Source organism: Shewanella sp. KJ2020 (assembly GCF_024197625.1).
In the GTDB taxonomy this organism is placed as follows: Bacteria; Pseudomonadota; Gammaproteobacteria; order Enterobacterales; family Shewanellaceae; genus Shewanella.
Window position 1 is genome coordinate 1 of record NZ_JAKUKD010000032.1, and the last position, 115,343, is coordinate 115,343.

105 protein-coding genes, 4 tRNA genes and 3 pseudogenes are annotated in these 115,343 nt (G+C 46.0%); 59 read left to right on the forward strand and 53 right to left on the reverse strand.

What is annotated here, in order from left to right; translation table 11 throughout:
• Together MJO46_RS17865 and MJO46_RS17870 are read right to left on the reverse strand one after the other, a co-directional pair.
• Positions 1-84 (reverse strand): valyl-tRNA synthetase (locus MJO46_RS17865; RefSeq protein ID WP_242325992.1); only part of this gene is annotated, 84 nt, incomplete at its 3' end.
• Between the two features lie 91 nt (positions 85-175).
• A complete protein-coding gene (locus MJO46_RS17870; RefSeq protein ID WP_253990488.1) occupies positions 176-628 on the reverse strand; it encodes a cytochrome c in 453 nt (150 codons plus the stop codon).
• Positions 629-817: 189 nt separating this feature from the next.
• Here MJO46_RS17870 and trpR point away from each other — a divergent pair, with 189 nt between their 5' ends.
• Positions 818-1,093 (forward strand): trp operon repressor, encoded by a 276-nt coding sequence (trpR, locus tag MJO46_RS17875; protein WP_007649781.1) that lies wholly within the window; start codon positions 818-820, stop codon positions 1,091-1,093.
• 43 nt (positions 1,094-1,136) lie between these two features.
• On the opposite strand, the gene MJO46_RS17880 is transcribed toward trpR, so the two are convergent.
• Together MJO46_RS17880 and slyD are read right to left on the reverse strand one after the other, a co-directional pair.
• Positions 1,137-1,514, reverse strand: a complete 378-nt coding sequence (locus MJO46_RS17880; protein ID WP_253990489.1) for a hypothetical protein — start codon at positions 1,512-1,514, stop codon at positions 1,137-1,139.
• Between the two features lie 219 nt (positions 1,515-1,733).
• On the reverse strand, positions 1,734-2,405 hold the full coding sequence (gene slyD / locus MJO46_RS17885; protein ID WP_253990490.1) for a peptidylprolyl isomerase: 672 nt from the start codon (positions 2,403-2,405) through the stop codon (positions 1,734-1,736).
• Positions 2,406-3,049: 644 nt separating this feature from the next.
• Between slyD and thrA the strand changes: the two genes are divergently transcribed.
• From thrA to MJO46_RS17910, 5 genes are all read left to right on the forward strand, one after another.
• Positions 3,050-5,518, forward strand: a complete 2,469-nt coding sequence (gene thrA / locus MJO46_RS17890) for a bifunctional aspartate kinase/homoserine dehydrogenase I (RefSeq protein WP_253990491.1) — start codon at positions 3,050-3,052, stop codon at positions 5,516-5,518.
• Positions 5,515-6,477 carry a homoserine kinase gene (thrB, locus tag MJO46_RS17895; protein ID WP_253990492.1) on the forward strand — a complete coding sequence of 321 codons (963 nt, stop codon included), beginning with the start codon at positions 5,515-5,517 and terminating at the stop codon, positions 6,475-6,477. Before thrA ends, thrB begins: the two co-directional genes overlap by 4 nt.
• A gap of 69 nt (positions 6,478-6,546) precedes the next feature.
• Positions 6,547-7,830 (forward strand): threonine synthase, encoded by a 1,284-nt coding sequence (thrC, locus tag MJO46_RS17900; RefSeq protein WP_253990493.1) that lies wholly within the window; start codon positions 6,547-6,549, stop codon positions 7,828-7,830.
• A gap of 272 nt (positions 7,831-8,102) precedes the next feature.
• Positions 8,103-9,023 (forward strand): ABC transporter substrate-binding protein, encoded by a 921-nt coding sequence (locus tag MJO46_RS17905; RefSeq protein WP_253990494.1) that lies wholly within the window; start codon positions 8,103-8,105, stop codon positions 9,021-9,023.
• Positions 9,024-9,266: 243 nt separating this feature from the next.
• Positions 9,267-12,551: a S41 family peptidase gene (locus MJO46_RS17910; protein WP_253990495.1), complete on the forward strand. Its 3,285-nt coding sequence runs from the start codon at positions 9,267-9,269 to the stop codon at positions 12,549-12,551.
• Positions 12,552-12,657: 106 nt separating this feature from the next.
• Here MJO46_RS17910 and MJO46_RS17915 read toward each other — a convergent pair whose 3' ends face one another.
• The 5 genes from MJO46_RS17915 to MJO46_RS17935 all read right to left on the reverse strand — a co-directional run bounded on the left by MJO46_RS17915 (position 12,658) and on the right by MJO46_RS17935 (position 16,226).
• Positions 12,658-13,125, reverse strand: a complete 468-nt coding sequence (locus MJO46_RS17915) for a hypothetical protein (protein WP_253990496.1) — start codon at positions 13,123-13,125, stop codon at positions 12,658-12,660.
• A 155-nt stretch (positions 13,126-13,280) separates the two neighbouring features.
• On the reverse strand, positions 13,281-13,718 hold the full coding sequence (locus MJO46_RS17920; protein ID WP_253990497.1) for an OsmC family protein: 438 nt from the start codon (positions 13,716-13,718) through the stop codon (positions 13,281-13,283).
• Positions 13,719-13,802: 84 nt separating this feature from the next.
• On the reverse strand, positions 13,803-14,153 hold the full coding sequence (locus MJO46_RS17925) for a DUF3325 domain-containing protein (RefSeq protein WP_253990498.1): 351 nt from the start codon (positions 14,151-14,153) through the stop codon (positions 13,803-13,805).
• Positions 14,150-15,841, reverse strand: a complete 1,692-nt coding sequence (locus tag MJO46_RS17930) for a PepSY domain-containing protein (RefSeq protein WP_253990499.1) — start codon at positions 15,839-15,841, stop codon at positions 14,150-14,152. The genes MJO46_RS17925 and MJO46_RS17930 overlap by 4 nt, the downstream gene beginning before the upstream one ends.
• A gap of 1 nt (position 15,842) precedes the next feature.
• Entirely contained in the window at positions 15,843-16,226 is a 384-nt protein-coding gene (locus tag MJO46_RS17935; protein WP_253990500.1) for a DUF3649 domain-containing protein, read from the reverse strand.
• A gap of 421 nt (positions 16,227-16,647) precedes the next feature.
• Between MJO46_RS17935 and MJO46_RS17940 the strand changes: the two genes are divergently transcribed.
• Together MJO46_RS17940 and raiA are read left to right on the forward strand one after the other, a co-directional pair.
• Positions 16,648-18,216, forward strand: coding sequence for a PAS domain-containing methyl-accepting chemotaxis protein (locus MJO46_RS17940; RefSeq protein WP_253990501.1), 1,569 nt, complete (start codon positions 16,648-16,650; stop codon positions 18,214-18,216).
• 248 nt (positions 18,217-18,464) lie between these two features.
• Positions 18,465-18,821: a ribosome-associated translation inhibitor RaiA gene (gene raiA, locus MJO46_RS17945; RefSeq protein ID WP_198780665.1), complete on the forward strand. Its 357-nt coding sequence runs from the start codon at positions 18,465-18,467 to the stop codon at positions 18,819-18,821.
• Positions 18,822-18,900: 79 nt separating this feature from the next.
• On the opposite strand, the gene MJO46_RS17950 is transcribed toward raiA, so the two are convergent.
• Both MJO46_RS17950 and MJO46_RS17955 read right to left on the reverse strand, forming a co-directional pair.
• A complete protein-coding gene (locus MJO46_RS17950) occupies positions 18,901-19,551 on the reverse strand; it encodes a response regulator transcription factor (RefSeq protein ID WP_253990502.1) in 651 nt (216 codons plus the stop codon).
• A gap of 29 nt (positions 19,552-19,580) precedes the next feature.
• Entirely contained in the window at positions 19,581-20,789 is a 1,209-nt protein-coding gene (locus MJO46_RS17955; protein ID WP_253990503.1) for a histidine kinase, read from the reverse strand.
• A gap of 182 nt (positions 20,790-20,971) precedes the next feature.
• On the opposite strand from MJO46_RS17955, the gene MJO46_RS17960 reads away from it, so the two are divergent.
• Both MJO46_RS17960 and MJO46_RS17965 read left to right on the forward strand, forming a co-directional pair.
• Positions 20,972-21,466 (forward strand): DUF2141 domain-containing protein, encoded by a 495-nt coding sequence (locus MJO46_RS17960; RefSeq protein WP_253990504.1) that lies wholly within the window; start codon positions 20,972-20,974, stop codon positions 21,464-21,466.
• Between the two features lie 14 nt (positions 21,467-21,480).
• Positions 21,481-23,118 carry a carotenoid oxygenase family protein gene (locus tag MJO46_RS17965; protein ID WP_253990505.1) on the forward strand — a complete coding sequence of 546 codons (1,638 nt, stop codon included), beginning with the start codon at positions 21,481-21,483 and terminating at the stop codon, positions 23,116-23,118.
• Positions 23,119-23,181: 63 nt separating this feature from the next.
• Here the strand turns inward: MJO46_RS17965 and MJO46_RS17970 are convergent, their stop codons facing one another.
• Positions 23,182-23,904 carry a YebC/PmpR family DNA-binding transcriptional regulator gene (locus MJO46_RS17970; protein ID WP_253990506.1) on the reverse strand — a complete coding sequence of 241 codons (723 nt, stop codon included), beginning with the start codon at positions 23,902-23,904 and terminating at the stop codon, positions 23,182-23,184.
• An 839-nt stretch (positions 23,905-24,743) separates the two neighbouring features.
• Here MJO46_RS17970 and MJO46_RS17975 point away from each other — a divergent pair.
• Positions 24,744-24,968 carry a TIGR02922 family protein gene (locus tag MJO46_RS17975; protein WP_198780659.1) on the forward strand — a complete coding sequence of 75 codons (225 nt, stop codon included), beginning with the start codon at positions 24,744-24,746 and terminating at the stop codon, positions 24,966-24,968.
• 167 nt (positions 24,969-25,135) lie between these two features.
• On the opposite strand, the gene MJO46_RS17980 is transcribed toward MJO46_RS17975, so the two are convergent.
• The gene (locus MJO46_RS17980; protein ID WP_253990507.1) at positions 25,136-25,717 is read right to left on the reverse strand and encodes a TetR/AcrR family transcriptional regulator; all 582 of its coding nucleotides are present in this window, start codon (positions 25,715-25,717) and stop codon (positions 25,136-25,138) included.
• A 132-nt stretch (positions 25,718-25,849) separates the two neighbouring features.
• Here MJO46_RS17980 and MJO46_RS17985 point away from each other — a divergent pair, with 132 nt between their 5' ends.
• Positions 25,850-26,905 carry an alkene reductase gene (locus MJO46_RS17985; RefSeq protein ID WP_253990508.1) on the forward strand — a complete coding sequence of 352 codons (1,056 nt, stop codon included), beginning with the start codon at positions 25,850-25,852 and terminating at the stop codon, positions 26,903-26,905.
• A 53-nt stretch (positions 26,906-26,958) separates the two neighbouring features.
• On the opposite strand, the gene MJO46_RS17990 is transcribed toward MJO46_RS17985, so the two are convergent.
• The gene (locus tag MJO46_RS17990; protein ID WP_253990509.1) at positions 26,959-29,394 is read right to left on the reverse strand and encodes a Lon protease family protein; all 2,436 of its coding nucleotides are present in this window, start codon (positions 29,392-29,394) and stop codon (positions 26,959-26,961) included.
• A 352-nt stretch (positions 29,395-29,746) separates the two neighbouring features.
• Here MJO46_RS17990 and MJO46_RS17995 point away from each other — a divergent pair, with 352 nt between their 5' ends.
• Positions 29,747-32,389, forward strand: a complete 2,643-nt coding sequence (locus MJO46_RS17995) for a bifunctional diguanylate cyclase/phosphodiesterase (RefSeq protein WP_253990510.1) — start codon at positions 29,747-29,749, stop codon at positions 32,387-32,389.
• Between the two features lie 87 nt (positions 32,390-32,476).
• Positions 32,477-33,706 (forward strand): DEAD/DEAH box helicase, encoded by a 1,230-nt coding sequence (locus MJO46_RS18000; protein WP_253990511.1) that lies wholly within the window; start codon positions 32,477-32,479, stop codon positions 33,704-33,706.
• Positions 33,707-33,926: 220 nt separating this feature from the next.
• On the opposite strand, the gene MJO46_RS18005 is transcribed toward MJO46_RS18000, so the two are convergent.
• The 4 genes and pseudogenes from MJO46_RS18005 to MJO46_RS18020 form a co-directional block, all read right to left on the reverse strand.
• Entirely contained in the window at positions 33,927-35,225 is a 1,299-nt protein-coding gene (locus tag MJO46_RS18005; RefSeq protein WP_253990512.1) for a DUF5677 domain-containing protein, read from the reverse strand.
• Between the two features lie 244 nt (positions 35,226-35,469).
• A pseudogene (locus MJO46_RS18010) lies at positions 35,470-35,613 on the reverse strand (transposase); the annotation flags it as partial.
• A 322-nt stretch (positions 35,614-35,935) separates the two neighbouring features.
• Complete coding sequence (locus MJO46_RS18015; RefSeq protein ID WP_253988375.1) at positions 35,936-36,970, reverse strand: IS110 family transposase; 1,035 nt, start codon at positions 36,968-36,970, stop codon at positions 35,936-35,938.
• A 503-nt stretch (positions 36,971-37,473) separates the two neighbouring features.
• The gene (locus tag MJO46_RS18020) at positions 37,474-37,986 is read right to left on the reverse strand and encodes a hypothetical protein (protein ID WP_253990513.1); all 513 of its coding nucleotides are present in this window, start codon (positions 37,984-37,986) and stop codon (positions 37,474-37,476) included.
• Between the two features lie 277 nt (positions 37,987-38,263).
• Here MJO46_RS18020 and MJO46_RS18025 point away from each other — a divergent pair, with 277 nt between their 5' ends.
• The 11 genes and pseudogenes from MJO46_RS18025 (at position 38,264) to MJO46_RS18070 (ending at position 48,190) form a co-directional block, all read left to right on the forward strand.
• Positions 38,264-39,217 carry a DUF523 and DUF1722 domain-containing protein gene (locus MJO46_RS18025; RefSeq protein WP_253990514.1) on the forward strand — a complete coding sequence of 318 codons (954 nt, stop codon included), beginning with the start codon at positions 38,264-38,266 and terminating at the stop codon, positions 39,215-39,217.
• Positions 39,218-39,257: 40 nt separating this feature from the next.
• Positions 39,258-40,306: pseudogene (locus MJO46_RS18030) on the forward strand (MerR family transcriptional regulator).
• A 52-nt stretch (positions 40,307-40,358) separates the two neighbouring features.
• Positions 40,359-41,840, forward strand: a complete 1,482-nt coding sequence (gene phrB, locus MJO46_RS18035; protein WP_253990515.1) for a deoxyribodipyrimidine photo-lyase — start codon at positions 40,359-40,361, stop codon at positions 41,838-41,840.
• A gap of 26 nt (positions 41,841-41,866) precedes the next feature.
• Complete coding sequence (locus tag MJO46_RS18040) at positions 41,867-42,313, forward strand: nuclear transport factor 2 family protein (protein WP_253990516.1); 447 nt, start codon at positions 41,867-41,869, stop codon at positions 42,311-42,313.
• Positions 42,313-43,113 carry an SDR family NAD(P)-dependent oxidoreductase gene (locus tag MJO46_RS18045; protein ID WP_253990517.1) on the forward strand — a complete coding sequence of 267 codons (801 nt, stop codon included), beginning with the start codon at positions 42,313-42,315 and terminating at the stop codon, positions 43,111-43,113. Before MJO46_RS18040 ends, MJO46_RS18045 begins: the two co-directional genes overlap by 1 nt.
• Positions 43,110-44,360 carry an NAD(P)/FAD-dependent oxidoreductase gene (locus MJO46_RS18050; protein WP_253990518.1) on the forward strand — a complete coding sequence of 417 codons (1,251 nt, stop codon included), beginning with the start codon at positions 43,110-43,112 and terminating at the stop codon, positions 44,358-44,360. The genes MJO46_RS18045 and MJO46_RS18050 overlap by 4 nt, the downstream gene beginning before the upstream one ends.
• Positions 44,357-45,151: a DUF1365 domain-containing protein gene (locus tag MJO46_RS18055; protein ID WP_253990519.1), complete on the forward strand. Its 795-nt coding sequence runs from the start codon at positions 44,357-44,359 to the stop codon at positions 45,149-45,151. The genes MJO46_RS18050 and MJO46_RS18055 overlap by 4 nt, the downstream gene beginning before the upstream one ends.
• Before the next feature lies 1 nt (position 45,152).
• Positions 45,153-46,439, forward strand: a complete 1,287-nt coding sequence (locus tag MJO46_RS18060; protein ID WP_253990520.1) for a cyclopropane-fatty-acyl-phospholipid synthase family protein — start codon at positions 45,153-45,155, stop codon at positions 46,437-46,439.
• Positions 46,440-46,520: 81 nt separating this feature from the next.
• Positions 46,521-47,090 (forward strand): annotated as a pseudogene (locus tag MJO46_RS20020) (DUF2878 domain-containing protein); the annotation flags it as partial.
• Positions 47,091-47,657, forward strand: a complete 567-nt coding sequence (locus tag MJO46_RS20025; RefSeq protein ID WP_367880941.1) for a chalcone isomerase family protein — start codon at positions 47,091-47,093, stop codon at positions 47,655-47,657. It begins immediately after the preceding pseudogene.
• The gene (locus MJO46_RS18070; protein ID WP_253990522.1) at positions 47,645-48,190 is read left to right on the forward strand and encodes a DUF3833 domain-containing protein; all 546 of its coding nucleotides are present in this window, start codon (positions 47,645-47,647) and stop codon (positions 48,188-48,190) included. Before MJO46_RS20025 ends, MJO46_RS18070 begins: the two co-directional genes overlap by 13 nt.
• Positions 48,191-48,293: 103 nt before the next feature.
• Here the strand turns inward: MJO46_RS18070 and MJO46_RS18075 are convergent, their stop codons facing one another.
• A complete protein-coding gene (locus tag MJO46_RS18075; RefSeq protein WP_198780635.1) occupies positions 48,294-48,638 on the reverse strand; it encodes a DUF3634 family protein in 345 nt (114 codons plus the stop codon).
• Positions 48,639-48,790: 152 nt separating this feature from the next.
• On the opposite strand from MJO46_RS18075, the gene MJO46_RS18080 reads away from it, so the two are divergent.
• Complete coding sequence (locus MJO46_RS18080) at positions 48,791-48,976, forward strand: hypothetical protein (protein WP_253990523.1); 186 nt, start codon at positions 48,791-48,793, stop codon at positions 48,974-48,976.
• 132 nt (positions 48,977-49,108) lie between these two features.
• Here the strand turns inward: MJO46_RS18080 and MJO46_RS18085 are convergent.
• The 4 genes from MJO46_RS18085 to MJO46_RS18100 form a co-directional block, all read right to left on the reverse strand.
• Positions 49,109-49,184 (reverse strand) — tRNA-Thr (locus tag MJO46_RS18085).
• 21 nt (positions 49,185-49,205) lie between these two features.
• Positions 49,206-49,281: transfer RNA gene (locus MJO46_RS18090), tRNA-Phe, on the reverse strand.
• Between the two features lie 576 nt (positions 49,282-49,857).
• Positions 49,858-49,933 (reverse strand) — tRNA-Thr (locus MJO46_RS18095).
• Positions 49,934-49,954: 21 nt separating this feature from the next.
• Positions 49,955-50,030 (reverse strand) — tRNA-Phe (locus tag MJO46_RS18100).
• 389 nt (positions 50,031-50,419) lie between these two features.
• Between MJO46_RS18100 and MJO46_RS18105 the strand changes: the two genes are divergently transcribed.
• Complete coding sequence (locus tag MJO46_RS18105; RefSeq protein WP_253990524.1) at positions 50,420-50,971, forward strand: cytochrome b; 552 nt, start codon at positions 50,420-50,422, stop codon at positions 50,969-50,971.
• 4 nt (positions 50,972-50,975) lie between these two features.
• Positions 50,976-51,551 carry a YceI family protein gene (locus MJO46_RS18110; protein ID WP_253990525.1) on the forward strand — a complete coding sequence of 192 codons (576 nt, stop codon included), beginning with the start codon at positions 50,976-50,978 and terminating at the stop codon, positions 51,549-51,551.
• Positions 51,552-51,642: 91 nt separating this feature from the next.
• On the opposite strand, the gene MJO46_RS18115 is transcribed toward MJO46_RS18110, so the two are convergent.
• Both MJO46_RS18115 and mutY read right to left on the reverse strand, forming a co-directional pair.
• Positions 51,643-51,921 (reverse strand): oxidative damage protection protein, encoded by a 279-nt coding sequence (locus MJO46_RS18115; RefSeq protein WP_011788659.1) that lies wholly within the window; start codon positions 51,919-51,921, stop codon positions 51,643-51,645.
• 2 nt (positions 51,922-51,923) lie between these two features.
• A complete protein-coding gene (gene mutY / locus MJO46_RS18120; RefSeq protein WP_253990526.1) occupies positions 51,924-53,030 on the reverse strand; it encodes an A/G-specific adenine glycosylase in 1,107 nt (368 codons plus the stop codon).
• Between the two features lie 199 nt (positions 53,031-53,229).
• Between mutY and trmB the strand changes: the two genes are divergently transcribed.
• From trmB to MJO46_RS18145, 5 genes are all read left to right on the forward strand, one after another.
• A complete protein-coding gene (gene trmB / locus MJO46_RS18125; protein WP_253990527.1) occupies positions 53,230-53,946 on the forward strand; it encodes a tRNA (guanosine(46)-N7)-methyltransferase TrmB in 717 nt (238 codons plus the stop codon).
• A gap of 50 nt (positions 53,947-53,996) precedes the next feature.
• A complete protein-coding gene (locus MJO46_RS18130) occupies positions 53,997-54,323 on the forward strand; it encodes a YggL family protein (protein ID WP_253990528.1) in 327 nt (108 codons plus the stop codon).
• A complete protein-coding gene (gene glsB / locus MJO46_RS18135; RefSeq protein ID WP_253990529.1) occupies positions 54,323-55,237 on the forward strand; it encodes a glutaminase B in 915 nt (304 codons plus the stop codon). The genes MJO46_RS18130 and glsB overlap by 1 nt, the downstream gene beginning before the upstream one ends.
• A 180-nt stretch (positions 55,238-55,417) precedes the next feature.
• Positions 55,418-56,239, forward strand: coding sequence for a YggN family protein (locus MJO46_RS18140; protein WP_253990530.1), 822 nt, complete (start codon positions 55,418-55,420; stop codon positions 56,237-56,239).
• A gap of 383 nt (positions 56,240-56,622) precedes the next feature.
• On the forward strand, positions 56,623-57,564 hold the full coding sequence (locus MJO46_RS18145) for a LysR family transcriptional regulator (protein WP_253990531.1): 942 nt from the start codon (positions 56,623-56,625) through the stop codon (positions 57,562-57,564).
• A 617-nt stretch (positions 57,565-58,181) separates the two neighbouring features.
• Here the strand turns inward: MJO46_RS18145 and MJO46_RS18150 are convergent.
• The 8 genes from MJO46_RS18150 to MJO46_RS18185 all read right to left on the reverse strand — a co-directional run bounded on the left by MJO46_RS18150 (position 58,182) and on the right by MJO46_RS18185 (position 65,177).
• Entirely contained in the window at positions 58,182-60,032 is a 1,851-nt protein-coding gene (locus MJO46_RS18150; RefSeq protein WP_253990532.1) for a DUF885 family protein, read from the reverse strand.
• A 152-nt stretch (positions 60,033-60,184) separates the two neighbouring features.
• Positions 60,185-61,351, reverse strand: coding sequence for a radical SAM family heme chaperone HemW (gene hemW / locus MJO46_RS18155; protein WP_253990533.1), 1,167 nt, complete (start codon positions 61,349-61,351; stop codon positions 60,185-60,187).
• The gene (gene rdgB, locus MJO46_RS18160) at positions 61,351-61,968 is read right to left on the reverse strand and encodes an RdgB/HAM1 family non-canonical purine NTP pyrophosphatase (RefSeq protein ID WP_253990534.1); all 618 of its coding nucleotides are present in this window, start codon (positions 61,966-61,968) and stop codon (positions 61,351-61,353) included. Before rdgB ends, hemW begins: the two co-directional genes overlap by 1 nt.
• Before the next feature lie 122 nt (positions 61,969-62,090).
• Positions 62,091-62,525 carry a DUF4426 domain-containing protein gene (locus MJO46_RS18165; RefSeq protein WP_198780622.1) on the reverse strand — a complete coding sequence of 145 codons (435 nt, stop codon included), beginning with the start codon at positions 62,523-62,525 and terminating at the stop codon, positions 62,091-62,093.
• 92 nt (positions 62,526-62,617) lie between these two features.
• Positions 62,618-62,908, reverse strand: coding sequence for a DUF167 family protein YggU (gene yggU, locus MJO46_RS18170; protein ID WP_198780621.1), 291 nt, complete (start codon positions 62,906-62,908; stop codon positions 62,618-62,620).
• Entirely contained in the window at positions 62,908-63,456 is a 549-nt protein-coding gene (locus MJO46_RS18175; RefSeq protein ID WP_253990535.1) for a YggT family protein, read from the reverse strand. The genes yggU and MJO46_RS18175 overlap by 1 nt, the downstream gene beginning before the upstream one ends.
• A gap of 41 nt (positions 63,457-63,497) precedes the next feature.
• Positions 63,498-64,316 carry a pyrroline-5-carboxylate reductase gene (proC, locus tag MJO46_RS18180; RefSeq protein WP_253990536.1) on the reverse strand — a complete coding sequence of 273 codons (819 nt, stop codon included), beginning with the start codon at positions 64,314-64,316 and terminating at the stop codon, positions 63,498-63,500.
• 162 nt (positions 64,317-64,478) lie between these two features.
• Positions 64,479-65,177, reverse strand: coding sequence for a YggS family pyridoxal phosphate-dependent enzyme (locus tag MJO46_RS18185; protein WP_253990537.1), 699 nt, complete (start codon positions 65,175-65,177; stop codon positions 64,479-64,481).
• Positions 65,178-65,212: 35 nt separating this feature from the next.
• Here MJO46_RS18185 and MJO46_RS18190 point away from each other — a divergent pair, with 35 nt between their 5' ends.
• From MJO46_RS18190 to hemH, 4 genes are all read left to right on the forward strand, one after another.
• Positions 65,213-66,250, forward strand: a complete 1,038-nt coding sequence (locus MJO46_RS18190; RefSeq protein WP_007646255.1) for a type IV pilus twitching motility protein PilT — start codon at positions 65,213-65,215, stop codon at positions 66,248-66,250.
• Positions 66,251-66,259: 9 nt separating this feature from the next.
• Positions 66,260-67,372: a PilT/PilU family type 4a pilus ATPase gene (locus MJO46_RS18195; RefSeq protein WP_198783580.1), complete on the forward strand. Its 1,113-nt coding sequence runs from the start codon at positions 66,260-66,262 to the stop codon at positions 67,370-67,372.
• A gap of 180 nt (positions 67,373-67,552) precedes the next feature.
• Positions 67,553-68,092, forward strand: a complete 540-nt coding sequence (locus MJO46_RS18200; protein WP_253990538.1) for a glutathione peroxidase — start codon at positions 67,553-67,555, stop codon at positions 68,090-68,092.
• Positions 68,093-68,137: 45 nt separating this feature from the next.
• Complete coding sequence (gene hemH / locus MJO46_RS18205; protein WP_253990539.1) at positions 68,138-69,151, forward strand: ferrochelatase; 1,014 nt, start codon at positions 68,138-68,140, stop codon at positions 69,149-69,151.
• A 73-nt stretch (positions 69,152-69,224) separates the two neighbouring features.
• Here hemH and ruvX read toward each other — a convergent pair whose 3' ends face one another.
• The 4 genes from ruvX to MJO46_RS18225 all read right to left on the reverse strand — a co-directional run bounded on the left by ruvX (position 69,225) and on the right by MJO46_RS18225 (position 71,137).
• On the reverse strand, positions 69,225-69,650 hold the full coding sequence (ruvX, locus tag MJO46_RS18210) for a Holliday junction resolvase RuvX (protein ID WP_253990540.1): 426 nt from the start codon (positions 69,648-69,650) through the stop codon (positions 69,225-69,227).
• A gap of 30 nt (positions 69,651-69,680) precedes the next feature.
• Positions 69,681-70,244, reverse strand: coding sequence for a YqgE/AlgH family protein (locus MJO46_RS18215; RefSeq protein ID WP_253990541.1), 564 nt, complete (start codon positions 70,242-70,244; stop codon positions 69,681-69,683).
• A 93-nt stretch (positions 70,245-70,337) separates the two neighbouring features.
• Positions 70,338-70,667 carry a stress response translation initiation inhibitor YciH gene (gene yciH / locus MJO46_RS18220; protein ID WP_253990542.1) on the reverse strand — a complete coding sequence of 110 codons (330 nt, stop codon included), beginning with the start codon at positions 70,665-70,667 and terminating at the stop codon, positions 70,338-70,340.
• A 155-nt stretch (positions 70,668-70,822) separates the two neighbouring features.
• Positions 70,823-71,137 carry a hypothetical protein gene (locus MJO46_RS18225; protein WP_253990543.1) on the reverse strand — a complete coding sequence of 105 codons (315 nt, stop codon included), beginning with the start codon at positions 71,135-71,137 and terminating at the stop codon, positions 70,823-70,825.
• Positions 71,138-71,315: 178 nt separating this feature from the next.
• Here MJO46_RS18225 and MJO46_RS18230 point away from each other — a divergent pair, with 178 nt between their 5' ends.
• Together MJO46_RS18230 and MJO46_RS18235 are read left to right on the forward strand one after the other, a co-directional pair.
• Positions 71,316-71,876, forward strand: a complete 561-nt coding sequence (locus tag MJO46_RS18230) for a DUF4136 domain-containing protein (RefSeq protein ID WP_253990544.1) — start codon at positions 71,316-71,318, stop codon at positions 71,874-71,876.
• 354 nt (positions 71,877-72,230) lie between these two features.
• Positions 72,231-72,872, forward strand: coding sequence for a trimeric intracellular cation channel family protein (locus MJO46_RS18235; RefSeq protein WP_253990545.1), 642 nt, complete (start codon positions 72,231-72,233; stop codon positions 72,870-72,872).
• Between the two features lie 133 nt (positions 72,873-73,005).
• On the opposite strand, the gene tpx is transcribed toward MJO46_RS18235, so the two are convergent.
• From tpx to MJO46_RS18250, 3 genes are all read right to left on the reverse strand, one after another.
• Entirely contained in the window at positions 73,006-73,599 is a 594-nt protein-coding gene (gene tpx, locus MJO46_RS18240; protein WP_253990546.1) for a thiol peroxidase, read from the reverse strand.
• A 124-nt stretch (positions 73,600-73,723) separates the two neighbouring features.
• On the reverse strand, positions 73,724-74,551 hold the full coding sequence (locus tag MJO46_RS18245) for a mechanosensitive ion channel family protein (protein WP_253990547.1): 828 nt from the start codon (positions 74,549-74,551) through the stop codon (positions 73,724-73,726).
• 33 nt (positions 74,552-74,584) lie between these two features.
• Entirely contained in the window at positions 74,585-75,172 is a 588-nt protein-coding gene (locus MJO46_RS18250) for an OmpA family protein (protein ID WP_253990548.1), read from the reverse strand.
• 250 nt (positions 75,173-75,422) lie between these two features.
• Here MJO46_RS18250 and ltaE point away from each other — a divergent pair, with 250 nt between their 5' ends.
• Entirely contained in the window at positions 75,423-76,436 is a 1,014-nt protein-coding gene (gene ltaE, locus MJO46_RS18255) for a low-specificity L-threonine aldolase (RefSeq protein ID WP_253990747.1), read from the forward strand.
• 168 nt (positions 76,437-76,604) lie between these two features.
• The gene (locus MJO46_RS18260) at positions 76,605-78,074 is read left to right on the forward strand and encodes an HDOD domain-containing protein (protein WP_253990549.1); all 1,470 of its coding nucleotides are present in this window, start codon (positions 76,605-76,607) and stop codon (positions 78,072-78,074) included.
• A 15-nt stretch (positions 78,075-78,089) separates the two neighbouring features.
• Here the strand turns inward: MJO46_RS18260 and MJO46_RS18265 are convergent, their stop codons facing one another.
• The 6 genes from MJO46_RS18265 to MJO46_RS18290 form a co-directional block, all read right to left on the reverse strand.
• The gene (locus MJO46_RS18265; protein WP_253990550.1) at positions 78,090-78,623 is read right to left on the reverse strand and encodes a nuclear transport factor 2 family protein; all 534 of its coding nucleotides are present in this window, start codon (positions 78,621-78,623) and stop codon (positions 78,090-78,092) included.
• A 55-nt stretch (positions 78,624-78,678) separates the two neighbouring features.
• Positions 78,679-79,503: a zinc-dependent peptidase gene (locus MJO46_RS18270; protein WP_253990551.1), complete on the reverse strand. Its 825-nt coding sequence runs from the start codon at positions 79,501-79,503 to the stop codon at positions 78,679-78,681.
• A gap of 134 nt (positions 79,504-79,637) precedes the next feature.
• Positions 79,638-81,374 carry a GGDEF domain-containing protein gene (locus MJO46_RS18275; RefSeq protein WP_253990552.1) on the reverse strand — a complete coding sequence of 579 codons (1,737 nt, stop codon included), beginning with the start codon at positions 81,372-81,374 and terminating at the stop codon, positions 79,638-79,640.
• Positions 81,371-82,768, reverse strand: coding sequence for an extracellular solute-binding protein (locus tag MJO46_RS18280; RefSeq protein ID WP_253990748.1), 1,398 nt, complete (start codon positions 82,766-82,768; stop codon positions 81,371-81,373). The genes MJO46_RS18275 and MJO46_RS18280 overlap by 4 nt, the downstream gene beginning before the upstream one ends.
• A 235-nt stretch (positions 82,769-83,003) precedes the next feature.
• Positions 83,004-83,456, reverse strand: coding sequence for a CopG family transcriptional regulator (locus MJO46_RS18285; RefSeq protein ID WP_253990553.1), 453 nt, complete (start codon positions 83,454-83,456; stop codon positions 83,004-83,006).
• Entirely contained in the window at positions 83,416-84,189 is a 774-nt protein-coding gene (locus tag MJO46_RS18290; RefSeq protein WP_253990554.1) for an AAA family ATPase, read from the reverse strand. Before MJO46_RS18290 ends, MJO46_RS18285 begins: the two co-directional genes overlap by 41 nt.
• Positions 84,190-84,718: 529 nt before the next feature.
• Between MJO46_RS18290 and MJO46_RS18295 the strand changes: the two genes are divergently transcribed.
• From MJO46_RS18295 to MJO46_RS18315, 5 genes are all read left to right on the forward strand, one after another.
• Complete coding sequence (locus tag MJO46_RS18295) at positions 84,719-85,177, forward strand: GNAT family N-acetyltransferase (protein ID WP_253990555.1); 459 nt, start codon at positions 84,719-84,721, stop codon at positions 85,175-85,177.
• A gap of 146 nt (positions 85,178-85,323) precedes the next feature.
• Complete coding sequence (locus MJO46_RS18300) at positions 85,324-85,533, forward strand: DUF3820 family protein (protein WP_253990556.1); 210 nt, start codon at positions 85,324-85,326, stop codon at positions 85,531-85,533.
• 126 nt (positions 85,534-85,659) lie between these two features.
• On the forward strand, positions 85,660-85,962 hold the full coding sequence (locus MJO46_RS18305; RefSeq protein ID WP_198780598.1) for an NrfJ: 303 nt from the start codon (positions 85,660-85,662) through the stop codon (positions 85,960-85,962).
• Between the two features lie 163 nt (positions 85,963-86,125).
• Positions 86,126-86,635, forward strand: coding sequence for a GNAT family N-acetyltransferase (locus tag MJO46_RS18310; RefSeq protein WP_253990557.1), 510 nt, complete (start codon positions 86,126-86,128; stop codon positions 86,633-86,635).
• A gap of 62 nt (positions 86,636-86,697) precedes the next feature.
• Positions 86,698-87,231, forward strand: coding sequence for a GNAT family N-acetyltransferase (locus MJO46_RS18315; RefSeq protein WP_253990558.1), 534 nt, complete (start codon positions 86,698-86,700; stop codon positions 87,229-87,231).
• A 172-nt stretch (positions 87,232-87,403) separates the two neighbouring features.
• Here the strand turns inward: MJO46_RS18315 and MJO46_RS18320 are convergent, their stop codons facing one another.
• On the reverse strand, positions 87,404-88,099 hold the full coding sequence (locus tag MJO46_RS18320) for a pirin family protein (protein WP_253990559.1): 696 nt from the start codon (positions 88,097-88,099) through the stop codon (positions 87,404-87,406).
• A gap of 10 nt (positions 88,100-88,109) precedes the next feature.
• Positions 88,110-88,553 carry a DoxX family protein gene (locus MJO46_RS18325; RefSeq protein WP_253990560.1) on the reverse strand — a complete coding sequence of 148 codons (444 nt, stop codon included), beginning with the start codon at positions 88,551-88,553 and terminating at the stop codon, positions 88,110-88,112.
• A gap of 187 nt (positions 88,554-88,740) precedes the next feature.
• Between MJO46_RS18325 and MJO46_RS18330 the strand changes: the two genes are divergently transcribed.
• Positions 88,741-89,634 carry a LysR substrate-binding domain-containing protein gene (locus MJO46_RS18330; RefSeq protein WP_253990561.1) on the forward strand — a complete coding sequence of 298 codons (894 nt, stop codon included), beginning with the start codon at positions 88,741-88,743 and terminating at the stop codon, positions 89,632-89,634.
• A 68-nt stretch (positions 89,635-89,702) separates the two neighbouring features.
• Here the strand turns inward: MJO46_RS18330 and MJO46_RS18335 are convergent, their stop codons facing one another.
• Positions 89,703-91,448: a bifunctional UDP-sugar hydrolase/5'-nucleotidase gene (locus tag MJO46_RS18335; RefSeq protein WP_253990562.1), complete on the reverse strand. Its 1,746-nt coding sequence runs from the start codon at positions 91,446-91,448 to the stop codon at positions 89,703-89,705.
• Positions 91,449-91,822: 374 nt separating this feature from the next.
• Positions 91,823-92,914: a CNNM domain-containing protein gene (locus tag MJO46_RS18340; protein ID WP_253990563.1), complete on the reverse strand. Its 1,092-nt coding sequence runs from the start codon at positions 92,912-92,914 to the stop codon at positions 91,823-91,825.
• Between the two features lie 144 nt (positions 92,915-93,058).
• Here MJO46_RS18340 and MJO46_RS18345 point away from each other — a divergent pair, with 144 nt between their 5' ends.
• The 8 genes from MJO46_RS18345 (at position 93,059) to der (ending at position 102,071) form a co-directional block, all read left to right on the forward strand.
• Positions 93,059-94,180, forward strand: a complete 1,122-nt coding sequence (locus tag MJO46_RS18345) for a bifunctional tRNA (adenosine(37)-C2)-methyltransferase TrmG/ribosomal RNA large subunit methyltransferase RlmN (RefSeq protein WP_253990564.1) — start codon at positions 93,059-93,061, stop codon at positions 94,178-94,180.
• A 32-nt stretch (positions 94,181-94,212) separates the two neighbouring features.
• A complete protein-coding gene (gene pilW, locus MJO46_RS18350) occupies positions 94,213-95,001 on the forward strand; it encodes a type IV pilus biogenesis/stability protein PilW (protein WP_253990565.1) in 789 nt (262 codons plus the stop codon).
• A complete protein-coding gene (locus tag MJO46_RS18355) occupies positions 94,998-96,098 on the forward strand; it encodes a RodZ domain-containing protein (RefSeq protein ID WP_253990566.1) in 1,101 nt (366 codons plus the stop codon). Before pilW ends, MJO46_RS18355 begins: the two co-directional genes overlap by 4 nt.
• Positions 96,099-96,146: 48 nt before the next feature.
• On the forward strand, positions 96,147-97,262 hold the full coding sequence (gene ispG / locus MJO46_RS18360) for a flavodoxin-dependent (E)-4-hydroxy-3-methylbut-2-enyl-diphosphate synthase (protein ID WP_253990567.1): 1,116 nt from the start codon (positions 96,147-96,149) through the stop codon (positions 97,260-97,262).
• Positions 97,263-97,404: 142 nt separating this feature from the next.
• Positions 97,405-98,685: a histidine--tRNA ligase gene (gene hisS, locus MJO46_RS18365; RefSeq protein WP_253990568.1), complete on the forward strand. Its 1,281-nt coding sequence runs from the start codon at positions 97,405-97,407 to the stop codon at positions 98,683-98,685.
• A gap of 24 nt (positions 98,686-98,709) precedes the next feature.
• The gene (locus tag MJO46_RS18370) at positions 98,710-99,330 is read left to right on the forward strand and encodes a tetratricopeptide repeat protein (protein WP_253990569.1); all 621 of its coding nucleotides are present in this window, start codon (positions 98,710-98,712) and stop codon (positions 99,328-99,330) included.
• Positions 99,331-99,341: 11 nt separating this feature from the next.
• Entirely contained in the window at positions 99,342-100,529 is a 1,188-nt protein-coding gene (gene bamB / locus MJO46_RS18375) for an outer membrane protein assembly factor BamB (protein ID WP_253990570.1), read from the forward strand.
• A gap of 78 nt (positions 100,530-100,607) precedes the next feature.
• Positions 100,608-102,071: a ribosome biogenesis GTPase Der gene (der, locus tag MJO46_RS18380; RefSeq protein ID WP_253990571.1), complete on the forward strand. Its 1,464-nt coding sequence runs from the start codon at positions 100,608-100,610 to the stop codon at positions 102,069-102,071.
• A gap of 92 nt (positions 102,072-102,163) precedes the next feature.
• On the opposite strand, the gene MJO46_RS18385 is transcribed toward der, so the two are convergent.
• Entirely contained in the window at positions 102,164-102,604 is a 441-nt protein-coding gene (locus tag MJO46_RS18385; RefSeq protein WP_253990572.1) for a globin domain-containing protein, read from the reverse strand.
• Positions 102,605-102,804: 200 nt separating this feature from the next.
• Positions 102,805-104,142 (reverse strand): exodeoxyribonuclease VII large subunit, encoded by a 1,338-nt coding sequence (xseA, locus tag MJO46_RS18390; RefSeq protein ID WP_253990573.1) that lies wholly within the window; start codon positions 104,140-104,142, stop codon positions 102,805-102,807.
• A gap of 121 nt (positions 104,143-104,263) precedes the next feature.
• On the opposite strand from xseA, the gene guaB reads away from it, so the two are divergent.
• From guaB to tadA, 3 genes are all read left to right on the forward strand, one after another.
• Complete coding sequence (guaB, locus tag MJO46_RS18395) at positions 104,264-105,730, forward strand: IMP dehydrogenase (RefSeq protein ID WP_198780581.1); 1,467 nt, start codon at positions 104,264-104,266, stop codon at positions 105,728-105,730.
• 117 nt (positions 105,731-105,847) lie between these two features.
• On the forward strand, positions 105,848-107,425 hold the full coding sequence (gene guaA, locus MJO46_RS18400) for a glutamine-hydrolyzing GMP synthase (protein ID WP_253990574.1): 1,578 nt from the start codon (positions 105,848-105,850) through the stop codon (positions 107,423-107,425).
• A gap of 147 nt (positions 107,426-107,572) precedes the next feature.
• On the forward strand, positions 107,573-108,103 hold the full coding sequence (tadA, locus tag MJO46_RS18405) for a tRNA adenosine(34) deaminase TadA (RefSeq protein ID WP_367880942.1): 531 nt from the start codon (positions 107,573-107,575) through the stop codon (positions 108,101-108,103).
• Positions 108,104-108,522: 419 nt separating this feature from the next.
• On the opposite strand, the gene mltF is transcribed toward tadA, so the two are convergent.
• Complete coding sequence (gene mltF, locus MJO46_RS18410; protein WP_253990575.1) at positions 108,523-109,956, reverse strand: membrane-bound lytic murein transglycosylase MltF; 1,434 nt, start codon at positions 109,954-109,956, stop codon at positions 108,523-108,525.
• 279 nt (positions 109,957-110,235) lie between these two features.
• Here mltF and purL point away from each other — a divergent pair, with 279 nt between their 5' ends.
• Positions 110,236-114,117, forward strand: coding sequence for a phosphoribosylformylglycinamidine synthase (gene purL, locus MJO46_RS18415; RefSeq protein ID WP_253990750.1), 3,882 nt, complete (start codon positions 110,236-110,238; stop codon positions 114,115-114,117).
• The last annotated feature ends 1,226 nt before the right edge of the window (positions 114,118-115,343 follow it).

Sequence of the window (115,343 nt, forward strand, 5' to 3'; positions counted from 1 at the left end):
AACACGCTCTACAACGCCTAATTTAAAGGCTAAGGTGTAATCTCGTTGTGTGCGCTTACGGCTTGAGTTAATTGATGTTGTCATAAAGAAGTCCTCTTTATGTCAACGTATTTCAGGACGGGACAGCCCAATAAAAAAAGCCTGCGAAATTGCAGGCTTTTTTATGGTGGAAAATTTAGTCTTTCTTATAAGCGTCGTGACAACCTTTGCAGCTTTTACCTGTGTCCATAAAGGCTTGCTTGATTGCGGCTTGATCACCCTTTTGCGCCACAGTAGCTAGAATGGCTGCATTTTCTTGGAAGGTTTTCATTTTTGCATCGAAATCCGCTCTATCTTGCCATACTTTAGCTAAAGCTTCGGTTTCGCCTTTATCTGAACCGTCAATAAAACCTTCAAAAGGAATTTTTGATAACGCAGCAACATTGGCAGCGCGCATTGCAAAGGTTTCTGCTTCGAAAGGCTTTTTACCTTTCATCATGGCTCCCATATCACCGAAGTTATAGGCAATAAGGCTAAATGCGGATTGGCGATATTCAATCGCATCTTTTGCATCTTCGAAATTGTGTGCTTGAGCTGCTGAAACCAGTAAGGTGGTGCTGGCCACAAGAGTAAGGAGTAATTTTTTCATTGTATTCTCACAAATTAGCGTCGAAGTGTGACATTGCGCTCCTATTGTACACAAATTAACTTGATGTACTAGAAGCAATTTTGTCAGTTTTTGTCTAGATAGTATGAAGAAACGTAACAAGTTATTTGTTACGTAAGTAAATCTGTTAGACTGCCAATGTAATGCTTTAACAGTACTTTTGGGGCGATTATGCGAGCAAACTGGGATTTAGTGCTAGAACGGATTTTGAGTCATGGGAATTATGAAGATCTTTCCGTGCTATTTCATTTACTGTTAACCGAAGAGGAACGTAGCGCTATCGCGGGACGGCTCAAGGTTTTTCAGCTACTACTCAATGGTGAAATGAGCCAAAGACAAATCGCGGCTGAATTTCAGGTGAGTATTGCAACTATTACCCGCTGTTCTAACTATTTGAAGAATATGACTCCAGAGCATAGGGCGACAATTCAGAAACTTATCGATTAGTGGAACAACAATTGATGGCGCTCAAGGGCGCCTCAGTTGTTTATCAAAAATGAGGTGATGCTGGCAATCTGTGACGGCGATAGAGTGCACGCCTAAGCAAAATATACAGACTGTAGCTCAGCAGGCAAATGGCGAGCACTGGATAAAGATCCTTTGGCATGAACTTGAAAATAGATAGCGCAGCGAATAGATAGATAAAAGGTAGGAAATTGTAAATTACTTCAGGAAGATAGCCGGATTTTCTACGTCTTGCCGGATCGGTGCGACGGTTTTGAGACCGCTGAATATAGATCCTTGCTCCTAGTATAAAAATCACAGTAGCCGCTATCACGGCGTAATTGATATCGAGTGTAATAAAGCTCGAACTACCAAGCGCTATATAAACATAGGGCAAAATTTCATACAAAGGTTTAGCTAGCATAAGCACTCCGTCGCTTAAATTTAACATCATATCGAATTGAAAATATTCAGATAAGTAGTTGTTAATTCCAAAAGGTAACTCTGTTTTAGAGCTTACTAACAGATTATAATCATTTCTGTATAAAAAAAGCACTCCCTTATGTAAGGAAGTGCTTCATTACGGTAAAGTGAAAAACATAGCTAAATTAATGCTAGTTTAAAACTTAAGCCGAGCGACTTGTTAACCGCGGCAGCCACAACCACCATTGCCATCACAGCCGGTTTTAGGCGTGTCACAGGCTTCGTGCTCTTCATGGCTATGTGAATGGTGGTGATGTCCATGATCGTGGTCAGAACCACCACAGCAGCCGCCCGCTTCTTCTTTGCCTGAACCGCCACAGCATCCACCGCCATGGTCGTGATCATGTCCATGACTGCCACAACCGCCATGGGCGTGAATATGACCGTGGGCGATTTCTTCGGCAGTCCCTTCACGCACATCAAGAATTTCGATGCTAAAGCTCAAGGCTTGACCTGCTAAAGGGTGGTTGCCATCAACGATGACTACATCATCCTTGACTTCGACAACTTGAACTGGGCGTTGACCCATTTCAGTTTCGGCAATAAAACGCATACCTGGAACGATATCTTCGATATCACCAAAGGCTTCTAGGGGGACGGCTTGGCGGAGACCATCGTGGTAAGGGCCGTAGGCTTCTTCGGCGCTGATGGTTACATCAAGTTTTTCGCCTTTGACCTTGCCTTCTAATGCCGCTTCTAAACCTGGGATCAGGTTTTCGGTGCCATGCAAATACAGCATAGGTTCTGCGCTAAAAGAGTCTTCTAGCAGTCTGCCTTCTTGGTCTGATAAACGGTAATGAATGGTTACCGCGCTGTGTTGGGTGATCTTCATATCGCCTCCGGTTCGGAATGTGCGCGCATAATAACGTGCTTTTTTGGCGCTGGCGATAATTTGAAGCAGCTTATGTTAGATATCGCACAGCTTTTTTTTCGGTGGATTAACCGCTGTTTTGTGCTGTGGATTATGTGTAATGTGATTTTTGCTCGTTAGCTTATTAATATGCTCTGAGTGACAAGATGGAACAAATAAATGAGTCATAAAAAATAACTGATAAATAATTTTATGAAAAATAAGTGATTTTTATGTGTTTATTCGGTGGCGTTACGTTAACGTCAACAGTTATCTGTTGCATAAACTGCATTTTTACCCTTAGAAAACTTTATATTAACTAATCTTGATGCAGCATTTTGTTGAGCCTTAAGATTTGCCTATAAATAATCCATTATTAGGGGTTGACAAGCGCGGGTAAAAAAAGCAATTCTGTTTATCAAGAAGTTAACATGGATTAGCCCAAACACATGCATAGCCTAGGTTTCGTAGTAATTACCATTATTACAACCACCACTACAACAACAGTGGGGGCGGGCTGATACACCCTAAAGAATTTTAACGATAAGCCCGCTTCCCACAAAGAAGCGGGCTTTTTTGTTTCTAGCTCTTATTTCTAAGTCGGGCGCGGTACACAGGAGAACAAAATGAAAGTAATGAAATTTGGTGGTACCTCGCTGGCAAATTGGCAGCGATTCTCGATGGCGGCGGATATTGTTGCCAAGGCATCTAAGCTTGAGCCCATAGCCACTGTGCTATCTGCGCCTGCTACTGTGACCAATGCGTTGTTAGAAATGGTCGACGTTGCAGTTAAAGGCGAAGATTATTCCCCAGTGATACAACATGTTGAACGGGTATTTACCTCGCTTTACCAAGATGCGGTGGCTTCTGGACTCTCTAGTGCTCAAAGTGAACACTTGTTTGCAGGTTTAGCGAGTCAGTTGGCATTATGGCAAGATAGACTTCGTGGGATTACCTTGTTGCAAGAGTGTCCCGATGGAATACGTGCCGAAATCGTGGTGGCAGGGGAGCGATTATCTGCGGCCTTGATGGAACAAGTCATGTTAGCAAAGGGCATTACATCGGGTTTGCTCGACCCCCGTGCATTATTTTTGGGGCGTGGGAAACCCTTGGAGTCCGTCGTTGATATCGGCGTGAGTAAACCAAGATTCAAAAATTTAGCCCTCGGGGAAAAGCGGGTGTGGGTGATACCGGGTTTCACCGCCGCCGATGAACAGGGCAAAGTGGTGACGTTAGGCCGCAATGGCTCCGACTATTCTGCCGCCGTGCTCGCCGCCTGTTTAGATGCTTCAAGCTGTGAAATTTGGACCGATGTTGACGGTGTCTATAATACCGATCCTCGAGTGGTAGCTGACGCTAAACTTTTGTCTCAGCTCAGTTATCAAGAGGCGATGGAGCTGTCCTATTTTGGTGCTAAGGTACTGCATCCTAAGACAATTGCCCCTATCGCTCAGTTCCATATTCCCTGTTATATCAAAAACAGTTTCAACCCCGATGCCCCCGGCACTCTGGTATCCAATCAAGCCGATAAGAGCGGTTTGCAGGTTAAAGCTATTTCCAATCTCGATAATCAAACTATGTTTGATGTTTCTGGCCCAGGTATGAAGGGCATGGTTGGCATGGCGAGTCGTACCTTAGCGGCGATTTCCCGCAGCGGCGTGTCTGTGTCTCTCATCACCCAAAGCTCCTCTGAATACAGCATCAGCTTCTGTGTGGCGACGTCTGACTCGGCCAAAGTGAAATGGGCCTTAGAACAAGAATTTGAATTAGAAATAAAAAGTGATTTGCTTGAGCCTATCGCTATGCGCCATGAACTGGCAATTGTGTCATTGATTGGTGATGGCATGCGTACCCACAAAGGGGTTGCGGCGCGTTTCTTCCAAGCCTTAGCACAGGCAAGTGTGAACATTATCGCCATTGCGCAAGGTTCGTCCGAGCGGTCGATTTCGACTGTGATCGAGCAGCGTAAGACTAAGCATGCGGTGGCGGCTTGTCATCAAGGCTTTTTCGATGTGCAGCAATATTTAGATGTGTTTTTAGTGGGTTGTGGCAATGTGGGCGCGGGTCTGCTCGAGCAAATCAAACAGCAGGCGCCAGTCTTGAAGGATCAACATATCAGTATCCGAGTTTGTGGGATTGTGAACTCAAATAAGATGTTACTCGATAGTGCGGGTATCGATTTAAGCAACTGGTCTAGTTTGCTTGCCGATAGTCAGCAAGCCTGTGATATCCCAGCGTTACTCGCATGGGTGAAAGATCAACAATTACTGAATCCCGTGCTGGTGGATTGCACTTCCAGCGAGCAAGTGTCGAACCTGTATTTGGATGTGATGAACGCGGGTTTGCACGTAGTCACGCCGAATAAGAAGTCTAATACCCGCGATTATGCCTATTACCAAGCACTGCGCCAAACGGCATTGAAACAGCGCCGCCAATTTTTATACGAAACCACAGTCGGCGCGGGTTTACCTGTGATCGATAACCTGAAAAAACTGTTATTTGCGGGTGATAAACTGCATAAATTTAACGGTATTTTATCGGGCTCTTTATCCTTTATCTTCGGCATGCTCGATGACGGTATGACACTTTCAGAAGCGACAGGGCTTGCGCGGGAAAAATGTTTTACTGAGCCCGATCCCCGTGATGACTTGAGCGGTATGGATGTGGCGCGTAAAGTGCTCATTCTTGCCCGTGAAGTGGGACTAAAGCTCGAACTCAGTGATGTGCAGGTTGAATCTGTATTGCCTGCCGAGTTTGATGATTCAGGCGATGTCGAAAGCTTTATGGCGCGTTTGCCGCAGGTTGATGCTGCTATTGCCGCTAAAGTGGCGCAGGCCAAAGCCCAAGGTAAAGTGCTGCGTTATGTGGGACAAATTGAAGACGGTGTGTGCCGTGTGCGTATCGCCGAAGTCGATGCACATGATCCGCTTTACAGCGTTAAAGGCGGTGAAAATGCCTTGGCATTCTATAGCCGTTATTATCAGCCCATTCCCTTTGTGCTGCGCGGCTATGGCGCTGGGACTGAAGTAACCGCCGCCGGCGCCTTTGCCGATGTATTAAGAACCTTGAATTGGACCCGTGAGGTGAATGTATGAGTTTGACCGTTTATGCTCCAGCCTCTATGGGTAATGTGGGAGTCGGATTTGATTTATTGGGCGCCGCTTTGGCGCCGATAGACGGCAGTTTACTCGGCGATAGAGTGACAATCGCCGCAACAAAGTCGGGTGTGAGCCTGACACAAACCGGCGCTTGGGCCCATAAACTACCTGCCAATCCGCAAGACAATATTGTGTACCAATGTGCCGAATTCTTCTTAACCGCCCTGAGTAAGGAGTATTTAGAAGCACTGGGTAAAGCAGATGAAGGCGTAGCGCTGACACTGGAAAAGAACCTGCCAGTCGGCAGTGGGTTAGGGTCTAGTGCCAGCTCAGTCGTGGCGGCGTTATATGCCTTGAATGAACATTTTGACCGACCCTATAACGAGCAAGCACTGCTTGAACTGATGGGCGAGTTTGAAGGGAAGATCAGTGGCAGTGTGCACTATGACAACGTCGCCCCCTGTTACTTGGGCGGCATGCAATTGATGCTCAATGTGCCGGGGACAGTTTGCGAAGCGATACCGATCTTTAAAGAATGGTATTGGGTTGTGGCCTATCCAGGGATTTCACTCTCGACGGCGATGATGCGTAAACTCATGCCCGATCAATACGATAAAAGTGTCACTATCGATTTTGGCCGTTATTTAAGTGCCTTTGTTCATGCGTCTTACCAGCAGAATGCCAAGCTTGCGATCAGCGTATTAAAGGATGTGTTAGCCGAGCCTTACCGCGCCGCCGCGATTCCTGGTTACGACAATGCCAGAGCCGCGTTAGCCGATTTAGGTATGTTGACAACGGGGATTTCGGGCAGTGGCCCAACGCTGTTTTCGATTACCGATGATTTAGCCACGGCCAATGTCGCTAAAGCCTGGTTAGAGCAGCATTACTTGACCGAGGAAGGTGGTTTTGCCCACGTGTGTCGCCTAGATGAGCAGGGCACGCGCAGGGTCGATTAATCGTCAATTTAGTTAAGACTAAGCACCAGAATTAGCATTTAAGCTTTAGCATCAAAAGGTTGAGTTAGCATGGAACTATATAATTTAAAACACCCTTCGCAGAAAGTGAGCTTTAAGGAAGCGGTACAACTGGGGTTAGGTAAAGACAGAGGTTTGTTCTTCCCCACCCAAATACCCGTATTAGACGATATAGAAGGGTTACTGGCGTTGCCATTCGTTGAGCGTAGTAAAAAAGTGCTCGGCGCATGGCTGGCATCTGAACTAGGCCAAGATGCGGTCGATGAACTGGTTGAGCGTGCCTTTAACTTCGATTTACCTTTGGTTGCCGTCGATGAGCAGCGCTCCTGCCTCGAACTGTTCCACGGTCCTACTCTGGCATTTAAAGATTTTGGCGCACGTTTTATGGCGCAGTGCGTCAATGCCTTTGTGGGGGACACGCGTCTAACTATTCTGACTGCGACCTCGGGCGACACTGGCGCTGCGGTTGCCGATGCGTTTTACGGGCTTGAGAAAGTCAATGTGGTGGTGCTCTATCCTAAGGGCAAAATTAGTGAACTACAGGAGAAGATGTTCACGACTCTAGGCAAAAATATCCACACAGTCGCTATCGAGTCTGACTTTGATGCCTGCCAAGATCTGGTTAAGCGCGCCTTTGATGATCCCGAAGTTCGTGATGGGCTGAGCTTAAACTCGGCAAATTCTATCAACATCAGTCGCTTACTCGCGCAAATTTGCTATTACTTTGAAGCGGTTACCCAGTCTAAGCAGCGCCACAGCGCCGATCCTGTGATTTCAGTGCCAAGTGGTAATTTTGGTAACCTCACCGCAGGTTTATTTGCCAAAGCCATGGGGTTACCGGTTAAACGCTTTATCGCCGCCACCAATGCTAACGATACTGTGCCGCGTTACTTAGACAATGGTCAATGGCAGCCCAATCCGACTCAAGCGACCATGTCCAATGCGATGGATGTGAGTGAGCCCAGTAATTGGCCGCGTGTGGAAGCGATTTGTGAGAAATTAGGCTGGCCGTTGAGTAACTTAGTGGGGATCCGTTTATCCGAGGAGCAAACCTCGCAGGCATTAGCCGAGTTATATGCTCAAGGCTATGTGTCTGAGCCCCATGCGGCGATCGCGGCTAAGGCATTATCTTTAACCTTAGTGCCCGACGAAGTGGGCATATTTTTGGGGACGGCGCATCCCGCTAAATTTAAGGATGTAGTGGATAGGGAGCTAAAACTTGATTTACCCCTGCCAGCTGAGCTTGAGGCTGTGGCGACTAAGACCATTTTATCTGCAGAGTTACCCGCAGACTTTGCCACATTGAAGGCGCATTTATTGGCTGTACTCGCCTAGTCTTAGGCTAAATAGCCGTTTCTGATTCTAGATCTCTGCATCCTGTGATGTAACATAATTAGGGGCAGTTATTTAGAGACATAAATGGCGAGTTTGTATAGAAGGGGAGCTATGCTCCCTTTTTGCTAGTGCCTGCTGAGTACCGATACACTTTGATGCTGTAAATGAGCGTTTATTGGGAGAGATATTTCGCTTATGGCGTCAACCCTAGGTGCGGACTACCCTTATTAATGATGAGGGGAAACCCTCTGAATTTAGTGTCATTGGATTTGATGCTTTTATCACTGGGAGTGTGTTATTACCTGCGGGGCCAAATTGTGCCTATATTAAGGTTAAAACTGAGCTGTATTTTTATATGGTTTATCTGCGTCTTGCCCGCCCACAGTGCGTCGCCAGCAAGGGCTGGTTTTGCTTGTCCTAATCCTATTAAAGTTGGTTATAACGATTGGGCACCCTACGCATGGCAAGATCCCCAAGGTGAGGCTCAGGGACTCGATGTCGAGTTGATGCGTTCATTTGCCCAATTTCTAGGCTGTGACGTGAATTTTATCAACGTGCCCGCTAAACGTTCGCATCAAATGTTAAAGGCTGGCGCTCTCGATGTGATGATGGGGGCCACTAAAACCCAAGACCGCCAAGAATATGCATTATTCTCCGAAGACTATCGAAATGAAGCAGTACGCCTCTTTGTATTAGATGAGAAAAAAGAACAAATTCACTTGGGCCAATGGCAGGATATCTTTACCCACAAATTGCGTTTGCTTGTTCCGACAAGTGGTTGGTATGGTAATGATTACCATGATTCTCAGGGGCGACTCGAGCAAGCGCAATTATTAGTCTTGAGTCCCAGTCTCGATAAATCTGTACAAATGCTCTATCACGGTCGTGGGGATTTAATCATAGGTGATGCTATGGCAGTTCCCTATATTGCCAACCAATATCAAGGCGTTAAGTTAGCACCTCTCAGATTAGTATTAGAGGAAAATCCAATCCATCTGATGCTCAGTAAGGTGAGCATGTCAGCCTTACAGCTCACACAGATAAATACTGCTATTCGTACTTTGAAAGATAATGGCGAAATCGCCAGAGTGCTATTGAAATGGCAGCAGATCTCCCTCGCGCAACAAACCAATATGAGCCGTCAGAACCATACCCAAGAGGTTCGTTATACTTTAGCTTTGATTTATCCCTAATTGCGCGATAATCACTGAGTGATTTATTGAGTCCCCTTGCTGGTAACGCTATGACACATTTGCTAAAACTTCTCCGTTTTGAAGTTACTGAACTCTCTATCAAATTCTGCTAGCTTGATGGGCTAAATTATCAAACTCTAGGTTTGATTAACGCACATTGCGCAAAAGCTTATTACAAAAGCTCATTATAAAGTCCATGCAAAGGATCCATTGCTAACAATAACAATAGGATAAAGGCCATTTATGAAACTTCGTCATTCCGTTGCCTGCTGTATGCTCGCCCTTGGCACATTAACAGCGTTCCAAACCATCGCCGCCGATGCGGTGAGCAATCAAGGCTATTACCGCGCGCCAGCCCTGCAGGATCAAACCTTAGTCTTTACCGCTGAAGGGGATTTATGGACTCAGACCTTAGGTCAAAAAGCGGCGACGCGCTTAACAAGCTTACCCGCAGAAGAGCTAGGGGCCACTATTTCGGCCGATGGTAAATGGGTTGCTTATGTGGCCAACTATGAAGGCGCGAGCGAAGTGTATGTGATCCCCATTACGGGCGGTGTCGCTAAACGGGTGAGTTTTGAAAATAGCCGTGTGCGGGTTCAGGGCTGGACCGCCAAAGGCGAAATTTTATATTCCACCGACACTGGTTTCGGTCCTGCTAATAATTGGATGCTGCGCAGCGTCGATCCTAAAACCCTTATGACCACAGATTTACCCTTAGCCGATGCGGTCGAAGGTGTGATTGATGATCGCAACGAATATGTGTACTTCACCCGCTTTGGTCTGCAAGTGACGGGCGATAACGCCAAAGTGTACCGTGGCGGCGCAAAAGGCGAATTATGGCGCTTTAAACTTGGCAGCAAAACCGAGGCACAGTTGCTTAGCGGCCAACACGACGGCTCAGTGCGCCAACCTATGCTGTGGCAGGATAGGCTCTATTTTATCAGCGACAGCAATGGTAACGACAATCTCTGGTCGATGGCGCTCGATGGTTCAGATGCAAAACAGTTGACCCAATTTAAAGATTGGCAAGTCCGCGGTGCACGGATGGCCCAAGGAAAAGTGGTATTTCAGTTAGGTGCGGATATCCATGTGTTTGATATTGCCGCCGCTAAAGACTCGTTACTCAATATTGAACTCACCTCCGATTTTGCCGAGCGCCGCGAGCACTGGGTGAAAGACCCTATGGATTACGCTTCTTCGACTAATTTGGCCCCTGCTGGCGATAAAGTGGTGATCACCGCCCGCAGCCATGTGGCGATCGCGGGTGTTGATGGATCGCGTTTAGTGCAAGTGGCACTGCCGGGAACCTATCGCGTTAGGGAAGCGGTGCTTAGTCAAGATGGCAAGTCGGTTTATGCGATTAGCGATATGACGGGTCAGCAGGAAATTTGGCAATTCCCCGCCGATGGTAGCAGTGGCGCTAAACAACTGACCAAAGACGGTCATACCTTAAGAATGAGCCTGAATTTGTCCAGTGACGGTCGGTTTATCGCCCATGACGATAATGATGGCAATGTTTGGCTGCTCGACTTAAAGAAAAATACCAATCAAAAAATCATCACTAACGGCGAGGGACTTGGGCCTTATGCCGATATCCGCTGGTCCGGTGACAGCCGTTTTATTGCATTAACTAAGTCGGAAATCGGTAAACAACGTCCGCAAATCGTTCTGTATTCAGTGGATGAAAATAAGGCCGAGACGCTCACAAGCGACAAATACGAGTCCTATTCGCCAACCTTTAGCAGTGACGGCCAGTGGCTATATTTCCTATCGAATCGCCAATTCAGCGCAACACCAAGTTCACCTTGGGGCGATAGAAACATGGGTCCTGTGTTTGATAAACGCAGCCAAATTTTTGCCATCGCACTGGTCAAAAATGCCAAATTCCCCTTTAGTAAACCCAATGAACTCGAATCGAACCAAGTTGAAAAAACCGATGCTAAGGATAAACCGAGTCCAGTGAAAATCGATTGGGCGGGGATCTCTCAGCGTTTATGGCAAGTGCCTGTCGATTCAGGCAATTACAGTAAACTGCGCGTCGTCGATGATAGACTTTATCTGTTAGATCAAGCTATTGGTGACGATGTCGCCCCTAATTTAATGACCATCAAATTTGACCGATTAAGCCCCAAAGTCGAGGTTTTTGCCGAGGACATTGGCCAATATGAGGTTTCTGCCGATGGTAAAAAGCTGATGCTACGTAAGCACAGTAATGAGAAATCACTCCTGATCGTTGATGGCGGTGATAAATTAGGTGATACGGATAATGCCAAAGTGCAAACGGAACAATGGCAGCTAGCGATTTCTCCCCAGCTTGAATGGCAACAAATGTTTGAAGATGCTTGGTTGATGCACCGAGAGTCTTTCTTCGACAAGAAGATGCGCGGCCTCGATTGGCAAGCCACTAAGGCTAAATATCAGCCTTTGCTCGACCGTTTGACCGATCGTAACGAACTGAACGACATTTTCATGCAAATGATGGGCGAGTTAGATTCTTTGCACTCACAGGTGCGCGGTGGTGATTTACCTCAAGATCCAGATGCGGCTAAAGTGGCAAGTCTTGGTGCGCGCCTACAACAAACGGCAGATGGCGTTAAAATTGCGCATATTTACAATAACGATCCTGAGTTACCTGCAAATGCTTCACCGTTAAACCGTATTGAAGTCGATGCTAAAGCAGGCGATATGCTGCTGGCGATTAATGGCACGCCAGTGGCGAATGTGGCCGATGTCACGCGCCTTTTACGCAATCAACAGGACAAACAAGTCTTACTGCAGCTTAAGCGTGGCAGCCAAACCCATAAAACCATAGTTATGCCCGTCAGTGCTGTGGTGGACAGCCAATTACGTTACTTAGATTGGGTGAGCCATAACGCGGCAGTGGTCAAGGAGTCTAGCCAGGGTAAGATGGGTTATTTGCATTTATATGCCATGGGCGGTGGGGATATTGAAAGTTTCGCCCGTGAATTCTATGCCAATTACGATAAAGACGGTTTGATTATTGATGTTCGCCGTAACCGCGGTGGCAATATTGATAGTTGGATTATCGAGAAGTTATTGCGCCGCGCTTGGGCGTTCTGGCAACCGACCCACGGCACGCCAAACACCAATATGCAGCAAACTTTCCGCGGCCATTTAGTGGTGTTAACCGATGAATTGACCTATTCCGACGGCGAAACCTTCTCCGCTGGGATTAAAGCGCTCGGTATTGCACCGCTGATTGGTAAGCAAACGGCAGGAGCGGGCGTGTGGCTATCTGGGCGAAACTCGCTGACCGATAAAGGCATGGCGCGGGTGGCGGAGTATCCACAGTATGCGATGGATGGCCGCTGGGTGCTGGAAGGCTATGGCGTGACGCCGGATATCGAAGTCGATAACTTACCTTTCGCTACCTTTAATGGCAAAGATGCGCAGCTCGAGGCGGCGATAAGCTACCTAAAAGATGAGCTAGTGAAACAACCTATTCCCGCCTTAAAGGCGCAACCTATGCCTGCAACAGGTATGGCCCAGGATATTAAAGCTAAGTAGTTGATGTTTAAGTTCAGTATTTAACTGAAATTTAAGCTATCTAGGTTAAGATGCTTAGGTACAAAGTTAGGGTGTTGTCTTGTAGTTCCCGAGACAACACCCATTTTTATGCCCATTCATCGACATCGTTACTCGCTTCTACATAGGTTTGCATAGTGTTTATTTGTTGTTGATATGCGAGGTGATTGACACTCGCGGCCCTAGCTTCTTCGTTATTGCTTAGGTAATAGGCCGTCGGGGCTGAAATCCCTTCGCTATTTCCCATTGCAATGTTCGTCATATCGGATACGACCTGATACTTCATTTTGGCTTCTTGAAAGGCAACATATTTTTCGATGTTGTCCTCAATCTGCGGCATATCCGGCACACTGGGTAGCGGAGTGGACTCTGCTTTCTCTTCGGCTTGAGCCTCAATTTGTGCAAGCTGTCTTGCTTCACTGGAGATGGTCACTGTTTCCGAGGACGCGGGCGGTAAATTCGTTTGGGTCGAATTCAACCAAGGTGCAGAATGGTTGGCATTGATGTATTTGCTTGCATTTACGCTTGCGACATAAGCGTTAGATTGGATATGCATGGCTTACCTCTTTCAAATCAAGACTGATAAATCGAGTCACTCAAGTGGGAGGTATCGTACGGTAAAAAAGCTGGACCTAAGCTGAATAGAGTATAATTTAAGCAGCGTAAAAGATGTTGGGCAAGCAAGCCTAAGCGCAAACTTGCCCTAATAGCTTAAAACTTGATGTGGATATCTGTTGCTAAACTATTGGCAATAAAGCAGTTAGCGTGTGCTTTTTCGTGGATCTTTTCGATCGTTTCTCGACTGACATCGACACCATCGGCAAAGATCACTTTAGGATTGAGCACCATTTTGGTGACGGCTAACTTGCCTGCGTCATTTTTTCCAAGTTCAGCCGTGGCTTCATCTACGTAGGAGACAACGGGTAAGCGCTTAAGATGCGCAATCGCGAGGAAGGTCAACATATGGCATGAGGATAAGGCCGCCAACAGGCTTTCCTCTGGATTGACATTCTGTTTATTGCCTTTGTATTCCGGTGCGGATGATGCCTGAATCGTTTGGCCGCTACCAAAGGTAATGCTGTGATCTCGACAAAATTCGCCCTCTTCGGCGGGGGAGGTTTGCCAGTTAACCGTTAAGTTAAAGCCCATTATTTTCTCCTATCAGAAGGACATCAGGGCACTATAGCCTAGCTGTGTTCACTTAGCTATGGCCTGCACTAAGTGAACTCGAAGTTATAACCCAGCGCTAAATAATAGGCTGCTAGTGAGTACACTGCCTGTGACTATGCCAATAGGTAAATGTCGAGGGCTGTAGCTTAGGGTGAGAATAACCAGCATTGCCGCCAGAGAAATAATCCCCATAAACAAGATACTTCCGTAGGCCCAGCCTTGATCCCGCACGCAGGCACTTAAGCTGAACATCAGCAATAACCATGCAAATAAGCTTAATAGACGGCTCTGCCACTGAGCCGGGGGACGATTAAAGACATCCTTAAAATGGCCAAATTTGGCTAAGGCGAATAGGGAGAGGGAGAGATAACTCAAGCCTAAAATCCCAAGTACGGGAATAAATGCGGGCATCATGGTTTAGCTTCCTCCATTGAAGGCGAGGTGAGTTCGTTGGCAAGGGATGTTTTTGGCTCGCCGCGGCGTGCCTTATCGGCCTTGGTATTCGTTGAGGCTTTTCTTGCCTGGCGTTTCGCGGGAGCGGCTTTTGTAATCAGCGTTAATTTTTTACTGGCAAATAGCATAGCGCCGCCGAGTAGAATGGCGAGCAGATCAAACCCGACTAAAGCCCATTGCTGGGATTGGATATTATCAATGAGATTGCTTGGCGATGTGAAGGCATTGAGCACGGGTAGTGCGCAGCATAAGGTTCCTGTGAGTATTAATGCCGTTTGCCACTGACGACGTGAACGGCCAAAGCAAGCCCAGACTCCCATCGCCACTAACGCGATAAAGAAGCTGTGCACTTCCCATTCAGCGCGGCCCGCAAAGCTTGTCGGTAGCAGACGGTTTGCGTAAAAGAAGCTCACGGCGCCTAAAGGTAACCCTAAGATAAACATGAAATTTAGTCCTTCAACTAGGCGCAGTCCAAAGCTTGGTTTCTCGCCTTTATCTATGGCTTTTTGCTGTTTTTGCCGTAGACGAATAGCCCACATCAAGGTGCCAGTGGCAACCATAGCGCAGCCCAATAAGCCACAGAAAAAGAACAATATACGTAATAACGGGGCGGCAAAACGCGCCGTGTGCAGTGACATCATAGTGTCGTAGGTTGCCAAAGCCCCCGAGGCTTGGTGCGGGCTGGCATATTTAAGCTCACCATTTACGCCGTTAAATATCATAATGTTAGCTTCATCGGTCACAGTTTTACCTGTGTTTTGATAGAAGGTTACTTGGCTATTTTGATCGTTAGGGTATGACACTATCACTTGCTTAATTGGTGCATCGCCCCACTCGGCTTGCACCTGCGGCAGTAATTGACTCAGTTGTACCTGGGGCGTGCTAATCCCTGCGGCTTTTTCGGTTTGTCTGGCGGGATTAAGCTCCTTTAAAAAGGCTTGGTTATCGCCCGAATAGGCGGTATCCACTGTCCATGGGATATAGATCAACATCAGGGTGATAAGCCCAGTATAAGTGATCATCAAATGGTAGGGCAGGGCGATAACTGAGCTTACATTGTGCGCATCTAACCAAGAGCGGGCACCTTTATCCCGTCTAAAACTGAACAAATCTTTGAAGATGCGTTTGTGGATCACTATGCCGCTGATAAGGGCGATCAACATAAACATAGTGCAAACACCGACGATATAGCGGGCGGTTATCGCGGACATATAATGCAAATCAAAGTGCAGCCGATAGAAAAAATCGCCACCGCGACTCTCGCGCACTTCTGAGATCATGCCGCTACCATCGGCTAGGGCTACATCTTCTTCTATCTTGCCGCGGCGTTGACCTTTTTCCGGCGGCAGTTGCCAGCTAAAACTTAAAAAGGGTTTACGTTCGGATGGGAAGTTGATCATCCAGCGCTGCGCCGTTTCGGGCGAATGGGTTTCTAGGTAACGCTGGCCGCTGTCTAATTGCTCCTCGAGTGTATCGGCTCGATAGTCTTGATAAACTCCTTTATGTAGCTCGGGTTCATTCCAAAGGCTGATCTCATGGCGAAAATAGCTCAAACTGCCCGCAAAGAAAATGAGCAGTAGTACCCAACATACGAGCAAGCCTGCCCAGGTATGTAGCCAAGATAAGGTTCTAAAAAATGTCTCTTTCATCCTACAGCCCACACACCTTAATTAATCCAAAACACAGTAAACTCACTAGGCCTAAATCTCGCCATGCATGCCAGGTTTTACGTACACAAAAGGCGTAAATGATGGCGATGGCATAGAACAAAAAGGACAACATATTGGCGGTTAAGGTACTTTCTAGCCTTGGCATGGGCAGCGCTAATGTCAGTAGGCTGGCCAGAGTAGCGGCTGCAATATAACCCGCGAGCAGGGCTGCACTCGCACGGGCGAAGACTTTGAAGGCAAATAGCGATTGCTCTTGCTTAAACCATTGCACAATCTGCACAATTCCCCGTGAAATCAATGAGAACGAGCGTATTTGCGCTGCAGATGATTGCGTTGAGGTTTCAAGCGCAGGTGTATTAGACATAAGTACCACTTCTCATTCCGTGTCTAGATGACGCTGTTTTGGTTTTTTGCTCAGGGGCTAATTATGGCCACTGTGCATTAGAGGCAAAGCGCAACTGGGTTGCATTCATAAGTGGAGACACTATGAATTTTTGGAGTATAACGCAGTTTATTTAAATGATAAACGATATCATTTAGGTTTAGATGTAAAATTGCGACCCAGCGCGAGTTTCCATTGCTCTTGCCTCCTTGCTTTGGGCATTACTGTGGGGGCTTCTCCTCTTTTTCTATCGTAAATGTTTGGTTTTATAGGTTTGATGGTTATCACTTGTTTAGCTTTTGGTTAATTTTTCTCCTGTCATTGTGAGCTTAATCAAGGTAGACAGCTTGTCCTTTTGGCAAAATGCCACCCATCTTTTTACCGAGAGCCTGCCCTATAAACTATGCAAACACATTCTACAAAGGGTGAAAAACACCTGTCTGATAGCGCCATTCTACTGTCCACAACTGACCTTAAGGGCAACATTAAATATGTAAACCAGACCTTTTCGCAGATCAGTGAGTTTAGTGTTAACGAGTTGCAGGGCAATCCACACAACATAGTGCGCCATGCCGATATGCCCGCTGCCGCCTTTAAAATCCTGTGGGAGAGAATAAAGAGCGGTAAACCTTGGATGGGGATAGTTAAAAATAAAACGAAACATGGCGGTTACTATTGGGTGAATGCCTATGTTGCACCTGTGTATGAGAATGGGGCCATTCACGAGTTTCAATCCGTTCGCCGCCAGGCAACACCCGAGCAGATCAAAGCGGCCGAGGCGATTTACAGCGATATTAATCAGGGTAAACAACCTAAGGCATTGCGCAAAGATCGACTCGGTTTTAGCGGTAAAATTCTGCTGGCTATGCTGGTTTCTATTACTACTACAGCTGTGATTGCCAGTTATTCACCCATAGTGGCGGCGATTGCGGGTATGGGCCTAGCGTGCCTCGCTTGGTACTACCTGATGCAGCCATTACAAAAGTTAGTGTCGATAGCAACCAATATCATTGACGATCCCGTTGCCATGGGTGTGTATACCGGCCGGCAGGATGAAATCGGCAAGTTGGATCTGGCCTTGCGATTTTTAATCACTGAAATAGGCGGTGTGGTCGGACGCATGGCCGATTCTGCCAGCGAAATCCAAGAGCAGAGCGTGAACCTTAAACAAACCATTACCAATACTTGGGAACATGCGGATAGCCAGAGCGAGCAAACGACGCAGGCGGCGACGGCGATGGAGCAAATGAGTGCCAGTTTTGCCGAAGTCACAGGTAATATTCATCGCACTGCGTCCGAGATGGTGTCTAGTCATCAGGCGGCGCAGCGCGGCCATTCACGCTTAGAAACCGTGATCGATGCAATTCATCAACTGAGTGTGCAGGTCAGTCATTTCTCCGATGTAGTGCAAACGATTGAGCAGGATAGTCAGGCTATTCATCAGGTATTAGAAGTGATACGGGCCATTGCCGATCAAACTAACCTATTAGCATTAAATGCTGCCATTGAGGCTGCTCGAGCAGGGGAGAGTGGCCGTGGCTTTGCTGTCGTTGCCGATGAAGTCAGACAACTGTCGAGCCGTACCAGCCAATCGACATCGCACATAGAGCAAATCGTCAATCGATTCAGGGACAGTACCCACAGGGCGACCTCGACTATGGTGGCGGGACAAGAACAGGTCAAACGTTCCGTTGAGTTAGCCCAGGATGCGAGCGTGGCTTTTGGGGAGTTATTATCATCCATCGCCAGAATTAACTCCCTCAGTGATGACAACGCTGCGGCTATGACCCAACAAGCCTCCGTTGCCGCTGAAATTAGTCGAGCTATCCATGTGATCAGTGATCTCGCTCAGCAGAGTCTAGAACAGACCCAAGATGCGGCGGCGCGGGGCGATCAAGTGTCGCGTTTATCCACTAAGACCCACCATTTATCCCAGCAGTTTTGGCAACAGAGTGTGCAGCGTAAATATTGAGTGCAATTAAAACAATTGAAATAGGCTGAATAGGTGGCGGTGGTTGATTTTTATACGGTTTGACTTTTTAAAATCAACCACTTACTTATCTCTTGAATGACTTTTTTCTTGATGCGCCTCACATTTAGACACTGCTAATACCAGCTTTACCCGAAATATTTGTCTTTAGGGCTTGTGTTTTATTCTGCATGCCCCAAGCTCTAATAGTGAAACGAAAATAAAAGTAATGACACTAAAAGGGACAACCTATGAAAATAAATCTTTCTGGTCACCATGTCGATGTTACTGATTCTGTTAAAGAACATGTCAACGAAAAGTTTTCAAAAATCGCCACCCATTTCCCTACTTTGATCGCGCTCGATATCATTATTGCGAAGGAGCATGGCGAGTTTCAGGTTGAAATTCGAACAAATTATGAAGGCAGCCGCATTTCTGCATCGGGGACAGATGAAATCATGTACCCAGCCATTAAGGCCGCATCGAAAAAATTAGATGCCGCACTTAAACACCGTAAAGGCCAGTTAAAAGCCGATTTACATGAGACTCCAAGCTGCACTACGCCAGCGATTGCCCACGAAATTATCCAAGAGATGGATTTACGTTAAGAGCATTAATTCCCCGCGTTAAGGGAATAGAAAAGGGCCATTAAAGGCCCTTTTTGCTGTCTTGAGCAAGGTGAATGGGTTAAATCAACGCCAGTTGCAGCCCTTTGAGCACAGCTTGGGTGCGATCCCGGCAATCGAGTTTAGTGAGTATATTAGAGACATGATTTTTCACTGTACCCTCGGCTAAAAATACCGCATTGGCGATTTCCTTGTTGGAGAAGCCGCCCGCCATAAAACTTAGGATTTCCCGCTCCCGCTCCGACAACAATTCATTTCTACTCACCCCAACACTAAGTACGGGTTTGGGTTCACTCATCTGTTTAAGCACCGAAGGTTCAATTAAGTAGCCGCCTTTGGCGACGGTTTCGATGGCGTGCAGTAACTTGTCGAGTGACACATCTTTGAGTAAAAAGCCATTAGCTCCGGCCTGTAAACTATTAAGGAATAACTCACTGTCGTCGAAGGTGGTCAACATGATGACAGGTAAGCGATTGGCACTCTGGCGTATCTGTTTAAGCATTTCGATACCGTCAAGTTTTGGCATGCGGATATCACTGAGCAGCACATCGACAGGATTATTGGCCAGTTTTATAAGTGCATCTTGGCCATCTTCAGCCTGCCACAGAACGTGAATGTGCTCGGAAATGGCGAGCAGACTAGCGATCCCCTGGCGAACCAATTGTTGATCCTCCACTAAACCGACACTGATGATGTTGTTTTGCATGTCCATAGCAATTCCAAAGAGTATTTTGTTGATGGTTAAGCGAGCGCAGGAAAGGTGAGGGTAAGGGTGCAGCCCGGCGCAGAATCATTCGCCCTTAGCTGTAAGGTGCCATTAAAAGGCTTAAGCCTTTCCTGCATGCCGCTAATTCCAGTGCCGTTTAGCCCTGTGCCACTAAGTTCTGTGCCACTAAGCTCTGTACCACTTAGTCCAGTGCCGTTTTTAGCCGATATGTTGCGTGTCGCTCCCCGGGTGAGTCCAACGCCGTTGTCGCTCAGTTGTAATATCAGCCTGCTTTGGGAGTTTTCCATGCTCAGTTGCAGTTGATCCGCCTTGCCGTGGCGTACGGCGTTGCTGATGCCTTCCTGCAGCACTAACAGTAGTGCCTGAGTCAGTTCGGCTGATTGCAGTGGCTTCATCCCTTTGCAGGTGAAAGTGACGCTGGGTAAGCGGCTCATCAGTGCCTCTAAAGGGGGAACTAAATCCAATCCCACTTGGACTCTTTGGGCCCTAACGACGGTGCGAATACTTTCAAGTAGCTCTTTGGCTAGGGATTTACTTTGGTTAACTTGAGATTTGAGTTCTTCGGGCGCTTGATGGCTTAGTACTTCTAATTGCAGTGAGAGCGCCGTGAGCTGGTGGCCGAGAATATCGTGTAAATCGCGGGAGATCCGCAGTCTTTCCTGCTGTTCGCTGGCTTGGCTAAGGAGGGCGCGGGTGGCGATAAGCTGCTGGTTTAGCTGTTCTTGTACCAAACGAGATTTGCGTTCAGAAAGCCTTGCCTGGCTACTGCTATAGGCAAATAACTGAAATCCAAGATAAATCACTATAGTGAACACATGACTTTGATGATGGAATTGCCACTGCAGCAGCACATAATAAATAAGGTTGGCTAACAGCAGTTGTGCAATCGCTTGGCGGCGATTAAAAAACTCAGGTAAAAGTGATGCCCAAATAACCAAGAAGATCGGCAGTAAGGCATTATTTGCAGTGAGCACTAAGCCAAATACAATCAAAGGCATAGTGAAAGTAACAAGGCGACGGAGTCGAATATCCATATGGGGCACTATGTCCGTTGCTATCAGTATAAATTGCACTAAAAACAATCCATAGAGTGCGACATTGACCACGCCTTGCCATGTATGCAATGGGGCTTGGGTTATCCCGACCCAAGTGATAAGCCCCCAGGTGAGCAGCCCGGCGGCAATTAACAGGCTCTCTTCTTTCGTTAATCGATTTTCTAGCACGAATGACTATTCCTTAATCCAATTCTGCCGACCATTCTAAGGTATCAATGCCCGATGTCACTATGCCAAAAGTCATGTTGTTAACATTTTGTTTTATGACTTTTGGCACCTGTTTTTAATCCTGTGATTTTTTAAGCTAACTCCGTCGCAATCACTATCACTATAAGTAGCAGGAGTAAGGCATGAAACACATGAACTCGACTATGGCAACAACCCCATGTTTCCAAACCCATAGTACTAAAAGGACGTTATCAGCGATGTGGGGCGCAGGCTTAGCTTGCTTACTCTTGTCTACAGGAAGCATGTCCGCAGACATTCAAGCACATACCTTGACCGTAGATATAGATAATATTCAAGTACAAACGGGCGCCTTGATGGTGCAACTTTACGCCAATGCCGAGGATTATACATCAGGCAAAAATCCCAGCGCGTCCATGATAAAGCCTGTGACTAAGGCTGAGCACAGGCTGGTATTTAGCGATCTCGCCGATGGACAATATGCGCTCAAGGTCTTTCACGATGAAAATAGCAACCAGAGGTTAGATACCAATATCTTAGGTGTGCCGAGTGAAGGCTATGGTTTTAGCAATAACGCTGGCAGTTTTGGACCTGCAAGCTTTAAAGACGCCAGCTTTAGTCTGCAGGGCGATACGCAAATCACTATACACATTCGCTAAGGGAGGGCTACATCATGGATAGACGTCAATTTCTAGCGGGTTCAGCCGCCCTAATGACGACCGCGGTTTGGGCAAGTGCGGTGGACAAATTACTGGCACTGGATAGCGCACAAGCGATCGCTCGCGAGCCATGGGCCATAGGTTTTAACGGGGCAGAAGGCGACTATCCACCGCTCACTATGCAGGTTTCGGGTGAGTGGCCTGCGCAATTGAGCGGCAATCTATATCGTAATGGGCCGGCGAAAATGTCTCGGGCCGGTAAGGCATACCAGCATTGGTTTGATGGTGATGGCATGGTGCAGCAGTTTAGTCTGGCCGATGGGCAAATTCAGCATCAGGCTAAGTTTATCCAAACAAAGAAGTTTAAAGTGGAGGAGGCCGCTGGCGCATTTAAGTATTCTACCGCTGGTACTGTGATCCCCAATGCTTTACCCATTCGCAATAATGACGATTTGAATGTCGCTAACACCAGTTTACTGCCGCGCCGCGGCGAGTTGCTCGCCCTCTGGGAGGCGGGTTCACCCTATCGACTCGACGCGCAAACCTTAAACACGCTCGGCGTGAAAAGCTTTGGAGACAAGTTTAAGGGCTTGCCCTTTTCCGCCCATCCACTCGATGACGGACAAGGTGGACTGTGGAATTTTGGTGTCTGGTATGTTGGGGGTGAGAAGCAATTACTTGTGTATCAAGTGGCCGCCGATGACAGCATTGCCAGAATGGAAGTGATTGAATTACCACAGGCGAGTTACTTACATGCCTTCGCCCAAAGTGAAAATAAGCTAGTGTTTTATATTTCATCCTGCGTGTATGAAGAGGGCGAAACCTATATCGATGCCTTTAAATGGCGCCCCGAATTGCCATCGCAATTACTGGTTATCGACAAAGCCGACTTTAAAACGCGCCAGTTACACCCACTGCCCGCAGGATTTGTGTTTCACTTTGGTCAAGCCATTGAGAATAATGATGAACTTTCGGTGCAGCTTTGCCTCTATCCCAATTCGGTCATTTTAACCCAAGGGATGAAAGGGCTACTGACAGGCACTCGCAAAACTAAGACACCCCATGCCGAGCTAGTGACTATCACAGTTCCGTTGACTGAGGCGCTGTCTTCCCCTGCACGGATCAACCGCAGCGGCGTGATGATGGAGTTTCCTCAGTTTGTAAGCAATAAAGAATTTGCGCAGCAAACTATGAGTCATAAAGAATTTGCACAGCAAACTATGAGTAAAACAGCGTTTGTTCCGCTATTTGGCATCGGAGCACGCTCAGAACTTGGCCCTCACTCTAAATTACAGACTGAATTAGATGCTGAATTAGCGTCTGATTCAGGGATGAGTAACACCCTGTATTGTATTCATAATACAAAGGACAGCAGCAAGCTCGCCGCTGATACGCTTGCCAATGGAGGACTTACTGCTGATAGCTATAGTGCGTATTATCTGGGGAACGGCAAGATTGCCGAAGAGCCGCTTTATATCCCCGCCACTGAGCAGCATGAAGCCTATATATTGATGACTTGGCTTGATTATCGCAATGCCCAGTCTGGTCTATCTTTGTTCCGTGCCAGTGATATCAGCGCTGGCCCTATCGCCTCGGCGCAGATGAATAGGGTGTTGCCATTAGGATTTCATGGCTGTTTTATTAGCGCTTAATATCTTGACCTATAAACGAAAAACGCAGCCAAGGGCTGCGTTTTGATTTCAGGCGAAAGGGGGTTACTCTTCAATTTCCGCATTGTGGTAGACGTTTTGCACATCGTCACAATCTTCTAATGCGGCGATAAACTTATCGAATACGGCCACATCTTCGCCGGTCACTTTAGTCATAGTTTGCGGGACGAAGGTGATGTTTTCGATTTCAAAATTAATATCTGGCATGGCATCGGTCAGTGCCGTTTTGACCTTGAAAAATTCAGTGTGTGGGGCAAAGATGCTGATCATACCATCTTCAACTTCGACATCGCTCACATCCACATCGGCCATCATTAGGATTTCTAAAATGGCATCTTCATCATCGCCAGGGAAAACAAAAACGGCAGAATGATCAAACATATGGCCAACAGTGCCTGGACCACCGAGTTTTGCATCGTTCTTCACGAAGGCTTGACGCACTTCTGTGAAGGTACGTTTTACGTTATCGGTTAAGCAGTCGACGATTACCATGCAGTTGCCTGGACCAAAACCTTCATAACGGGCTGTATCGTAATCTTCACCGCCGCCGCCCTTGGCTTTTTCAATAGCGCGCTCAATTACATGCGCTGGAACTTGGTCTTTCTTTGCGCGCTCAATTAAACGACGTAGTGATAAGTTACCATCAGGCTCTACACCACCTTGCTTAGCGACAACGTAAATTTCTTTACCGTAGCGCGAGTAAAGGCGGGTTTTCTGGCCTGCAGTTTTCGCCATGGATTCTTTACGATTTTGATATGCTCTGCCCATCTTGATCTCGTTAGCTCAAAAAAATTGCGCCGATATTAGCAGTTTTCTTGATAGAAGTGCAGTCGTCTGGGCGGGAATTATTGCCAAGAAGAGGATACAGACCGCATTTCTGAGCGCTGGGGGAAATAAGCTTTTAACCTCAGTTACATCAGGGGGCATGACTTTTCATAATAATGTTTGATGCCATAAGGTCGATAGACTGTCGATGATGGACCATTGATCTTGTTTTTCGTCAAAGCGTGAATTGTTTTTCGAGTCAGAGGATAGGCTAGCCGTATTTGCCTTAAGATCCTCTGTCCTATCGGTTTCGCTGCTAGTTAGTGTGGCAATGGATGGCTATCACTCGTTCATCTTGAGTCGACTTCCCTTAATCGAGCCCTTCACCCTTTGCGCGCGCCGTAGTGAGAATAGAGATGGAAAAACAGCAGAAAGTCGCGATAGTTCTGAGTTTTACCCTAGTCATGCTGGGGAGTTGATTGCTCTCGGCGAAGGAGAGCTGCATACAAACGTTTTAGCCAAGCCCTAACGGGAAAAGTCTAAGTCGACATTAATGCATAAAAGCTCAGATTAACAAATGTTAAACTTGTGATCAGTTGCGCGAAATTGATCAACAAAATAGAAATTGATTGGCATCTATTTGCCGAAGTGCTTAAATAACAAAATATTGATGGTGCTAAGATATGCCGACCTATCTAGATAAAGCTGCTGAGCCAGTTTTTTTTAGCAAAGTGATTTTAAATAGTAAAATTTTTTCTAAGTTTTACTGTCTAAGAGAATAAGGGAGACTCTTGTCATCTAGGTCGATAGCAGCAGGCGCTGCTTAATGTGAGTTTAAAGCTATGCAAGCACAACAAGCGATTGTAACCGTTTTGTATTATGATGCACCAGTAGGGTTAATTATGCACAATGCTGTGCTAGATGGTTTGTCTGTTAGCGACTCTGGCCGTGTCATGATCCCAGCCAGTTTCCGTAAGGGAAAATCCATCATAGCTGTCCTAGAAGGTGAGTGTAAGATTTTGAACTCCTTAGGAGAACGAGTCTTTGCCCAGGCGAATATAGGTTAAGAGCACTTAGCGGTCGGGTAGAAACTGTACAGATATTGGGGGACGGTAAAGATGATTTACCGTCCCTTTAACTTTAGTGCTGATAATAGATAAAGCTTGCACCTTTCCCTGAATCAAAGCCGTTCACAATCTAGACCCTATTGCACCACAGCGCTGTTTCGACACTCCTATCGACAGACTTCGATAAAGAGCCTATCCGCTAATTGCTGTAAAATTTGCGCCTGTGGATGGGTATGGGCGAAGGTTCTCAGGCCGTATATGCCCATCATCAAGTATTGAGCCCTTTGGGTGCTATTGCGTTCCCCTTCGAGCAACCCCTGGGTGGCGGCAAAGTCAAATTGTTGCGTCAGTGCATCCTGCCATATCTGTAAATTGTTATTGATAATCTGTTGTATTTCATCATCTTGCTCTGCAATTTCATTCAATGCTTTAGTGAGCAAACAAGCTTGCGCGCTGTCGCAACTTAAGCATTCGACGACCAGATTATCTAAGTAGCGCTTCAGGTTCGCGAGCACATCGGCACTATCAGTAAAGAAGAGGCTGAACTGAGTGTTTCTATCGAGTTGGTATTGTTCGATTGCTGCAATTAATAGCCCGCGTTTATTGGTGAAGGCGCAGTAGATTGAGCCGGGGTGTAATCCCGTGGCTTGGGTGAGATCTTGCATGCTGGTTTTAGTGTAACCTTTGTGCATGAAGGCGGTCATAGCACCGCGAAGAACTTGTTCTCGGTTGAACTCTGCATTGCGCATCGACTGTATTTGACTCGTCTCGAAAAATTTAACCTCATTCTACCTAATTTTGAACATACATTCAAAAATGAACTTGAATGTTCATTCAAATAATATTATCTTGAACGTACATTCAAGATTGGGACCGAGACCATGACCGTACACTCCACATCAAATCTATTTGAAAGCTATAAACTTAATGATGCTATTACCTTAAATAACCGTATTTTGATGGCGCCCTTAACCCGTTGTATGGCGGATGCCGAACTGGTGCCGACCGAAGATATGATTGCCTATTATGCACGCCGTGCCGAGGCGGGTTTGATCATCACAGAGGCGACAATTATTCGCCCCGACGGCCAAGGTTACCCTAATACCCCAGGTATTTTTACTCAGGCCCAAATTGCTGGCTGGCGTAAGGTAACCGATGCTGTGCATGCCAAAGGTGGAAAAATTTTTGTGCAGTTATGGCATACGGGGCGCGTAGCGCATCCGCACTTTTTTGGTGGTGGCGATGTGCTCGCCCCATCGGCGCAGAAGATTGAAGGATCCGTCCCAAGAATGCGTGAGCTGACCTATGTCACGCCAAAACCAGCAGCCCTAGAGGATATTCAAGGTCTGGTGCACGATTACGCCAAGGCGGCTGAAAATGCGATGGAAGCGGGCTTCGATGGGGTTGAAATCCATGGTGCAAACGGTTATTTGATCGACGCTTTCCTACATCACGACAGCAACCGTCGCACCGATGAATACGGCGGTACGCCAGCCAATATGGCGCGCTTTGCCCTCGAAGTTGTTGATGCTGTTATTGCTCGAATTGGTAAAGATAGAACCGGTTTACGTCTGTCTCCCGGCGCTTATTTTAATATGGCCACCGATAGCCGAGACCGCGGCGTATTTGATTATCTATTACCCGAGCTCGAAAAGCGCGATATCGCCTTTGTGCATATTGGTATTTTTGATGACAGTATGGAGTTTGATTATTTAGGTGGTCGCGCTTCCAGCTATGTGCGAGCACACTATGGCAAAACCTTAGTGGGTGTGGGCGGTTATAGTGCCCAGAGCGCAAGTGAAGCGATAGCCGCAGATAAGTTTGATTTGATTGCTATCGGTCGTCCCTTTATTGCCAATCCAGACTATGTCGCTCGGGTGCGTGCTAGTGAGGAACTGGTGCCCTACAGCGATGAAATGCTGGCAACATTAGTTTAATTATAAAGCACAAAAACAAAGGGTTAGCTAAATGCTAACCCTTTTTTTTAGCCTTATTTATCGGTTTTAGCGAGGGCTCTGAGGGCGTTGAGTTGTTGTTGGGCAATCCCGAAAATACTCTCGGGTGCATATTGCCCTTGGCTTTTAGCGTCCTTTTCAATCCGCGTATCAGCGGCCTTGCCAAGTAACAGCTCCATGGCTTGGGTGACATGGGTGATGGCCCAAATATGGAACTCTCCTTGTTCAACCGCTTCGACAATATCTTTACGTAACATAAGGTTGGCAACATTCGAGGCGGGGATGATCACACCTTGGCTCGATGAGCGGCCCTTTATTTTACAGACGTCGAAAAAGCCCTCAATTTTCTCATTGACGCCGCCAATGGGCTGTGCCTCTCCGAACTGATTCATCGAGCCTGTGATCGCAATATCTTGCCTAATAGGTTGTTCGCTTATGGCTGAGATAATGGCGCAGCATTCGGCCATAGAGGCGCTGTCACCATCAACGCCACTATAGGATTGTTCGAAGGTGAGATAAGTGGTTAAGGGGATTTGTGCCGTTTTTCCTAAAACCGAAGCTAAATAAGCGGTTAAGATCAGCACTCCCTTAGAATGGATCCGTCCACCCAGTTTGACTCTATGCTCAATATCTAGCACTTCCCCCTTACCCAAAGCGGTGGTCGCTGTGATGCGATTAGGCATTCCAAATTGATGGTCAGAGGTTGAAATAACGGATAAGGCATTGATTTGACCGACGACTTTATCATGGGTGTTGATCAAGGTCGTGCCGTTAATAAAGCTCTCCATTATGCTGTCGTGCAGGCGGGAGACCCTTTTTTCTTGATTGCGAAGCGCCTGCTCTACATGGGGCAGCAAAATGTGATCGCTGCCAGCGGACTTAGCGCAGTAATTAGATTCGCGCAGTAAATTCGCAATATTAGCGGAGTGCAGTGAAAGTTTTTGCTGATCCTGCGCCTCGCGGGAACTGTATTCGATGATCCTCGCAATGGCGCTGCGCTCGCAGTGCAGCATATTGTTGTCGTGCACTATGCTGGAGATAAAACGCGCATAGTGGGCTTCAGAGGCATGGGTTCTGTCCATTACATCTTCAAAATCGGCGGTGACACGGAACAGTTCACTAAAATCAGGATCATAGTGCTGCAATAGTTGGTAGGTTTCATAATCGCCAAACAGGATGATTTTAACGTCTAAGGGAATGGGCTCTGGCGCGAGGGAAATAGTACCCGAGAGTGAGACCTCACGCTCGAGTGAGCTTAAATCTAATTTGCGGGAACGTAGGGCGCGTTTTAATCCATCCCAGACATAGGGACGTTCAAGCACTTTCACCGCATCCATCAATAACACGCCACCATTGGCTTTATGTAGGCTACCGGAGCGGATCAACGAGAAGTCGGTGAACACTGTGCCCCTAAAGGTCGCGTTTTCCACATAACCGAACAGACTGTGGTAGCTCGGGCTTTCTTCAACAACGATGGGAAATTGTTGTGAGCCTTGGCAAACCAACACATTCACTTGGTAACGGCGGGGCATTTTCTTTTCGAGGGAGGCGTAGGCGAGGGCGAGTTGTTCTTCACTCTCCTCTAAAAAGATATCTAAATTGCTTAAAATATCCGCCTGCATACCATTTAAAAAGGCTCTCACTTCGGGCTGATGTTTGTATTTGTCCTTCAATGGCTTGAAAAAGTGGATAAGTACATCCTTAGCGACTTGCTCATCGTGTTCCTGCTGAGTGTCGCTAAACTCTTCTTCCCATTCGGTATTTTGGCGGATAATGCCACGCAGTTTGACTTCAAGTCCGTTGATATTGCTTTCAAATTGACTACGTTCTGCCTCACTCAGGGCATTGAAGGAGGCTTCATCGTGGGGTTCGTCTTCACCCTTGAGTGCGATCATTTGATAATCGCCCTGTAGGGTTAAGCTAAGGCTGATCCCTTTTTGCTTGGCTTCCTCGCTTAATTCGGTCAGTGCGGTTTCTTGCTTTTGGGCTAGTTGGCTTTTTAGTTTTTCGGCTCGCGCATAATACATTTCATTATCAAAGGCTAAGGGCAGCGCTTTGACTAATTTAAGCATAAGTTTTTCGATGGCTTTTTTAAATTCGAGCCCAGTTCCCGCCGTCAGTTTAAGGACCTTAGGACTGCGGGTATCGTCGAAGTTGACCACATAGCACCAATCATGCAGATTGTGATCGCTCGGCTCGTGACGATTAAGATAGCGCAGCATCATAGTGCGTTTTCCTAATCCATTCTGGCCAATGGCATAAATGTTATAGCCTTTTTCTTTTATACCCATGGCAAATTCCACCGCCTGCTGGGCGCGTTCTTGGCCGACGATATCATCGAGTGGGGTCAGTTCGGCGGTCGATTGGCAGTGGGGATCTAATTCTTGTAGCTCACATTTGCGATACAGTTGCTGGCTGGTTAATTGAATGGCTTGATTCGGCTTAGCATGAGAAGAGTGGTCAGTGGGCATAAATATCCTTGAATTTTCAGCCTTAATATTTCCATTGTAGACAATAAGATAACATCGTTGTCAATTAAAAGTCGGTTATTTCCCCTAATCTTATGGTGGCGTGTCGCTGTGTTTTTGCTTTATAAATTATTTATGCATTAGGAAATAACGATGGTTTGGCCTCTATACTGATAATTGCTGATATGATGCAGTGCCACGCTTGGTATTTTTAGCAAAGGGTGTGCACTGACAAGAACTTAAGATCTGGTGACTGGTATTGATTTTCTGTGTCTGTGTATAAGGCGATAAGGGCGCTTTGAGAGTTCAGAGTAAGTCAACATTAAGCAGTAACAGGGCGTTGATTGGCAACTATATGATTGATGTGATTATTCCACAACCACAGCAAGACAGCTGGTTAAGTGACTTAAACTTAGTCGCAGAGATGTCTGCATGCCATGGGCTTATCTTCGCCCGTAATGACTCGGGTCAATTGAGCCTATTATTACAATCGATGGCCGCCGCGGATGAGGATATTGCATCGATACTCGCTCAGCTCAATGCTCACCATGGTTTTAAGCTACAACAAACCGCCACCCCACATAGTAAAGCCGCGGATATCTTCCACACTCAGCCTGTCGAACAACCGAGTGTCTTCCATAGTCATCAAGTTATGGTCTCTAATGCCAAAACGCAGCTCTCGCCGCAGTTAGTGGCTAAGCCCTTAGTTACAGACACTTCATTGGATCCGTTTTGGCAACCCTATCCCTGTTTAGGCAGCCTGATTTGCTTGCCGATACTCTGGCCATCGGGGGCCAGTTTTGGTGCCCTGTGTTTGTACCATAGTGCGCCCCATCATTTAACGGATAAGTCACTGCAACTTGCCCAGCTTAATGTCAACAGCATTCAGCTCGGTTTAACGGAAATCCTGCGCCAGCATAGGGCCGATGAAGCATTGGCCCGAGGTGAGCAAAGCAAGTTACAAGTGCTCGATTTACAAACCTTTATCGATAGCTTTGAGGAGCATATTTGGGTCAAGAATATCGATGGTATTTACACTATCTGTAATCTGAGTGTGGAAAAAGCCTGGGAAATGCCGCGCAGTGAGATTATCGGCAAAACAGATGTTGAATTATTTGGTAAAGATATTGCCGATATTTTCCTCGATGGCGACAGGCTCGCCATTGAAACGGGCACTCCTATTATCGTTGCTGAATGTTTAGATGGCGGCGAGCAGGCAAAACACCTCTGGTTAGAAACCCTAAAAATGCCCGCCTTCACTGCAGAGGGACAGTTGGCGGGCGTGATTGGTATGACGCGCAATATCTCTAAACATAAGGAAGTAGAAGAGCAGCTTACACTCGCAACGAATGTATTTAAAAACTCGGTAGAAGGTGTCGTAGTGACCGATAGACACGGCAATATCACCGATGTGAATGGTGCCTTTTACGAAATAACGGGTTACTCCCGTGAGGAATTGCTTGGACAAAACCCACGGCTGTTCAATTCGGAGCGCCATGATAAAGCGTTTTTCGATGCGATGTGGAATGCCCTGTTAGAGACAGGTAAGTGGAGCGGCGAGATTTGGAATCGCCGTAAGAATGGCACTATTTTTCCGCAGAATATCACTATCAGCACTATCTACGACGATGTGGGTGATATTCGTTATTTCGTCGCAGTGTTTTCAGATATTTCCGCACAAAAACAGAGCGAAGCCCAGCTTGCCCATTTAGCCTATTTCGATTCCCTGACGCATCTACCGAATCGAATGAAGTTAATGATGCAGTTAAAACAAGAGGTGAGGCACGCTAAGCGCCTAAATGCCCAACTCGCGACTGTGATTATCGACGTCGACTTGTTTAAGCACATTAACGACAGTTTTGGCCATAGCATAGGTGATGAGATGCTGGTGGAGTTAGCGAAACGACTCCGTAGTAAAGTGCGTGATCAGGATGTGCTGTCGCGCATTGGTGGTGATGAGTTTGTAGCATTGATCTCTGGCATTCAAAATGATGAGGATGCCACCCATGCAATCAATCAATTGCGTCAGGTTTTTGAGCAACCCTTTGTGGTGAGTACCGGTGATCATCTAAGGCTCACCGCAAGTATGGGGGTCTCACTCTACCCGAACGATGGAACCGATGCAGACACCCTATTGCGTAATGCGGATGCGGCCATGTATCGAGCAAAGAATGAGGGGCGCAATGATTTTGCCTTCTACACTGAATCTTTGACTAAACAATCCCTCGAGCATTTAAAGCTACAAAACGCCCTCTATGGTGCCATTGCCCAGGACGCTTTGTATTTGATGTACCAGCCAAAACTGGATTTATCAACTCGTAAAACCGTGGGGTTTGAGGCGCTGCTGCGCTGGAATGATCCGCAATTAGGGCAAATATCACCGGCGGTGTTTATTCCCGTAGCCGAAAAGGTTGGCCTTATTCACGATATCGGCCTGTGGGTGCTCGAAACGGCCTGCCGCCAAGGCGTGACTTGGCTGGCCGAAGGCCGGCATTTTGGGCGCATCGCCGTCAACGTCGCGGGCCAGCAGTTACAACGCAGCACTTTTGTTGAAGAGGTAAAACGGGTATTAGAGAAAACAGGCTTGCCTGCTAAACACTTAGAATTAGAAGTCACTGAGAGTGTGATGATGCAAAACCCTGATCTGGCTATTCGAGATTTAAAGCTGCTTGGGGATCTGGGCATTGAACTGTCAGTGGATGATTTTGGTACTGGCTATTCATCTCTGAATTATTTGAAAAAATTACCGATCCATAAGCTTAAAATCGATCAATCCTTTGTGCGGGATATTCCCTTCGACACGAACAATACCGCTATTGCGAAGGCGGTGATCGCCCTTGGTCACGCCCTAAAATTAGAGATTATTGCCGAAGGGGTTGAAACCGAGGAGCAGGCGGATTTTCTAAGACAAAATCAGTGCGATCAAGCCCAAGGTTATCTCTTCAGTCGGCCTCAGTTACCGAGTGCACTAGAGGCATTTTTCACCAATCCAGAGTAATTGCCTAGGCTGTGCGGCCCGGCTACGGCTAGTCGCACCTTGCCCAGTCTGTTAACATTGGCCCATTATGATTTGTGGTGATTTTCAATGTCTTTCAGCTCCCTTTCTTTACATTCCCAATTAGTGAACACCTTAGCCGAACTCGGCTATCAGCAACCGACACCTATCCAAGTTGAGGCTATTCCTGTGATTTTGGCAAAACAGGATCTGATGGCGGGTGCACAAACTGGGACGGGGAAGACGGCCGCATTTGCCTTGCCGATTTTGCATGGACTGATGGCAGAGCCCTTAGCGAAGGAGAGTCCAAGGCATATACGTGCCTTAGTGTTAGTTCCCACGCGGGAGCTTGCGGTCCAAGTTCAGCAAAGCTTTGTTAAATATGCGAAAGGCACGGATATCCGTATTGGGATCGCCTATGGTGGCGTGAGTATCGATGCTCAGGTCGAGGTGTTTAAATCGGGAATCGATGTGCTGATTGCGACTCCAGGGCGTTTGCTCGATCATCTACGTCAAGGCGCGCTCAATCTTAAGCAATTGAATGTGCTGGTGTTTGATGAGGCAGACCGCATGCTCGATATGGGCTTTATGGATGAAATAAAGGCGGTACTCAAGCAAGTGCCAGCGGAGCGACAAACCCTATTGTTTTCCGCCACCTTAGACGATGCCATTTTCTCTTTGAGTAAAAGTTTGCTGCGTGAGCCTAAATGGATTGAAGTGGCGAAACGTAATACCACGGCCGCGCAGGTGGAACAGCGGGTTTATGCTATAGATAGCGACCGTAAAACTGAATTTGTAAGCCACTTAATTCGCAGTCAAAATTGGCACCAAGTGCTTATTTTTAGCCGCACTAAACAGGGTGTTGATAAACTCGCCTTGCAACTCAATAAACTCGATATTGCCACCCAAGCATTCCATGGCGATTTGTCCCAGGGAGCGCGGGAAAAAGTGCTACAGGATTTTAAACAGGGCAAAATTCAAGTGCTAGTGGCGACCGATGTGGCAGCAAGGGGGTTAGATATTGTTGAATTACAATATGTCATCAACTTTGAACTGCCTTTTATTGCCGAAGATTATATTCATCGTATCGGTCGCACAGGCCGAGCAGGTAATGCAGGTCTGGCCATTACCCTATTTAGTCAAGAGGATGCCTTGTTGCTCGAAGAAGTCGAGGCAGTGCTTGATAAGCGCCTGCCCCTGCAATGGTATCCAGGCTTTGAGCCCGATTTTAATAAAATGGCCCCAGAGCCCAGACGCAATAGTAAAGCCGCCCAAAAACAGCGCGCCAAAAAACGCGCCCTCAGCAGTAAAAAGCGTTAAGCATAGGTCAATTTTAGCCAAGAGGACAAAGCCTTAAGTTGTTGGGGTTGTAGCGTTTGCCGGGTCGTCTCGCCAATCACCTTGGCTTACCTTTTTGGCAGTAACGTAACCTGCAGGCTTTAAGAGAATACCTAGCACGATTTTGGGACAAAAGCGTGTTAGATTTTTAGCTCGAATTAGTAAATTTCTGATTAACATTTCTATGTGTTTAATGCTCAGCTCACGCGCCGTTGTGTAGCTGCGAAGCAGCGGAAAAACGATCGTCGTGCAGCTGCTTGTTAAGTTTGTCTTTGCTAAATGTAATGCCCGATCCAATATCATCTGCCACTCTGACAAAAATTTTTGTAATACAAAAATCAACTATTCTCACTATAGAGTCCTTCACATCCCGATCATATACAGTATCGTCTCCATGTTCTAAAGCCCCTTTATATCTTGCAGACATACTAAAGTCGTGATGTGCAATATCAGATAAGAAGGCATAGACATCTTTATAATAAGCTTCACCAAAAGGGGAAAGCCTAGCCTTTTCTATAACCGATTTAGTAATGTTGAACTGATACAGTTTAGCTTCTTTGATTTTTTCAGCAGAATTCCTATCGAGCTTATTGGCAACCTGCTCTTTGAGTGTTTTATCACATTCCTTTTTCCACTCGTTTTCAGATATCACGCTTGATAATTGAACCATCCGTGTGATTTCGTGCGGGCTTAACCAGCACATATAAAAATTCAGCGAAAGCTCATACAAACTCCTCACTATATTTGCTGACTGAATAACTAGATCTTCCTCTATTAGAATTCTTATTGATTTCAACATTTCAGATGCTCTGGCGAGGATACCAAAAATTATTTGGTGGTAGCTTACATCAGACCTTTTATTAGAATGGAATTCTCGAAACTCACCTTTAAGGACCTCAATATAGTTTTCTAGCTTTGTTAATTCTAGAGATATGTCATCGCTTACATCAGCCCCTAATAATGAAAGGAATGAGTCTCGATTGACTTTTTCCATTGAGAATATGAAGTGAGTGTAAGGATTATAAGTACATTTAAAACCCTTAATTGTTAGCGCAGATTCTTCCAAGCCTTTTTTAGAACCGAGAATAATAACTGGAGGCTTACTGACACCTAAAGATAGATATGCATGATAGGTGGCCACATCATCAGCGCACACGAAGTCAAATTCACTGTCTTTATTGAGATTCTGATAAATATGTAGTGCAGGTCGATACCCTCCGCGTATTGTAGATGCCATATAATCAATATCTTCTTGAGGTGGATTATCTGTGATGTGCTCCCACCCATTTTTTGTACGCTTATAAAACCCTGGCTCAATTCGCGAAATTGATACTCGGGTTATATAGCCTTTGATTTTCCCTTCAAGATAATCACAATACTTTTTAAAGAAAAAATCATCTTGCTCTACTTCCCTAACTATCAACTCATTAGGATCAACCTTGATCGTTTTTGGCGAGACCAAAAGTGATAAGGGATTATTTGAGATATCTAGTTCACTCATAGAAACTTAACGCCTCAATCTGAAAAATCTAGCCACCCATTTTAGATCAACAACATAATGCACTTTGGGTTTGTCTACAACTTGTACGAGCTAAAATTGCTTAAACTAGAGTCATCAAAAGTTAAAGGGCTAAAGCTGAAGCATAAAATCGAGCTAATTTCTTAAAAAACGGCGTATTTCAGACATGCTAACCCACCCAATAAAACAAATGGGCAGTGATTGGTTTGTTTAAGCAGGATTACAGTTAATTGCTGTGAAAGTGCTGGCAGCATTTAGCAAAGTGCCGTCGTCGTTTTTCTAAGTGTTCACAGTAATCGGTCAGTTCTTGCAGCGTACCTACTGGGCCATGGAATAGCTTGCCAAACTCGGTGAAAAGATGGGACATATATGGTCACCTCGGTGTTAGCAAGGCCAATGTCCCATTTTATTCAAACTACATTTACGTTAATCGATAATTTACCTTTCACAACGGGGTATCGGTCGTTAATGATTAGCGGTCTTGCGACATATATCCGGCGTCTGTTGCGCCCTAATGAGATCCAAATTGACGTCTTACCCTCCTTGGCATCCACATGACCTCGAAGGCCACTGTCCCGATCAGGTTTTGGGTAAGACAAACCGTTTAACTCATTAATACCATTACCGCTGTTGTGCTTTGATGGACATTTATCTATTTACATTTTGAGTCTATTTACGCAAAAAACGCTGTATTACGCCGCAACTTTACATGCCTTATCCATATCAAATGCTTGCCCGCGGCTCATCACCACAAACACCATCCGCGCCATCTTATTCGCCAAGGCGACCGCCACTTTGCAAACGTGTTGGCGTTGTTTAAGTCGTTGTAGCCACAGGCTTAGTGAGTCGTCTTTCTTATCGCACCAGTTCACCACGGTTCTTGCGCCATGGATAAGTAACCGCCTGAGCGTTTGATTGCCGCGCTTGGTTATCTTGCCGAGCCGATTTGTCGTACCGCTACTGTACTGTGAAGGGGTTAGCCCTAGCCATGCTGCTAATTGCCGGCCATTTTTAAAATCATTCACTTCATTAATGCTGGCTAATAGGGTTGATGCCACGATAGGACCGACACCGGGGATGGTTAGCAGTAGGGAGTACAGCGGCATCGCTTGGGCAAGGGCTAATATTTCCTGTGCAATCTGGTCGATTTGTTCATTTAAATACAACTGAAACTCATAGAGTCGTTGAATAAACCCTCTGGCAACCGTGGATAACTCGTTGTCAGCATCTTCAAGAATGAGCGGAATGGCTAACATCAACTGGCGGCGAGTCTTTGCGATAATCAGGCCGTATTCCGCAAGGAAACCACGCAGTTGATTGCAGTTAGCGGTACGATTCTCCACCAAGCGCTCACGAATGCGCAGCAAAGATTGAATGTCCTGCTGCTCGACCGTTTTTGGACGAAGTAGACTCACTTTAGGACGGCCAGCGGTTTCTCCGATGGCAACCGCATCATTGGCGTCATTTTTATTACCGACTAGCATGGCTTTTACCATTCTGGCGGGGATAAGCTTGACGGTATGGCCGAGCTTTTCGATAGCCCGCCCCCAGTAATTAGCACTGTAACAGGCTTCCATCACCACTAATGTCGGTTCACATTGCCTAAGGGTATTGAGCAATGCAGAACGGTTGATTTTACGATTAAAAGCAATGGTATTGTCATGATTGAAGGCAGCCACTTGGAAGACAGTTTTTGCCAAATCAATGCTGATGAGTTTATAGTTCATATCGGTCACCTCGCGTCAGATTTTGTGCACCTAAATCATGGCACATTGCGATGCCGAGACCGAGGTGACCATCCCAGCATGCATAACTTCTAGGTCGAACGAGCCCCTTTCACATCAACTTTTCTATAGGCAAATCTTTACTTGGCCTGTTTCCCTTTTGAACTGCGAAACTCACTTTGGGGCAATACCTTTTTAGCTAAACGAACAGCGAAAGGGTTAGTGAGGATTGGCATTATTGTACCAGTGACTGTTGGCGACATGGCTGCTCTTTCACATCTGACCCATAGGGATACGGGAAATGTCACTATGATGTCGGGAACATCATTGACCATGTGAACGCGGCTTTTACACTTCCGTGTGCTGCAGATGCTACCGCCGAACTTTATTTAATAAAAGGGCGGCGTATCACTGGGAAGCAATGCACAATTAATGGGCAATGGGCGTAACTCAGCTATCTTGCTTTGGGGCCCTTGCGTTTTAGAAAGTCATTTATATCCAGACAATTAGCTGTAATACACTTTGGCCTGGTTATTACGCTGCCGCTCTTCATTTTTCTCGCTGGCTTCTTTAATCAGTTCGACTTTTTGGGCCTGAAGTAATGCGATTTGCTTGGCTTTTTCTTCCTCGGATAAAGTGTTATCGGCGGCGATTTTGGCCATTTTCTCTTCGAGTTGTTTCAGTTTTTCCCTATCCACGCCTGTGCGTTTATCGAGAATTGCCTGCATTGCTTCTTCTAGTCTATTGGTTGGTTTTTCTGGTTCAGGGGTTCCAGCAATGGCTTGTACATTCTCCGTATAGCCTTGTTTGGCATTGGGCGTGAGGTGGCTATAGGTATCGGCTGTTGCAACAGGCGCAGTAGAAGAGAGCGTTACAGTATCTTGGCTTGCCGCTGAACTCGATGTCGTAATTGAAGATGAATTATTGGCTTGGCTACTCTGGCTCGATTTGAGTTGTGTGAGTGCCACATTGGCATAGTTCTTAGCAATGGTATAGCTATTGGGGTTGATGGTGCTCATGTCCGATTCCTTTACGTATGACCCAGTGGTTGCGATTAAGTCCCTTTGTCACCTTTGATGTTAATGCTGTGCGGTTAAATGGCGCTACCGGGCGTTTTAACTCAATCTAATTACTGCACATTTTTAATAAGCAAGTTAGAGGCCAAGCTTGGTTCATCTGTTATTAACTTATTGGAGTACGCTTGAACCAGACTTCTCGAAAATATTTATACAAAAACTTGATCCTTGTACAACTATGGTCCGTAATTAGAGGTATAGTGATACAAGGAGTCGACTTATGTACAAGTTTAACCCGCAGCGAATTCAGATTGGGATCAGTGCTTGCTTATTGGGGGAGAAGGTTCGTTTCGATGGTGGCCATAAAAATTCTTCCTATTGTAATCAAGAAATTAAGCAATTTTTTGATTATGTGCCCATCTGTCCTGAAATGGCGATTGGCCTAGGAGCGCCCCGTAAAAGTATCCGACTAGTCCGTGATGGTGAAACCATCTTGGTACAGAGTGGTGACGGTAGCTTAGATGTAACCGACAGGCTCAATGAGTACAGTGAAAACAAGGTTCAGGAACTCGACTTCCTCGGCGGATACTTGCTCTGCGCTAAGTCGCCAACCTGCGGTATGGAGCGGGTAACTGAGTACAAAATTGGCACCAACAATGGCTCTAAGTCTGGGATTGGTGTGTTTGCCCGTAAGTTGATGGAACGTTACCCATTATTGCCCGTGGAAGAAGAAGGGCGCTTGCATGATATGGTGCTGCGGGAGAACTTTTTTACCCGTGTTTATGCCTATCACGATTGGCATTTGATGAAGCACGAAGGGCTGACTAAGCATCAGCTAGTCAAGTTTCATTCCCGCTATAAATATCTATTAATGGCACACAGCCCCAAATGGTATCGCGAGCTTGGGCCGATTGTGGCCAATATTGAGGATCTTGAGCAAAGCGCGACTCGCTACTTTGAAGGCTTTATGACGGCGCTGAAAATCAATGCGACCCGTAAAAACCATACCAGTACGCTGCAGCATATTCAGGGTTACTTTAAAAAGCATCTGAGCAAAGAGCAAAAGACAGAACTGTCTGAAGCGATTATGAAATATCGCCAAGGGCTATTGCCTCTATTAGTCCCCATTACGCTGATTAACCATTATCTGCGGGAATTCCCAACGCCTTACATTGAAGACCAAGTGTACTTAAATCCCCATCCTGAGGAGTTAAAGCTGCGCTATGCCTATTAGTCGTTGTTTTCTACGCCACAAAAAATAGTAAGTGATTAATATGAAAAAAGATTCACCTTTAATCAAGGATGACCAAACCTTACTGCCTATAGGTGAAGTGTCGGCCTTAACTGGCGTGAATGCTGTGACCTTAAGGGCATGGCAGCGTCGTTTTGGTTTAGTGATCCCTGCGCGCACGCCCAAGGGGCACAGGCTATATACGAGCGAAAATATTCAAGAAATCCATGAGATTAATGCATGGTTAGCCAAAGGTGTTGCGATCAGCAAGGTTAAACCTTTGCTGACGAGTGCTACCAAGTCATCAAATGCAATGGCCGAACCCCAAACTGTCGAACTGTGGGGCGAGCAAATCACGACATTGAATACGGCATTGTTCGACTTCAATCAGCATAAATTACAACAGATTTTGGACGAGGCATTGGGCTTATATCCTTTTCAATTAGTGAAAGAAAAGCTGCTGCAACCTTGGTTTAATCAACTCGATGACTTAGTGAATGAGCGGCTCGATGCCGAACTTATTATGGCTTGGTTAAAGAGTGAATTACTGAGCCGAGTGGGTGGGCGTTATGCTTTTACCGGGCAGCCAGCTGCGGCGCGCATTGCTGTAGTGAGTTTATCCCGCGGCGTTGCAATATCATCTAATTCTAGCCGTACGACTAGCTACACTAAGAGCTTGTATTTTCTGCTGCTTTCCCTCGAGCTAGCGTCGCTTAGGGTATCGGTTATTGACCTTGGCGAGCAGATGATTGGCAGCTTATCGCTGCTGCAGGGTAGGCTTAAGCTCGATGCACTCTTGCTTATTCCCGATCCGAATCATTCGGGTTCGGAGCAGACTGAAATGCTCAATCTGTTGGCACAAATGAGTTTTCCATGTCGGTTTGTTGGCCCCTTTGCGCCGACGTTGACCTCCTTATCGGCTTTCTGGGCCTCTTCGATTACTGACTTGATTGGACAAATATCAGCTCGTCCAACGGCTAAGGTCGACAGCCGCCATAAAGGGAAAATGACTGCCTCGACTCAAGCCCTCGACTCAAGCAGGCCTCGACTTAAACCGTGAGCCAAAGTGAACTAGGCGATAGTGGGGAGTAACATGATATCAGCCAAGAATTCAAAACCAGTTTTAATCCCAGAACCAGTTTTAATGCCAGAACCAGTTTTAATACCAGAAGAAGTGCAGGGCAATAACGCACTGATATGGTTTCGCCAAGATTTACGCCTCGCCGATAATCAGGCGTTCACCGCCGCCTGCGATTGGGCGCGGGAGAATGGCGTGGCACTTAAGGCGATTTACATCGCTACGCCAACCCAGTGGCAGCGCCATGATGTGGCGCCCATTCAGTTGGATTTTATCGAACGTCATATCAATCTACTTGCCCAAGGACTGGCGAGTCTTGGTATTGAATTCGAGTTAATTCAGCTAGATACCTTTGCTGATGTGCCTGCGTTTCTCTGTCACTATTGCCAGCAACGGGGGATTGGCCGCGTGTTTGCTGGCAGCGAGCCTGAGATTAACGAGCAACGGCGCGACCAAGCCTGTATTCAGGCGGGCATCCCTCTAGTGCTTACCGATGAGCATTGCTTACTTAAGCCGGGCACTGTGCTGAATTTGTCCGGCGAGATGTATAAGGTTTTCACTCCTTTTAGCCGTAAGTGGCGAGAAATTGCCGCCCGCCATGCCATTTTGCCGCTTCCCGTTCCGGCGCCGCTTGGGCCTGTGCTGGCCGAGCCAAAGCCACAGTTGTTTAAAAATGTCACTAAAGTGTCGAGTGAACTTTGGGCTGCGGGTGAAGGGCAGGCTAAGCGTTTGCTTTCGGCATTTATTCAGCAAAAAGTGCAGGATTATAAGCAAAATAGGGATTTTCCCGCCATTGATGGTACTAGCTCAATTTCACCCTATCTGGCTATTGGTGTCGTAAGCCCAAGACAATGCGTTGCCGCGCTGTTACATCACTTCCCTGAGGTGATTGTCGACGATACTAGCCCAGCTCGTACTTGGTTAAATGAGCTTATCTGGCGTGAGTTTTACCGCCACTTGCTGGTGGCATTTCCGGATTTATCTAAGGATCACAATTTCAATCGTCAAGCCGACCATGTGCAGTGGCGCAATAACCCGCAGGAGTTTGCCGCTTGGTGCGAAGGCCGTACAGGCTATCCGATTGTCGATGCGGCAATGCGCCAACTCAATCAAACGGGTTGGATGCACAATCGGCTACGTATGGTGGTGGCGAGTTTCCTGACTAAACATCTGCTGATCGACTGGCGTTGGGGCGAGCGCTATTTTCGTCAAAAGCTGATCGATGGTGACTTGGCTGCAAATAATGGCGGCTGGCAGTGGTCCGCAGGATGTGGCTGCGATGCCCAGCCCTATTTCCGCATCTTTAATCCTATAAGTCAGAGTGAAAAGTTTGATCCAGATGGCAGCTTCATCCGTAAGTATTTACCAGAGCTCGCATCTTGGGGAATTAAGCAATTACATCAACCCAGTGCAGCTAAGACACCGTCCTTATTTGACCAGCCGTTATTTAGTAATCAAACGGCTTATCCGGGGGCGATTGTCGAACACAGTGCCGCAAGAGCAAGGGCATTAACCGTATTAGGCGTGTTGAAAAAGGCCTCGGCCTGATAAATAGGATCAGGAGCAATAACCAGATGACAAATCATGAGACGACTCTGCCTAATACACTTGTTGATGATTTTATTCAGCTTTATCAGGCTTTGAATAAAGACAACTTGCATCTTCTAGGGCGGGTTTACGATGACAGTATTCGCTTTACCGATCCTATGCATCAAATTTTAGGGCTAGAGGCCTTAACTCAGTATTTTGCGAAGTTATACAAGAATGTTCAGCATATTCATTTTGAGATCAAAGAAGTACAGCAGGATGCGAATCAAGCCGCGCTGTTCTGGCAGATGCAATATTGCCACCCTAAGTTAAATAAAGGCGGACTTATCCGTGTTGATGGCATGAGCCAGCTGAAATTTAACGACAAGATTTATTTCCATAGGGATTACTTCGACTTAGGGCAAATGTTGTATGAGCATTTGCCTTGTATGGGCGGCCTTATTCGTTTACTCAAAGACAGGGCGGCAAAGTAATGGACGCCGTTAAGTCGATGAAAATAAATACAGTGCTGATCACAGGTGCAAGCTCAGGTATTGGGCTGCAATTGGCTAAGGACTATTTAGCCTTAGGTTGGCATGTGATCGCCTGTGGTCGCTCCCAAGAAAGGTTAGAGGCGTTAGCCTTGAATGACCTCCCTGATGTCACGCTGTTAATTTTCGATATATCCCAGCGCGACCAAGTTCAACAAGCTGGCCAAGATTTAGCCGAGCTATTGACGCGGACCGATAGTCAGCTCGATTTGCTGATTTTAAACGCGGGCAGTTGTGAATATATAGACGATGCTAAGGCCTTTGATGATCTATTGTTCGAGCGCATCGTCCATACCAATTTGATCGCGATGGGATACTGCCTTGGGGCATTTTTACCTTTAATGCCAAGGGGTTCGCACATTGGCTTAATGAGTTCTAGTGCCATTTACTTGCCTTTTCCACGCGCCGAAGCCTATGGCGCCTCTAAAGCTGGCGTGCAGTATTTAGCCTCGAGTCTTGCCCTCGATCTTGCCAAGAATGACATAGGCGTGAGCTTGATTTGCCCAGGTTTTGTGGCAACGCCACTGACGGCCAAAAATGATTTTTCTATGCCAATGCAAGTGAGTGTGCAAACCGCTTCTAAAGCGATACGCGAGGGACTTAACGCTGGCAGGCGTGAGATCCATTTTCCGCGCCGTTTTACTTATCTATTGAAATTGATGTCGTTTTTACCTGCCATTGTGTGGCAAAAAGTGATTGCAAACGATACTCAAGCAAAGCCGTTTAAGGACCCAAGTTTATGAAAAATATCGCTATCGTCGGCACTGGCATTTCAGGCTTAACCTGCGGCCATCTATTAAGTGAATCGCACAAGGTCACTGTATTCGAGGCCAATGACTATATCGGCGGCCACACAGCAACGGTCGATGTGGAACATCAAGGGCAAACCTACGCTATAGACACAGGTTTTATTGTGTTTAATGACAGAACCTACCCACGATTTGAACGTTTATTAGCTCGCCTTAACGTCACTATATTACCGACTGAGATGAGTTTTAGCGTGCACAATGCCCTGACAGGGCTAGAATACAATGGCCACAATTTAGGGAGTTTGTTTGCCCAAAAGCGTAACCTCCTGAATCCACGCTTTTGGGCCTTTTTAAAAGAAATTTTACGCTTCAATAAAGGCTGTAAAGCACTCTATCAACAGGATATTTATCCCGAAGGTAACTTAGGTGATTATTTAGACAATGAAAACTTTTCAGCATTTTTTGCTGAGCACTACATTTTGCCCATGGGGGCGGCGATTTGGTCTTCGAGCATAGAAGATATGCGTGCGTTTTCGTTGAAGTTTTTTATTCGTTTCTTCCAGCACCATGGTTTATTGAATGTCAGTGATAGACCCCAGTGGTATGTGCTAAAGGGTGGCTCTCGTAGTTATATTCCCGATCTTATTGCGCCCTTTAAAGACAATATCCGCCTTAACTCACCCGTGACAGGTATCGAACGCCATGGCAATGGGGTGAGGTTACAAGTCCACGGTGAATGGCTGGAGTTTGACGAGGTGATTTTAGCCTGCCATAGCGACCAAGCACTGCGGATGTTAAAGGATCCTACGCCCAAAGAGATAGCCATCTTAGGCGCTCTCAACTACCAGAATAACGATGTGGTGTTGCACACAGATACAAGTATCTTGCCTAAGCGAAAAGCCGCCTGGGCGAGTTGGAACTATCGATTAGATGGCAATCTAAAACGCCCTGCATCAGTGACTTACAATATGAACATACTGCAACAGTTGCCAGCCAATGCACCTACTTTTTGTGTCACCTTAAATCAGTCAGAGTTGATTGATGCAGCGAAAGTCATACGCCGCTTCAACTATGCCCACCCAGTATTTAACGAAGCCAGCCTTAGGGCGCAGGGTCGCCGTGAGGAAATCTCCGGTCAAAATCATACCCATTTTGCTGGTGCCTATTGGCACAATGGTTTCCATGAAGATGGGGTCCGCAGTGCACTGGATGTGTGCGCTCATTTTGGTATCAGCCTATGACAGAGCTTAATAGTGGCATTTATTACGGCACTGTATCCCACAGCCGTTTTACACCGATTAAACATAGCTTTAGTTATGCCATGGCGCTGCTGGCGATTGACTTAGATGAACTCGATAGGATTAGTGCTATGGGGCGAGTTTTTGCCAGCCAACGCGGCGCTTTACTGAGGTTTAATCCAAGGGATTATTTAACGACTTTTACGACTAAAGCCAATCATAACAGCGAAGTGGCCGTAGCCGATCCGAGCGCGGCTGCACTCAAGAGTCGTGTACTGGCGCAAGTGGCCGAGTTAGGCGCAGATAAGCTGTGTAATAGAGTCTTGTTTGTGGGGCAGATCCGCCATTTTGGCCTGTATTTTAGCCCGGTTAATTTTTACTTTTGTTATCAAGATCAAACGCCTTTATATATGTTGGCCGAAGTGAGTAACACGCCTTGGGATCAGCGTCATTGCTATTTAGTGGATTTAGCCGCGCCTAAAGCTTCAGATAAGGTGTTTCACGTTTCCCCCTTTATGACTCTCGATATGCGTTATCTCTGGCATGTGTCTGCGCCGGGTGAGGTTTTGAATATTGGTATTGAAAACAAGTCGATGCAAGAGAATGGCAAAAAACTGTTTAATGCCAATCTTGTGATGAAACGCCAACCGATCACGGCGACCAATTTACGGACGTTGTTGTTTCGCTTCCCTTTTATGACGCTCAAGATCTTCTTCGGAATATATTGGCAAGCGCTAAAACTCTTCTTCAAACGTGTGCCCTTTGTGCCGCATCCAGCTCAGATGGAGAAATAACATGGAAAATACGGCTTCGCAAACCTCAGTCACCACAGGGAAACTGCCCGACAGTATTGCGCGTAAAGTCTTGCTTAAGGCGCTGGAAAGTTTGCCCCACGGCTGCTTGACCTTAGTTGAGGGCGACAAGAGTTATCGTTTTGGTGAGAGTCATAGCGATTTACACGCGACGCTTGTGGTTAAACACCCAAGTTTTTATCGTCAAATCATGCTTTCAGGCTCCATTGGTGCCGGTGAAGCTTATATTCAAAGCCATTGGACTAGCCCAGATCTCACCAAAGTTGTGCAACTGTTTGCCCGCAATTTAGCCTTACTCGATAGGATTGAAGCCAAATTCTCTTGGTTAACTGGCATGATAAACCGTGTGAAGCATGTGCTGAATCGCAATTCTCAAGAGGGCTCAAAGCGCAATATTCTCGCCCATTATGATTTGGGTAATGCCATGTACGAGCAATTTCTCGACCGTGAAATGTTGTACTCGAGCGCGCTTTATCCCCATGAGAAAGCAAGCTTAGAGGAAGCCCAGCAGTTTAAGCTAATGACTATTTGCGAGCGCCTCGATTTACAGCCCGGGCAAACCTTGCTTGAGATTGGTACTGGCTGGGGCGCGCTGGCTATCTATGCGGCCAAGCACTATGACGTGCACGTGACAACAACGACGATTTCAGATGCGCAATACGCCTATGCTAAAGCCCGCGTCGAACGCGAAGGGTTAAGCGATAAAGTGACACTGTTAACCGAGGATTATCGCAATCTAACGGGGGAATACGACAGGGTTGTTTCTATCGAGATGATTGAAGCTGTGGGGCATGAGTATTTACCGGGTTTCTTTAAAAAGCTGCAATCCCTGTTAAAACCCCATGGTCGTATGCTGTTACAGGCGATAACGATTGCCGACCAACGCTACGACAGCTATCGCAAGAGTGTGGATTTTATTCAGCGCTATATTTTCCCAGGTGGTTGCTTACCTTCAGTGAGTCAAATGGTCGGCCATATTGCCAAACAGACGGATATGGTGGTCTGGTCGCTCGATGATATGGGGCTCGATTACGCCAAAACCCTGAGACACTGGCATGAGAATTTCGATCATGCCGTTGATGAAATCCAAACCTTAGGTTATGGCGAAGACTTTATTCGCATGTGGAAATTCTACCTAAGTTATTGTGAAGGTGGATTTTTAGAGCGAACCACAAGCACTGTGCATTTAGTTGCCGTACGTCCGGACTATCGCGTTCTAGGCAATAGTCAGCCTAGCCTGGCTGTTCCTGCGGCTATCCGGTTAGATTAGCCGTTGAGAGTTGTTCGTTTAGATGCATCCATTTAAATGAAATTGTCGCTGTAGTTGTAGCAAGATAAATGTGAGGCAAAGATGAAGTCTGTGTTAGCTAACTCTCGGGTTCCTCTTAAACATCACGGCTTTATTATCTATAACGCCTTGAGTTTTCAGCTGGTGTGGTGGTCTAGCGTGCTTTGGCTTAACAGCTCACTGCTGCTTACTATCCCTTTGTTATTGATTCACTTTATCTTGTTAGCCGCCTTAGGTAAGCACGAGTATCGCAAAGTGGATTTGCTATTAATGCTAAAGGCTGCGGCCTTAGGAATTGGCATCGATACCGTACTTGCTGTTTTAGGGCTGTTTGAGTTCGCTCTTTTCCCCTGGTGGCTTGGCTGTCTGTGGCTGCATTTTGCTTTGACCCTGAATCATAGCTTGGCCTTTATGCGGCCTTTACCGCTGATATTTCAGGCATTACTCGGAGGAATATTTGGCGGGTTAAGCTACTTAGCGGGCGCAGAGTTTAATGCAGTGAATTTACCCTATGGCAATGTTATTTCAGCTTTCGTGTTATTTTTTGTTTGGCTGGTCTTGCTGCCATTTTTAATCCAACTTGCAAATCCCTATGGATTTAATCGAAGTACCAAGGCCCGTACCTTTACGGTATTGGACTCAAGCTGTTTATGTTTATTGGCGCTCGGTTTATTAACTGCGCCTTTAACAAAAGTAGAGGCCAAAACCTCTAGTGTTGAAAACAAGACTCTAGAGTTGATTGATGCCGATGTAAGGCTGACGTTTTTAGAAGTGGGCCGCGCAGAAATGGATTGGCTGTGGTTTAACTTGTACAGGGCGAGACTGCTGACGCTAACTGGCCATTATCAAGAGGGGCAATATCCGCAGCTGTTAGATATTGAATATTATCGCGATATTGATGCTGAAGATCTGTTAGAGGCGACAAAAGATCAATGGAAACATCTAGGGTTTGCCGAGAATGATATCCAGCGTTGGTTGGGTTTATTAGATGCAACTTGGCCGAATGTGAAGCAGGGCGACCATTTAAGTTTTAAAGTGATAGATGGACAAACGAGTCAATTTTTCTTTAATCATCAACCGCTTGATATTATCCATGATGTCAATTTTGCAGGCGCATTTTTAGCGATTTGGCTTTCGAAAGACACTAGTCGTCCGAGTTTGCGGGCGCAATTACTCGGAGAGAAACCATGCGATTGTTAACACGACTTATCGGACGAAAGCTATTTTTAGGTCTGATAGTAATAGGGTCGTTATTGGGTTGTTCATCGGTGGAAGTGACTGATTATAAAGACACTCATCCGACACTGGTGTTGGAATCATTTTTTAATGGGCCATTAAAAGCCTCTGGGGTTGTGCATGATTTTAGTGGCAAAGTGATCCGTAAATTCAATGTCATTATGGAAGCCAGTTGGCAGGGGAGTGAGGGAGTCATTAATGAGTGGTTTGTCTATGATGATGGCGAAACTCAAACCCGTGTGTGGCGTATTAAAGCACTAGGGGAAGGGCGATACTCAGGAACCGCGGGTGATATTATCGGCACCGCCGATGGTCAATCTAGCGGCAGTGCGCTACGTTGGGAATACGATATGTTATTGCCCGTGGATGGTGAGGAATATCAAGTACATTTCGACGATTGGATGTTCCTAGTGAATGACAATACCATTATTAATCAGAGTGATATTATTAAGTTTGGCATCACAGTCGCTAAGGTCACTTTAGTCATCCAAAAATAATACTCAACATAATGGCTAGGATTTTTAGCTCTGTAACAACAATGTGTTAGTTGAAAATGGCAACCTCAAATAAGCATTGAGGTTGCTAGGGGCATATAAAGATCTAACCCGCTTGGCGACTGTTATCGACGGATTTTTTATCGTAATACTCGAAGGGAAACAGATTACGGATCCTTTGCTTCATATTGTCACTCACATTGGCGGAAATATGTAAGCGCACATCTCCAGATTTTTCAGCCCTTACTGTGCAGGTCAATTTTTCAACTTTAGCTATGTGGCGACATTCGCGCTCGAAGCGCTCTGGGATCTTGCCTTTATGCTGGGTCATACGGCCATCTTTAAAATGCATTTCAAAAATTGTGAGCCCCTTTTTGCCGCCAAATATCAGTTTGTAAACCAGAAACAAACCAATCACCACAAAAATGAGTTTGAAAATATCGGCTGTCATAACGCCTCCTATCTTATGTTTATAAGGCAAAGATACTCTGGAGTGGGGTGTTTTAACAGTGCGCTAACACGCAATTTTGCATTGGCTATAAATGGATTTCAGCTTAGACTTAATTGGCTAAGGAAAAGTAACCCCCAGTTAAGGAAAACGCCATGTACTTATCAAATGCAGACCGTTGGTCATTACTATGTAAGAAGCAAATCGATGTTCTCGATAAACTTTCTATGCATTTCCCCGAGAGAAAAGAGCACCTTAGTGAGCTCACTCAAGGCTGGCGCCATGTTCAACATCAAGTGCAAGCTGGTGATAGGCCTATGCCATTCGAATTAAGCAAATAAACTGACAGTAAGTCAGTTGCGCTGCAACGGTTGAGCATTCTTGCTAGTCTTGCAGATGCGAACCATCACCTGTGGGTATATCTAAATTTCAGATACAAAAAAACCACTCATTGAGTGGCTTCGTTGTTTATATGGTGCCGGCACCAAGAGTCGAACTCGGGACCTACTGATTACAAGTCAGTTGCTCTACCAACTGAGCTATGCCGGCTAAACTTTTACTGCAAAATAGTGGTGCCCGAACCCGGAATCGAACCAGGGACACGAGGATTTTCAATCCTCTGCTCTACCGACTGAGCTATTCGGGCAACTAAACTAAGCGTTAGTGAACTACTTCAAACTAAGGCTTTAGACCCTGTTTGTTCGAAGTGCGCGTATAATATAGTGCTCGCTTTGGCTGTGCAAGCCCTTTTTAGACGACTGATTAACTATTAAACAAAAAGCGAGTATTTATTTGTTTCGACAATTTTATCTTACCTTGATTGCTGAAAAATTTAGCATTTTGGCGGTAATGAATATTGAGATGCTCACTGTTCTGTCCTCAGATCTCAAAAAATACTCAATGAGTTGCTTCGTTGTTTTATATGGTGCCGGCACCAAGAGTCGAACTCGGGACCTACTGGAATTATCGAGAGTAAGTCAGTTGCGCTCTGCGCTGAGCATTTCAGATTTCAGATACAAAAAGCAGAAACAAAAAAATCACTCAATGAGTGGTTTCGTTGTTTAGATGGTGCCGGCACCAAGAGTCGAACTCGGAACCTACTGGAATTATCGAGAGTAAGTCAGTTGCGTTCTGCGCTGAGCATTTAAGATTTCAGATACAAAAAACAGAAACAAAAAACAGATACAAAAAAACCACTCAATGAGTGGTTTCGTTGTTTATATGGTGCCGGCACCAAGAGTCGAACTCGGGACCTACTGATTACAAGTCAGTTGCTCTACCAACTGAGCTATGCCGGCTAAACTTTTACTGCAAAATAGTGGTGCCCGAACCCGGAATCGAACCAGGGACACGAGGATTTTCAATCCTCTGCTCTACCGACTGAGCTATTCGGGCAACTAAACTAAGCGTTAGTTGACTACTTCTAACTTACTGCACAAAGCTGTCTTGCTCGAAGTGCGGCTATATTAGCTAGGGAGTATCACCTCTGCAAGTGCTTTTTCCCGACAAACAACTCGTTCGGCTGTTTAATGCACATCTTGGGTGTTTTTTATCTCTTATTTTGCGAATTAAGGCCAATTTCATTGGTTAACTGTATTTTTCAAGAAAGAGAGATACCGATGTTTACTATAGGTTTGTGCTCACAGAGCATGATTTCTGGCTTATTTTCTAAAATATCGAAAGATATAAGCGATTTTTACTGATTTTAGTTTTTAAATTTAGACTTATTATAATGAACATTATTTCATCGATGGATGGAAATCACGCGGGTATGGAGTCGCAGTATGTTTCGAAATAGTCAGTTGGCTTATGGATTGATTGCCATTGTGACTCATTGGGTGAGCGCGTTAGTCATCATAGGTTTGTTTGCAGTCGGTGTGTGGATGGTAGAGTTAACCTATTACAGCGCTTGGTACAAGACCGCGCCGCATCTACATAAAAGTATTGGGATTTTATTGTTAGCTTTAACGGTATTTCGTTTGTTATGGCGCTTAGTAAACCCTAAACCTGCACCAGAGGCTGCCCATCAGCCGTGGGAGGTAAAGGCGGCACATATAGCGCATTTCACCCTTTATAGCTTAATGCTGGTGATTATGTTTACAGGGATTTTAATTTCAACGGCCGAAGGCCGGGGGATTATGGTGTTTGACTGGTTTGAACTCCCAGGCTTTGGACCTTTATTTGAAAATCAAGCCGATATAGCGGGCGATATCCACCAATATGCGGCTTATAGCTTAATCGCACTTGTGGTCATCCACGCTGTAGGTGCGTTAAAACATCACTTTATCGATAAAGATGCAACTCTACTGAAAATGATTAAATTTAATCGAGGATAATATAATGAAAAAGCAACTGTTAAGCGCACTGATAGGTGCATCTCTATTGGTTCCAATGGCGGCGAATGCTGCTGACTATGTGATTGACCGTGAAGGGGCGCATGCTTCAATTACTTTTAAAGTGAATCACTTAGGTTATAGCTATGTGGTTGGTCGTTTTAATGATTTTAGCGGCGATTTTAGCTATGACGCGGCTAAACCGACTGAAGCTAAAGTGAATGTAACTGTGAATACTTTAAGTGTGGATTCAAACCACGCCGAGCGTGATAAGCATATTCGTAGCGAAGATTTCCTCAATACTGGCAAATTCGCTAAAGCGACTTTTACGTCTACTTCGGTGGAAGATAAAGGTAATGGCGATTTAGTGATTAACGGTAACTTAACCTTAAATGGTGTCACTAAACCATTAGCGATCAAGGCCCATGCCGTGGGTGAAGGTCAAGATCCTTGGGGTGGCTACCGTGCAGGTTTTACTGGCACAACCACCTTTGCGATGAAAGATTTCGGTATCAAAATGGACTTAGGCCCAGCGTCTAGCCATGTTGAGTTAGATCTGGTGGTTGAAGGTGTGCGTAAGTAACGCTTTATTCTGCCATTTAGATACATAAAAAGCGCCGAAAGGCGCTTTTTTGTGGGTTTTATTGTTAGGTTAAAGCAAGTTAAAGCAAGAATTAATCTTGATCTTTTTCTGGCACAAAACCTTCAATTTCAACGTCTTTTCCTTCAAATAGGAAAGAGGTCATTTGTTCTTCAAGAAATTTACGATCATCAACATTCATCATGTTGAGTTTCTTCTCATTGATCAGCATGGTTTGCTTTTTTTGCCATAGGCCCCAAGCTTCTTTGCTGATGTTATCAAAAATACGTTTACCTAAATCACCTGGATACAGTTGAAAGTCTAGGCCGTCGGCTTCTTTATTTAAATATACGCAATTGACTGTACGCGCCATGATTATTCCTTACTGACTGCGGATTGAACGAGTGATCCCAAATTGGCTAGCACGCGCTCGGTGGCGGCGGCGAGTCCCACTTTGGAAGGATGGCTTATGTTATACCAGAGAGACTGGTTTTGTTCCATGACAGCACCCACGCTCTGTTTATTGCCGAGGGTTTTATCACCATGAGTTTTATCTAAGTTAAGCATCATGGGCTGAATATCTAAATGAAAGTGGCTAAATGTGTGCCTAAAGCCAGTTAACCATTCGAGTTGCTGCGCATCAAACCCTTGTTCTTCAAGATGAGTTTCAAGGGCGTCTTGGGTGGCAAATTCAGGAAAGCACCAGAGTCCGCCCCAAATTCCCGCTGGCGGACGTTTAGCTAAAAACACTTGGTTATCTTGCATTAGCACTAACATCCACGCCGCTTTGGTCGGGATGGTTTTTTTAGGCTTTTTGCCTGGGAAATCGGTTTGTCTGCCAATCAGTTGAGCTTTGCAATCAATCGCGACTGGGCAGGCGGCACAGTTAGGTTTGCTACGGGTGCAAATACTGGCGCCGATATCCATCATGGCTTGGTTATATTTCTGAATATCCTGCTGCGGTGTCAAGGCATCAGTCAGCTGCCAAAGTTGTTCCTCAACCGTCTTTTGCCCCGGCCAACCAGCTATAGCGCCGTGTCTAGCTAATACACGTTTGACGTTACCGTCGAGAATGGGGTGATGTTGCCCAAGCGACAGCGATAATACTGCGCCTGCCGTTGAGCGGCCGATGCCGGGTAGGGCGAGCACTTGCTCAAAATCCGTTGGAAATAATCCCTGATAATCGTCGCGGATCATTTTGGCCGCTTTGTGCAGATTACGCGCCCTAGCGTAATACCCAAGGCCAGTCCAATGATGCAACACCTCATCATCTGGTGCGTTAGCAAGTGCTAACACATCGGGAAAGCGCGCCATAAATTTAAGGTAATAGGGAATAACAGTCGCAACCTGAGTTTGTTGTAGCATGATCTCAGAAACCCATACGCTATATGGGGTTTTATCCTGCTGCCAAGGGAGAGTTTTACGACCGTGATTGTCGTACCAAGAGACGATACGTGTAGAGAAGGAGGCTGTAGATTTCATCGGCGCAGTGTAGCGGCAGTTATCTTCTTAGACAAGCTCAAAGACAGGTGGATAAGGGCTAAAAAGCCGAAAATCACCGCTAAATTCGCACTCTTAAATAATCTTGGTATACTTTGGCGCCATTAGTGCTTGCACTGTATGTTGAACTTTGGATAATGCCCTTCTTTTATGATGGTGCTGTCCACTAGACGAGGCAAAAATGAGCGAAGTCACTACCGCTGAATTTAATGAAGAAGGCAAGTATCTGCGCAAGATCAGAAGCTTTGTCCTAAGAGAAGGTCGCTTAACTAAAGGCCAAGCACAAGCTATTGAAAGCCAGTGGCCAACAATGGGCTTAGATTACAGCCCAGCGCCATTGAACCTGAGCGACGTTTTTGGCCGTGAAGCCGATACAGTTCTGGAAATTGGCTTTGGCATGGGCGCCTCTTTGGTGCAAATGGCAAAAGAGGCACCAGAGCAAAATTTTATTGGTATTGAAGTACATAAGCCTGGTGTAGGCTCTTGCCTAAGTGATGCGGCCATTGCTGGTGTGACAAATTTACGTGTGTATCATCATGATGCCATGGAAGTATTAGAACATGCGATTGCCGATGGTAGCTTGGCCCGTGTGCAATTGTTCTTCCCTGATCCTTGGCATAAAAAACGTCACCATAAGCGCCGCATAGTACAAGCGGAATTTGCCGAACTTATCCGCCGCAAGCTGAAAATTGGCGGTGTGTTCCATATGGCAACCGATTGGGAAGAATACAGCGAGCACATGCTCGAGGTAATGAATGCGGCGCCCGGTTATAAAAACCAATCGAGTGACGGCACCGTTGTGCCACGTCCTGATCACCGTCCACTGACAAAGTTTGAAGCCCGCGGCCATAGATTGGGTCACGGTGTATGGGATCTGATGTTTGAGCATATTGCTTAATCTCGAACTCAATTTTTAGCTAATTTTTTAACACAACGGGGAAAATCACTATGGCAACTAATCGTAGCCGTCGTTTACGTAAGAAAATGCGCGTCGATGAATTCCAAGAGTTAGGTTTTGATATGACTTGGACTTTTGATGCATCAGTATCTGAAGCCGATATCGATGCAACTGTGGATAAGTTTATCGATGAAGTGATCGAAGCCCGCAAATTAGGTTTCCACGGCGGTGGTCATATCGAATGGGAAGGTATTATCGCCACTCAAAGCATTGGCAAATGTACCGAAGAAGATATTGCTGCAGTTAAGGCATTCTGGGCGAAGCAAAAAGTGTCTCAGGTTGAAGTTAGCGAACTGTACGATATTTGGTGGAGTTAATGCCCGAGTTGGCATTACTTGAGGAAGTGGTCGACAAAGTTCGACCCTTGCTCGGCCAAGGAAAGGTTGCAAATTATATCCCCGCATTGGCCAGCGTTGATGCTGGTAAATTAGGCATTGCCGTCACGACTGTTGACGGTGAAACCTTAGGTGCGGGCGATTACCTTGAGCCGTTTTCGATTCAAAGTATCTCTAAAGTTTTCAGCTTAACCTTAGCCTTAAACTTATATGAAGAGGCCGAAATCTGGAGCCGTGTTGGCAAAGAACCTTCGGGCCATTCATTCAACTCTTTAGTACAAGTCGAATTAGAACGTGGCAAGCCGCGCAACCCCTTTATCAATGCTGGCGCGTTAGTGATTGCTGACTTATTGCAGAGCCGTTTAGGTGCACCTAAACACAGAATGCTTGAGTTAGTCAGGCAACTCAGCCAAAACGATAAAGTGTGTTTCGATAAACAGGTGGCAGATTCAGAATATCAGCATAGTGCGCGCAATGCGGCTATCGCTTATTTAATGAAGTCATTTGGTAATTTTCAGGGTGATGTTGATACTGTGCTGCGCACTTATTTTCATTACTGCGCCTTAAAGATGAATTGTGCAGACTTGTCTAAGGCCATGTTGTATTTGGCCAATCGCGGCAAAACTATGGACGGTACTGAGCTGATTTCTCAAGTGCAAACTCGGCAGCTTAATGCCCTGTTGGCAACCTCTGGCCTATACGATGGTGCGGGTGAATTTGCTTATCGTGTCGGTATGCCGGGTAAAAGCGGCGTTGGTGGCGGGATTATTGCGGTTATCCCTGGCGAGTTATCCATATGTGTCTGGTCTCCTGAACTCGATAATCAAGGTAACTCCCTTGCGGGTACTGCTATGCTCGAGCATCTAAGCCAGCGTCTTGGTCGATCTATTTTCTAGTTTTACCTCTTGTTTTAATTAGCACTAGTAGGCTAAAAGTTAGTGAATTTCACTACTGACTTTTTAGTGCAAATTTAATAAGCATTTCATTATCAATACTTTAAATAGTTGGCATGTCTTCTGCAGTTCATCTTTCAGTTGTTAAATTTTATCGATCTTCATATCAAAGGATGACCAAAAATGAAAATAAATAAACTGATGATGGGTTTAGCTGTGTCGGGGATGATTTTCACTGTATCTGCTTTACAACTCGCCGAAGCGAAAACTGAGCTAGATACCGATGATCGCTGTGACGTGTCTTTAAATTATGATGTGAAGATTGAACCTAAAAAATTAGTTATGAGCGAGAAGGGCACTGAGAAGTATCGCATCGAAGCCGATAGGTTATTTGTAGAAGGCAAACAAGTCGATTTAACCGATAAGCAAAAAAAGTTAGTGACTCAATATGCCGATGAAGTATCGGCTCAAGTGCCAGAAGTGATTGAACTTGTGAATGAGGCTGTTGCTCTTGCTTCCCAAGCTGTGAGCATGGCCTTAACTCCTCTAATGGGTGATGCGGCCGGTGCCAAATTTGATGAAATGATGGCAGGTGTGCAAAAACGGGTTGATTCAGTGGCCTACAAGCATGGCGATAGTTTCTACTTAGGTGCAACGGAAGACTCGATGCAGAGTACATTTAACGATGAATTCGAGCAGGAAATGGAGCAAATTGTTCAGAATTCAGTTGGCACTATTATGATGACCATAGGTGGCCAAATTATGTCCGGCGACGGTGAGAACTTTGAAGCCAAGATGGATGCCTTCTCCAAAAAAATGGATAACCTAGGCCAAGATATAGAGCAACAAATTGAGGCGCAATCTAAGGGAATAGAAGAAAAAGCCGACCGTTTGTGCGGCCGATTTGAAGAGCTGTTAGTGCTTGAAAACCAATTGCGCAAGGAAGTGCCAGAATTAGCCTCCTACGCCTTGACACAAAATGCATCCGGTGAGTTACGTCAATGACAGTTTTGTGAGTGACCATTCACTTTAGGTCCCGACTTTGAAACCCAAGGCCCTAGTTACGTAAATCGTACTAGGGCTTTGACGTTATAGGGGAATATTTGAATTGATATGAGCTATACGCTGGCGCTTGCGGCTATTTAGCATGGAATGTTACAGTCTAAAGACTAATGTTTGATATACTCTTAAAATATAATGAAAAGCTGGCAATTCAGTCAGATAAAATACTCTACTTCAGCGGACTTTTTCGGTCTAAACCTCTGCAATAAACACATTTTTCCATGGGATGTTGATGCAAAGATTGAGTATGCAACTGTTTTATGCTGCATTCCTATGTTATACCGAAAGTTAATATCATTGTCGTAAACTGCTTAAGGCGACTTTCAATGTTAGAACTGTTAGAACCTATTGCGATTTTTACTCATGTGGCCAGAGCTGGTAGTTTTAGCGCCGCCGCAAGAAGGCTTGGGATCTCTAAGTCTAAGGTCAGTACGCAGGTAGCCGATCTTGAACATAGACTCGGTGTTCAATTAATCCAACGTACCACTCGAAGCTTAAGTCTGACTGAAGCTGGACACTTGTTATATCTGCAAGGGGAAGAGCTACTGCGTGATGCGGAGCAGGCTATTGCAAGTGTTCACAATTTGAACGATGCCACACGTGGCGTGCTAAAAGTGGGTATATCCCAGTCTTTTGGTGCTATGCATATTATTCCAGCCTTACCATCCTTTATGGCGAAGCATCCAGAGCTAGAGTTGCAGGTGAGTTTACTCGACCATAAGGTGGATGTGGTGAGTGAAGGTCTTGATTTACTGCTCACTATGTCAGAGCAATTGCCTTTGGGAATGGTGGCAAGACCCTTAATGAAGTGCCAATTCCTCCTCGTTGCTTCCCCTGATTATGTCGCCAAACATGGCGAGCCGACTCGTCCTGAACAATTGGTTGATCACAATTGTTTAGTCTATCAAGGCGAGTGGCATGAACACAGTATGTGGCAATTTAGGAAGGGAGATGACTACTGTGAAATTGGGGTGTCTGGGAATTTCAGGGTCGATAATGCCCCAGCATTAAAATCGGCGGCGATTAGTGGCCTAGGTATAGTGTATTTAGCCAGCTATTTGATGGAAGATGAAATTAATAAGGGGACCTTAGTGCCCTTATTAAAGGATTGGCAATTGACCCACCACTTGCCTTTGCAAGCGGTTTATCCGCGCCGTAAACATCTCGCACCTAAGGTCAGCGCTTTTATCGAATTTATTAAAGATCATATTGGAAACCCACCCTATTGGGATATTCCCTATGCTGAACTCTTTAGCAAGCGTCAGTAAAAGTGAAAACATTGTTCTCAAAAACGGCCTTATGTAAGCCTTTTGGGTTTTTAATGTGGGTTTAACCTTTAAAATCAGTTGCTTGTATTTTATTTGTGCCTGTATTTGTGTTTGATTTTTTAGGCTTTACTAAAGCATAAGTATTAAGCGCGCTTGAACTTTGTTCTTATTTGAATACAATGGCGACAGCTGATTTGGAATGATCTGAGTCCTATACTGATATTGGAAATGACCCCTTTCAATATGAGTGTACAGATCGGCAGAAGTGCAGTTCTAGATCACCGCCAGCAGAAGTTTTCGAACTAAAACAATGTTGGCTTTTAAACCATCATCCTAGTTTTTGGTTTACCTCAGCCCTATAGCTGAGGTAATTTTTTTCTGGTGGTTTAGTTCTGGGACAAGTTTTTGTCTCTCTGTACCCTAAAGTCACATCGAGTATTAAGCCTTTGAAATTAATACATCAAATATAGTGACCCACAGTGAGATAGGGTTTTATTACGCAGGTAATAAATCCAATAAAAAAGCCACGGAGTCGTGGCTTTTTTATTGGGCGCTATTCATCCCGTCTAAGATACGCAGGAGGCACTTTTCTAATGCCCCCCTTTATCGTTGAATTATCAAGCCTTATTGATATTGGCAATCCATTGATCAACTTGCTCTTCGAGTACATCGAGTGGCAATGCACCGTTGGCTAGCACTAAGGTATGAAAGTCCCTAATGTCAAACTTATTACCAAGTTGCTGCTGTGCTTTATGTCTTAATTCCAACAGTTTTATCATACCCACTTTATAGGCTGTCGCCTGGGATGGCATAACGATATGGCGTTCAACCATTTTCACCGCATCGGATTTAGCATTGGGTGTATTATCCACGTAATAGGCTATGCCTTGCTCGCGGGTCCACTTCTTAGCGTGGATACCTGTATCAACCACTAAGCGACATGCACGCCATAACTCCATGGCTAGACGCCCAAAGTCAGAGTAAGGGTCGGCATAGAGCGCCATTTCTTTCGGAAAAGATTCGCTATATAGACCCCAGCCCTCGATATAGGCGGTATAGCCACCAAACTTACGGAATTTAGGAATATTTTGTAGTTCTTGGGATATGGCGATTTGCATATGATGCCCTGGGATCCCTTCGTGGTAAGCCAGTGCCTCCATCTGGTATTTAGGCATGGCTTTCATATCATATAGATTTGCGTAATAACTACCGGGTCTTGAACCATCCGGTGCGGGTTGCTCATAGAAGGCTTTGCCAGCAGATTTTTCCCTAAAGGCCTCGACTGATTTTACTATCATCGGCGCTTTGGGTTTGACCTTAAACACTTCACCTAAGCGGGACTGCATATTATCGATGAGTTTAGTTGCATCGGCTAAATAGGCGGCTTTACCCTCGGCGGTATTAGGGTAGTAAAACTGAGGGTCGTCGCGCATAAAGCTAAAGAATTGCTGTAAATCACCTTTAAAATTGACCTTCTCCATAATGGCACGCATTTCATCATGGATGCGTTTAACTTCAGCAAGTCCCAATTTATGGATTTGCTCGGCGGTCATATTGGTTGTGGTAGTACGGGCTAATGCGTTGTTATAGAAGGTGGCCCCATCGGGCAGCTTCCATACGCCATCCCGTGTATCGGCTTTGGCTTCTAGGGTTTTTAGATAGGAGATAAGCGTGTTATAGGCAGGTTCAACCCGACTCACAAGGGCTTTTTCTGCTTGGGCTATCAGTGCCTGTTTTTCTGTATCCTTGATCTCTAGTGCTGTGACTTTTCGACGAAAATCTGCCAATAGGACGCTGTCATCGCCCTTATCGAAGGGGGCGCCTTTAATAATGTTTTGGCTATCTGAAATCACATAAGCGAACACGAACTTAGGCGCGATAATGCCTTTGTCTGCGCGCACTTTTAATGCCGTCTGTAATTGGCTTAAGCGTTTTTGAACGCCATTTAAGCGACTGATATAGGCCTTAGCATCTTCGATATTGGTAATTTGGTGTTGATTAATTAAGAAGGAGGCGACCATAGAATGGCCACCGCGCATTTGATTTACAGGATAATTATGATAACGCCATTGGTAATCATCGATATCGTTTTGCAGGTTTTGTACTAGCAGTTTTAGACTTAGGCTGGTTTGAGGATCTAATTTGGTAGCGTCGAGTTGCTGCACTGCCGCAAGTTGTTTCTTGGTGCGGGCCAGTTCGATAGCATCGGCTTCATCACCTATTTCATCCCATTTATCATAGTCTTGTTTAATCCCCATATAGGTTTGTGAAATAGGGCTTGCCATGATGTTTTCCATAAAAATGGTTTCGAACAGGGCGTTGGCTTTTTCTGATCCAGTTTGGATGACAGCACTTACGGGCTCACTTGGACTATTTAAGGCGGGTGAGATTGGGGCTGCATATGCGGGGGGAAATAATAGGGCCGAAAGGGTGAGTGCGACTAAGCTGATTTTCGTTTTTATAGGCATGGTCAGGCTTCCTTGGTTGAGTTAAGTCAATTCTAAAGAAGCAAAGTAAAAATGTATGAATATTAATGTTAGAAAATGTGTTAGCAGCAATAGGTTGAAAAGTCATTATTTTATGCTAACACATTATTTATATTTGAATTTTAACTGTTAGCTCAACAGAATTTGGTCAGTAAATCATTCACAAACATATGGCCTTTACTGGTTAATTGCCAGTGTTCGGCCGATTCTGTGAGCAAACCCCGTTGTTTGGCTTTTTCCATCCCATCATTCAAGGTATCTCGGTGCAACCCGGTTCTTTGCTCAAATTCTTGCTTAGGGATAGGAGTCATCAGACGCAGACGGTTCATCAAATATTCAAGGGCACGATCTTCCTCGGCAACATCCGTTTGCTCTGCCAGATATGTACTGGCACTCAGATATCCCTTGGGATGTTTAATTTTTACCGTGCGTATGATGCGGTTTTCCTCTGGTAGCGTCACTTTGCCATGGGCCCCGCAGCCTATGCCTAAATAATCCCCAAATTGCCAGTAGTTAAGGTTATGCCTGCATTGGTAACCGGGTTTAGCGTAGGCGGATATTTCGTATTGCTCATAGCCTAAAGCCGCCAGCTTTTGTTGGCCTTGCTCATAGATATGCCAGAGATCTTCATCATCGGGTAGCTGCGGCGGTTTTGAGTGGAATAGGGTGTTTGGCTCAATCGTTAACTGATACCAAGATAAATGTGGTGGATTGAGCGCCGCAGCGGTGTCGATATCTGCCATAGCTTCATCAAAACTTTGGTTGGGTAATCCATGCATTAAATCAAGATTAAAACTCAAATAACCCGCTTGGCTGGCTTTTTGCGCAGCGACTTGTGCCTCGTTTTGATCGTGAATTCGCCCCAGCAGATTGAGCTTATCCTTAGAAAAACTCTGCACGCCTATGGATAAACGGCTGACACCGGCCACACGATAGGCGCTGAAGTCATCGTGTTCTAGGGTGCCAGGGTTGGCTTCCATGGTGATTTCGATATCGTCACTAAAGGGAATAAGTGCATTGGCACCATCGAGTATGCGCTTGATTTGCGAGGCATCGAATAATGAAGGTGTGCCGCCACCAATAAAAATAGTGTGGATTTTTCGGCCTTGGACTAGATATAAGTCTTGGCGTAAGTCTTCCAACAGCGCATCAACATAGGCTTCCTGTGGCAGCTCACCATTTTGGCCGTGGGAGTTAAAGTCGCAGTAGGGGCACTTTTGTACGCACCAGGGAATATGGATATACAGGCTGAGTGGTGGCAGTTCCAGCTTCATCGCACTGGTTACGGCAGTTGACGACATTATTGTGCATTCCCGCCAGTTAACACGCCTTGGGTTTGCATCGCGGCTAAGAGTTGCGCTAGGGCTTTGCCGCGATGGCTTAAGGCATTTTTCTCATCACTGCTCAGCTGCGCCGCGCTACATTGATGCTGTTCAGGGATAAAAATCGGATCATAGCCGTGACCATTGTCGCCGCGTTGTTCGAAGCCTATTTGTCCTTCCCAAGAGGCTTGGCAAATGATGGGCGTAGGGTCTTTTGCATGGCGCATATAGACTAAAACACATTGGAACCTTGCGGTGCGTGGCGCAGGCTGGTCTTTTAATGTCTCAAGTAGTTTCAATACGTTGTCTTGATCTTTAGCATTTTCGCCCGCGTAGCGAGCCGAATAAATACCAGGAGCGCCTTGGAGTGAGTCCACTTCCAAGCCTGAGTCGTCCGCAATCGCGGCAAGGCCTGTGATTTCGGCGGCATGTCTTGCCTTGATAATGGCGTTTTCCACAAAGGTTGTGCCCGTTTCCGCAACTTCACTGACGTTGAATTGATTCTGCGGCAGCACTTTTACACCATAAGCGGCGAGCATTTGATCGAATTCGGCTAGTTTACCTTTGTTACCACTGGCGAGGACAATTTGTTGCATGGAATACCTATATCATTGGGCGACAATTACTGCGGCAATGATACCCAAGCTTAGTGTTAAAGGATAGCGAAAGGGGTCGGACGATGGGGTTTTACATCGTCCGAACGGCGGGTGTTGATGGGCTATTCGACGTAAAATTTTTGCTTAAACTGCAAGTTGGTATTCAGTTCATTACCGTGTTTGATGGCAATATTGAAGTTGATCTCTTGATCGTCTCGGTAAGGCACTTCTGCAATATAGTAAATGGCATTGCCTTCGCGGATTTCCTTAAACTTCAAGTCAATACGTGCATCTAACAGGTTATTAGCGACGCCAGTAATTTCAACTGGAACCGCAGGCGAGCCCGTTGCACTCGTATCTAATACGGCGATATTGATGATCCCCCTATAGCTACTGCGTTCAATGCCGTAGGACTTAGCTATGCTAGGCGTTAAAAATGTGCTGCCTAATGCCATGTAATGGATATCAAAATTACCGACGGTTTCTTTTTGTTCGGCGTTTGCTACGCCGCATAGACTCGCGGTTAACGCAAGCATTACGAGGAGATGACGAAACATGATTGGATACCTTCATATTAGGGGGTTCTTGAGTATAGGTCGCAGGGCCTATAGCTTCCAACGGAACTTTTTACTAATGCATATGCGTGTGCTTATTCGATCAAGGCATTGACTTCGGGTGGAATAAGTTTTGGCGCAATTATGCGGACTTGTTTGTGGCGGCCAAGTTCGCCCTTTAGGATTTGAACATCACTTTTAGGAACTTTAAACGCTTTCGCTAAATATTTGCTCAAGTGCGCATTGGCCTTGCCATCGATAGGTGGTGCTGTGATGGCGACTTTGAGTTCATCGCCGTGCAGCCCCACTATCTGATCTCGACTCGCCTTAGGCTGAATATACAAATTAAGCAGCAAGTCGCCTTGCTGCAAAATAATAGCATTCATCAAATGATTGCCCAGTAAGGCACATATTGAGCGAGCAGCATGTTGATGAAGTTCATGCCAATAATGACAACCATTACCGACAAATCTAACCCGCCGATAGGGGGGATAATACGTCTAACGGGGGCCAAAACAGGCTCTGTTAGCTGATCCATAATCATCACTATTGGGTTATAGCCTTGATTAAACCAGCTTAAAATGGCGCGAATAATCAACATCCAAAACAGCAATACTCCCGCTTTTTTTACCACAGACACTAAGGCAAATACGAGAAACAGCAGAATATCGAACCCACCGCCAGCAATAAGACTTATCAGCAATAATTTTGCAATCACAACGAGCAGGGCGAGTACAAAGGAGGCGGTATCGAATCGTCCCATAGAAGGGAGTACTCGGCGCATCGGGGCGATAAGGGGATGGGTGGCCTTTACGATAAACTGACTAAAAGGATTGTAAAAGTCGGCTCTAGCTAATTGTAGCCAGATCCGTAATATCACCACCATTAAATATAAATCAAAGAATGTGTTGATTAAAAAGGTTAATGCATTCATCGAGATTTCTGCCTATGTGAGTTCGATAAAAAAGCTTAAAGCTAAAATGTTGCGGCCATTTCCTCTGCACGGTTAATGCAATTTTCCATGGCTTTTTTGACTATTCCCCGCATATCTGCGGCTTCAAATGTCGCAATGGCTTGGGCAGTGGTTCCGCCCTTTGATGTCACATTTTCCCTTAGATTACCAAGGGTAAGATCTGGGTTTTGCTTTGCCATCATAGCAGCGCCGAGGGCTGCTTGCTGCACTAAACTTCTGGCTTTTGCTTCATCCATCCCCATTTGTTTACCCGCATCTATCATAGACTCCATCAGCAGGAAGAAATACGCAGGCGAACTGCCCGCAAGTGCGATCACTTTATTAATGTCCGCTTCTTCATTTACCCAAACGATGTCGCCACCGCTTGACATGAGACGTTCACAGATGGCTGTCTGCTCTGCAGACAGAGGTTGAGGTGCAAAGAGTCCGGTCATCCCCACACCAATTTGCATGGGGGTATTTGGCATTGCACGGACAAGCGTCACGGGCTGCGCTAGGTATTCACTGTAACGACTCGCCTTAATACCTGCCGCAATAGTGATGACTAATTTCTTAGACATATCCACAGTTTGCAGGGCTTCACACACTTGTTGCATCAACTGCGGTTTCACCGATAACACTATAACATCGGCATTTTTCGCGGCGATTAGATTATCTTGAGACACTAACACCCCAAAATCGGCCTCGAGCGCATCTAGCTTACCTTGGCTTGGATTTGTGGCTTGAACAAGCTTTGCGGGATAGCCACTGTGGATTAAACCACTGATGATGCTGCGGGTCATATTGCCTGCGCCGATGAAGCAGATTTTCTGTTGATCCATGTGATTCTCGTTAGTTGATTAATCGCATAATGTTTTTGTTTATCATTAAACAATAGAGCCCAAATGGGAGTATATGCAATTGGCTTTTATTACAGTATTTGGGCTCTTGGTGGTAAAAACAAGGCTAGTAGCCGAGTTGATAGTCCTCAGTTATCAATAGCATCAGGCAGAATAATCACGCTCACCAAAGATTGCACTACCAATACGTACCATAGTCGAGCCGCAAGCTATCGCAGTATCTAGGTCATTACTCATGCCCATTGAGAGGGTATCAATATGGGGGTAATGATGCTTTAGCTCTTCAAACAATTCTTTTAATTTAGTGAATTCTTGCACTTGCAGAGCTGAGTTCTCTGTTGCTGTGGGAATGGCCATCAATCCCCTGAGGGTTAAGTTAGGGAGCTGGGCGATTAATTGTGCGAGCGGCAACATTTGCTTGGCATCTATGCCAGATTTGCTTTCTTCATCACTGATATTGATTTGAATGCACACATTAAGCGGTGCCATAGAGATAGGGCGTTGCTCATTGAGGCGGATAGCGATTTTGTCCCGCGATACCGTGTGCATCCAGTCAAAATATTGGGCGACAATATTGGTTTTATTTGATTGCAGTGGCCCAATAAAATGCCATTCAATATCGGGATAGTTTCCCTGTAACTCGAGAATTTTTGCCATCCCCTCTTGGACGTAGTTTTCACCAAAGCAACGCTGCCCTGCATGATAGGCTGCTATAATATCTTCAATGGGTTTGGTCTTGCTGACTGCAAGTAAGCGAATACTGTTAGGTTGGCGTGCGCATTTTTGCGCCGCTTGCGCAATCCTATGCTGGGCGATTGCGAGTCTGTCTGCTATTGTTGTCATGATGTAATTATCTGCTTGCTAGGATATCCCAAACTATGGAAATCACTGAGTTATTAGCTTTTAGTGTAAAACACAAAGCCTCGGATCTACACCTCTCTGCAGGGATATCTCCCATGATCCGTGTCGACGGTGAAGTGAGAAAAATTAACCTGCCAGCGCTCGATCATCAGGGCGTACACAGTTTAGTGTACGATATTATGAATGATAAACAGCGTAAGGACTATGAAGAGCATTTAGAAATCGACTTTTCCTTCGAGGTCCCTAATTTAGCCCGTTTCCGGGTGAACGCATTTAACCAATCCCGCGGTGCAGCGGCGGTATTTCGTACCATTCCCAGTGAGATTTTGTCGCTTGAGCAGTTAGGTGCACCTGAGATTTTTAAAAAAATCTCTAGTTTCCCCAGAGGGTTAGTCTTAGTTACTGGGCCTACTGGTTCGGGTAAGAGTACCACACTTGCGGCCATGGTGGATTACATCAATGAAAACCGCCATGACCATATTTTAACGATTGAAGATCCAATCGAATTCGTTCATCAAAATAAGCAATGCTTGATCAACCAGCGGGAAGTGCACCGTCATACCCACAGTTTTAATGCTGCACTGCGCAGTGCCCTACGTGAGGATCCAGACGTAATCCTCGTCGGCGAGATGCGAGATCTTGAAACGATTCGCCTAGCGATGACGGCGGCTGAAACCGGTCACTTAGTTTTTGGTACTTTGCATACCACCTCGGCTGCTAAAACTATCGACCGTGTGGTCGACGTATTCCCCGCCGGTGAGAAAGACATGGTGCGCACTATGCTATCCGAGTCACTACAGGCGGTTATTTCACAAACGCTGATTAAAAAAATTGGTGGCGGGCGAGTCGCTGCCCACGAAATTATGATGGGCACACCTGCGATTCGTAACTTAATTCGTGAAGATAAAGTGGCGCAAATGTACTCGGCAATTCAAACGGGTATGGCCCACGGAATGCAAACATTGGAACAATGTTTACAAAATCTAGTCAACCGCGGCCTCATCACCCGTGAGGATGCAATGTCTAAGAGTTCAAACAAACAAGCGACGTTTTAAGGATTTATGATGGATGTACGTCCGTTTTTAAAAGTCATCGTTGAGCGAAAAGCCTCGGACTTATTTATTACCGCGGGCTTTCCGCCGAGCGCGAAAATAGATGGTGAGTTACGCCCCCTCGCAGAGAGTGCATTTACGCCTGCGCAGTCCTTGGATTTTGTTGAGTCCCTGATGACAGAAGCGCAGAAGAAAGAGTTTCATACAAGCCGTGAATGTAACTTTGCCTTTGCCGCAAAGGAGTTAGGACGTTTCCGGGTGAGTGCATTTTGGCAGAGGGAATCCCCCGGCTGTGTGATGCGCCGAATCGAGACAAAAATCCCCGATGTAGATGATTTAAAACTCCCACCTATTCTTAAAGATCTGGTCATGAGCAAGCGTGGGCTGATCATCATGGTGGGCGGTACAGGTACGGGTAAATCAACCTCGCTAGCCGCTTTAGTTGGATACCGTAATGCCCATGCCCGCGGTCATATTTTGACTATTGAGGATCCTGTTGAATTTGTTCATGATCATAGAAAAAGTATTATTACCCAGCGTGAAGTTGGGATTGATACAGAGTCGTTTGATGCGGCCCTAAAAAGTTCGCTGCGTCAGGCTCCCGATGTGATCTTGATTGGTGAGATCCGTACTCAAGAAACCATGGAGTTTGCGCTCTCATTTGCCGAGACGGGCCACCTCTGTATGGCAACCTTGCATGCGAACAACGCTAACCAAGCGCTCGATCGGATCATGCATTTAGTGCCCGAAAGTAAACACCAACAGTTATTGTTCGATTTATCCTTGAATTTGCGAGGCATTGTGGCGCAGCAACTGATCCCTAAGGTGGATGGTACTGGGCGACGTGCCGCCATTGAGGTGCTTATTAACACCCCTAGGGTGGCGAGTTTAATTGCCAAAAATGAGCTGCATTTACTCAAAGAAACTATGGCCAAATCGAATGAACAAGGTATGCAGACATTCGACCAAGCCCTGTTAAAACTCTATGTCGATGGTGAGATTAGTTATGCCGATGCCTTGCACCATGCCGATTCTCCTAACGATTTACGCTTGATGATTAAGCTGCAAAATAAAGAACCTAACAGTTCAAGCTTTATGGAAGGCGTTACCCTAGACATGGATTAATCAGAGTTTAATCCGTTAAGCAGCTCTTTATGGGCTGCTTTTGTTTGCGTTTTCAGATGATCACTCGGCTCAATCGTTTCTACTTCATCGCTATGTTGTCGTTAACCATAGCTTTTATTTTTAATTTAATATGATCTTTACTTAGCGATTTTGCGTAATGCACAGGTAAAGGAGAGAGTAATGCATAAATTCACCCTAGCACTAACGGCAGCGACAAGTTTACTGAGTGTCAATGCCATGGCGGTAACTTGTCCCAGCTATCTTGATCTGAACGTGCGTAAATTACACTCAGAAGAGCAGATTAATCTGTGTGAATTAACTCAAGGTAAACCTGTGCTTATCGTTAATACCGCCAGTAACTGTGGTTATACTCCGCAGTTTAGAGCCCTCGAAGCGCTTCATAAAGAATATAAAGACAAAGGTTTAGTCGTGATTGGCTTCCCGTCCGATGATTTTTTCCAAGAGGAAAATGACGAAAAAGAGACTGCTAAAGTCTGTTATATCAACTATGGCGTGACTTTCACTATGTTAGCGACCTCCGCCGTTCGGGGAAGCGATGTGAATAGTGTCTTCAAATATTTAGCCGATAAAACCGGAGCGCCAAAATGGAACTTCTATAAGTACGTTGTTAGTGGTGATGGCGCAGTGGTTCAGCAATTTAATCCCAAGGTGAAGCCTGATAGTGCTGAACTTAAGCAGGCAATCGAATCGGTTTTATAAAATTATCATTATAAATTAATTATTTGTGTAATTTAAGGGGTTGTTTTGGCTAGATTTTCAGGGCTTTCTAAAGAAAGTGGTCATGCAAAGCGGGGTAAGGTTGGCGTGCTGCTTTTAAACTTAGGGACACCGGATGCGCCAACGGCATCAGCTGTAAGGCGGTACCTTGCAGAGTTTTTGTCGGATCCCCGTGTAGTCGAAATCCCTAAGTTGGTTTGGATGATGATTTTACACGGGATTATTTTGCGAATACGCCCCGCAAAATCGGCGGCGTTATACCAAAAGGTATGGACAGCGGCCGGCTCGCCGCTAATGGACATTAGTTTACGTCAAACGGCTAAGTTAGCGGATAAACTTAAAGCTGATCACTATGATGTTTCTGTACATTTAGCTATGCGTTATGGCAGTCCATCTGTCGCCACTACATTGCAAACTATGCATCAAAATGGCATAGATAAAATTGTGGTGTTACCTCTATATCCGCAATATGCGGCGCCTACAACGGGATCGGCCTTCGATGCAATAGCAACGGAATTATCCCAGTGGCGTTATATCCCATCACTGCATTTTATTAATACATACCACGACAATCCTGATTTTATTACTGCACTTGCCGATAGTATTCGGGCCGATTTCGATGCCCATGGCAAACCACAGAAATTAGTGTTGTCCTACCATGGAATGCCAGAGCGAAATCTGCATTTAGGCGATCCTTATTACTGCTTCTGCATGAAAACGACTCGATTGGTTACCGAAAAGCTTGGGTTAGGTAAAGATGAGTTTGTGATGACATTTCAATCCCGCTTCGGCAAGGCTACATGGTTGCAGCCCTATACGGATGCCACAATTAAAGCTCTGCCAGGAGAGGGGATTCGGGATGTGGCGATTGTCTGTCCCGCATTTAGTGCTGATTGCTTAGAGACCTTAGAAGAAATTGTTGGTGAGAATGGCCATCTGTTTGTCGAGGCGGGTGGTGAAAAGTTCCGTTATATTGCTGCATTGAATGACAGTGATGCGCATATAAGTATGATGGCAAACTTAGTGAAGCCACATTTTTGAGCCGATGATTCATCGCGTTAAGCATCAAATTAAAAAGGATAAGATAACTTATCCTTTTCTTTTTGATGTAATTTTATTTACTGAAGTGATTTTCGAAGTAACTTTCGATAATCAGTACCGCAGAAACGGCATCGACTTGACCTTTAGTTAAGGCTTTAAAACCACCTAATTCAAATAATCTTGCTTTAGCGTCTGTGGTGGTGAGTCTCTCATCCTGAGTGACTATTTTTACCCCGAACTTAGCATTGATCCTATTGGCAAACTTACGCGCCCTGTGGGTCATTTCCTGCTCAGTTCCATCCATATTAAGGGGTAATCCCACAACGACCAAATCCGGCTGCCACTCTTTAATCAGCTCACCAATTTGATCCCAATTGGGAATGCCATCGACGGCCTTCAGCGACAGGAGTGGTGTGGCACTGGCGGTGATTTCTTGCCCAATGGCGACACCTATACTCTTAGTACCAAAATCAAAGCCTAAAACGGTTCTAGAATTCATGGAATACAAACTTATTGTGATGAAAGTGGTTTAAGCATGACCTGCCTGAGATGATAGTTGCCAAGCGTCAAACCCGAGTGAACGGCTCGCCTGTGGCCAACGGTCTTCATGTTTAACATCAAACAAAAGTGCAGGGTCCGCGGGAATTGTGAGCCAAGAATTATCTGCCAGTTCTTGCTCTAGCTGATTTTTACTCCATCCTGCATAACCTAATGCAACGAGAAACTTCTTGGGTGATCTATCGCTGCCAATGGCTGTTAATACATCCCGTGAGGTGGTGAGCATAAGCCCTGAGCCTAAATCTGTACTATTGGCCCAATAGGGTTGGGCGCTATGCAATACAAAACCACGGTCCTGTGAGACTGGGCCGCCCATCAGAACCTGTGAATTCTGGGCGAGATCGGCCGAGATCTGTTCTGTGGGCAAATCCATCTGTTCTAACAGTGAATTGACCTCAATACCCAGCGGTTTATTAATCACTAGCCCCATTGCGCCCTTAGCGTCATGCTCGCAAAGATAGATAACAGTGCGCTCAAAGTAGGTGCCATCAAGCGAAGGCATGGCGATTAAAAAATAGTTTTGCAAACTCTCCATTAAAACTCCGTTCAAGCCGATAGGCATTAACTTGGCAAGCAAAATGTGTAGTGGCAAACTGACTCACAGGACAATGATATCTAGGTTCCCTTATCAGCCGCCAGCCAATTTCACTTTATAATTTTGCTTCTCGAGTAACAGCTTCAGCTGTTCGCGATTATCTGTTTGTACTTCAATGGTGAAGTCTTTGACTGTTCCACCACAACCACATTGTTTTTTAAGGGTTTGTGCAAGAGTTTTCAAGGCGGATTCATCGAGCCCTAGGCCTGAAATAATCGATACCCCTTTGCCTTTACGACCCTTACTATCTCTGTGGATCCGCACTATGCCATCTGATGCGGGTATCGCTACTGGGCTCGGTTCGGCACTAATACGGCCTTTATCAGTACTGTACACTAAGGATACATTGGGATCTGCTTTCATAAGTCATCTTTCATTGGAATGTATGCGGCTCAAGTTTATCAAATTCAATGGGGTTCGTGGAGGTAAAAAAAGACCACTTAGAGATAGACTGTAAGTGGTCTGGAGAAAATGCTAACTCTTTGCAGGGAGGTAAGCATATTTTTAAAACTGAAGACTTAAAAGCGTTCTGCCACCATGGCAATCAGGGCAAGTGCCGTGAGTAATGCGCAGGGCATGATATACCGATGCAACTTAGGTAGGGCAATTAAACAGGCGGTAGAGACAAAACCGAATGCAGCCACTGTTGCATAATTGCCCCCATTGGACAGAGTGTCAAAAACTAACCAACTGAGTACACCTAAAGGCAAAATCAACAAACTTAATGGTAAGGGAGATTTAAGCTTTGTATTGTTGACCTCGACTGCCGCTTTTTGTGGCATGAAGAAAAAAATTGCCGATGCAACTATAAATGCGCTAATAAACCAGTACATATCTTTTGCCCTTCTCGTCTTAATTGATAATCATTATCATTTAAAGTGCTGCTGAAGTCAAGCTGAATAACATAGAGCTTTTTCATTAATAGAGTTGTAGATCAGACAATTGCTCTGTAAGCTAAATTTAGCTCTATAGGCTTATCTTTGTTCAGTGTGGACATCTGAGGAAATTAAAATGAGAAGTATCATTGTTGGCTTAGCCGTACTCGCCTTAAGTGCTTGTAGCTCGCTTAAATCGGGCTGGGATTATGATCCTACTGCCAATTTCAGCCAATATAAAACCTATGCTTGGGTGACTCAAAAAGCAGATACGTCAGGATATCATCTAGATGGTTTAATGGACCAACGTGTAAGAGATGCTATCAATATGCAACTTGCCGCTAAGGGAATGAACTTAGTCGATGCAAAAGACGCCGATGTATTAGTGAATTATCTGACCAAAGTGGATAAGAAGATCAACGTTGATACTTTTAATACTAATTTTGGTTATAGCCCTTATTATGGCCCAGGTTGGGGTTGGGGCGGCAATATGCATACCCAAACAACAGTGCGGGAGTATGAGGTCGGCACATTAATAGTTGATTTAATTGATAATAAAACAACTAAATTGATTTGGCGTGGATCTGTTGCCGATACGATCCGCGATAAAAATACCCCGGAAGAAAGAGTAGAGATCATTAATGAGGCCATAGGTAGCGTCATGATGAATTATCCTCCTAAGCCTGAGAATAAATAGTCCTTCCATTGGGGCTAGAGATCAAGGGCGGCCAATAGGCCGCTTTTTTGTGGCTAAATTTTAACCCTTTGACTGTCGTTGGTGCATTATCTGCATTTATTTGTGGTTTAGCTGAATTTTCGTTAATTATACTTATCATAAAATTTATTTTTATAGTTGAAGTGATAGGTTGTCATTTTTAACAGCTTATTTAGTATGCATTTTTTATGCTTTGTTAGGTTGTTGTGTTTTTATTTCATATATTTGCTATTTTTTGCATTATTTTTTCTAATGATTAATTTGAAATAATATCATTATCTAAGCTCGTATTTATCAGGCAGAATCAGCATCTTTTAATCTGAGCAGTAAGTCGTAATGCAAGAAGCACAGTTTATCGGGTGGTTGTGGTTGATAGGGATCCTTGCTGAGGCAATGACTGGGGCTTTAGCTGCGGGTCGTAAGCAGATGGACTTGTTCGGCGTGGTGATCATTGGTTGTGCGACTGCGATTGGCGGCGGTACATTAAGGGATATGTTATTAGGTAACTACCCGCTGATATGGGTAGAGAATGTCCATTACCTGATAGCCATTGCTTTTGCTTCTCTATTGACTGTGGCGATCGCACCCGTCATGCGTTATTTGTCTAAGTTATTTTTAGCCATCGATGCCTTAGGTCTTGCGGTATTTTCCATCGTAGGCGCGCAGAAAACCCTGATGCTTGGATTTAGTCCTACAATCGCTGTGGTCATGGGGCTAATCACAGGTGTGTTTGGTGGCGTGATCCGCGATATTCTATGCAATCAAGTACCGTTGATTTTTAAGAAGGAACTCTATGCTGTTATTTCACTGTTAACGGCAGGATTATATATCACCTTAGAAACCTATCAGTTAACCGAATGGATCAATCTAACGATTTGTTTAAGCTTAGGTTTCAGTCTGAGAATGTTGGCGTTACGTTACCATTGGTCAATGCCGACGTTTGATTATCAGGCCAGTAGCGACCAACATACGCACTAAATCTAAATAGCGCCTTGCATAGCGGAAATCAAATACTGACATTGATAACCCGTTTTCTATTCAAGTTTATTTATGCATTCTGAACGGTACGATAAAAATAGGGCAGTACTCCGCTGCCCTATTTTTATGGGGATTATTGGAGGGCTTGAATGGTTTTTAATGCTGCCAGTGCCGCATCATAGTTTGGATGTTCGGTAATATTTGGCACTAATTCTTGGTATTGCAGTTTACCTTCCGCATCGATAATAAAAATCGCGCGGGCCAGTAAGCCGTAATCTTGAATTAATAGGCCGTATTTTTCACCAAAGTCACGCCAGACCGAATCTGATAGCACTTTAATTTTGTCTACATTTTCAACTTTACAAAAACGCTTCTGTGCGAAGGGGAGATCGGCGCTAATTGTCAGCATTATTACATCATCCGAAAAATGGCTGACTTCACTATTAAAGCGTTTTGTCTGTAATGCGCATACGCCGGTATCTAAGCTTGGTACCGAACTGATAAGCACAGTTTTACCTTTAAAGTCACTTAGGGTAACAGGCGTAAAATGCTCATCCACCACTTTAAACCCCGGCGCCATTTGGGTAAGTTTGGGCAATTGGCCCTCCAGTGTGACGGTTTTTTCGCCCATTAACACCTGCGTTTTTTCATTGGCAATGGCATTGGGGCTGAGTAGCATTAAACTGCAAAAACAGCTAGCGGCTAAAAATGAAATGTACTTTTGCATTTTATCTCCTTGCACAAGAACATCCCTGTGCGCATTTAACTATTAACCCTTAAGGTACGCCAAAATATCATTTAGAACCATAAAAAATGGCCAGTAAATACTGGCCATTTGCGTTAAGCGTACGTTATTTACTCTCTGGCAACTGCTTCACATGGATATCCATTTGTGGGAATGGAATTTCAATATTTGCAGCATCGAGTGCATTCTTGATTTGTTCAAGGATCTCAAAACGAGCCGTCCAGTAATCGGCGGTTTTTACCCAAGGGCGCACAACAAAATTGATGGATGAATTGGCTAATTCAGATAGGCCAACCGTGTACGATGGGTCTTTTAGTACATATTGGTTGTTATCTAAGATATCGGTCAGCACTTTTTTGGTTAATGCGATATCTGCAGAATAGGAAACACCAATCACTAGATCAATACGGCGATTTTCAGAGGCAGAGTAGTTAGTGATAGTCCCATTCATGATAGCAGAGTTGGGCGCAACTATGACCTTATTATCAGGTGTGCGCAGCTTAGTGGAGAAAATGGTAATTTCATCGACTGTCCCTGCAATGCCGGCAGCTTCAATGTAATCACCCACGCGACAAGGGCGGAATAATACCATTAACACACCAGAGGCGAAGTTAGACAGTGATCCTTGTAGCGCTAAACCTATGGCTAAACCCGCGGCACCGATAACGGCAACCAATGATGCGGTTTGTACCCCAATTTGCCCTAACGTCGCGATGACTGTGAATACAAACACCACAGCCCATGTTAGGTTAGAAACAAAGGATACGACTGTCGGATCGATTTTTCGGCTATTAAGTAATTTGCGCACTAACTTTTGTGCGACGCCGGAAAAGTATTTACCAACAAAGAAAATGATAATGGCAAATAAGATCTTTAAGCCATAGGTCATGACAAGATCCGGTGCCTGCTTTAATAAACCTTCTAGGTTTTCCATTGAATAACTCCCTAATATATACGCTAACAAAAATTACTTATCATTGACGATAAACTGTACTCGTCGATTTAATCTGCGCCCTTCGCTGGAACGATTATCAGCGACGGGTTCAGATATGCCTTTACCTATCACGGTAAATCGATTTGGATCGAAGCCATAATCTTCGACCAAAATACGTTTTACATTTTGAGCCCGCTGTAGCGACAATTGATAATTAAACTCGGGTGTTCCGACAATATCAGTGTGGCCCACTAAGGTTAATGTAGAGTCATTTGCTTCTAAAAATGCTTTAACTAAGGCTAAAGTTTTCCATTGGGATAAGTCAACCTCAGCAATAGCAAACTCAAAGTATACTATTGCCGTGGTGATATTATGACAATCAGTACTGGAATAAGTGCTTGGATTGTTGATATCACACTGAATGTTTTCTGTCTTAGTTTCTATTTCATAAAAACAGCCATTGGCCATGACTGAAGTATTCGCTGGGGTGTTTGGACAGGCATCTTTAATGTCCGGTACGCCATCTTGATCTGTATCCTGCCAAGCATACACTTGTGGAATTAGGCTCAAACCTAATATTAAAAACATAAGTTTAATGCATTGCGCTGGGGATATATTCACCACAAATCACCTTAAGTACGAAAAGTGTTAGTCAAAATCACTAAGAAATTTACATTTTTGCAGTACGGGATCCTTAGTGGCATATTCTATCGTTTTACGAACGTTACGCCAAGTTTAACGCAGAGATGGCGTATTGACTTTATCGGCAAACACCTTGGCAAACTATACAAAATTTCTCTTTGGCGCTAGAGTCGCTTTAGCACACAAGCCTAAGCCCTTAGGGGATCCCGTAGAAGAAGTCGAGGATAAGATGATAGATTTACGCAGTGATACTGTTACCCAGCCAACAGCAGCGATGCGATTAGCCATGTCCAGAGCCGAAGTGGGTGACGATGTGTATGGTGATGATCCTACCGTAAACAGTTTGCAGGAGATGGCCGCCGACATGTTTGGCTTTGAGAGTGCCCTGTTTACCGCCTCGGGGACTCAGGCTAATTTACTCGCCTTGATGGCGCATTGTGAGCGCGGTGATGAATATTTGTGTGGGCAACAGGCCCATAATTATAAGTTTGAGGGTGGCGGAGCTGCCGTTTTAGGGAGTATTCAGCCACAACCGTTGATGAATCAATTGGATGGCACTATCGCCTTGGCAGATATCGAGGCCGCGATAAAACCCGATGATATTCACTTCGCCCGCACACGTTTACTGAGCCTTGAAAATACAATCGGTGGCAAAGTGTTACCCCAAGCTTACCTTGCTGATGCCCAGGCTTTGGCTTTTCATCGGGGATTAAAAATTCATCTAGATGGTGCTAGGGTCGCAAATGCTGCCATTGCGCAAAATATCGCCATCAGTGATATCACTGCACATTTCGACTCAGTGTCTATTTGTCTGTCTAAGGGGCTCTGTGCACCTGTTGGCTCATTACTCCTAGGGGATGAGCGATTAATAAAAAAAGCCATTCGTTGGCGTAAAATGCTCGGTGGCGGCATGCGTCAAGCGGGGATCTTGGCCGCAGCAGGTAAATTGGCGTTGACTGAGCAGGTCGAAAGATTAGCTGAAGACCATGAAAATGCAGCGTATTTTGCACGGCAACTGGCCGAGTTCGACGAATTTGAAGTCGATTTAGCCACAGTACAGACCAATATGTTATTTGCCACCCTCGCTTCCCAAGTCGATGCCGAATCACTGGCAAAACGATGCCGTTCGGAAGGTATTCTCATTAGCCCGGGAAGAACGCTACGCCTAGTGACCCATAAGGATGTGAGCCGCCAAGATATTGATAAAGTGCTGCGGGTATTTAAACTCCATCTACAGGCTTGAGTATTAATAGCAAATACCCAAGCTTTGTCTTGGGTATTTGCATTGTGGTTACTACTCAGTTGAGCATTATTTAAGCTTGCGATGGGAATTAAGATGCGAACCTAGGCGAATTTTTTATGCCTATCTATACTAAAAACAATAATATCAATTCATTGAGGCACATCTAGGTTGAAACCTAATAACAATACTAATAAAGGGGTCGATTACTGGACAAATCGGATCAGTGAGTTAGAAATGCCTGCACTGTGTTCGACGGTAAAATCGTTAGAGAAACTGGCCAAGGATGATGTCTCCTCTCTCGCCCTGCTTGGGCGTAGCGTGATGCATGATAACGCTTTAACATCCCGCATTTTACGCGTTGCAAACAGTGCTATCTACCATAAAGGCAGCACACAAATCTCCACAGTGAGCCGAGCCGCCATAGTGCTAGGGTTTGATGCGGTGCGAAATATTTGTATTACCGCCAAGCTGCTCTCCAGCCTGTTAGAGAGTAAGAATCTCGCTCCCTCAGTGTACCAAAGATTAATTAAGCTGATGGCAAAGGCATTCCAAGCGGCCATGTTAGCTAGGATGATGCTGAGTGATTATGATGAAGAAATGCAGGAAGAGGCCTTTATTGCTTCTTTGCTTTACCACATAGGTGAAAGCGCATTTTGGAGTATTGGTGGTGAATTTACTGAAGAATTAGATCAAAAATTGAAAGAGTGTGAAACGCCAGCCGAAGAACGAAGCATGATCCGTGAAAACCTTGGCACTTCTTTTTCACTATTAACCCAGAGTATTGCTCGCCATTGGGGGCTTGGGGATTTATTGATCCAAGCGGTTAATTATCCCGATGATCGACGCCCTGAGATCCGCTCTATATTTCTAGCGGATAAGCTTTGCGATCTTTTATCCCAACCGGTTATTGATAATGTTGAACTTGAAAAGCGCATAACCCAAGCGGTTAATTTTACTGGATTAGAAGAAGGGGAATTTAAGAACCGTATGCAGCGCTGCGCTAATGCTACCCACAAGTTGGCGGAGGTCTATGGCGCTAAGGTGTTGCTGGAATATTTGCCCGATCCTAAACGTATTCTCAAAGCGGAACCTGAGCCAATCCCATTGGAAATACCTGTTTATCAAGCTAATTTAAGTATTCAACTCGCAAAATTGCGGGAGTTAACGGGGTATGCCATCAATAAGGCCGATTTTAACTTAATAATGCAGACTGTCCTCGAGGGCATTTTAGAAGGCGTTGGAGTTGACCGTTGTGGTGTGTTGTTATTATCCCCGAGTCGTAAACAGCTCCAGCCCCGGGTGATGTTAGGCTCGGATGCCGAGGAGATGAAGCGGGAATTCATTATTGATTTAAGTGATAAAAAAGGGCTTTTCCGCCAGGCAATGGAGCATAAAGAGCCCCTTTGGGTTGATGATCCCACCTCGAAAAAATGGCGGGAACAATGCCAAGAATTACTCTCTTTGCATATCTCTCAAGGGGGATTTCTGCTGGCACCACTGTTAGTCGATAATAAAGTTATTGGCTTTTATTACGCCGATAGGGGGCCTTCGGAAAGAGGTTTTGAAGAGGCGGATTTTCAAAGTTTTATCCACTTTTCCCAATTGGCGAATGTGTGTTTTACTGTGTCATTAAAGTAATACCCTACAGGCGATTTATGGTTTAGGGGCATTTTTAATCTCTGTAGTGATCTGTTTAGCCAGCGCGTTAGGAATAGGGAAACTTAAATGGTATTGGGCAATTTTCCATTCACCATCGGTCTTAATTAAGGTGCCAGTTCCTCGGCTGATGCCGTAGGCTGGGCTATTGAGCAGTTCATCGAAAAGGATAATATTGCCGTGTTGGATCAAATGCCGCTCGACTAAATCGTAGCGCCAACCGTTAGTTGGCCGAGAGTAACCTTCAAATTCCACCATCCCCCAACGCTCACTCGCATCGGTACCAATAAAAATGCCATCCTGCCGATACAGGGCAAAATACTTATCCCAATCAGCGCTGCTGGAGTATTGATTCAATTTATCAAGAACGTGGGCCGCAGCTTGTTCATCGGTTGTTTGCACTCGCATGGTTGGAGGTTCGCTGGCATTTGCATTTTGTGCACTGAATATCAGGGCCGCTATCGCAAATAATGTGGCACTGAGCCAAGTGATGGATAGTACTTGGCGTTTGGTGCTTGTCATCGTTGGCATAGGGTATTCCTTGTTTTATCTCTGCTGGTGGTGAGTTGATTGCGTGTTGTTCGCATTAGTGCCAGTTTATCGGATCGAGTTGATAGAAGCGGCTTAATTCTCGATAAAGCGCCGGATGTTGCTGGTTTAGTGCCTCTGGTTTTTCAAAAAAGACTTCGGTCACGACGGCAAAAAATTCGGCAGGATTGGTTGCGCCGTAGTAGCTAAAGAGTGAAGGTGAGCCGAGTGATGCCGCTGCTTCTAACTCGGCAAAGGCGTCGCTGAGCACGCTTGACCAAGAGCGATAATCCTCCCTGTGCTGCAAAGTAGGCGCGCCATTGGCATGTCCATTCTCTTGATCTAATTGGTGGGCAAATTCGTGGATCACCACATTGTTACCATCGTGGGGATCGGCGGCGCCTTCTAAGGTGTTCTTCCATGAGAGAATGACTTTTCCCTGTTCCCAGGATTCTCCCGCGAGTACATTGCGGTGCTCCCAAACGACGCCTGAGGCATCTTGGCTTTGATTATTCACAATAAAAGCGTCCGGATAAACCAAAATTTGCCTCAATTTAGGGTAAAAATCTGTCTCTCTATTCAATAACAACAGGCAGGCTTGGGCCGCAATAGTGATTCTAATTTCATCACTAATGGTTAAACCATTGCATCCAACAAAATCTTTTTCATCGATGAAGACTTGAATATGCTGTTTAAGTTGAAGCTGAAGATCCGTAGGCAAGGCATGGAAATAGGGTAGTCTCTGTTTAAGGATAGATCGCCACGCTTTAGGGAAAGGTCTTGCCTTGATGCGGCGTCGGTGCAAGGTTTTACGCCAACGGCTCGAACTTAACCAAGCGATCGCGCCTATGCCTAGGGTCAATGTGAGTAAGATGGCCAGCATAGGGCTCCTTCGCACTATGTGTGTTCGATATATTAGCTAATGGGGATGCAATCGTTGGAAGTCAATCCTTGGGCTAAAAGAAAGCCATTTATCCTGTTGTTAGGCTTTAATTATCCGGAATTAGGCGTTCATTTTCAGGAGTAGTGGGCGGGAACATTCATCAGGGCTTCTGTACGGTTACGTCCGGTTAATTTGGCATGATAGAGAGCTTCATCTGCTTGGTTGATCAGAGCGTTGGCATCGAGTAGCTGCGGCTCTTGCCAACAGGCAATGCCCGCACTGATAGTGACTATGCCTGAATGGGGAGAATCTTCGTGGGGGATTTCAAGTGAGATGATTTTTTCCCGCAAGCGTTCCGCAATTTTGTAGGCATCTTCAAGGTAGCTTGAGGGCAATAAAAGCATAAATTCTTCGCCCCCATATCGGGCGAGTACATCTGTGGGGCGCTGGAGTATCGATTTAGCGGCATTGACGATTTGCTTTAGGCACTGATCGCCGACTACATGGCCGTACCTATCATTAAATTGCTTAAAGTTATCAATATCAAACATCACAATTCCGAGTGGCATATGATGTTCCTGCGCATAAATGAGTTCCCTTTGAATTTGGGCATCTAAATAGCGGCGGTTATAACAACCCGTTAAACCATCGGTCTCGGACATGGCTTTGACTTGGGCGGCGTAGGTTTTTAGTGTTTCAAGTGAACTCACCATTTGCTGGAGTTCAAGGTTATCCGTTACCGGCATTTGAGTATCGAGTTTTTCGTTGGCAATAGCATTCATAGCATCGCGGGTTGCGATGACAGGTTTGATGATGCCTTTGGCGATGAAATGCCAGCTCGTGAGCCAGATAAAAAAGCAATATAAGGCCCCGCCGCAAAAGATCAGTGCCACAAATGCAGTACTGTCGTTTTTCAGTTCCACCCCGGCTAATTTAATTTCACCTTCGACGTGACTCACCAGATCTTGGGTAAAGGTTGCCACAACTTGAGCCGCATCGGCTTGGTAGGATAAGTGAGCATTAGCGATTTGAGTGCTTTTTAATGCGCTGCGGGACAGTTGGAAGAGATTGTCATCTCCCACCATATTTTGCTTAATTTGCGATAACCAATCGAGGTAGATGGCTTGATTTTGGGCGAATGAGATGGCGATCTCTTCCATCTTGATTAGTAGGCGCATGGCATCGCGCTGAAGTTGATTTAACTCTGTGATACTGCTGGCATTTTTTACTTGAAAAAGTAGGGCGAAAAGATGTTCCCCCCACTGCAGATATTTTGATAATTTTTGATTTTCTTGAATATTAATCGAGATAGCGTCGAGTTTTTTTTGTGCGATCAGCGGGACGTAATGGCTATTGATTTGCTGGAGTTGAATTTGCATTTCATCGGTAAAGGCCGATGCCATTCCGGTCAAATTGGCTTGAATATTCTCGGCTTGCAATTTGGCTTGTAGCGCACTGTCGGTCAGATCATTTAGTAGTGATAGCTGTTGTAGTGAATACAACTGGGTATCGAGAGTGTGATTGAGTGCATTTTGCATTTTGTTGGAGGTTTCAAGATTGGCCAGTGTACGTGAATCATGGATCAGTAATTCCCACTGGGTAATCAGTTCTTTTAACAGTGCGAGTCGCTGCTGCTCCGTATCATAGTGATTGAGCCGGGTGGTGATAATTTGCAGTTTTTCACTGTTTTTGGCTAGTTGCAGTGCCGTGGTCACTTTTACGACATCTTTACTGACCAAATGCTCTATTTCCGATCTCAATTGTTGTGACAAAAGTATGGCGATGATGCCATTAAACAACGCCATGCCGAGGATGATGTAGAAGGCAAGGGTAATTTTGTGCTTGAGGCTAGTTAATCGTTTAGCTTTCATTTGGCATTATTCTTATCAATTGCCGGTACTTCCCCATAGGTATTTTGCAGATTTTTGATCCTAGTGCTTAATTCGATAAAAATATTGGTGCTATCGGTTTGTTTTTGGCTCGCTGCATAGCAAGCATGACTCAGCTCTGGATAGATTTGCCCCATAGCGGTTGAGGTAAAGTGCCCGAATTCTAAAACCTTAGTTGACCAAAATAAGTTAGCCGCATGGCTCACTTGAAAGGCGCCGGCCACTTCCCTCAGGGAATCCTGTTTAAACTCAGCGGCTGTGACTACGTCCATCCGGCAGGGATTTCCCCCGCCAAGTGCATAGGCGCGTTGTGCAGCAAAAGTCCCCATGTACTTGAGTAACCAATAAGCTGCCTGAGGGTTTTTACTATCGTAACTGACTGCAAAGGCATAGGCACCATTGTATGGGTGGCCCCCTGGGACCTGCGCGACGCCAAGGCGAGCACCGGGAATATTTTTCTCAACCTGAAACGAGGCCGACCAAAGATTATTATAGGCAAATGGCCATATGGCGACTCTGCCAGTGGCTAAGGCGTTCGCGGCCTCATTGAAGGCAAATTGATCATCGGCGGGAAATGCATAGGGCATCAGTTGGCGGTAAATGTCGGTGGCTTTTATCGCTTCATGGTTAATTGTGGGGACTTCAAAATGGCTCAGCTGCTTTTGCTGATTGTATTTAGGCCACAACCAAGCGCCACCTAAGCTCCAGATAATACTAGAAAATTCATCATTGATATGGGGTTTATTCCCCGACATCAGCGCTAAACCATAAAAGTCCTGCGTTAATACTTTATCGGCAAGTTGCTCGCCTGCTTTTCGAGTAAAGAACTCCGCTTGATCCTGCAGTTCTTTAACATTTTTGGCGGGGGCGAGCGGGTAACCAAAACGCTGTTTAAAGTGATTCTGTTCGGTTTTATTTTCAAACAGATCGGCGCGGTAATGGCTGCCCATCACATAGTTATTGTAGGGAATAGAGTGGATTTCACCGTGATATGACAGGATATTGAGCAGGGAAGGATAGTAAGGTTCAAGGTAGCTTTCCATCGCTTTCTCCCCATCGGGATCATAGAGTTTGGCAAGCTCAACGAGGGGAACAGTATAGCCATTGGCGGCCCACTCTTTTGCCCATCCGGCCTCCATGCTGAGCAGATCATAGCGACCTTCACCAATTTGCAATGCTTGGGTTTGCAGGTCAAACATAGTGCCAAGATCAGTGCTAACGACTTTGACTTTTACGCCCGTTTTTTCGGTAAATTTGGGGAGCATTTCCCGAGTGAGGTAATCCGTCCAAAATCCTTTTTCGGCCACTAAGGTAATAGGGGTTTGGTTACTGAGGGGGGGGATCTGTGCTAATGAAAACTCCGCCTGGGTGGGCATCGCTAGCGTTAATCCAAACCCAATTAACAGGATGTGAATGCTTTTTAACAAAAATCCCACCTTTAAGATTAAGTGTTAACATGCCAATAAATAGCACTAATTCATTTGCTTGTATATTAAGGATAGGCTTGATAAACAATTATCACTTAATTTTTTAGGGTGTTTTTAAGCAAAAAAAAAACCGGCAAACCTAAACATTCTAGGTCACCGGAAAAGGGTGGGAGATTGCGCGGTACTAAGATTTTTTAATCTGCTGCTCGCGCATCTGCCTTAAAGCGTTTGGCAAAGCATAATGCTGCTCAATTAAAAATCGAATTAACTTGGACTTTGATGTTTCACTTTCTGCAGAAAGCTTGGTTAAGTGTGTAATGGCTGCCTCACTCAAGGAGAATGTTGCCTTGCGATAGTGGGGGCGGTCGTGTGGTTTTTGATCTGCTGCCGTTTCTGGCTGTAATTGCGCCGATGGGATAGTTTGCCGATGTAAACTCACCACGTTGGATGAGTCCAATGTGGCTTTAAGTTGAGCTTCATTGATGACATCAGCGCAGCTCTTTAATGGCAGCACTTCCGAATGAAGGTTTTCCCCCATGGCATAGCGCGTTGCAGCATCGATAAATTCATCTAAAGAGACGGGCTGTGCTGAGCCCCTAGATGGCATAGCGTTTTTCTTGAGATCGCTGAGTCCCATATTGTCCTCTCAGATGATGTTGATCCACTTGGGCGCGGTGGGCCTCTATTGGTGTACTTGGGCGCAGTAGTGCAATTAAGGAGGCTGCACTGTCAACCTGGAAGAGTTCGCAGGCAATAGTGCGGATCTCTGCGGCGGCCTTTCCCTTAGGTTCGATTTCTACCACAGATAATCCCGACTCTTCACTGTCATCGTAGATATTACGGCTGTAGGTAATAGCATCGAGCACATTGATATCGTAGGTCTTGCAGACTTCTTTGGCCTCTAAGATTCGGTTTGCTTGATTAGGTAAATTGGGGCATTGGGTGATCACAAATGATGCGCGCAACTTAGGGTTAATCATCCGACAGGTGGCGACTATGTCATCCATGTGGCTGACGGTTTTTAGATCTCGGCGTTTCGGCCTAAGGGGCATTAAAATGTGGGATGCCACCGACATAGTGGCCCGCAGTGCGAGGTTATCTTGGCCACCGCAGTCGACTAAGACAAAATCATAGTGTTGTTCTAGGCTGAGGAGATCGTTACGAATTTTGCCATACAGCTGTACACAGTTAATGGTGGAAAGCTTAGGATTGTTGTTCCTTGCATGGATCCAGTCGGATGTGGTTCGCTGGGGATCGCAATCCACCATAATGACAGAGGCTCCACATTCAGTGGTTAGAAATACTGCGATGTTTTGCGCGAGGCAACTTTTACCGCTGCCGCCTTTTTCGCCGCCGATTAACACTATCATGACGTATTCCTCAATACTTGGGATGACACTTGGCAGGTCGTTAATAGGTTTTAAGTCGTTACCGCACCTTGTTCTCTGAAATGAATGTAAACCTTGTGTTAACGATGGTCAATTATCTGATTTTTGACGGTTTTTTATAAAATGTCACCGGAGTTTAATTTGTCATTATCCCGTCGGATGCCGTTTATTTGACTATGAGTTCATTTGTTGGGGAGTTGTGTTTTGTAGTTATTAAGTTGTTGATTTTGCGTTTTTTAGTGATATTACTAATCAGTGCCGATGTGCCAGCAGGCTTACTATCCTTTCTGCTCTGTTAACGCTTGCGCTTTTCTTATGCTTTTTTTGTTTGAAATAAATTTTATATATTGCAAAAAATTATTAGTTATAGATGGGAGCATCGATTTTTTCAGTCGAAAGTTGTCTTGTTGCTCTGTGGGCCTGTCATCAAATTGCCAAATAATACCGCTATGATTTCCCTACTATGCCGTCTAATCACCTTGATTTTTTACATTAGTGAAGGGATGCAAAAATGGATATTAAAACTATTATGCCAATTGAATTTGAAATAGCTGAAACCGCGCCATTGTTCCATGAGTTACTCAATTTACGTGGAGCTGCGGGGCATCCTGCCATTGGGGTTGAACAGGCGGATCAACGGCAGACTCAGGCGCTATATTGGGTGACGGTTAGACTTAAAGATAAGACTGAAAAGACGCGCGCCAATGTGGTAGCAACAGCCTGTGTGTATGGCGACAGACCAAGGCATTTAGCGATTGAAGATTTTATTGTGCTTCCTGAATACCAACATTATGGGCTTGCTAAGATCATTTTAGAGCGTGTTATGGCCTTTGTTGATGAACGGGTTAATGCTGGCACTTGTGTCAGTATTAATGCCTATGGTGAAGATGAACGTCTGTGCACTGAGCATGGTTTTGTTCATTCTCATTGTGCCAATCTGGGGCCGAATTTGTTGAAAGTTTATTCTTAAATGTGGCCGACACTCAGTCATTGATGCGCCTTGAATTGATGCAGCCTAGGCGCTCTGAAACTCGTATCTTCAGGTCGCTTGGGTATATTCCCCTTCTGCTGTAGCATGCTTTAGCAAAATATAGGCTATTCCCCAAGGATATCGAGATGGATCAGCAACAGCTTATCGATGCTGTTAATCAAATTATGCCCTTCGGTAAATATACCGGACGAAAATTACTTGAGTTGCCAGAGCCTTATCTAGTCTGGTTCCATAAGCAGGGTTTTCCACAGGGAAAGTTGGGTGAGCAGCTAGCCCTAATATATGAAATCAAGCTCAATGGCTTAGAGGGCATGTTGAAACCTCTATTGAAATGAGTTCCCCTAGGGCGAAGAAAAATCACACTTTTGCGATAGGTGTTGTATTTCGTGATAGAGATTAGCGATTTATTGCTTTTAGCATGCTTTAATGGGGCATATTAGCAAAACAAAAGGAACACAGGCATGATGGCAAAATGGGTAAAATTAGCGGCAGTAGCAACCTTAGCCTTAGGCATATCAAGTGCTTGGGCGCAAGGCGTGACTCATGAAGGTACTGTTGTAGATACTATGAATGGTGGCGGTTACACCTATGTACAGATTAAAGAAGCTGACACTACGTTTTGGGCCGCAGGTCCTCAAACTGAAGTGAGCAAGGGTGACAAAGTGGCCGTGGTTGAGCAAATGTGGATGAATGAATTCACTAGCAAGACCTTAAATCGCACCTTTGATAAGTTGCTTTTTGTTGGCCAAATCGAAAAGAAATAATCGATTAACCACAGTGATTAGTACAAGCTAGTCAGCCCATCGGCCTCGAATCTTTCGGGGCCGACTTGTTTTTGAATGAGTTGTTTTTGAATTTGTAATTCTCTACCACCTTGGGTAGAAACGCGGCAGAATAGCCCCATTGCGTTTAAGGACTGGACTGACAGTGACTCCCCCTAACACTATTGAGATAGTGCCCTATCAATCTAAGTATGCCCGCCAAGTGAGCGAACTATTCCACTTTTGTGTGCACAATATAAAGCATGAGCGTTATCCACCGGTTCTCCTGAATGCTTGGTCCCAGGCGCCGAGATCCGCTAAGCATTGGCATTTGCGCCTAAGCCGTTCCCAAGCTTGGATTATTTTGGTGACAGATGCGGCAAGCTTCACTAAGATTTGTGTGGGATTTATCAATGTCGAAACCGATTTTCACCACAGGGGCGATATAGATAGCCTGTATATTCACCCAGATTGGCAGCGCCAAGGGTTAGGTGAGCTGGCCTATCGCCACTTAGAGTCCTGGGCTAGGTTGCAGGGATATTCGAGCTTGAGCGTAGATGCCTCTTATTTATCTAAGGGGTTGTTTACCAAGATGGGATTTACCCAAGTACAGCGAAGTTATCAACAAAAGCTGGGGCAAGTGTTGCCGAGCTTTTATATGATCAAAAAATGGTAATTGAACGGACTTATTTTGCCGTTATTGTCAACTGACATGCTTTAACCCATAGGAGTGACAGGATGCAGATACGCTTATTCTCCCCTAAGGATGTGGCGCAGGTTGCGACAGTATTTGATGCCAGTGTGATGGAAGGGGCACAGGAATATTATTCGCTAACCGAACGTTTGGCGTGGGCGCAGCATCAAGGCGAGGCACGCAGCGGATCCTATTGGCTAACCAAACTCGAAGGCACAACCACTTGGGTTGCTGAAGAGGGAGGGAAATTAGTTGGGTTTATTAACTTAAAGCCCTGTCCCGATACTGAAATTGACTCATTGGTTGCTGAGGTCGATTGCCTATTTGTACACCCTGATTACAGCCGAGCAGGGGTTGCGACGCTCTTATATTTGGCATTATTGGAAGAATCGAAAAAGCGTGGCTTTAAAAGGTTAACGGTTGAGGCTTCTTATCAAGCGCGGCCTTTCTTTGAGAAACACGGGTTTAACTGTATTCGCCGTAATGAACTGCGCAGATTCTTAACGCCTGAAGATAAATTACAGGATAAAGCACAGATATTAGTCAATTTTAGCCTGATGTTGTCACTATCCAATTAGGCCTTTGCTTGAACCCTCAACACCAACTGAATATAACAAAAAAACCGCCTTAGACCTGCTAGGCGGTTTCTTAGTAACGGTTTTCGACGCACTGCTTTGAATCACTCTTTTTACGCTTTTGAATTAAGGCTTGGTTGTCGCAGTGGGGCTTACTGTATCTTGAATCAAATCATCAAGCTAAATCAAATACTAACGCGGTCACTGCACCTTGTGTCGCTATAAATGTAATTGAATCTAGCCCCGTTAAATGGGCGCCATCCCCGGGAAGCATTTCACTACCATTGACGCTCAACTGACCCTCGATTAATTGCACATACACATTGCGGTTTTTCTCAAGGTGCTCCAGCGTCGCTTGTTCGGCTGGGGCGAGTTTTAGTCGATATAAGGTCGCATCCTGCTGTACCTTCAAGGTGCCATTTTCCCCCTGTGGTGTCACGACAGGGGTCAGTGCCGATGTTTGCTCAAAGGCTTTTTGTTGATAACCCGCATCGATCCCTAGGGTGTCTGGGCGGATCCAAATCTGTAAAAAATGCAGCGGCTCAGTGTTTGAGGCATTAAACTCGCTGTGATAAATACCTTTACCCGCCGACATCAACTGAAACTCCCCTGCAGGTAAGGTTTTGATATTTCCGAAACTATCTTTGTGGGCGATAGTGCCTGAAATCACATAACTGATGATCTCCATGTCTTTATGCCCATGGGTATCAAAACCTGCCCCGGGTGCCACTCTGTCATCATTGATCACCCTAAGGGATGAGATCCCCATATGCTCAGGATCATAGTAGCTAGCAAAAGAGAAGCTATGTTGACTCCTTAGCCAGCCTAAGTCAGCTTGACCACGGTCCTGCGCTTTTCTGATTGTGATCATCTTCTTCTCCTTATTTGATACGGCTAGCGAATAGGTTATCTAGTGCGAATTTGCCGGCGCCAGAAAACGTGAGTGATACCGTTGCCGCTAACAGAGCTAACCCAAATTCATAGCCATTATTGGTAAGGAACAAGCCATTACCTATATGGACCGAGAAAATTGCCACTAGCATAGTGAAGGACAACACTAGGGCGGTTGGGCGGGTCAGCAGGCCCAGCAACAGGAATAGGCCGCCGAAGAATTCGCTTGAACCCGCCATCAGCGCCATTAAGTAGCCAGGCGTTAGCCCAATGGATGCCATCCATTGTCCTGTGCCTTCTAAGCCGTAACCACCAAACCAGCCAAACAGTTTTTGAGAACCATGGGCTAACAAGATGATGCCAATAGGAATGCGCAGTGCCAGTGGGGCCAAGCTTGGGGTTGATGTCAGTGTTTTAGTGATAAGTGCTTTCATGGGATATTCCTTATTTCAAATTATTTAACGAATGTTTAATGCGTATTTTAACTAAGTTGTTTAATCCAGTTTTCTTTGCAATTTCAGGAGAACTGCTCCATTACTAAGCAGTGTAGACTTGACCTTTGATAAAGAAAATCGGAACATTTTCAATATCTATTTCAAATAATTTGAATGTGAGTTTTTTATGTTACCTATAATGAGTTTAGATGGTTTAATTGTGCTTGATGCTATTGATAAGAAAGGGAGTTTTTCGGCAGCAGCCGAATCGTTATTTCGGGTGCCATCGGCGCTGACCTATACAGTGCAGAAACTCGAAAGCGATTTGGGGGTAAAATTATTTGAACGTAAGGGGCAAAGGGCGGAGTTGACTCTAGTCGGTCAGTTGGTTTTGCGCCAAGGGCGGGAGATCCTTGCCGCTACATCGAGGCTTGAAGAAGCGGTGCGCCAGCTTGAAACTGGCTGGGAGTCCTCGTTAACCTTAGCCATAGATACTGTAGTGCCGGATCTGCCCCTGTTACAACTGGTCGGTGAATTTACCGAGTTAGGTAAGCAAGTCACCATCAACCTCAGCGAAGAATCATTAGGTGGCGGCTGGGACGCGCTCTATTCGGGTCGAGCTGACATTGCTATTGGGGTGACGGGAGAGTTACCCAAGGGGCAATACCATTTAGTGGAAATTGGTCAGTTGGAGTTTGTATTTGCACTTAATCCATCCCATCCACTGGCGCAATATGGGCAGCCCATCCCAACCGAGGCCCTATTGCAGTTTCCATCCATTGTGGTAGCGGACAGTTCGACGGCTTTAGCGCAACGCTCGAGCGGATTATTTGATAGTCGTCAGGTCATTCGGGTGCCCAATATGCAGACCAAGATTAAAGCGCAGCAGTTAGGCTTAGGTGTTGGCTATATTCCAAAACACTTGATCTTAGATACGTTGGCATCGGGGGCATTAGTTGCCTGTGAAGTCGAGATCCCTAGACCCGCACAGGCGGTATTTTTAGCCTGGCGCAAGGGAAGCCAAGGTAAGGCGCTGACCTGGTTTGCCGAGCGTTTACCCCATTGTGATTGGTTATTTTAGTTATCTGCTTATAATCCTAAGCTAAGCCCTGAATATCAGGGCTTGCTCAACTCATTTCGCGGAAAAGTTTAGCCGGAACGCTTTAAATGGCTAGTGTAATGCACATGGGGGGATAAGAAATCCGCGAGATTAGGGGCCCGATTTAAGAAGCGAATAAATGCCTGTGGAAGGGTGAGTGACTCTATCGACTCCTGCCAACGTGCCTGCAATAGCGGGTGATAACCTTCTTTGCCTGCGGCGGTATAAGAGGTTGATACACCAACGTATAAAGATTCTGGCTCGACGGGATACCACAGTGACGGCCCATCTTGTTGCATCATTTCCAATTTAAAAAGACGTTCACCTAGGGGACGCCTGCCATCGTAGTAATAGCGTAAACCGTAGGTGTAGGGGAAACTGCCAGCCCCCGTGCCCCGTACACTATTGTTAGTGGCGGCATTAATGGCCGACTCCAGTGCTTGGTAGAGGAATTGGCCTTGGATTTCATATTTAACCAGCGGTAATTCGAAGGGCAGTAATTGTCCCATCACATCCGCCAGCGTCAACTGGCCTTGGGCAACCGACTGGCGTACTCCGCCCGCATTATGCAGGGCAAAGTGAACCCGAGGATCTTCAATCTTGGCCTCTTGAAACATGCTGCGACTCACCCAAGGCGCGATTTCACTGCCGTGGGGCAAAGCCTTGGACGGCAGGCGCGTATGCACCAGATTTTTAGGTACTAGGGCTAAGACTTTGTTTTCCATCTCGGCGATGGCGGGTTTGTAGATATCCCGAATAATACCCGCGATATCGGTATCGGTATCGTCCCAAAAAATATTCGGATGTTGGCTGAGCTGTTGGCGCACAGCTTGATAATCTTGGTCATCGACGGCGGTATTGGCACTTAAGATAAAATGCTGATCTAGCATGAAGTGGTTACCACCGCTCAGGTTTATCGCCCGTCCTTCGGCATCAAACTCTATCTCGGCTAAGCCAACGACTTCGGCATATTTACCCGCGTGGACTATCGGCGTGCCGTTAATGACTTCACCATAGGGCAGGTTACTTAAACCTAGGGCGCGAAAATCCCCCTGTAGGGTATGGGTGTGTCCACCGACAATCAGGCTGATCCCCGAGACTTGTTCGGCGAGGCGTTTATCCTGATCTAAGCCTAAGTGGCTGAGCACTATGATGTGCTTAATCCCTTCGGCATGCAGATGTGCCACAGTTCGCGCCGTTGTACTGATGGCATCGACAAAATGAGTATCGGGATCGGGGCGAGCAATCTCTTTCATCTGATCTAGCGTAATGCCAATTATCGCTATCTTTGTATCGTAGAAGGGTTTGAGGAGATAAGTCGCTAATTGTGACTTTTCATCAAAGGCCAAAATATTGGGAACCGTGCGCAGACAGCCGAGTTTATTCACATCCTCTTGGCTTAAATCCATGTTACCAGCCAGCAAGGGAAAATCGATTTGTCTGGCAAAGTCGGCGAGGCGGGCATTGCCCTCATCGATATCATGGTTGCCTATCACCATGGCATCGGGGGCGAGCAAATTCAGCAGGTGAGCGTTAGCTTTACCTTTAAAATGGCTGAAATAGAGCGTGCCTTGGAAACTGTCGCCGCCGTGGAGGAATAAAAAAGGGATATTGCGCTGCGTTGCATGTTCACGGGCCTTGGCGATGTGATACCCAAGACGGGCATAACCACCGCTGTGGCTGGTGACATCTAGGGTTTTATGACCCACATTGAGGGGGAATTGTACGCGGCTCGGTTCAAAATTCGAATGTGTATCGTTGATATGCGCGAGTGAAAGTCTGTAGCCCTGTGTCATAACGTATCTCTATACCCAAACAACCTGAAGATGCAGGATTCAGCGGGATTTTAACTCACTTTAGGCAAGGCGGTTATTTGCAGACCTAGCGGGCTAAGTTAAAAATAACCAACGCAGTATAAAGTGCGTTACCCCGTGGTTAACATCAGCCGCCGGGACGGAGCGCCTAGAGCACTCCACTTCCGTGTTGCATCAATTCAAAAGGTGGCCGACATTCTTTCATTGATGCGCCTTGAATTGAAGCACCCTAGGCGCTCTGAAACTCGTATCTTCAGGTCGTTTGGGTATATACGGCGGGAGATTATAACCTTCTCCTTTAAAACAAGAAAGGGAGCTTAGCTCCCTTTACTTTAACAACCACTAAATCACCTAGATTAACCCGATTTCGCTTCGTCATCCTCGGCAGCGGCTTCAAAGTCGCCGTCGTCGGAGAGACGAATCCCCTTTTGTTTCATGCGTTTGGTCCAGAGTTTACGGGCCAATTGCTGCATGTCGGTCGCGGGGTCGTTTAAGTCGACAATCTCTAAGCCCAACATGGATTCAATAATATCTTCTTGAGTCACAATACCTTGGCTACTGCCGTACTCGTCGACCACCATAGCGATTTGAGTGTTACGTTTAATCATGCGCTCAAAGAGTGGCAAAATTTTTGCGGTTTCAGGCACCACAAATAAACTGCGTTTCAATTCACCTATCGGCATATCCGGGGTGTAACGCTCGGCCAGTAATACATCGGTGCGGGTGATATAACCGATAATATCGTCATGGTCTTGATCGTAAACGGGAATACGGGTAAATGGCTTATCGCGATATTGGCGCACGAACTCATTTTGCGTTAAATCCACAGGTAGCGAGAACATCACAGTGCGCGGTGTCATGATGGCGGTGACGGGCATATCGCGTACCTTTAGCATTTGAGTCAAAATCTTAGACTCTTGCTCATCAAGCTCACCCGATTCATGGCCGATCTTTGCCATGGCACTCATTTCTTGGCGGATATAGTGACCTTCTTCGCCTTTCCCTAAAAAGTGAGTCACTTTTTGTGACAACCAAATCAATGGCTGAGTGGCTCGCTTCATCCACGTAATAGCAATGGAAACACTCGGTGCAAGGCGACGCCAATGGTTCGCTCCCACAGATTTAGGAATAATCTCCGAGAAGAACAGAATAATAAAAGTTAATACCCCGGAGAAGACGCCCAGCATATCATCCCCAAATACTTTTGCCGCTTGGGCACCGGCAACGGCGGCACCTACAGTATGGGCAACGGTGTTTAAGGTGAGAATCGACACTAATGGTGCTTCGACGTCATCTTTGAGTTTGCGTAATCTTGCTGCCGCAGCAGGATCACTTTGCTCAAGTGAGGCGATATAACTAGGGGTAACCGAGAGCAAAACAGCTTCGAATACACTGCACAGAAAAGAAACCGCAACAGCGACAAGCACTATAATGATGAGGGTTAACATATAGGTGGTATTACAACTCCGTATTTTAGGCCAACGTTAGCCCGGGGAGATTCTACCATAGTCGAGTCGTGTTGCTGGCTAAAAAAATTTTGCGTCTGTATAATTCGCCGCCCTGTTGCAGGTTTTGGTGTTGAGGTGAGTGGTATGAGTGAAAAGAAGATCAATTTATTAGACCTTGATCGTAAGGCCATGCGTGCCTTATTTGCCGATCTCGGAGAGAAACCTTTCCGTGCCGATCAGCTCATGAAATGGATCTATCATTTCGGCGTCAGTGACTTCGAAGAAATGACCAACATCAATAAAGTGTTACGCCAAAAACTGGCGGCGCGCTGCGAGATCGTGGCACCTGAAATATCCAGTTTTCAAAAATCCACCGATGGCACTATTAAGTTCGCCATTCATGTCGGTGACGGCCAAGAAGTTGAAACTGTCTACATTCCCGAAGATGATCGCGCCACTTTATGTGTGTCATCACAGGTAGGCTGCGCCCTTGAATGCACTTTCTGCTCCACCGCCCAGCAGGGGTTTAACCGTAACTTGACCGTATCTGAGATCGTGGGTCAAATCTGGCGAGTGTCGCACTTTTTAGGTTTTGCCAAGGACACTGGCGATCGTCCTATTACCAACGTGGTCATGATGGGTATGGGCGAGCCTCTGCTCAACTTAGCCAACGTCATCCCTGCGATGGATATTATGCTCGATGATTTTGGTTTTAGTTTATCAAAACGCCGCGTGACTCTATCTACTTCGGGGGTTGTGCCTGCGCTTGATAAACTCGGCGACGCCTTAGATGTGGCTCTTGCCGTGAGTATTCACGCCCCTAACGATGAGCTACGTGACATCCTTGTACCTGTGAATAAAAAATATCCGTTGCAGGAGTTTCTTGCGGGGATCCGTCGCTATATTGCTAAATCGAATGCTAACCGTGGCCGCGTGACCGTTGAATATGTGATGCTCGATCATATCAACGACAGCACAGAGCAAGCCCACGAACTGGCTAAATTAATGAAAGATACCCCCTGTAAGATTAACCTTATTCCATTTAATCCGTACCCAGGTTCTCCCTATGGCCGTTCATCAAACTCGAGAATCGATCGTTTTTCAAAGGTACTGATGGAGTACGGTTTAACTGTGATAGTGCGTAAGACCCGCGGTGATGATATCGACGCCGCCTGTGGGCAGTTAGCGGGGGATATTCGCGACAGAACTAAACGTTTGGCAAAAAAACGCATGCAAGAAAATCAGATTTCAGTCACAATGAATTAACTCTTTGTTTGCACAGATTTATAGGCTTGCCCATGAAGCATGGATTGTCAGGGTTTTCATTAGCACTTGCGCTGTCATTGTTGATGACGGGGTGTGTGACTGAGCGCACCTATTCAGGAACAGATATTCCAGTTTCGGAGCGGAAATTAGATAGCGTTGCCGCCGCTAGGGAACGTATGCAGCTCGGCTTAACCTATTTGAATCGAGGTAACTCGGAACAAGCTAAATATAATCTTGATAAAGCAATAGAATATGCGCCAGAGCTGGAAGATGTCCATATCGCGATGGCCTATTACTACCAAACCGTAGGAGATCTCGTTCGCACTGAGCAGTCGTACCAAGACGCGATCAGTTCTAAGGATGTCTCCGGTGATTCCATGAATAACTTTGGGGTGTTTTTGTGTCAACAAAAGCAATACGAAAAAGCTGAAAAAATGTTTTTGGCCGCAATAGAAATGCCCAAATATACGCGAACCGCATCGAGTTATGAAAACTTAGGTCTTTGTAGCCGGCAAGCGGGAAAAGCAGAAAAGGCACGACAGTATTTTCAGATGGCGTTAAAGTATGACCCGAGACGCTCGGTGTCATTGATGGAGTTGGTCGAGCTTGAAGTTGAACAGGGTGATTTTATTAAGGCGCGTAATCAACTCGCGCAATATCACCAAGTGGCAGCCCAGACTCCAGAGAGTTTAGCGCTCGGAATAAAAATAGAGCAGGCGATGAATGATGATGCTGCGGTTAAGAAATTTGGTATTTTATTGCTTGCCAAATTTCCAGCATCACCTCAGGCCAAGCAATACAGAGTTAATTTGCATCAATGAAAGATCAAGAAATAAATGCGCCAGTTGCCCCCGTTGAACCTAGTGAAACCGAGTCGACGGTGTCTGATGTAACGCTTGGAAGTGTATTAAAAGCCGCCCGTGAAAAAATGGGGTTAAGCATCGCCGATACTGCGGTGAAACTGCATTTACGTCCCCGTATAGTGGAAGACATTGAAGCTAACAATTTCATCAATATTGCTTCTTCGACTTATGTTCGTGGCTATGTCAAAAACTATGCGCGAATGGTGGGTGTTGATATCCAGCTCATTGAGGCCTGTCTTGCAAGGCAAGTCCCCTCAGTGACTGAGCCTGCCATGCAGAGTTTTTCACGCAAGACGACCTATCAAGCTCGTGACACTAAGTTAAAGTGGCTGAGCTTTTTTATTGTTATCGTGTTGCTTGGATTACTCGTAGTGTGGTGGATGCAAAAATCGACCTTGTTAACCCATGTCGATGTGTCGCAACCGACCGTAGAGGAAGTGGCCGCAGCCAATCAAACCCTACCTGGGGATGTGCTGCTGACCGAAACCGATGCGAGTCAGCAATTGACAGAAATAGCCGCTAACGGCTCTATGTCAATCGACGGTCCGGTTAAAGATACCGATGCCAGCACTATCGACGCAAACGCTATCGATGTGAGCTCTGGACCTACGGATAATACTTATCCTGCAACAACGGATACGAGCAATGAGGATGGTGGCACTGCTATCACTGCCACCACTGTGCCGCAAACTGCCGCCCCTGTGGTTCAACAGCCCGCACTAACACCTGCAGCTTCAACACCAACATCTTCAACATCCGTTGCTTCAACACCAACGGCCACAGCAGTAAACAGTCCGGTTACCGCTGCGGGACAATCGATTATCGATATTCAGCTAACCGGTGATTGCTGGATAAATATTGTCGATGCAAAAGGCAAAGCCTTAGTCGATGGTGTTAAAGGCGCTGGCGTTGCAGTGCAAGTGAGCGGTGTACCACCGTTTAAGATTATTTTAGGCGCGCCCCATGTGGCGACCTTAAGCTTAGATGGTCAAATGGTTAGCTTAGCGGACTTCCCCAAAGGCCGTGTCGCACGTTTGACCTTGCCTAAAGCCTAACGACCGCGTAATCATCTGCAGAACGTACCGAAATAGAGTGTATTTAGCATGTATAATGAAACTCCCATAAAAAGACGTCCTTCTACCCGCATTTATGTGGGGAATGTGCCGATTGGTGATGGGGCGCCGATTGCCGTTCAGTCTATGACCAATACTAAGACGACCGATGTAGAGGCAACCGTTGCCCAAATTCGCGCCTTAGAGAAAGTGGGTGCCGATATAGTACGCGTGTCTGTACCGACTATGGATGCCGCAGAAGCCTTTAAAATCATTAAACAATCAGTGAGCGTGCCCTTAGTCGCCGACATCCACTTTGACTATCGTATCGCCTTAAAAGTGGCCGAATACGGTGTCGATTGTCTGCGTATTAACCCCGGCAATATTGGTAATGAAGAACGCATTCGCAGTGTGGTAGAGTGCGCCCGGGATAAAAATATCCCCATCCGTATTGGCGTCAATGGCGGTTCATTAGAAAAAGATTTAATGGATAAATACAAGGAGCCGACCCCCGAGGCCCTGCTCGAATCAGCCATGCGCCATGTGGATATTTTAGATCGCATGAACTTCGACCAATTTAAGGTCAGCGTTAAGGCGTCGGATGTGTTTTTAGCGGTTGAATCCTATCGTTTATTAGCCAAACAAATCCGCCAGCCGCTGCATTTAGGTATTACCGAGGCGGGTGGTGCACGTGCAGGTTCAGTGAAATCGGCAGTCGGTTTAGGCATGTTATTGGCCGAAGGCATAGGTGACACCCTACGTATTTCCCTTGCCGCCGATCCCGTTGAAGAAATCAAAGTCGGTTTTGATATCTTAAAATCGCTGCGCATTCGTAGCCGTGGGATTAACTTTATCGCCTGCCCATCCTGTTCACGCCAAGAGTTCGATGTGATCAGTACGGTCAATGAATTAGAGCGCCGCTTAGAAGATGTGACCACAGCGATGGATGTGTCTATTATCGGCTGCGTAGTGAATGGCCCAGGCGAGGCTTTAGTATCGCATATCGGTTTAACCGGTGGACACAATAAGAGTGGCTACTACGATGAAGGCGAGCGTCAAAAAGAACGTTTCGATAACGACAATTTAGTCGATTCCCTCGAGGCGAAAATTCGCGCTAAGGCGAGCCTGATGGCAAACCGCATCCAAGTGAAAGATACAACCGAGTAAAATCCAGACGTTAAGCTTAGTTATTACCGCTAAGGCTTGAGCTAGACCCCGAAACCGACGGGGTCATTTTACGTTTAGTATTGAAAAGCCTATAATGCCTGACATTTTTTATTAATTTAGCGAAATCGGACGAGTCGAGACAGTGGCAAAACAGATCCAAGCGATTCGCGGAATGAACGACATTCTGCCAACTCAAAGTCCTCTATGGCAAAAAGTGGAAGCGGTACTGCGTTCAAGCGTCAGTGCTTACGGTTACAGCGAAATTCGCACTCCGATAGTGGAAAATACCGAACTTTTCAAACGTTCTATCGGTGAAGTCACTGATATCGTTGAAAAAGAAATGTATACCTTCGAAGATAACAACGGTGACAGCTTAACGCTGCGCCCAGAAGGTACTGCATCGACAGTGCGTGCGGGTAACGAAAATGGTCTGCTGTATAACCAAGAGCAACGTCTTTGGTATATGGGCCCTATGTTCCGCCACGAGCGCCCTCAAAAAGGCCGCTATCGCCAATTTAACCAGTTTGGTGTGGAAGTCTATGGCATAGGCACAGCGGATATCGATGCTGAAGTCTTGATGTTATCGGCACGCCTGTGGGAAAAACTCGGCATTAGCGAGCATGTCTCATTAGAGCTAAATACCTTAGGTGATCCCGCCGAGCGCGCGGTTTACCGTGATGCCCTGATTGCGTTTTTAGAGCAGCATAAAGATGCCCTCGATGAAGACAGCAAGCGTCGCATGTACAGCAATCCGCTGCGGGTTTTGGATTCAAAAGATCAAAATGTTCAAGCTATATTGGCCAATGCTCCTGAATTAATGGATTTTCTCGGTGAAGAATCGAAGGCACATTTTTCACAATTGCGTGAACTACTTGATGCTGTAGGTATCAAATACACCATTAATCCGCGCCTAGTCCGTGGGTTAGATTACTATAATCGCACTGTATTTGAATGGGTTACATCTAGTTTAGGCTCACAAGGTACTGTACTTGCGGGTGGTCGCTACGATGGTTTAGTCGCCCAATTAGGCGGCAAAGATACCCCTGCAGTCGGTTTTGCCATGGGCTTAGAGCGCATTGTACTGCTGCTTGAAACCTTAGAGCTGAACAAAGATATTCCGCCTGAGGTAGATGTGTATGTCACGGCTATGGGTGATAGCTGTCTGGTTGAGGCCATCAAGGTCGCACAGGAATTACGTTCCGCATTACCCACGCTTAAGGTGATGAGCCACTGCGGTGGCGGCAACGTGAAAAAACAAATGAAGCGCGCCGATAAAAGCGGTGCTCAAGTGGCCTTACTGATCGGCGAAGAAGAATTGGCTGAAGGTATGGTAACAGTGAAATATTTACGCAATGACATCGAACAACAACGGGTAGCGCGAAGTGCATTAAGTGCATTTTTAGCTGAACTGGCAATTAAGTGACAGATCATATAAGGGGACGTGCGCGTGGAAATTTATAGCACAGAAGAACAACAAGTAGATGCTATCAAGCAATTTTGGAAAGACTATGGAACGTCAATTTTAATTGGTGCTGTCGTTGGTTTAGGCGGCCTATACAGTTGGAATTATTACTCCGACATGAAAGTCGCGCAGGCGGAAGAAGCATCGCAGGCTTTCCAAACCTTGACCACTAAATCAAGCGACGAAGCCGCTATGCTGGCGGGTGTGGCCGAGTTTTCTAAAAACCATGATCAAAAGGGTTATCTGGCCCTGTTAGATTTGATCGTGGCAAAAACCGCGGTAGAAGCTAAGGATTATGCGAAGGCCGAAGAAGCACTTAAAAAAGTCATCGCCGCTAAACCTGGTGCGGGTTTAGATATGATTGCGACCTTACGTTTAGCGCGAGTACAAGCCGAGCAAGGTCAAATTGACACAGCTTTAGCCACCTTAGAACAAGTCACTGACAAAGCATTTTTAGCTCAACGTGAAGAATTAAAAGGCGATTTCTTCGTGCGTAAAGGTGAAGCTGATAAAGCGAAAACGGCTTATCAAGCAGCAGTTGATAATGGCGGAGTGGTCACTAGCCCTGCGCTTAAAATCAAACTTGATAACCTAAATCAGGCATAAGGGATCCCTTGATGAAGTCTTGGTGCAAAAACCTGCTAGCCGCTGGACTCAGTCTAGCCATGTTATCCGCTTGTTCGTCGAGCGATGTTGAAGACGAACCTGTGAGTGAGTTAACAGCCATTCAGGCGACTGTGTTCCCTGAAGTGAGTTGGAGCACTTCTGTCGGTGACGGTGTTGGCGATTACTACTCGCGCCTTGCTCCCGCCGTGCGTTACGGTAAAATTTTTGCTGCCGACCGATACGGTTCCGTGATGGCGTTTGATGAAGCTACAGGCGAGCGTGTTTGGACTAAAGATTTCAGTGAAGAGTTTCGTGATAATGCTTTAGCCAAAAACAAAGGCGCACGTCTTGCTGCTGGTGTCACCGCGGCACGTAATAAAGTCTTTGTGGGTGGTGAAAGCGGACTATTAGCAGCGCTCAATGCCGAAGATGGTCAAGTGTTATGGCATGTGATTGCCGGCGGTGAATTACTGTCTGCCCCGACTGTGGCCGATGATGTGGTGGTGGTGAGTACCAGTACTGGTTCACTCGAAGCCTTTAACGTCGATACAGGCGCTAAGTTGTGGGTGTATGAAATGCAATTGCCAAATCTGACCCTGCGTGGTACAGGTTCTGCAGCCTACGAAGCGGGTGGTTTCTTTATCGGCACCGCCGATGGCAAAGTGGCCGTTGTGATTAAAAACAATGGTCAAGCTGCGTGGGAGCAGGCGATTTATAACCCCACCGGCGGCAACGAGTTTACCCGTATGGCCGATGTGGATATGACGCCGCTGATCCTTGGCGAGAATTTATATGCGGTGAGCTATAACGGTAACTTAGTGTCGATGGAACTGCGCACGGGCCGAGTCGTATGGACACGTAAGTATTCTAGCTTTAACGAGTTAGCATCCTCTGGCTTAAGCTTGTTCTTAGTTGATGACCACAGCCGTATCTACTCAGTTGATAAACGTAACGGTTTAGAACTGTGGAGTAACTCTGAGTTAGCTAACCGCACTCTGACGTCACCTGCGGTATATAAAGACTATTTAGTTGTGGGTGATTTTGAAGGTTATTTACACTTTGTCGATCGCAGTACAGGGTCGATTGTGGGACGTGTCCAAGTGGACAGCTCTGGATTATACGGCCAGCCATTAGTGGTTGACGATAAAATCTATGTTCAAGGTCGCAGTGGAAAGTTAGCTGTTGTAACACTTCCCTAGTTAAAAGTGTTATCCTTGTAGAGCCCCTGGAAGTGTGTTCCGGGGGCTTTTTATTGAAAAGTTTTTTAGAGGCAAAATATGATCCCTGTAGTGGCCCTTGTTGGTCGGCCGAACGTCGGTAAATCCACCCTATTTAATCGCCTTACGCGCACGCGTGATGCGCTGGTTGCTGACTTTCCTGGCCTAACACGTGACCGTAAATATGGTCGAGCATTCTTATCCGGCTATGAGTTCATTGTGGTCGATACCGGCGGTATCGATGGCACTGAAGAGGGGATCGAGACGAAAATGGCCGAGCAATCCCTTGCCGCCATTGAAGAAGCCGATGTCGTTTTATTTATGACCGATGCGCGTGCCGGTTTAACCGCCGCGGATTTGTCGATTGCCCAGCACCTGCGTAGCCGTGAAAAAACCACCTTTGTGGTCGCTAACAAAGTTGACGGTATTGATGCCGATTCCGCCTGCGCCGAGTTTTGGTCTTTAGGTCTAGGTGAAGTTTACCAGATGGCGGCGTCCCAAGGACGCGGCGTGACCAACATGATTGAATACGCATTGACGCCTTATGCCGAAGCGATGGGCATAGTGCGTCAAGGCGAAGACGAAGTGACCGAAGAGCGCGAATATACCGAAGAAGAAGCCGAAGCTGAACAAAAGCGTCTGCAAGAGTTGCCTATCAAGTTGGCGATTATCGGAAAACCTAACGTCGGTAAGTCAACCCTGACTAACCGTATTTTAGGTGAAGAGCGCGTCGTGGTATTTGATGAACCCGGCACCACCCGCGACAGTATTTACATTCCAATGGAACGTGAAGGTCGCGAGTATGTGATTATCGATACCGCAGGGGTTCGCCGCCGCAGTAAAGTACATCAAGTCATTGAGAAATTCTCAGTGATCAAAACCTTGAAAGCGGTTGAAGATGCCAACGTGGTGTTGCTTATCATCGACGCCCGTGAAGGTATCGCCGAGCAAGATTTAGGTCTGTTAGGCTTTGCGCTCAATGCGGGTCGTGCTTTGGTGATTGCCGTCAACAAGTGGGATGGTATCGACCAAGGGATTAAAGACCGCGTTAAGAGTGAACTCGATCGCCGTTTAGGCTTTATCGATTTTGCCCGTATTCACTTTATTTCGGCGCTGCACGGTACTGGTGTTGGCCATTTATTTGAATCGATTGAAGAAGCTTACGATAGTGCGACGCGCCGCGTTAGTACTTCTATGCTGACCCGTATTATGCAAATGTCCCAGGACGATCACCAGCCACCATTGGTTAACGGTCGCCGGGTTAAGCTTAAGTACGCCCACGCCGGTGGTTACAATCCACCAATCGTGGTCATTCACGGTAACCAAGTGAGTAAACTGCCTGACTCCTATAAGCGTTACATGATGAACTACTTCCGCCGTTCATTGAAAGTGGTGGGTACGCCAATCCAGCTGCGTTTCCAAGAGGGTGATAACCCATTTGAAAACAAGACTGAAAAGTTGACTATGAGCCAAGAGCGTCGCCGTAAACGCGCACTGAGTCATATTAAAGATAGAAAAAAATAAGCTAGCCTTGATTGGATAGTAATAAAAGGAGCCTTAGGGTTCCTTTTTGATTTTTAGACGATTGATGTGCGCTTGGGTAGACTGGCTTTGTATTAGGCTATCTTATCCGCCAGCATACCTTCGAGAATGATCGCGGCGAGAACGTCATAGTAGTTTGACCATGCGTTTTCTATGCTGGCATTGGATTGGCCTTTTAATTCATGTTGAATGGCCAGTATTAGGGCGGATTTGACGATGGGGAAGTGTGAGACCTTGACGCCATAATTTCGATGTCTTGCACCTAATTCGAGTAGGGTCGCCCTGATAGTATCGAGGTGATGAATATTATCGACGGCGGCACAAAAGATCATATAAAAATGTTCTTCTATCAGTTTGCGATCGCGCTTAAACATAGGTTTGATCAGCGGCGCTAAGTCAAATAGGCAATCATAAAAGAGGGTTGCAAATTGTTGTTCTTGATGATTTATCAAGATGAATGATGAGGTGATTGCCTCTTTTTCGATTTCAGTTAGCCCCATATTAAGCTTATCCATCCATGTGTGCTGATGAGTAAACTGTATTATAGCTAATTTTAATGCAGTGCTTGTTTATCTTAAAAGTTAATAAATATCAAAATATTACCGTTTTTACCATCAGGCCGAATTTGGCGGCCTGCAGGTGATACTTTCTTGTCTTGAAAGAAGAATGTGTCTGAGGCCCTTGGTTATAGGTGCCATTAGCGTTAGGGGCGACTTTATGGAATTTGTGTAATGGTCGACACTAGCCGTTCATTGGGCAGTTGGGTGGTGATAGTGTCACCGATCCGCACTTGGGCTGCCGATGTGATAACGGTTCCGCTGGTATCGGTAGTGATACTGTAACCACGACTTAATGTGGCCAGTGGGCTGACCGTCTCAAGTTGATGGGCTGCATACTTTATCCGTTGTTCACTTTGACTGAGTTTATCCTGCAATGCATCCTGTAAGCGACTCGCCAGATAACTTAAGCGGTTACCCTCAAGAGTAAGTTTATGCTTAGGGGATTGCTGCTCAAGGCGACTGATAAGTAATTGTTGGCGACGGCTGAGCAGGTGCAAGCGATTCGACAGCGCGGACTCAAGCCTTAATTGTATTTCATCGAATCTTTGCTCGAATTGTTGCAGTGTACGTTTAGGGTCTAAGCGCTGTAGCCTGTGATCTAACACAGTTAAACGTCTTTCTTGTTTGAGCTGATAATGTCGTGCACTTTGCTGTAGGCGCGATAATACGGTCGCTAGTCTTTGGGCTTTATTCTCACTATCCTGTGAGAGTAGTTCGGCACCTGCGGATGGTGTTGGGGCGCGCACATCGGCAACATAGTCACTGATGGTGGTATCGACTTCATGACCGACGGCGCTGACTATGGGCAGGGCGCTGTTGTATATCGTATGGGCGAGGGCCTCGCTGTTAAAACACCATAAATCCTCAAGTGAACCGCCGCCACGGGTGAGCAGTAATACATCGACTTCTAACCGCTGGTTGGCAATATTGATTGCTTGGCAAATGTTTCTGTCTGCGGATTCACCTTGCACTTGAGTGGGATAAATAATCACTTCAATCGATGGGTCTCGGCGGGCAAGTACGTGCAATACGTCGCGGATCGCCGCCCCTGTTGGTGACGTGATAACGCCAATGCGTTGGATGTTTTTCGGCAAAGGTCTTTTGGTGTCGGCGGCGAATAATCCCTCGGCGGCGAGCTTCATCTTAAGGGCGTCAAATTGCTGCGCCAGTAATCCATCCCCCGCGGGTAACATGGACTCAATTAATAATTGATAGTCCCCCCTCGGCTCATAAACACTGATGGCACCTTTAACTAATACTTGCTGGCCATTGACGGGTTTAAAGCTGACCGTCTGGTTACGCCCCTTAAACATGGCGCAGCGGATCTGGGAATAATGATCTTTTAGGGTTAAATACCAATGACCTGAACTAGGGGATGAAAAATTAGAAATTTCGCCATTGAGCCAAATTTTACCCAGTTGTCCCTCGAGAATTTGCCTGACTTCACCATTTAGGCGTGAGACGGTATAAACATTATTTTTGGCGACTTGCATGGTTTTTCTCGCGCAAATGGGAATTTTTCACTATTTTCCATTTACCGCGCCCCATATGCAAGGTATAATCCCGCCGCAATATTTCACCTCTAAATCCTACTCAACTGGGGAGATGTTGCTAATGCTACGTTTAATTAAAGAAGCGCTTACTTTTGACGATGTGTTACTTGTTCCTGCGCATTCTACTGTACTCCCAAATACCGCCGTTCTTAAAACTCGCCTCACCAATACAATCGAACTCAACATTCCACTTGTGTCCGCCGCCATGGATACAGTCACTGAAGCTCGCCTTGCAATCGCGATGGCGCAGGAAGGTGGCTTAGGTTTTATTCACAAAAACATGAGTATTGAGAAGCAAGCCGAAGAAGTGCGTAAAGTAAAAATTTACGAAGCGGGCGTGGTTCAACAACCTGTGACTGTGACTCCCTCAACGACCCTAGCCGATCTGAAAGTGTTAACCCTGAAAAACGGTTTTGCCGGTTACCCAGTGGTTAACGAAGCGAACGAGCTGGTTGGTATTATTACCGGCCGTGATGTGCGCTTTGTGACCGACTGGAGCAAAACGGTAGAGGAAGTGATGACGCCTAAGTCGCGTTTAGTCACCGTTGCCGAAGGCACTAAGTTAGATGAAGTGCAAAAATTAATGCATTCTAACCGTATCGAAAAAGTGTTAGTTGTCGATGATAACTTCAAGCTGAAAGGCTTAATCACTGTAAAAGACTTCGAGAAAGCCGAGCGTAAACCTAACGCCTGTAAGGATGAGTTAGGCCGTTTACGTGTGGGCGCCGCCGTCGGTGCGGGTGCGGGCAACGAAGAGCGTGTTGATGCGCTGGTTAAGGCCGGTGTTGACGTACTGCTGATCGATTCTTCCCATGGCCATTCTGAAGGCGTATTACAACGTATTCGCGAAACCCGTGCCAAATACCCAGATTTACAAATTGTCGGTGGTAACGTTGCCACGGCTGAAGGCGCCTTAGCGCTGGTTGAAGCGGGCGTTAACGCCGTTAAAGTCGGTATTGGCCCTGGTTCTATTTGTACGACTCGTATTGTTACCGGTGTGGGTGTGCCACAAATTACTGCAGTTTCAGATGCTGCCGCAGCCGTAAAAGGCTTAGGTATTCCTGTGATTGCTGACGGTGGCGTGCGTTTCTCTGGTGATTTAGCTAAAGCCTTAGCCGCGGGAGCATCTTGCATCATGGCGGGCTCAATGTTCGCCGGTACCGATGAAGCACCGGGTGAAACTGAACTTTATCAAGGGCGTGCATATAAATCATACCGTGGTATGGGTTCATTAGGCGCTATGTCTCAAGGATCTTCTGACCGTTATTTCCAATCTGACAATGCTGCCGACAAACTCGTGCCAGAAGGCATTGAAGGCCGCGTACCCTACAAAGGCAAGCTGAAGGAAATCATCCACCAACATATGGGCGGCCTACGTTCATGCATGGGCTTAACGGGCTGTGCCACTATCCTTGAACTGAATGAAAAAGCGCAATTTGTGAAAGTGACCTCTGCGGGCATGGGCGAGTCCCATGTGCACGATGTGACTATCACGAAAGAAGCGCCGAACTACCGTTCTGGTTCATAAATGTTTGATGTAGTGGGGCGGCAATAGGCCGCCCCACTAACAATATGTGTGATGCTCTCAAGCTTGACGTTGTCAGTTTTGAGCCAAGTTAAACAATAGATAAAATAAAGGTTATCCATGAGCGATATTCATGAGCACAAGATACTGATCCTCGATTTTGGATCCCAGTACACTCAACTGATTGCCCGTCGTATCCGTGAAATTGGCGTTTACTGTGAATTATGGGCGTGGGATGTGACCGAAGCCCAAATCCGTGAGTTTGCCCCTAATGGTATTATCCTAGCGGGCGGCCCTGAAAGTGTGACGGCTGAAAATTCTCCCCGTGCACCTGAATATGTCTTTAACGCTGGCGTGCCCGTGTTAGGTATCTGTTACGGCATGCAAACCATGTCTGAGCAGCTTGGCGGTAAAGTGATCCAAGGTGTGGGCGAAGGTGAATTTGGCTACGCTCAAATTGAAATGCTGACAAAATCTGCGTTATTCAAAGATATTGAAGATGCAGTCAATAGCGAAGGCAAACCGCTGCTCGATGTGTGGATGAGCCACGGTGATAAAGTGTCTGCTATTCCCGAGGGATTTGTGGCGGTCGCTAAAACCGATACTTGCCCCTTTGCCGCGATGGCAAATGAAGAGAAACGCTTCTATGGCGTACAATTCCACCCTGAAGTGACCCACACGCGTCAAGGCATGCGGATGTTATCGCACTTTGCCTTAGACATCTGTGGCTGCGCCGCTAACTGGAAACCTTCCTCTATCATCGAAGATGCGATTGAGCGCTTAAAGAAGCAAATCGGCGATGATGAAGTGATTCTAGGCTTGTCTGGCGGCGTGGATTCATCGGTTGTGGCTATGCTGTTGCACCGTGCTATCGGCAAAAAACTGACCTGCGTATTTGTGGATAACGGTTTATTACGTTTGAACGAAGCCGAACAAGTGATGGAAATGTTTGGCGATCATTTCGGCCTGAACATTATCCATGTCGATGCGGAAAACCGCTTCCTCGATGCGATGAAGGGCGTTGCCGATCCTGAAGCAAAACGCAAAATCATCGGCCGTGTCTTCGTCGAGATTTTCGATGAAGAGTCGAAGAAGTGCGTTAATGCTAAGTGGCTAGCCCAGGGCACGATTTACCCCGATGTGATTGAATCAGCTGGCAGCGCCACAGGCAAAGCCCATGTGATTAAATCCCACCATAACGTCGGCGGTTTGCCAGACGATATGGCGCTCGGCTTAGTTGAGCCACTGCGCGAACTCTTCAAAGATGAAGTCCGTAAAATCGGTTTAGAGTTAGGCCTGCCGTACAACATGCTTTACCGCCATCCGTTCCCAGGCCCAGGCTTAGGCGTGCGTGTACTCGGTGAAGTGAAAAAAGAGTACTGCGATTTGCTGCGCCGCGCCGATGCTATCTTCATCGAAGAGCTGCATAAAGCCGACCTGTATAATAAAGTCAGCCAAGCCTTTACCGTGTTTTTACCCGTGCGCTCAGTTGGCGTGATGGGTGATGGCCGTAAATACGATTGGGTGGTGTCACTGCGCGCCGTCGAAACCATCGATTTTATGACCGCCCACTGGGCACATCTGCCATACGATTTCTTAGGCCGCGTATCAAATCGCATCATCAACGAAGTCGATGGCATTTCCCGCGTGGTTTACGATATCTCTGGTAAGCCACCAGCGACGATCGAGTGGGAATAAGTTAATTAATTGAATTAACGATTAAAAGGCGCCGAGTGCGCCTTTTTTGTTGCTGATAGATCTGCTTGGAATGAATGAGTCTGCCGTGAAATGTCAGTGTTTGACTGATATAATCGCGCTTTATTTTGGGCTAGAGAGAAGGTGTCGGTGGAGCAAACGGAGCAAGACGTGCAATTGCAGCAAGACGAACATTGGATGCAGGTCGCGATGCTGATGGCTGAAAAAGCCGAGGCCGAGGGCGAAGTGCCCGTGGGAGCCGTGTTAGTTAAAGATGCCCAGCAGATTGCGACGGGTTACAATTTATCCATTAGCCAACACGATCCTAGCGCCCATGCGGAAATTTTATGTCTGCGGGAAGCGGGGCGTTTGGTCGAAAACTATCGTCTGTTAGACGCGACTTTATATGTCACCCTTGAGCCTTGTGCCATGTGTGCAGGGGCTATGGTGCATAGCCGAATTGCCCGAGTGGTATTTGGCGCCCGGGATGAAAAAACCGGTGCTGCGGGTACAGTCGTGAATTTACTGCAACATCCGGCATTTAATCATCGAGTAGAAGTGACATCGGGTGTGCTAGCCGAGGCCTGTAGCGCCCAATTGAGCCGTTTTTTTAAACGTCGCAGGGAAGAGAAAAAAGCCTTAAAGCAAGCTCAAATAGCGCAGCAGGGATCGGAATCGTAGAGGTTAAGACAGGGGGATTAATCCTGGGATTGGATAAAGGTAAAGAACAGTTTTTGACGATTTAACACTCGGCGATGTCGGACCTTGAGTAAGGTGCGGCGGCGCGATGCATTATTATGGATGGTTTTTTTTCTCATATTGACCCCATTTTTGATTATTTTTATCTGTGTTATTCAATATTGTGATTGTTTCAAGTTTCAGCCTGAAACCGTTTACTGTTGTGACATTATTGACCCTATGACAGTAACAGCTGCGCTTGTGTGCGGCAATCCCCTTGGGCGTATCTGCTTTATAAACCAGCATGTTAATTGCTTAAACGCACTTTAACGCCTTTTCGCTTAATCTAAGATGAAAATAGGCCCAAAGTATACAGAGAAAGTGAGCCTTGGGCGCTAGCGCAAGTTTTTCAGCGTTCACGCTTACTTAGGTTGATCTGGACTCAATGAGCCTTTAGGTAAGCTGGGGGACTCTTCTGCGGTGAGGTCGTTAGGTTCTTCCTCTGGATTTTGGGGTTTAGACTGATTATCGACCCAGACTAAGGTGTCGTAATATCGGCGAATGCTGTCAACGTAATGGACCGCTTCACTGCCTCTGGCGTAGCCATATCGGGTCTTTTGGTAGTACTTTCGTTTTTGCAGCAGCGGCAGAACCTTCTTTACATCCCGCCAGGCATTGGGGTTTAGCTCCATAGACTCAGCCAGTTTGCGCGCATCTTCGACATGGGCATAGCCGATATTATAGGAGGCGAGGGCAAACCACATGCGCTGACTTTCGGGGATGGATTCGGGCAAGCGATTGATCATATCCCTTAGGTAAGCGGCGCCGCCGCGGATACTTTCTTCTGCATCCAAACGGTTTGTAATGCCTATTTCTTTCGCCGTGGGTTCGGTGAGCATCATCATGCCGCGTACTCCCGTGGGAGAACGGGCATTAGGATTCCAATGGGATTCCTGATAGCTGGTGGCCGCCAGCTTACGCCAGTCTAAATCACCCGCGTGGGTCTCAAAAAGCTGACGATAGCGGGGCAGTACGGTCTCTATGGCGCGCAGGAAAGCGCGGGTATCGATATAATCGAAGCGCTTAACGTGGCCAAAGTATTTTTCGTTTAAATGATCGAGTGTGCCAGCGAGTTTTTCTTGGTGCCAAAATGCCAGCAATTGACTCATAAGTTCATCACTGTGGGTGGGCGGTAATAGCCAGACCACATCGAGTTTCTCTTCTAGCACTAGACCAGAGCGTAAATCGGGTAAATAGCGGCGATTGATCTGTACGCTGCTGGAGTCGGCTATGGTGTAGTCAATTTCTTTATTGGCGATCATCGCCAGTAATTCTTCGCTGTCTTTATCTACTACTTGATCCCAGACGAGTGATGGATTGTGTTTTTGCAATTGGGTTAAGGTTTCCACAAATGCCGAGTCAGCAATAACCGTGATTTTACCTTTTAACTCACTGATATTTTTGGGTGTTGGCATACCTTCACGGTAAACCAATACTTGATTGACCCTATATAAGGGCGGGCCGAAGCGAAATTGTTCTCGGCGGGCCGGCGTTTCCGTCATGCCGGCGGCAATGATGTCAATTTCATTGTTTTTAAGGGCTTCATACAGTTCTGCGCGGTTGGTAAAGGGCAGCATTTTTAAGGGCACATTGAGATATTCGGCAAAAAGCACCGCCATATCATAATCGAAACCGCTATTTCCCTGACCCGAGGTCATATAAATTTGCGGTCCGTAAAGGGTCCCAACTCGCAATTCGGTGAGCTTTTTGGGGGCGAATTCTGTTTCGTCCACGGTAACTTGCTGACAGGCTGTCAGTAAGAAACCAAAGATGATAGCGAACAGAAATCGTGTCATTAAATACATTTTGTTAAATAAAATCAATTTGATAAATAGCGAGTGGTCAGTGAGGTAGCAAAGATAAAATGGCTGACGTTGCTGTGATTATATCCGTTTGTCTGGGATAGCGTAAAAAAATCGCACTAGGGGAAAAGAAGAGACCCGACAAAACAGCGCTTTTTATATCACAGGAAACACTGTTTTGCGTAAGGTCACAGGTGATTTGTGACGGACATTTCCCTATAATAGCGCCACCTCTGACCCCTGCAATAATAAATAATAAGGTGAATAGACGTGATGGAGATCATCCGCGGAGCCCCTGCACTCTCGACGTTTAGGGTGCAAAAGCTGATGGAGGCCTGCGAAAACGCGGCGCTTCCGGTACGCCAAATCTATGCTGAGTATGTTCATTTAGCGGATTTGAGCGAGTTGCTCGACACAAATGAACGCCAGCAACTTGAAAAAATTCTCACCTATGGACCTGCGATAGAAGCTCATATCCCCCAAGGTTCACTCCTGTTTGTCACTCCTCGCCCCGGTACCATTTCCCCTTGGTCTTCAAAAGCCACTGACATCGCCCATAATTGTGGCCTTGGAAAAGTGAAGCGTTTGGAGCGGGGCATTGCGTATTATGTCGAGTCAGACGCGCTAACTGCGGCGCAGCAACAAAGCCTCAATGCGCTGCTGCACGATCGCATGGTGGAAGTCATTCTCGATGATTTTGCTAAAGCCGATATGTTATTCAAACGCACTGAGCCAGCGCCATTTAAGAGTGTCAATATTCTTGGGGAAGGTCGCCGTGCATTAGAAGTGGCTAACGTCGAGATGGGGCTGGCCCTCGCAGAAGATGAAATCGACTACTTAGTCGAAAACTTTGTGCGTTTAGGCCGTAATCCGAACGATATCGAATTGATGATGTTTGCCCAGGCGAACTCTGAGCATTGCCGCCACAAGATTTTTAACGCCGATTGGACCATTGACGGCGAGGTTCAGCCTAAGTCGTTGTTCAAGATGATTAAGAATACCTTTGAAACCACGCCTGATCATGTGTTATCTGCCTATAAAGATAACGCGGCTGTGATGGAAGGTTCAGTTGCTGGACGTTTCTTCCCCGATCCAAACGGGGTTTATAGCTATCAAACCGAACCTATGCACGTCTTGATGAAAGTGGAAACCCACAACCATCCAACCGCGATCAGCCCATACCCTGGCGCTGCAACGGGGTCGGGCGGTGAAATTCGTGATGAAGGTGCGACTGGCCGCGGCTCTAAACCTAAAGCTGGCTTAACGGGTTTTACGGTATCAAATTTAAAAATCCCGGGTTTTGTTCAACCATGGGAAGGTCAATACGGTAAGCCAGATCGTATCGTGAGTGCGCTCGATATCATGACCGAAGGCCCCTTAGGCGGCGCAGCGTTTAACAACGAATTTGGGCGCCCAGCCTTAGTCGGTTATTTCCGTACTTACGAGCAGGAAGTGAGTAGCCATAACGGCGTTGAAGTCCGCGGTTATCACAAGCCGATTATGTTAGCCGGTGGTTTAGGCAACATTCGCGAAGAGCATGTACAGAAGGGCGAAATCACCGTTGGCGCTAAGCTGATTGTGCTGGGTGGCCCTGCGATGAACATAGGTTTGGGCGGCGGCGCCGCTTCGTCTATGGCCTCGGGTCAATCGAGTGAAGACTTAGATTTTGCCTCAGTACAACGTGAAAACCCAGAAATGGAGCGTCGTTGTCAGGAAGTGATCGACCGCTGCTGGCAGCTTGGCGATAAAAACCCTATCCAATTTATCCACGATGTGGGCGCGGGCGGTTTGTCGAATGCTTTCCCTGAACTTGTGAATGACGGCGAGCGCGGTGGTTTATTCAACCTGCGTAATGTGCCTTCGGATGAGCCAGGCATGAGCCCGCTGGAAATCTGGTGTAACGAATCACAGGAACGTTATGTGCTGTCGGTTGCCCCTGAAAACCTCGCGCTATTTACGGCAATCTGTGAGCGTGAGCGCGCACCGTTTGCGGTTGTGGGTGAAGCGACGGCGGAAAAACATTTAACGCTCGCCGACAGCCATTTCGATAATAATCCTATCGATTTACCCCTCGAAGTCTTATTAGGTAAAGCGCCTAAGATGAGCCGCGATGTGGTATCGGCTAAAGCGGTATCACCCGCGTTAGCGCAAGATAAGATTGATGTTAAAGAAGCGGTTAAACGCGTACTGAGCTTGCCAACGGTGGCGGATAAAACCTTCCTTATCACTATTGGCGATCGCACAGTTACGGGTTTAGTGAACCGTGACCAAATGGTAGGCCCATGGCAAGTACCTGTGGCTGACTGCGCTGTCACTGCGGCAAGTTTTGATACCTACGCCGGTGAAGCTATGTCGATGGGCGAGCGCACGCCATTAGCACTGCTGGATTTTGGCGCCTCTGCCCGTATGGCGGTGGCTGAATCCATCATGAACATCGCCGGTGCCGATATAGGTTCATTTAAGCGCATTAAGCTTTCTGCTAACTGGATGTCTGCCGCGGGTCACCCCGGTGAAGATGCGGGCCTTTATGAAGCGGTGAAAGCTGTGGGTGAGGAGCTGTGTCCAGAGCTGAGCCTGACTATTCCCGTCGGTAAAGACTCAATGTCGATGAAGACCGCATGGCAACAAGATGGCGAGAACAAAACCGTGACATCGCCTATGTCGCTGGTCATCACTGCCTTTGGTGTGGTGCAGGATATTCGCAATACAGTGACACCAGAGCTACGTACCGATAAAGGCGAAACGTCTTTACTGTTAGTGGATTTAGGCGCGGGCAAAAATCGTTTAGGCGGTTCTTGTTTAGCCCAAGTGTTTGGTGAGTTAGGCGATGTTGCGCCGGATCTAGACGATGCGGCACTGCTGCGTGGTTTCTTCGAAACCATGCAAAATCTGGTGGCTAAGAAGTCGATTATCGCTTACCACGACCGCAGTGATGGTGGTTTATTCACTACCTTAGTGGAAATGGCCTTTGCCGGTAATACAGGCTTAGATATCGATGTAGAAGATCTGCAGGGCACGGATTTAGAAAGACTCTTTAATGAAGAGCTTGGCGCTGTGCTGCAAGTGAGCCGCGACAATGCGGCGAAAATTGCCGCTCAGTTTGCCATCGCGGGCGTGCCTTGCCATGTGATCGGCACATTAGCCGATGATCAACGCATCACCATTAAAGATGGCGCGCGTGAAATTTTCAGTGATAGCCGTGTGGCGTTGCGTACCTTATGGTCAGAAACCACCTATCGTATGCAAGCGCTGCGTGATAACCCCGCCTGTGCGCTGGAAGAGTTTAAGCTTAAGCAAGATGAAACCGATTTAGGTTTAACCGTTAACTTAAGTTTTGATCCAAGCACTGATGTTGCCGCGCCTTATATTCTTAAGGGCGCAGCGCCTAAGATGGCGATTTTGCGTGAGCAGGGCGTTAACTCCCACGTGGAAATGGCAGCTGCTTTTGACCGCGCTGGATTTGAAAGCCGCGATGTGCATATGTCGGACATTTTATCTGGCCGTATTAGCCTAGAAGAGTTCCAAGGTCTGGTGGCCTGTGGTGGCTTCTCCTACGGTGACGTATTGGGCGCAGGTGAAGGTTGGGCTAAGTCGATTCTGTTTAACGAGCGTGCCCGCGATGAGTTTTCGCGTTTCTTCGAACGTGACTCAAGTTTTGCCCTTGGCGTGTGTAACGGCTGTCAAATGCTATCGAACCTGAAAGAAATTATCCCAGGTAGCGAGCACTGGCCACGTTTTGTACGTAACCGCTCAGAGCGTTTTGAAGCGCGTTTCAGCTTAGTTGAAGTGCAACAGAGCCCATCGTTATTCTTCCAAGGTATGGCCGGTTCACGTATGCCTATCGCCGTATCCCACGGGGAAGGTCTGGCTGAGTTTGCTAGCCCTGAAGCGTTGGCGATTGCCGAAGCGTCAGGCACTATTGCGCTGCGTTTTGTTAATGGCAAGGGCGATATTGCGACTCAGTATCCACAAAACCCGAACGGCTCGCCTAATGGTTTGACTGGGATTTGTACCACCGATGGCCGCGTGACGCTGATGATGCCGCACCCCGAACGTGTGTTCAGGACAGTGGCGAACTCTTGGCATCCGGATGCTTGGGGTGAAGATAGCCCTTGGATGCGTATGTTCCGTAATGCCCGAGTGACCTTAGGCTAAGCGGTTAAAATGTAGAGAATTAGTTCGAGAAAGTGATAAAAAAGGAGCGAAATTTTCGCTCCTTTTTTTATATTTAAAATGCACTTTTACAAAAACATTTATATTTCAATCCTTTCACCTATATTGCAAATATTCTAATGGATAGATGTAGGAAAATGTTCATTTAAAACAATAATTACCCCTTAATGGGTAGAATGTGCAATCGTACTATTTAAATACTACCAATGTGTTAGGTATTCTTTGGTTTAACAGAGCCCAGCCATAAAAGAAAAAGCCCCCATCTCTTGGAGATGGAGGCTTGTTTTGCGCTAACAAAACTTCAAGTTAAATCAAAATCTATGCTGAATAAGCGATAAAATCTTACAGCTCACGAGCTGTATAAAGTTCAACGAAAACACGCTTATAGCTGTTAACCAGACGTTCAAATAAGTTTGTCATATCTCTATCTCCACACCAAAGTTAATACCAATGTGCGCGAAGTGGGACTTGTCTGGGGCGTTTCACCAGAACTGTCAAACCGTCTCCTTAACACAGGACATATATTAAGCAGTTCGACGAATGTTATCAAACGAGAAAAAATACGTTTTTAGATTAAAAAAACTAATCCATAAAAATTGATTTGTTGTGTTTTTTGAATTTGTTTTATTTTAACTTATTGAATTTACTTGTTTGTAATTTTATCCGTGATTATTTTAACTTATTTTTATTTAGTAAATTTGTTGTTTAAAAATTGTTTGTTGTTGTTTTTGTTGGTTAGATGTCAATTATTGGTTGAGATGGCTAAAAACGTTGGTTTTTACTGAATGAAATTGTCTCTCTACTCCGTTTGTTTGCCTCTGTCAACTGCGAGTTGATGGGAAGTGTGTGCCCCGCCGCAAAACCCATCTAAACCCTTGAGTTTGATTGATTTGAATCAAAGGCGGGTGGTATAAAATACTCACAAATGAAAACGAATAAATATCTTAACTATCTGATATTTATATCAATGAGATCATTTGATTGATTGGGTGGTGAGGTGTTTGTCTCAATGCCGAATAATAGTGTGACTCATGTCTCAGTATGTGATGGAAATAGGGACTTTTAGGCCTTGCTGCCTCGATGTAATGCTAAAGATAAAATTTAACGGTTTATACTGACCTCAGCTATAAACACAGAATGAAAACTCACTATCCTACAAAGGCACTTGCTATGAATGGCTTAGATTGTCATGGCAATTGGACGCACCA

Bases quoted from the DNA above. Each gene is read 5' to 3' on its own strand.
- MJO46_RS17870 (WP_253990488.1), bottom strand. From the start codon at position 628: ATGAAAAAATTACTCCTTACTCTTGTGGCCAGCACCACCTTACTGGTT.
- trpR (WP_007649781.1), top strand. From the start codon at position 818: ATGCGAGCAAACTGGGATTTAGTGCTAGAACGGATTTTGAGTCATGGG.
- MJO46_RS17880 (WP_253990489.1), bottom strand. From the start codon at position 1,514: ATGCTAGCTAAACCTTTGTATGAAATTTTGCCCTATGTTTATATAGCG.
- slyD (WP_253990490.1), bottom strand. From the start codon at position 2,405: ATGAAGATCACCCAACACAGCGCGGTAACCATTCATTACCGTTTATCA.
- thrA (WP_253990491.1), top strand. From the start codon at position 3,050: ATGAAAGTAATGAAATTTGGTGGTACCTCGCTGGCAAATTGGCAGCGA.
- thrB (WP_253990492.1), top strand. From the start codon at position 5,515: ATGAGTTTGACCGTTTATGCTCCAGCCTCTATGGGTAATGTGGGAGTC.
- thrC (WP_253990493.1), top strand. From the start codon at position 6,547: ATGGAACTATATAATTTAAAACACCCTTCGCAGAAAGTGAGCTTTAAG.
- MJO46_RS17905 (WP_253990494.1), top strand. From the start codon at position 8,103: ATGCTTTTATCACTGGGAGTGTGTTATTACCTGCGGGGCCAAATTGTG.
- MJO46_RS17910 (WP_253990495.1), top strand. From the start codon at position 9,267: ATGAAACTTCGTCATTCCGTTGCCTGCTGTATGCTCGCCCTTGGCACA.
- MJO46_RS17915 (WP_253990496.1), bottom strand. From the start codon at position 13,125: ATGCATATCCAATCTAACGCTTATGTCGCAAGCGTAAATGCAAGCAAA.
- MJO46_RS17920 (WP_253990497.1), bottom strand. From the start codon at position 13,718: ATGGGCTTTAACTTAACGGTTAACTGGCAAACCTCCCCCGCCGAAGAG.
- MJO46_RS17925 (WP_253990498.1), bottom strand. From the start codon at position 14,153: ATGATGCCCGCATTTATTCCCGTACTTGGGATTTTAGGCTTGAGTTAT.
- MJO46_RS17930 (WP_253990499.1), bottom strand. From the start codon at position 15,841: ATGAAAGAGACATTTTTTAGAACCTTATCTTGGCTACATACCTGGGCA.
- MJO46_RS17935 (WP_253990500.1), bottom strand. From the start codon at position 16,226: ATGTCTAATACACCTGCGCTTGAAACCTCAACGCAATCATCTGCAGCG.
- MJO46_RS17940 (WP_253990501.1), top strand. From the start codon at position 16,648: ATGCAAACACATTCTACAAAGGGTGAAAAACACCTGTCTGATAGCGCC.
- raiA (WP_198780665.1), top strand. From the start codon at position 18,465: ATGAAAATAAATCTTTCTGGTCACCATGTCGATGTTACTGATTCTGTT.
- MJO46_RS17950 (WP_253990502.1), bottom strand. From the start codon at position 19,551: ATGGACATGCAAAACAACATCATCAGTGTCGGTTTAGTGGAGGATCAA.
- MJO46_RS17960 (WP_253990504.1), top strand. From the start codon at position 20,972: ATGAAACACATGAACTCGACTATGGCAACAACCCCATGTTTCCAAACC.
- MJO46_RS17965 (WP_253990505.1), top strand. From the start codon at position 21,481: ATGGATAGACGTCAATTTCTAGCGGGTTCAGCCGCCCTAATGACGACC.
- MJO46_RS17970 (WP_253990506.1), bottom strand. From the start codon at position 23,904: ATGGGCAGAGCATATCAAAATCGTAAAGAATCCATGGCGAAAACTGCA.
- MJO46_RS17975 (WP_198780659.1), top strand. From the start codon at position 24,744: ATGCAAGCACAACAAGCGATTGTAACCGTTTTGTATTATGATGCACCA.
- MJO46_RS17980 (WP_253990507.1), bottom strand. From the start codon at position 25,717: ATGCGCAATGCAGAGTTCAACCGAGAACAAGTTCTTCGCGGTGCTATG.
- MJO46_RS17985 (WP_253990508.1), top strand. From the start codon at position 25,850: ATGACCGTACACTCCACATCAAATCTATTTGAAAGCTATAAACTTAAT.
- MJO46_RS17990 (WP_253990509.1), bottom strand. From the start codon at position 29,394: ATGCCCACTGACCACTCTTCTCATGCTAAGCCGAATCAAGCCATTCAA.
- MJO46_RS17995 (WP_253990510.1), top strand. From the start codon at position 29,747: ATGATTGATGTGATTATTCCACAACCACAGCAAGACAGCTGGTTAAGT.
- MJO46_RS18000 (WP_253990511.1), top strand. From the start codon at position 32,477: ATGTCTTTCAGCTCCCTTTCTTTACATTCCCAATTAGTGAACACCTTA.
- MJO46_RS18005 (WP_253990512.1), bottom strand. From the start codon at position 35,225: ATGAGTGAACTAGATATCTCAAATAATCCCTTATCACTTTTGGTCTCG.
- MJO46_RS18015 (WP_253988375.1), bottom strand. From the start codon at position 36,970: ATGAACTATAAACTCATCAGCATTGATTTGGCAAAAACTGTCTTCCAA.
- MJO46_RS18020 (WP_253990513.1), bottom strand. From the start codon at position 37,986: ATGAGCACCATCAACCCCAATAGCTATACCATTGCTAAGAACTATGCC.
- MJO46_RS18025 (WP_253990514.1), top strand. From the start codon at position 38,264: ATGTACAAGTTTAACCCGCAGCGAATTCAGATTGGGATCAGTGCTTGC.
- phrB (WP_253990515.1), top strand. From the start codon at position 40,359: ATGCCAGAACCAGTTTTAATACCAGAAGAAGTGCAGGGCAATAACGCA.
- MJO46_RS18040 (WP_253990516.1), top strand. From the start codon at position 41,867: ATGACAAATCATGAGACGACTCTGCCTAATACACTTGTTGATGATTTT.
- MJO46_RS18045 (WP_253990517.1), top strand. From the start codon at position 42,313: ATGGACGCCGTTAAGTCGATGAAAATAAATACAGTGCTGATCACAGGT.
- MJO46_RS18050 (WP_253990518.1), top strand. From the start codon at position 43,110: ATGAAAAATATCGCTATCGTCGGCACTGGCATTTCAGGCTTAACCTGC.
- MJO46_RS18055 (WP_253990519.1), top strand. From the start codon at position 44,357: ATGACAGAGCTTAATAGTGGCATTTATTACGGCACTGTATCCCACAGC.
- MJO46_RS18060 (WP_253990520.1), top strand. From the start codon at position 45,153: ATGGAAAATACGGCTTCGCAAACCTCAGTCACCACAGGGAAACTGCCC.
- MJO46_RS18070 (WP_253990522.1), top strand. From the start codon at position 47,645: ATGCGATTGTTAACACGACTTATCGGACGAAAGCTATTTTTAGGTCTG.
- MJO46_RS18075 (WP_198780635.1), bottom strand. From the start codon at position 48,638: ATGACAGCCGATATTTTCAAACTCATTTTTGTGGTGATTGGTTTGTTT.
- MJO46_RS18080 (WP_253990523.1), top strand. From the start codon at position 48,791: ATGTACTTATCAAATGCAGACCGTTGGTCATTACTATGTAAGAAGCAA.
- MJO46_RS18105 (WP_253990524.1), top strand. From the start codon at position 50,420: ATGTTTCGAAATAGTCAGTTGGCTTATGGATTGATTGCCATTGTGACT.
- MJO46_RS18110 (WP_253990525.1), top strand. From the start codon at position 50,976: ATGAAAAAGCAACTGTTAAGCGCACTGATAGGTGCATCTCTATTGGTT.
- MJO46_RS18115 (WP_011788659.1), bottom strand. From the start codon at position 51,921: ATGGCGCGTACAGTCAATTGCGTATATTTAAATAAAGAAGCCGACGGC.
- mutY (WP_253990526.1), bottom strand. From the start codon at position 53,030: ATGAAATCTACAGCCTCCTTCTCTACACGTATCGTCTCTTGGTACGAC.
- trmB (WP_253990527.1), top strand. From the start codon at position 53,230: ATGAGCGAAGTCACTACCGCTGAATTTAATGAAGAAGGCAAGTATCTG.
- MJO46_RS18130 (WP_253990528.1), top strand. From the start codon at position 53,997: ATGGCAACTAATCGTAGCCGTCGTTTACGTAAGAAAATGCGCGTCGAT.
- glsB (WP_253990529.1), top strand. From the start codon at position 54,323: ATGCCCGAGTTGGCATTACTTGAGGAAGTGGTCGACAAAGTTCGACCC.
- MJO46_RS18140 (WP_253990530.1), top strand. From the start codon at position 55,418: ATGAAAATAAATAAACTGATGATGGGTTTAGCTGTGTCGGGGATGATT.
- MJO46_RS18145 (WP_253990531.1), top strand. From the start codon at position 56,623: ATGTTAGAACTGTTAGAACCTATTGCGATTTTTACTCATGTGGCCAGA.
- MJO46_RS18150 (WP_253990532.1), bottom strand. From the start codon at position 60,032: ATGCCTATAAAAACGAAAATCAGCTTAGTCGCACTCACCCTTTCGGCC.
- hemW (WP_253990533.1), bottom strand. From the start codon at position 61,351: ATGTCGTCAACTGCCGTAACCAGTGCGATGAAGCTGGAACTGCCACCA.
- rdgB (WP_253990534.1), bottom strand. From the start codon at position 61,968: ATGCAACAAATTGTCCTCGCCAGTGGTAACAAAGGTAAACTAGCCGAA.
- MJO46_RS18165 (WP_198780622.1), bottom strand. From the start codon at position 62,525: ATGTTTCGTCATCTCCTCGTAATGCTTGCGTTAACCGCGAGTCTATGC.
- yggU (WP_198780621.1), bottom strand. From the start codon at position 62,908: ATGAATGCTATTATTTTGCAGCAAGGCGACTTGCTGCTTAATTTGTAT.
- MJO46_RS18175 (WP_253990535.1), bottom strand. From the start codon at position 63,456: ATGAATGCATTAACCTTTTTAATCAACACATTCTTTGATTTATATTTA.
- proC (WP_253990536.1), bottom strand. From the start codon at position 64,316: ATGGATCAACAGAAAATCTGCTTCATCGGCGCAGGCAATATGACCCGC.
- MJO46_RS18185 (WP_253990537.1), bottom strand. From the start codon at position 65,177: ATGACAACAATAGCAGACAGACTCGCAATCGCCCAGCATAGGATTGCG.
- MJO46_RS18190 (WP_007646255.1), top strand. From the start codon at position 65,213: ATGGAAATCACTGAGTTATTAGCTTTTAGTGTAAAACACAAAGCCTCG.
- MJO46_RS18195 (WP_198783580.1), top strand. From the start codon at position 66,260: ATGGATGTACGTCCGTTTTTAAAAGTCATCGTTGAGCGAAAAGCCTCG.
- MJO46_RS18200 (WP_253990538.1), top strand. From the start codon at position 67,553: ATGCATAAATTCACCCTAGCACTAACGGCAGCGACAAGTTTACTGAGT.
- ruvX (WP_253990540.1), bottom strand. From the start codon at position 69,650: ATGAATTCTAGAACCGTTTTAGGCTTTGATTTTGGTACTAAGAGTATA.
- MJO46_RS18215 (WP_253990541.1), bottom strand. From the start codon at position 70,244: ATGGAGAGTTTGCAAAACTATTTTTTAATCGCCATGCCTTCGCTTGAT.
- yciH (WP_253990542.1), bottom strand. From the start codon at position 70,667: ATGAAAGCAGATCCCAATGTATCCTTAGTGTACAGTACTGATAAAGGC.
- MJO46_RS18225 (WP_253990543.1), bottom strand. From the start codon at position 71,137: ATGTACTGGTTTATTAGCGCATTTATAGTTGCATCGGCAATTTTTTTC.
- MJO46_RS18230 (WP_253990544.1), top strand. From the start codon at position 71,316: ATGAGAAGTATCATTGTTGGCTTAGCCGTACTCGCCTTAAGTGCTTGT.
- MJO46_RS18235 (WP_253990545.1), top strand. From the start codon at position 72,231: ATGCAAGAAGCACAGTTTATCGGGTGGTTGTGGTTGATAGGGATCCTT.
- tpx (WP_253990546.1), bottom strand. From the start codon at position 73,599: ATGCAAAAGTACATTTCATTTTTAGCCGCTAGCTGTTTTTGCAGTTTA.
- MJO46_RS18245 (WP_253990547.1), bottom strand. From the start codon at position 74,551: ATGGAAAACCTAGAAGGTTTATTAAAGCAGGCACCGGATCTTGTCATG.
- ltaE (WP_253990747.1), top strand. From the start codon at position 75,423: ATGATAGATTTACGCAGTGATACTGTTACCCAGCCAACAGCAGCGATG.
- MJO46_RS18265 (WP_253990550.1), bottom strand. From the start codon at position 78,623: ATGCCAACGATGACAAGCACCAAACGCCAAGTACTATCCATCACTTGG.
- MJO46_RS18270 (WP_253990551.1), bottom strand. From the start codon at position 79,503: ATGCTGGCCATCTTACTCACATTGACCCTAGGCATAGGCGCGATCGCT.
- MJO46_RS18275 (WP_253990552.1), bottom strand. From the start codon at position 81,374: ATGAAAGCTAAACGATTAACTAGCCTCAAGCACAAAATTACCCTTGCC.
- MJO46_RS18280 (WP_253990748.1), bottom strand. From the start codon at position 82,768: ATGCCCACCCAGGCGGAGTTTTCATTAGCACAGATCCCCCCCCTCAGT.
- MJO46_RS18285 (WP_253990553.1), bottom strand. From the start codon at position 83,456: ATGGGACTCAGCGATCTCAAGAAAAACGCTATGCCATCTAGGGGCTCA.
- MJO46_RS18290 (WP_253990554.1), bottom strand. From the start codon at position 84,189: ATGATAGTGTTAATCGGCGGCGAAAAAGGCGGCAGCGGTAAAAGTTGC.
- MJO46_RS18295 (WP_253990555.1), top strand. From the start codon at position 84,719: ATGGATATTAAAACTATTATGCCAATTGAATTTGAAATAGCTGAAACC.
- MJO46_RS18300 (WP_253990556.1), top strand. From the start codon at position 85,324: ATGGATCAGCAACAGCTTATCGATGCTGTTAATCAAATTATGCCCTTC.
- MJO46_RS18305 (WP_198780598.1), top strand. From the start codon at position 85,660: ATGATGGCAAAATGGGTAAAATTAGCGGCAGTAGCAACCTTAGCCTTA.
- MJO46_RS18315 (WP_253990558.1), top strand. From the start codon at position 86,698: ATGCAGATACGCTTATTCTCCCCTAAGGATGTGGCGCAGGTTGCGACA.
- MJO46_RS18320 (WP_253990559.1), bottom strand. From the start codon at position 88,099: ATGATCACAATCAGAAAAGCGCAGGACCGTGGTCAAGCTGACTTAGGC.
- MJO46_RS18325 (WP_253990560.1), bottom strand. From the start codon at position 88,553: ATGAAAGCACTTATCACTAAAACACTGACATCAACCCCAAGCTTGGCC.
- MJO46_RS18330 (WP_253990561.1), top strand. From the start codon at position 88,741: ATGTTACCTATAATGAGTTTAGATGGTTTAATTGTGCTTGATGCTATT.
- MJO46_RS18335 (WP_253990562.1), bottom strand. From the start codon at position 91,448: ATGACACAGGGCTACAGACTTTCACTCGCGCATATCAACGATACACAT.
- MJO46_RS18340 (WP_253990563.1), bottom strand. From the start codon at position 92,914: ATGTTAACCCTCATCATTATAGTGCTTGTCGCTGTTGCGGTTTCTTTT.
- MJO46_RS18345 (WP_253990564.1), top strand. From the start codon at position 93,059: ATGAGTGAAAAGAAGATCAATTTATTAGACCTTGATCGTAAGGCCATG.
- pilW (WP_253990565.1), top strand. From the start codon at position 94,213: ATGAAGCATGGATTGTCAGGGTTTTCATTAGCACTTGCGCTGTCATTG.
- MJO46_RS18355 (WP_253990566.1), top strand. From the start codon at position 94,998: ATGAAAGATCAAGAAATAAATGCGCCAGTTGCCCCCGTTGAACCTAGT.
- ispG (WP_253990567.1), top strand. From the start codon at position 96,147: ATGTATAATGAAACTCCCATAAAAAGACGTCCTTCTACCCGCATTTAT.
- bamB (WP_253990570.1), top strand. From the start codon at position 99,342: ATGAAGTCTTGGTGCAAAAACCTGCTAGCCGCTGGACTCAGTCTAGCC.
- der (WP_253990571.1), top strand. From the start codon at position 100,608: ATGATCCCTGTAGTGGCCCTTGTTGGTCGGCCGAACGTCGGTAAATCC.
- MJO46_RS18385 (WP_253990572.1), bottom strand. From the start codon at position 102,604: ATGGATAAGCTTAATATGGGGCTAACTGAAATCGAAAAAGAGGCAATC.
- xseA (WP_253990573.1), bottom strand. From the start codon at position 104,142: ATGCAAGTCGCCAAAAATAATGTTTATACCGTCTCACGCCTAAATGGT.
- guaB (WP_198780581.1), top strand. From the start codon at position 104,264: ATGCTACGTTTAATTAAAGAAGCGCTTACTTTTGACGATGTGTTACTT.
- guaA (WP_253990574.1), top strand. From the start codon at position 105,848: ATGAGCGATATTCATGAGCACAAGATACTGATCCTCGATTTTGGATCC.
- mltF (WP_253990575.1), bottom strand. From the start codon at position 109,956: ATGACACGATTTCTGTTCGCTATCATCTTTGGTTTCTTACTGACAGCC.
- purL (WP_253990750.1), top strand. From the start codon at position 110,236: ATGGAGATCATCCGCGGAGCCCCTGCACTCTCGACGTTTAGGGTGCAA.